The organism is Pantoea sp. ICBG 985 (genome assembly GCF_002928365.1).
In the GTDB taxonomy this organism is placed as follows: Bacteria; Pseudomonadota; Gammaproteobacteria; order Enterobacterales; family Enterobacteriaceae; genus Pantoea; species Pantoea dispersa.
In genome coordinates, this window is the sequence record NZ_POWM01000003.1 from 451,070 (window position 1) to 564,698 (window position 113,629).

The window sequence follows — 113,629 nt, forward strand, 5'->3', positions numbered from 1 at the left end:
CGCAGCCGTTTTCCGACATACCTGACTTCCTGCATTTCAGGCCTGACGATGACCTTGTAATAGGGAGCAACAGTGGTTAAAGCGGATGTGGGAGCGCTTCGGTAGCTGTGCATTTCCTGCAGCGATGCAGGCGTTCTTGTGATAACAGAAACCGTGCCGGCAAACTGGCCGAACTTCTCTACCGGGAAAGCCTCATAACGAATATTGACCCGGTCACCGGGATTAATATAAGGAATGGCGTTATCAGGAACCCAAAGCACCAGAGCGTAATATTCTATTTTTTCTGGAGTAATCTGTAGCAGGCTATCACCCGGATTAACCATTTGTCCCACTGTAACGCTCAGCGAATCTATACGACCAGCGGCTAGTGCCCGCACGATAATGGTGTCATCGGCATCAATACGGGTTCGCTCTTTTTGAAGTTCAAAGCGCTGTAGTTCCATCTGATAGATTTGATTGTCAAAATCGGCTGCCTGAGTATGGATCTGACTATCCAGTGCCGTTATCTGAAGAGAATTATTATCATTTTGAACTGACAAACCGAGAAGACTGTTCTGTTGCTGGTAATAAAGAGCTACCTGGCTAATGAGTTGTTCTTTGTTTACGAGTCCAAGTTTCTGATACTGGCGATAGTTATCCATATTTTCTTTCATGATACGGAGCCCTTCCTGTGCGCGACGAAGAATATTCGTAGAGTGCAGGAAGGCTGAGATGTATTGCTCTTTTTGCTTTTCTAACATATCCAGCGTAGCTTTCTTATTGCTTTCCAGGCGGCTGACTATATGTGAAATTTGGTTAAGCTGGTTGTCAATATCCCTGCGTTCATTTTCGCTTATGACACCGTTACGCGTACTTTTGCTTACATCAATTTGGTATACGGGCGAGCCTGCCTCAACTGATTGCCCTTCGTGAACGTATCGTTTTACAACTGTACCCTGAACACCGGAGTAGAGAGTTGCAGCGCGGGGATAAGTCGATATCTCACCTGAGACGTTGATCCTGCGGCTATAGGTTCCGGCGATAATGAAGGTCAATAATGCTGCAGTAAAAAAGAAACACAGGCTCGCCACTGCCCAAAAAGGGATTCCGGGAAGCAGCAGTGTCCGGCCCCGCAATCTCATCCTCTGATAATCAACCGCCTCCCTGCGAAACAATGTCATCTCCTTATAAAAGTATGCTATATGGTGGGAACCCTTTGTCATTTAACTGCCGAAAATATAGCTTTTATTTATGATGATACAATTCATCAGCGCATGTAGTATGACTGGCAATAATAATCCCTTTGACCGAACTCTCGCTGCTGTAAGCGTTAATGAAACAAAAAAAAGAATGATTAATGGCTTGTAGCCTGAATACTGAGTATGTAAAACGGCGAAGATCAGAGAGGATAAAATTGCCGCAGGAAATTTTGCTTTGAGAAAAATGGTCAGTGATCCGAATAGCGCACCTCTGATTGCAATTTCCTCATAAACAGGCGCCATTAAAATATAAGATATTTGTATAAAAATAAAGGTGATTGCAGGCAGGATTGTCTCAGAATGACTGTCATAGATTTCTTCTTGGAAGAACAGTTTTGGGAGGATGAACTGTATAGTCAAAATAATGGATAAATAAAGGATGAAATCTTTCAGGATGAAAGTTCCCACCCCAAAACCCTCTTTCTCTCTCAAAAATAAAAAATAAAGAGGGGTAATAACCAGGATCTCCACCGTGAACATCAATGGGAAAAACATACCAGACACGATCGACATCATTCTTAATTTTTCAGGCAAAAGCAGTGGAGCCCCGGTAAGAATAACCATAACAATAAAAACAGATAAGAATAAATATCCATCTTTTTTGTTCATTTAATGTTACCATGTGCTTTTATATCACCTTTGAATAAAATCTTTATAATCTTACCGCCTAGCAACACAAATGATATTAATGAGCTGATAGTGATGACTAACCTGGATAACTCAACGGGAGGTTTAAAGGTGTTGAATCCTGGGAGGATACCTGCGCCACTGAGAAACAAAAAGCCAGTCATTATTGATAAAAATAAAATAAGATTTTTTATGATAAATTTCAATTAATCCTCCTTAATACCCGCCGCAAAAGAAGCGGCGGGTGAATATTTTTAACGGCTGCAGGAGCCACCCATTCCACCTGAGTTACAGCTTCCAGAAGAGCTATTATTACCAGAGTTATTTCCACCGTTACCGCTTCCTGTAAAGCAGCCGCCAGCAAATGCGCCACCTGCTATGCCCAATGCTACACCACCGATTCCCCCGGCTGCACCGGAAATAGCTCCGCCAATAATACCATTATTACAATTTACCACGCCCGATTCATTATATCGGGGATTACCATTGGATCCTGAACTCGAGCCACCGTTATTACTGGTGTTGTTACGCCCTGAGCTATAGGAGGGATCGTTACGGCCGCCGGCTCCAGATATTTCGTCTAAAAGGTCTCTTGCGATTACTTTCATAAATAACTCCTGTTTATGGCTGTGGTGAGCTTAATAACAAAACATTGCCAGACAAACAAATACACCGTGAGTAATTTACTTTCAACTTTTTTATTTTTATGAAAACCAGACAAAACTGGTGTGCTTTTGCTAAGTTATCTTTTTAGTAATTTTATCTGGCGTAATTGAATAACGTTTCTGTTTAACGGTTTCCTGTTAATTCATAATTTCACGGTTTTATAAGAAAATTATTTCTTTTGCTTACATGTGGTTCCTTAGATTTTAATCAGTTATTTGATTTATCACTCATTTTTAGAAATATATACTGCTATACATTCCCTTCTGTTACCGGCGTTTTCTTAACATGTAACTGGAAGATAAAATCTATTTTTTGGGAGACCATGACTATGAATAAGGGCGCAATTCGTACCATTTATGGCGCTCGCCGTATATGGGCGCTGCGGCAATAGGGGGCAGGACGGGAAGGCTCGCTTACCGCCGGATCGCTGAGCGCTAAGGTGGGTGCCATGCTGCAGGTTGAAGTACTCATCCGCGGACTTACGGCGCTGGGAACCCGTATTCAACGGCAAGCCAGCAGACGGCCACTGCGACGCTGCCTATGCTGTTTTAAGTCATCAGTCGCATCATTAACTGAAATGTCTGGCCTGAATCCGGCAGGTCAAACTGGTAGTTTTTCGACCTTTCATTTTTCTTCAGGAATGCCGGGATCTTCTCGCGGCCCCTCATCATTGCTGCATCCTGGTAAAATAACGCGAACCATACCAGAGGATACCAGTTTTGTTAAAACGGGAGTTTCATCCCTATGCCAGCAGGTAAACATCAGGTATCTTTGAACTCTCATGAGGAAGGGACGGCTGAGCATGGATACGAAATTCATCGAGACACTGAAAACTTACTGTGACGATACAAATCGTGCCGTCGGCCCGCTGTATCTTCGCCTCGAGAAAGGTTTTCGCGACATGATCACCCGCGGTGATTTGAAAGCCGGATACGCCATTCCAAGCGAACGCGAGCTGTCCGAACAACTGAACCTGTCTCGCGTGACGGTGCGCCGGGCATTGAGCGAACTGGCGAATGCGCAGATCATTATTCAGCGACGCGGTGCACGCAGTACGGTCGCTGGCAGAGTCGAAAAGCCGCTGTCATCGCTGACCAGTTTCAGTGAGGACATGATTTCACGTGGCTATCAACCAGGTGCCCAATGGCTTGAGAAAGAGCTGACGCACGCATCGCCTTCGGAAATCATTGCGCTCAACCTCTCTCCTGGCGCGCTGGTTTGGCGTCTGAAGCGCCTGCGAACTGTCGACGATCGTCCGATGGCCGTTGAAATTGCGGTTGTGCCACAGACATTTATTCCGGATATGAATGAACTGAAAGATTCCCTGTATGCCGTGTTTCAGTTGCATGGGTTCATGCCTGCTCGGGCGCTTCAGCGTATTCGTGCAGAACCGCTGAACCGCGAACACAGCCATCTGCTGGATATGCCAGCGCACAGCCCGGCATTACACGTAGAACGCCACTGCTATCTGGAAGATGGTCGGCCGATTGAATACACCCATACCTGGTATCGGGGCGACAGTTACGACTTTCTGGTTGAGCTACAGCGAGATATCTCGTCGGGCCAGTAAACCAGTGCCATCTAATTGCGCTGTGCCCAGTCAGCAGCGCCCAGTAAACCGGCATCACCCTCGCCCAGTGCTGCCGTCACGGGCAGGTTAAACAGTGCCGGGAAGGCCTGAAGTGCCTTATTAACCCGCGCTATCATGCCTTCTGCCAGACCTACGCTTCCACCCAGCACCACCTCCTGGATGTCTACAACCATGAGCGTATCGGCAATGGCCTGTGCTACAGCCGTGGCTGCGTTATCGAGGATCGCACTGGCCTGTGGTTCATCTGCCGCCAGGGAAAACAGTTCGCGGCTGTCGATCCGGCGGCCAAAAAGTGCCGTGGCCTGGCGGGCAAGGGCAGTGCCGGAAGCGATATGTTCCAGACAACCCGTGCGTCCACAACCACAGCGCCCTGCGTCCGGATCCAGCGGTGCAACGCTCACCGTCGCATGCCCGATATGTCCGGCCAGCCCCTGCGGACCAATCCGTAGTTTCCCGTCGCAAATGAGGCCACCTCCGACCCCGGTAGAAAGGGTAATGAAAAGCAGATCTGTACGATTATGCTGGCGTGGAAGGTACTCTCCCCATGCCGCAGCCTGTGCATCATTGAGCATGATCACCGGACAGTTAAACTGCTTCTCCAGCACTTCGCCCAGCGCAAAACCTTTCCAGAAGGGGATGGTGTTGAGATTAACCGACCACACGCGGCCTTCGCGCAAATAACCCGTTGCGGCAACAGCCACGCGCTCAACTGGATAGTCTGATTGGGTGACCTCGCGTAACGCCGCCAGAAAACCCGCCTCATCATGCTGCATGGGTACCTGCCTGCGAGCAATACATTCCTGCCCCTCAATCCATGCGGCGGACAGTTTTGTCCCGCCAATGTCCAGCGCCAGTATCATGCCGTTGTTCTCCCCTTAATCACGTCAGCCAGTGCTGCTTTGTACCAATCAGTGATGTGCTCGACGCGGGTGATGGCAGATCCGACCGTTACTGCAAACGCGCCTGCTTTCAGCGCTGCTGCGGCGTGATCCGGCGTGCGGGTACGGCCTTCCGCCATCACACGATAACCGCGAGCTGCCAGCGCTGAGATGAGTTCAAGGTCTGGTCGATCCATCGGCTGATCGGCAGTTTCATCGGTATAACCTGAGAGGGTGGTGCCAATAAAATCAAAGCCCATCTCAGCGGCAGCAATGCCATCTTTCAGTGACGAGCAGTCGGCCATAAGTAACACATTTGACTGACGGCCAAGCTTATAGAGATCTGTAACGGGAACCGGGCGCTGACGATCGGTAGCATCCACTGCAATAATGCTGGCTCCGGCAGCTATCAGATCAACAACGTCTTGCAGGAAAGGTGTAATGCGCACCGGCGAATCATCCAGATCACGCTTCACAATACCAATCACCGGGATTTCCAGCGACTTAGAAACCTGCTTCACGTTCTCCACACCTTCGATACGCACGGCACCCGCGCCTGCCAGTTCTGCGCTACGCGCCATCGCGACCACGATGTCGACGTGATCCATTGGCCCACCAGTTACGGGCTGGCACGAAACAACCAACTGATTTTTAAGTTTATTCACATCGAGCGTCATCTTCCGTTCCTGTTGGTTTTGCAATTACCCATCAGATAACCACAATAATACCAGATCTGTAAATTGGTATTTTAAAGACATACTTCTCGCACCGTGATGGTGCTCTGATTTTGACCAAAAGCACCATGATCGTGCTGGACAGCAGTCAGGATTAGGCGTTATAACAGGTTAAATATGTTGCAAAAATATTGATTTAACGCTGATTGCGTTGATATGCAACTAATTTTTACTTTGGTATTAATCTGGACTTATTCTGGCATGTTATTTGAATCACCTGATATGCCACGGGAACGTTATGTAGTTTTCAAACCAGGTACTGAGGAAAGTGAAATGACAGACAGCGTTATTAAAGTATGCGTCATTGGCGCAGGTTTCATGGGAGCAATGCATGCCCGCATCTGGCAGCAGATGTATGGCGTTGATGTGGTTGGCGTGGCCGACCCGGACCTGTCCCGCAGTGAAGCGCTGAAGGAGTGGATCCCGAAGCTGAACTGCTATGAAGATTTTAATCAGATGCTGGATCATGAAAAACCCAACATCGTCAGCATCTGCACCAAGGATGATTTCCACGTGGCACCGGCCCTCGCGGCCGCCAGAGTAGGTGCGCACATCTTCCTGGAAAAACCGATTGCCGCAACGATGGAAGACGGCGAAGCCATCATCCGCGCTGCCCGCGATGCCAACGTGAAGCTGGGTATTGGCTTCCTGCTGCGTTTCGACCCGCGCTACTCCCGTGCTCAGGAAATTCTGGCGACCGGTAGCGCAGGCGAAGTCAGCCACATTACTGCTCGTCGTAACAGCCCGGCAATTGAAGGTCCGGCCCGTTACGGTGGCAGCCTGCCGTTGCCGCTGCACGTTACGGTGCACGACGTGGACATGATCCTGTGGCTGCTGAAGCACACCCAGCCGGTGAGCGTGTATGCGCAGACCACCAACAAGTTGCTTGGCCATCTGGGTACCGAGGATTCCGTGTTCGCCATCATTCGCTTCGCGGACAGCACCGTCGTGAATCTGGAAAGCTCCTGGGCACTGCCGGCCGGTTCACGCACGCTGCTCGATGCCAAAATGTCGATCTTGTCGACAAAAGGGCTGATTGAAATTGAATGCGGTGAGTCAGGACTGTATCACGCGTCCGAAACGGCTAACCGTTATATCGACACCCAGCACTGGCCGCTGAGCCAGGGTGAAATCAAAGGCGACCTGCGTGAAGAGCTGATGTCGTTCCTCGGTGATGTCCGCAACGGCACGACGACAGTCGCGACCGGTGAAGAAGCTAACGAGGCGCTGCGCATTACGCTTGCCATTATGGACTCCGCCCGTACCGGCGAAATCGTCCGGGTCTGACATTCTGACTGAATAAACCAGGTGATGAGATGAGCATAAAAAAAATGGGTATTGCAGGTGTTATTGGCACACTTCTGCTGGCAGGTAACGCCAGCGCAGAGGAAACCCTTCGTGTACTGCTTGAAGGACACAGCACCAGTGATTCCATCAAAGCGCTTTTGCCGGAATTCGAAAAAGAGACCGGTATTAAGGTTCAGGCAGAAATTGTACCTTACAACGATCTTACCTCTAAAGCCTTGCTGGCCTTCTCCTCGCACAGCGGACGTTACGATGTCGTTATGGACGACTGGGTTCACGCCGTGGGTTACGCCTCGGCAGGCTATATCACACCCGTTGATAAGTGGATGAAGAGTGATACCAAATTTTATGACAAAGCGGATCTGGTACCGAGCTATGCAGATACGCTGCGCTATAAAGATGCTTATTATGGCCTGCCAGTATACGGGGAGAGTACCTTCCTGATGTATCGCAAAGACCTGTTTGAGCAGTACGGTATCGCCGTGCCGAAAACCTTTGATGAGCTGACCGCAGCCGCTAAAACCATCAAGGAGAAAACGAACGGTCAGGTCGCGGGTATCACTCTTCGCGGCGCACAGGGTATTCAGAACACCTTTGCGTGGGCTGCCTTCCTGTGGGGCTACGGCGGCCAGTGGATCGACAGTAACGGCAAGTCTGCCATCTCATCACCCGAGGCGATTGCAGCTACAAATGCGTTCGTGAATATCCTGAAGAATTACGGCCCGATTGGTGCGGCTAACTTTGGCTGGCAGGAAAACCGTCTGGTGTTCCAGCAGGGCAAAGCGGCGATGACCATCGACTCTACCGTGAATGGTGGTTTCAATGAAGACGCGAAACAATCTTCAGTCGTCGGGAAAGTCGGTTATGCCCCGGTACCTGCACAGCCGGGTGATCATCCGGGGAACAGCGGCGCACTTCAGGTTCACGGTATGTTCATCAACAGTGACAGTAAGCATCAGGATGCCGCCTGGAAATTCATCAGTTGGGCAACCGCCAGCCAGACGCAGATGAAATCAGTTGAGCTGAATCCGAACGCTGGTGTGAGTTCGCTCAGCGCCATTAACAGTGATGCTTTTGCTCAGCGCTATGGCGCTTTCAAGGACGGCATGCTTGCTGCTCTAAAGAACGGAAACGCGAAATATCTGCCTACCGTGCCGCAGGCTACGCAGATCATCAATATCACCGGCATTGCCCTGTCTGAAGCGCTGGCTGGCACCCAGTCTGTTGAAAGCGCACTGAAGGCAGCGAACACCCGTAACAATAAAGCGTTGTCTCGTTAACCTTTCTCCCTCAGTGCGTTCAGGCGTGCTGAGGGAAATGAATTTCTTACGCAGATCCAGGTAAAACTATGAAAGCAAAACTCACGCAGCAGGCGTTTACACTGCCTTTATTGATTGTATTGCTGCTGGTTTCGTTCTACACGCTGGGTTACGCCATCTATTTGTCCGTGTATGACATCGATTTGATGTCGCCACCGCCGTTTGATTTCATCGGTCTGGCGAACTTCATTGAGGTGCTGAAAGAACCCCGCATGTGGCTCTCTCTGTGGCATACGCTGGTCTATGTGGCGGGATCCACGGTGGCAGAGCTGGTACTCGGCAGTGCTATTGCGCTGTTCATCAGCCGCGACTTTTTTGGCCGCAAGCTGGTACGAGCGCTGTTACTTTTACCCATGATAGTGACCCCCATCGTGGCGGGACTTATCTGGCGTATTTTCTACGATCCTAATGCCGGGCTGTTCAACTGGATCGCGGGCATGTTTGGCATCGCGCCAATTGACTGGTTAGGCAATCCCGGCACAGCAATGGCCTCGCTGATTCTGGCGGATATCTGGCAGTGGACGCCTTTCATTATCCTGCTGGTATCCGCAGGGCTGGACGCGTTACCAAATGAACCTCTTGAAGCGGCAGAGCTGGATGGTGCACGTAGCTGGCGGTTGCTGGCCTTCATCAAGCTGCCGATGATGAAGCCCATTATTCTCATGGCGCTGTTCCTGCGCATGATTGATGCATTCAAATCTTTTGACCTGATTTATGTGATGACCCGTGGCGGCCCGGCCCTGGCGACGGAAACCACCAACATGTACGCCTACCTCACCGGGTTCCAGGATTTTCGTATCAGCGCAGCGGTGGTGATCGCCATCATCAACACGCTGCTGGTGATCGTGGTGCTGTCATTCGCCAGTAAGAAGGTAATGAAAGATGAGTGATTCACTGAAGTTAATCTGCCGGAGAACCGGCTTCTGGCTGGTGCTGATGGTCATACTGGCGTTTTTCCTGCTGCCGATCTACTGGCTCGTGACAATGTCATTTAAAACGTACTTAGATGCCTTCGCCATGCCACCAAAGCTCTGGTTTACGCCGATTCTGGACAACTATCGGCAGGTGCTGAGCAATGGCGATTTCATTCGCGCATTCGGTAACAGTCTGCTGATTTCGCTGGTCTCAACGTTCCTGTGCCTGGTATTCGGGTCGCTCTTTGCCTACGGACTGGTGTTCTTTATTGAGCGAAAAGGACAGGCTAAGCAGTTCATCATGAGCCTGCGCTACGCACCGGTCATTATGCTGGTTATCCCGGTGTATTACCTCATTACGAAGCTTGGCATGACGGATAACTATCTGGTGCTGATTCTGGTTTACACCGTAGCTAACGTGCCATTTACCATTCTGATGATCACTACTTTCTTTGAAGATATTCCCCCTGAAATTCGTGAAGCGGCGCGCGTTGATGGTGCCAGCGAATGGCGCGTGTTTCGCAGTATCATGCTGCCGCTGGCAAGAACCGGCCTGGCCGCATCAGGCGTATTGACGCTGTTCTTTATCTGGAATGAATTCCAGATTGTCCTGACGCTCTCTGGCGACTCTACACAGACGCTGCCAGTCGCGATCACCTCATTCCTAACCTTCCAGGGGACAGAGTGGGGGCCGCTGACTGCGGCAGGAACCCTGGTGATGCTGCCGATGCTGGTGCTCGGTCTGCTGGTACAAAAACATCTGGTGCGCGGTTTAACCATGGGCGGCGTCAAGTAGCTCAGAAGAGAGGAGTATTGAATTATGTCAGGTATACGTCTGAGCAATGTGTTTAAGCGCTTTCACGATACGCAGGTTATCAATCAGGTCGATCTTGAAATTAAACACGGCGAGTTTTGCGTGTTTATCGGGCCATCAGGCTGCGGTAAGTCCACGCTGCTGCGTATGATCGCCGGGCTGGAGACCATCTCCTCGGGTGAAATTCGCATCGGCGATAGGGTCGTCAATAAGCTGGCACCCGCCGATCGCGGTGTAGCGATGGTATTCCAGAGCTACGCGCTTTATCCGCACATGACTATTTACGACAACATGGCGTTTAACCTAAAGCTCGCTAAAACCGAAAAGGCGGAGATTGAGTCTCGCGTGCTGAATGCGGCCAAAATTCTGCAGCTTGAGCCGTTACTCCAGCGTCTTCCGAAAGCGCTCTCCGGTGGGCAGCGTCAGCGCGTGGCCATCGGGCGCGCGATTGTGCGTAACCCGGAGGTGTTCCTGTTTGACGAACCGTTGTCGAATCTGGACGCGTCGCTGCGTGTAGCTACCCGTGTGGAAATCGCCAGGCTGCACCATAAACTTGGCAATACGATGATTTACGTCACGCACGATCAGGTTGAAGCCATGACGCTTGCCGATAAGATTGTGCTGCTGAACAGTGGCGCGGCCATGCTCAATGAAGGTTCAATTGCGCAGGTGGGTCATCCGCTTGAACTCTATCACCACCCGGTCAATGCGTTTGTCGCCGGCTTTATCGGCTCACCCAAAATGAACTTCCTTCCTGCAGAGTTGATCAATAGCAGCGCGCAGAGCAGCAAAGTCCGGCTGGGTCATGCAGGAGAGGTCATTGATGTTGAGGTCAATACTGCCGTGGCGCAGTCCGGTGAGAAGGTGAAAGTAGGCATTCGTCCTGAGCATCTGCGTCTGTGCAATAAGTCTGAGGCGCATTTTACAGGTCAGATCCAGCACATCGAGCATCTGGGGGAAGCCGCCTACTTTTACATTGCGGTAGAAGGCTTCGATCCTGTTCTGGTTAAACATGCGGAAGAGCTGGAGCTGAGCCTGGGTGATGACGTTGGGCTGATGATCCCGCCACAGCACGCACATCTGTTTGATGAAAAAGGCGTGGCCTTCCGCCGCACAGCCCTGGCCGTACAGAAACAGTTTGCTGCAGCTTAAGCCTCAGGTGATATCTGTAAAAACAAAACCGGGCGATTGCCCGGTTTTTTTTATCCTGATGAAAACTGACATGGGCTGGCCGACGCTCAGCGTGATGTAACTGAAGGTGGCCAGGTAGCCATTAGGGGACTTAATGGAGAAAAGATGGAACCTGTACGCAGCCTGCTTCCTGTAACATAAATCAAGTTTTCAAAGAGGCTGCCGTTAATACCTTTGGCTTATAAGTATAAAATCAACAGGATGTGAGCGGTGAATATCAAACTTACTTTAGCAGTCTTGACCTCAACATTCTTGCTCTCAGGCTGTTCTGCATTGCTGCCGTTAAATTACAAATCGTATAGCGGTAAAGATGCTGCCACTGTGGTGATACAACAGAGGGAAGAGCAAAGTGGGATGCTTTATATCTTGTTCTACGAGAAAAAAGGCGAATGCTATGATCGCATAGAGCGCTTTCAACTAAGCCCTAATATGTGGGATATGAGTAAGAAACTCATAGTGCAAAAAGTACCACCGGGCAAACTAATTGCTATACAGCAGATTTACAATGCCAAAGATCCTGTAGTGACTATGACCACGTCTACAACCTACACTGGTGTGCAGTGGATCCCTATCATTTCTCAGCCGGGTAAGCGTTACTACTTTGCGGTGAACTATGGTGTTCGTGAAGTTCCAGCAGGTTACCCCATTAGCGTGAATACCGCCCCAGCACAGGTGTTCAGCGAATTTAAACAAGTTCCCCAACCTAACTGGGATGCACACAAGATTTGTAAGCATCTTATTGGCGGAAGCTAATGCCAGCCTGATGCCAGAAGCGGACATACAGAAATCCGTCGGATGATGCTTAACATAAGCCGTTAACGTTCGGATATGGCAATGTAAGAACTTTCGTGAAGATTTATCGACGTAAAAGCGGAGGGCGATACGTTTTCCCGCAGGATGCGGTAACTTACCGTCCGGCCGTGGAAAACAGGCTTACTCCGCTTCAGGTCAGGGCGCCAAATCGCCAGAACTTAAAGAGGTTATTTCTTATCCAGCGACCAGGTCGCGCTGCGCACATCAACCTTCACCGGCAGCAGGCCGACGCGGGTGAAGGTGTCCGCCAACGCCTGCTGTTCCGCAAACACCTGCGGTGACATGCGTGACGCGCCATAAGGCAGGCGTTGCAGCGTGGTCTGCCAGATAGATTTATCGAGGCCGGTGGATTTCGCCAGAATCGCGGCGGCTTCATCCTGATGCTGATTGGCCCAGTCGCTCAGCTTGCTCAACTCGTCAATCACCTGCTTAGCCGTTTGCGGGTGGTTTTCGGCAAACGGGCGGCTGGCAAGATAGAAGGTGTAGTGCGGCACCAGACCTTCGGCGTTGCGCACTTCACGCGCGCCGGCGTTGGCTTCGACCTCAGCCAGGTAGGGATCCCAGATCACCCAGGCATCGATTGCGCCCTTCTGGAAGGCGGCGCGCGCATCGGCCGGCGGCAGGTAAACCGGCGTGACATCTTTATAGTTCAGCCCGCCATCTTCCAGCGCTTTCACCAGCAGATAATTGACGTCTGAACCCTTGTTCAGGCCAACGCGTTTGCCTTTGAGATCGGCCACGCTTTTGATGGGTGAGTCTTTCGGCACCACAATGGCTTCGGTTTTAGGGTTGGCGGGTGAATGTCCGAGATAAATCAGATCGGCTTTTGCCGCCTGCGCGAAGGCGGGTGGCGCATCGCCGGTGGCGGCCAGATCGATACTGCCCACGTTGAGCCCCTCCAGCATTTGCGGGCCGGCGGGGAATTCCACCCAGCGCACCGCAATACCCTCTTTTTTGAAGGTCTCATCCAGCGTGCCGCGATATTTCAGCAGTGCAAAAATGTTGGCTTTCTGATAGCCGATGGTGACGGTTTCCGGGTTGGCGGCGAAGGCGTGCGTGGCGAGCAGGCCGAAGCTGAGTGCCAGTGCGCTCAGGGCAAAACGTTGTGCTTTCATGGGACGTCTCTCGTGGTTTTTCCTCCATCCTGGCAAAGTTGTTATATAACCAATAAATAACTTTTTAATATCGCTTATAACTCTAATTCCAGCCTGCATCAGTATTCACTGTAATGGGCAAGTTGCATAGAGAACCGGATAATTAGCACGGTAATAATTTGTATAACAAATCAAAATGTCTTCGCCGCAGGCTTCTGTCAGGATAAGCGATAACGTTGCCTGCTATAGGTTTCTCCTGTTCTATGAAGTGGTTTTCCCGAAGCGCCGTACTGTTCTCTGCCAAAACCTGTCTGGCCGCCTTTCTGGCATTTTATCTTGCGCTGGAACTTAACCTGGACAAACCCGCCTGGTCACTGACCACCGTGTATGTTGCCTCGCAGCTTTATTCCGCTTCGACGGTGTCCAAATCGGTGTTTCGCTTTTTTGGCACCGTGCTGGGCGGGCTGTTTACTCTGTTGATCTATCCGGCTACGGTCCAGTCGCCGATGCTGTTCAGCCTGTGTATTTCACTCTGGGTTGCCGTCTGCCTGTATCTCTCGCTGCACGACCGCACGCCAAAAAGTTACGTCTTTATGCTGGCCGGCTACAGCGCCGCCATTATGGGCTTTCCCGATGTGACCTCGCCCGGCGCCATTACCTATACGGTGATTTCCCGCATTGAGGAAATCACCGTGGCGATTGTCTGCAGCAGCCTGGTGCATCGGCTGATCTTCCCGGTTTCGATGCGCCATCTGCTCGAACAGAGCGTCGGGCTGTGGTATCAGAACGCGCGTAAATTGTGTAGCGAGCTGATGACGGCGATGCCTGCGGCAAAATCGCTGGAGCGCGAGGATATTCTGGTGCAGATGGCCAACTATCCGCTTAACGTCGAAACGCTGATCACCCACTGCGTCTATGAAGGGGATGCCGCGCGGCGGCTGGTGCGGCTGGTCAGCGTGCAGTATCAGCATTTGTCGTACCTGATCCCGACGCTCACCGCCATTGAATCGCGTCTGAATCTGCTGGCACAGCAGCAGATCCGCTTTCCCGATTATGTCGCGACGGCCTTTCAGCAATTTTTACAATGGCTGAACGGCGACGCGCAACAGCCGGTGCGCGATCGCCTCACCGGCGCTCAGGAGCAGCTGCAGCAGGCCTGGCGCGCAGGGCGGCTTAACAGTGAAGAGAGCATTTTGCTCATCGGCCTGCTGGAACGGTTACTCAATTTTGTCCGTATTGCCGATGCTTACCACAGCGTCAGCGAGCGCGTCAGTGACTGGACGCCAGCGGTGAAACCGGGCAAGGCGTCCCGCGCGCACAAACATGTCGATAAAGGTCTGCTGTTGCTGTCGTGCTTTACTGCCTTCATCGCCACCTTTGCCAGCGGCCTGTTCTGGATCGGCAGCGGCTGGCGTGATGGTTCAACCGCGCCGATGATGGCGGCGGTGCTATGTTCGTTCTTCGCCGGGCTGGATAGCCCCATCGCGCCGATGAAGCTGTTTCTGAAGGGCGTACTGATCTCCATGGCGATCAGCCTGATTTACGTCACGCTGCTGATCCCGCAGGCGGTGACGTTTGAAGCGCTGGTGATTTGCCTCGCGCCGGGATTGTTTGCTTTAGGGCTGGTGATTGCCAATCCGTCCACCAACCTGATCGGTCTCATCGTCGCCACGCAGATCCCCGGTTTGATCGGCATGAGCCACCATTTCAAACCCGATTTGCAGCTTATAGTGAATGCCATGATCTCCACGCTGGTGGGCATTGCCGTTGCGCTGGTGCTGACGCTGCTGATTCGCAACAAACGCCCGGCGTGGACGGCCACGCGTGCGCTGCGTAAAGGCATTCGCGATCTGCTGCAGTTTATTACCGCGCTGCGCATGAACACCGCCACGCTGACGGCGCGACAGCAATTTGTCGCACGCACGCTGGACAGGGTAAACGTGATTCTGCCGCGTAAACGTGTCGATCCGGCACCGGATCTGGTGGCGGGCGGTAACCTGATTGCGGAGGCCTGGCTCGGTGCTAACTGCTATGACTATTACACCCGTCATCGGCACCTGCTGCTGGCGAACCAGATAGAAAGCGCGGCGATGTTTCACGAGCTGAGCCAGTTTCTTAAGCAGCGGCTGAAAACGCTGGACAGCACGCCATCGCCGGCGCTGCTGCATGAGCTTGATGTGTTGCTGCTACGGCTGGAGGCGGCGGCGCAGCAGGAAAATGCGCTGTTTGCGCCGCTGTTTCATCTGTTCAATATCCGTTTGTCGCTCTTTCCTGGCGCGCGCTGGCCGCAGCCGCTGGCAGAGCAAAACCGCACATAGCGTGATTAAGATCGCACTTTTTGTTAGGTCGGTAATAATAACAATGGTTACTATAACTCCCATGCAGAGCATTCAGCTCTGACCCAAACATTGAAGGAATATGACCATGAAAAACGTAAAAACTCTGACCATCGCTGCTGTTGCTGCTCTTTCTATGATCTCTTTCGGTAGCTTCGCCGCTGAAAGCATCTCCGTTCACGGCAGCACCCTGGATAGCGCGGAAGCCCAGGTTGCCGCTCAGGCTAAAGCGAGTGGTGCGGACAGCTACAAAATTACCAGCGCCCGCGCAGACAACGGCGTGGACATGACTGCTGAGCTGTACAAATAATAACAATCCCTTTCTCCGTTAACGTGCTTAGCCCGGGTTATCCCGGGCTTTTTTGTGCCTGCGATGCGGTTCAGCGTCGCGACGCTTTCATGCCTTCATTGAATACCGTACAGTGCCAGACGAGCTAATTTCCGTGGGGAACGGTAACTAATGAAAATGATTGGCCTGATTGGCGGCATGAGCTGGGAATCCACCGCGCTCTATTACCGCATCATCAATGAACAGGTAAAGCAACAGCTGGGCGGACTGCACTCGGCGCGCAGCCTGATGTACAGCGTCGATTTTCAGCAGATTGAGAAATTGCAGGTCGCCGGTGAATGGCAGCAGGCCGGTGAAATCCTGGCCGAAGCCGCCCGTAGCCTGGAGAAGGGCGGGGCGGATTTCATTGTGCTGTGCACCAACACCATGCACAAAGTCGCCGATCAGATCACCACGGCCACCCGCATTCCGCTGCTGCATATCGCTGACGCCACGGCACAACGCATTCGTCAGGCCGGCGTGAAACGCGTCGGTCTGCTGGCGACCGCGTTCACCATGGAGCAGGAATTCTATAAAGGCCGCCTTGAGCAGCAATATGACATCGAGGTGCTGGTACCAGACGCCGCCGGACGTAAAACGGTGCACGACATTATTTATCAGGAGCTGTGCCTTGGCGTGATCCGTGAAGAATCACGCGCGCAGTACCGTGACATCATCGCTCAGCTGGTGGCACAAGGGGCTGAAGCTATTATCCTTGGCTGTACCGAAATCACGCTGCTGGTAAAAGCGGAGGATGCGGCGGTGCCGCTGTTCGATACCACATTAATCCATGCGCAGGACGCGGTGAAGCTGGCGCTGGCAACAAATAACTAGCCTGCTAATTATAAGCTGTGTTATTATGTGTTCATTGAAGGCACAACGCCGACCCGCATGGTCGCACAGGGATGTGCCAGAACTGGCTGCCAGCACTGGCAGCCTTTTTTGTGGCTGAAAAAGCGTCAGAACGCTGTTTCCAGTGAATCGGTGACGCAATAGTCATCATCCACCAACGGTAGATAACGCCACTTGTCAAATGCGGTACAGGGATGGGAAATGCCGCAGCCAATCCAGTCGCCCGGTTGCAGCGGATCGTCCGCCGGTAACTGCAAATAAGCGTGCTGATCGTTGACGTCGGTGATGCGCAAATGCGTAGCCGCGCGCGGTGCGCTGCCGTCCGCCTGACGAATCCACAGCGGATTGGGCAGATCCTGATCGAACGGTACATCGCGCCGGCCGAAATCGACAAAGGCCAGCCCCGGCTCCGGACGCGATAACACGCGGCCCCAGATCTCCAGTGCGGCGCTGAAATGGTGCGTTGCACCCGGCTGCGCAAAAGGGGCAATGCGTGCATACAAGCCGCTGTCGTGTGCCATGTACGCACCGGATCGAATCAGCGGCGTGACCGGAAGCGGCAACTGTGCCGCGCTGAAGCAGGCCGCGACCACATCGAACCACGCGCCACCGCCGGCGCTGAGAATAATTTCTCCGCTGGCAAACAGCTGATGTTCAGCCAGCAGCGCGGCGGTCGCGATCATCATCTCGCAGTAATCTTTCACGCGCTGCACGCCTGCGGCATCGCGTCCGGCACCCAGCGCACCTTCATAACCGGCCACACCCACCAGCTGCAGCGAGCGGCTGTCATGGATTGCCTGGGCGATTTCCAGCGCGGCCTGCGGCGAGCGACAGCCGGTGCGGCCGCCGCTGACCGACATCTCCAGCAGTACGGCAATCTGCGCGCCGCCGAGATGCTGCTCAAGCAGTTTTACGCCCTGCAGCGAATCCACATAACAGAGAAAGCCGTGGTCGGGATGCTGCTGTTGCCACTGGCCAATCCAGCGGATCCCGGCGGGATCCACCAGTTCATTGGCGAGAAACACGTTGCGGATGCCAAACTGGCGCAGTGCGCGTACCTGGGCCGGCGTCGCTGCGCTCAGGCCCCAGGCGCCGCCTTCACTGACGGCACGGCGCAGAATCGCCGGCGACATCGAGGTTTTGCCGTGCGCAGCCAGCATCACGCCGTTTTCCTGGCAGAACGCCGCCAGTTGCCGCAGGTTATTCTCCAGCGCCGATTGTTTCATCAGCATCAGCGGTGAGAAAACTTCAGGGCTGTTAAACACCGGCGTACCGTTAGCCAGCGGCTGATTGCCCGTTCCGGCCACCGATTTAAACCTCGGCGCAGGCTGCAGCGCATCCAGCGCACCATCGGCCTGCAAAGGGAAGTGAATCGACATTCTGCCTCCTGTTAGTGTTCAAGCACGCGCGACAAAAACTGCTGGGTACGCGGATTCTGCGGATTAACAAAAATCTGCTCCGGCGAACCCTGTTCGGCGATCACCCCCTGGTCCATAAACACCACGCGATCGGCGGTTTTACGCGCAAAGCCCATCTCATGCGTCACCACCACCATGGTCATGCCTTCCCGTGCCAGACTGCGCATCACTTCCATCACTTCACCAACCAGTTCGGGATCGAGCGCGGAGGTGGCCTCATCAAAGAACATGATTTTCGGCTCGACCGCCAGCGCGCGGGCAATCGCCACACGCTGTTGCTGCCCGCCGGACAGCTGAGCCGGATAGTGATGCGCGCGCTCCGCCAGGCCAACGCGCGTCAGCGCCGCCATGCCGCGTTTGTTCGCTTCCGCTTCGGACAGCTTCTGTGCTTTGATCAGCGCCAGCGTCACGTTGCCGAGTGCGGTTTTATGCGGGAACAGGTTGAACTGCTGAAACACCATGCCGACGTGGCCGCAAATTTCGCTGCTGCGTTTACGGTCGTGCAGCGGTACTTCATTAACCCAGATTTCGCCGCCGTCGGCGGTTTCCAGACCACTCATAATGCGCAGCACGGTACTTTTTCCCGAGCCGGAGGCGCCAATCAGCACCAGCACTTCGCCCGGCGACACGTCCAGGCTGATCTCTTTCAGTACCTGAGTTGCGCCAAAGGATTTGGTAATACGGCTCAGCGTAATGGCGGATTTGCTCATGATAACTGGCTCCTGGTTTGATGATGTTGAACCCAACGGGAAAGCGGAAAGCAGACAGCGAAGTAGAGCAGGGCGACCAGGCCGTAAACCACCACCGGCTGGCCAATGCGATCAACAATCGCCTGCCCCTGGTGCATCAGCTCCGACATGCCGATCATGCTGACAATCGACGTATCTTTGATTAGCGAAAGATACTGACCCACCAGCGGCGGCAGCACGATGCCGCGCGTTTGTGGCAGCACTACGCTGAGAAACGTCTGGCGTTTTGATAATCCGAGGATCCACGACACTTCCCACTGCCCTTTCGGCACGGCTTCAATGCCGGCCCGGAACACTTCAGCAATGTAAGCGCCCTGATAAATGCTCAGGCCCAGAATGCCGGCGGCGAACAGATTGATTTCATAGCCAAAATAGGCCACGCCGAAGTAAATGAACATCAAGGTGATCAGCACCGGCGTGCCGCGAAACAGCTCGGTGTACAGCACGGCAATCTCTCTGGCGATCGGCAGACGGCTGGTGCGAAGCACCGCGGCCAGTAAACCGAGCAGGGTGCTGCCGGCGATAGCGGCGATGGACAGCAGTAAGGTGATGACCAGCCCTTTCAGCAGAATTGGCAGCGAGCTAATGATAAGTTCGCTCATAACGCATTCTCCCGTTTCACTGGATTAATCAGCCATTTTTTTGCCCACCGCCAGCCGGACTTTTTTACCGGCGTCACCAGCGGCGGGTGGAACAGCCGGCGTCCGGCCACGGTGCCAAGCCATGAAAACAGGTTACTCAGCACCAGATACACCAGGGCAACGACGCTGAAGGTCTGGATATAAAGCAGGGTGCGCGCGTTGATCACCGTGGCGGTGCCGGTCAGCTCCGGCAGTGCGATCGCCGAGAGCAGCGACGTACCGAGTAGCAGCTGAATCAGGTTATTGATGATCGCCGGCCAGACGGCGCGAGCCGCCTGCGGCAGCACCACGCTGAGGAAAATCTGGTGGCGCGGAATGCCGAGGATATACGCCGCTTCCAGCTGGCCCTTCGCCACGGACTGAATACCAGCGCGGAAGGTTTCCGACAAATAGGCACCCACGTTAATCCCCAGTGCCAGCACCCCGGCGGTAAAAGCGCTCATGGTGATACCGAGCGACGGCAGGCCAAAAAAGATGATAAAAATTTGCAGCAGCACCGGCGTATTGCGGATGAATTCAACATAACAGTGGCTGATCCAGCGCAGCGGCGCCAGCGGTGAAGATTTCGCCAGCGCGGCCAGCAGACCGAGCGCCACCGCCAGCGCGAACGCCAGCAGGGTAACCTGCAGCGTGAGCCACGCGGCCTCCAGAAAGGTGTCGGCGTAACGCCACAGGGTTAGCCATTGATAACTCATGGTATGACTCCTTCAGGCGGCGCAGCCTGTGCGACTGCGCCGTGGGCGGACAATCAGTATTGCGGATTCAGCGGATAACGCGGTTTGCTGCCGAACCATTTCTCATACAGCTGGGCGTTCTCACCGGATGCGTTGATTTCAAACAGGAATTCGTTGAGGTAATTGGTCCATACCTGGTCGCCCTGTTTCACCCCAAAGGCGTTGTACTCCAGTGGGACCAGCGCTTCGTTGGTCACGGCCAGTGACGGATCGAGCTTCGCCTGGTAAGCGAGGAAGTTGTTATCCTCGATCATCGCATCGGCCTGACCCTGTTTGACGGCCAGAATCGCCGCCTGGGATGAGTCGTACTCCTGAATTTTCACGTCGATGCCGAGGTTGCGCACTTCGTCGCCATTGGTCGAGCCTTTCACCGTGGCAATGGTTTTGCCGGCCATGTCATGCGCAGACTGAATGCCGCTGTTTTTGCGCACCAGCATTGCCTCACTGGCTACTACGTACGGATGGGTGAAGCCAATCTCTTTGGCACGTTCCAGATTGCGGGTGAAGTTACAAAACACCACATCGACTTTGTTGGTTTGCAGATTAGGGATGCGGTTGGCGCTGGTGGTGTTGACCATTTCCAGCTTCACGCCCATCTCTTTGGCCAGCGCTTTCGCCAGGTCAACGTCGTAACCATCCGGGTTGCCGTCTTTGTCATAAAAACCGAACGGTGCGAAGCTCAGGCAGTCACCGACGCGCAATGTGCCGCGCTGCAGTACGGTTTGCAGCGCCGACTGTGGCGCAGCGCCAGCCTCTTTTTTCTCTTCGGTGGGCGTACAGCCTGCTATCGCCAGCAAGACCAGCGCACCGGCCACGGTTTTGGCACTTAATTTCAGCGATGTTGCATTCATCTTTATGCTCTCTTTAAATGTTTGACGAGACGGCGTTATTCCGCATCACCCGTTTAATAGACGATCGCCAGCGCAGCGGCAGCACCGCCTGTTTCGGGTTATTTTTTTGAAAAAGCAAATGTATTAATTAATATCAGGCTGGCCTGGTGTTGGCGAAGAAAATGAACATCGCAGCCTGGTTGAACGGTATTACTTATTTACGGTCGGCGCGGAAACATTTCATGTCCACTTCGACTTTGCAGTCGACCACTAAATCCTGCACGCTACAAATACGCGCCGGTGGATGACCACTGAATATCTCACTGAATACTTTGTTGAAAGAACTGAAATAACGCGCGTCGGTCAACACCGCCGTCACATGGACCACATCCTCCACGCGATAACCCGCTTCGCGCATGATGGTGAGGCAGTTGTCGAACGCTAACTGTGTCTGTTCGATGATGCCGCCCTCTACCACTTCGCCGTCGCGCATCGGCGTCTGGCCTGAGATATACAGCCAGCCATCGGCCTCCACGGCGCGGGCGAACGGCAATTTTTGCCCACCGGTACCGGTACCGCCCTCAATGCCATAACGTTTGATCGTCATGTCTTTCTGCTCCTTTGCACACTACCGTTTCTGTCTGATATACCAGACTGCTATCTGCAATACCGGATAGGACGAGATTTGCACAGCTGTTGCTTTTTTGCAATATGGCAATCGGCAATTAATTTTTTGCCGTGCTGGTGCGATCGCAAAATAAAATCCAGTGCGTGATTTTTTTGAATGGAAATGTGACCGCTATCGAATTTAACAGCGAGTCCCATCTTTTTTATGCGCCACAATGGGGCCCGAAAATAGCGCATGATAAATAAAGTCGCCGGAAAGATTTTTATTATTGCGGGGATGGGTAATTTCGTTTGCCGGGTGTATCATGCAGCTCTTTTTAAACGCAGATGAGTAGCACCATAACGACAGGGGAGTGAGCGTATGCCGGATGAAAAAACGTCCCGGGCACGCGGTGTTGACCGGGTTATTGATATTTTTCGCCAGCTGCATATCGCGCGTCAGCCTATGGCGATGCGGGATTTAATCGAAGCGACCGGTGCACCGCGCTCCAGTATTTATGAGCTGGTCAGTTTGCTGAGTGAAGCGGGTCTGGTTGAGCTTGATGCGGAAGGTGCCGTGTTTTTCGGTCGTGAAATGCACTATTACGGTGCGGATTACATGGCCCACAACGATCTGATCCGTCGTGCACATCAGCTTATGGTTGAGATCGTGGCGCGTCATGGCGAAACCGTGCAGCTGTGTATGCTGGAAGGTAACAAATACACCGTGGTGCTGTCGGAGAGTAACGCCCATCCGTTTAAAATCACCTCTGATATCGGTGTGCGCGTGCCGATCACCTGGACGGCGACCGGTCGTTTACTGCTGAGTAACTGGTCGGACAGCGCCATTCTCGACCTGATTCCGGAGGAGGATTATCGGCTGGCCAGCGGTCAGATTCTCGACAAGCAGACCTTCCTCGAAGAGATTCACCGTGCCGGCCAGCTGGGCTACTGCATGACCGAAGGTCTGTCCGAAAGCTTTACCTGCTGTATGGCTGCACCGATTCGCTCGCGCAGCGGCCAGGCGGTTGCGGCAATCTGCTTTATGGTCAGCCGTGATACTCCGGCGGAACGCCGACAGATGCTGCTGCAGGAACTGATCGCGTCCGGGCAGAAATTGTCTGATTTCACCTGAGCCGTTGCTTCGCCACAGCGTAATGCGGCGGGCTCCCGGCGCCGTATTATTCGCTTACAACCGCGTGCCGTCGGGTTTATTTTGCCGTGATTAAGGTTGTGTTAAGGTAATTGATAATAATAACTATTTCTTTTACCACGGAGTTTTGGCATGAAAACGCGCCTGTTACTGGCAATGGGGATTCTGGTCTCAACCGCAGCCTGCGCGACTGACTATCCGCTCACCGTCACCGACATGGATGGTCACACGCAAACAATCAGCAAAGAACCGCAGCACATCATTCTGCAGGATGGGCGCGATGTGTTGACGCTGGCGCTACTCGATCGCGACGATCCGTTTAAACGCGTTGTGGCCTGGAACAATCTGCCGAAAAAGCAGGATACGCAAACCTGGGATATGCTGAAGCGCCGCTGGCCTGAAGCGACAAAAATTGTCGATATGGGCTTCAGCGATCAAGGCCAGGTTAATCTGGAAAGCGTGCTGGCGCAGAAACCGGATCTGATGATTGCGCAGCTGCGCGCTAAGCCGGCGCTGGAACAATCCGGCGTGCTGAGCACGCTGAACAACCTGCACATCCCGGTGCTGTTCGTCGATTATGAACTGCATCCGGCACAAAACACCGCCCCGAGCGTCACGCTGCTGGGCAAAGTGCTGAACCGCGAAAGCGAAGCCAAAGCCTACACCGATTTTTACCAGCAGCGCTTCGACCGCATCACGCAAGCCGTTGCGAAGGTCAAAAACAAACCCACGGTATTTATCGAACCCATTGCCGGTAACAGCGATAACTGCTGCTTTACCCACAGCCATAATGGCTGGGGTGGGCTGGTAGAAGCGGTCGGCGGCAAAAATATTGGTTCGGCACTGCTGCCAGGCAATGCCGGCTTTGTCGCGCTGGAAAAAATCATCGCCATGAAACCGGATGTTTACATCATGACCGGTTCAAAGCGGCCAAACAGCAATGTGCTGCCGTTTGGTTACGGCGTGCAGCCGCAGGAAGTACGTGCCACGTTTCAGACGTTATTGCAGCGTACCGGTCTGGCGCAAATCGCGCCGGTGAAGCAGGGGCGCGTGTATGGGGTGTATCATCACTTCTACAATCACCCGTACAACATTATCGGCATGGAAATCCTCGCGAAGGATCTCTATCCGCAGCAGTTTGCCGATCTCAAACCGGTGGCTGATTTCCATACCCTCGTAAAGACCTTCACTCAACTGCCGGACGATGCCATCGAACTGAGCTATCCGGACAACCAGTAATTGCCCGCAGCGGGCGCCCGGCCCGCTGTTCCCATCCTGCCCAAAGCAAAACCCCACAAAAAGTGCACGACGATCATGACACTGCATATTGTGATGTTATAACATATCAATATCAGCACCCTTTCAGGTGCGCGTGATGTCATTATTCAGGAGTGATTATGTCAGCTTTATCCACAAACGGCGGCTTCAGGCGGCTGCCGGTCACCGTACTCTCTGGCTTTCTCGGTGCCGGAAAAACCACTTTGCTTAACCATATTCTCAACAACCGCGAAGGCCGCCGCGTGGCGGTGATCGTCAACGATATGTCGGAAGTGAATATTGATGCCGCGCTGGTGCGTGAGGGCGGGGCGGCGTTGTCACGTACCGACGAGAAGCTGGTGGAAATGAGCAACGGCTGCATCTGCTGCACGCTGCGCGAAGATTTACTGCTGGAAGTCAACCGGCTGGCTAAAGAGGGGCGTTTTGATCATCTGGTGATTGAATCGACCGGCATCTCTGAGCCGTTGCCGGTGGCGGAAACCTTCACGTTTGCCGATGAAGAGGGGCAAAGCCTGTCCACCGTGGCGGCGCTGGATACCATGGTGACCGTGGTGGATGGCTACAATTTCCTGCGTGACTATGATTCCAGTGAAAGTGTCCGCTCGCGCGGCGAATCGCTCGGCGAGGAGGATGAGCGCACGGTGGTCGATTTGCTGATCGATCAGATTGAATTTTGCGATGTGCTGATTCTCAACAAAACCGACCTGATTGATGCGGCGGAGCAGGCACGGTTGACCGCGATTCTGCACTCGCTCAATCCCCGTGCGCGGATTATTCGCGCGCAGTTTGGTCAGGTGGCGCTTGATCAGGTGCTGAATACCGGCCTGTTTGACTTCGATGCTGCGGCACAGGCCCCCGGCTGGCTGAAAGAGTTGCGCGGCGAGCACACGCCTGAAACTGAAGAGTACGGCATCCGCAGCTTTGTTTTCCGCGCACGTCGTCCCTTCCATCCGCAGCGTTTTTATCAGGTGATTACGCAGCACATGCAGGGCGTGGTGCGGTCGAAAGGGTATTTCTGGCTGGCAACCCGCCCGCGTCACGCCGGATCCTGGTCGCAGGCCGGCGGCGTCACGCGGCAGGGGCTGGCCGGGATGTGGTGGGCCTGCGTGCCTGAAGATCGCTGGCCGCAGGACGCAGACACGCTGCATTACATCCGCGAAAACTGGCATGAAGACACGGGGGATGCGCGGCAGGAGATAGTGATCATCGGGATCGATATGGATGAAACTGCGCTGCGTCAGCAGCTGCACCATGCGTTACTGACCGATGAGGAGATGGCGCTGGGGCCAGACGGCTGGGCACAGTTGCCTGATCCGTTTCAGCCATGGTTTGACTGAAGCGTCGCCGCGCAGCGGGCTGTGCGGCGACGAACCTATCATCATAACCCGGTATTCACCAGCCGCATCTGGGTGCAGAACGGACACTGACAGCCGCTCACCGCCGCCGCCAGGCGCGCATGCGCTTCGGCAATCGCCAGCGGCTGCGCCTGATCGGTGCTGGCAAGTGCGTTAGCCGGTTTCAGCGCCAGCTTTAACGGATCGATTTTCGCCTGAAATGCCCCCGCTTTCGCCGAAGCAAAAGCAATCACTAACAGTGGAACGGTAACCTTCATCGCAGCAACCTCAATCAGAGCACGGGATTGTAACGATATAACATAAACGTGACGCTGTTAAGCGCCTTTATGTGGCGATCCCAGCCACATTGAAACTTCGACGCCATCAGCAAACGGCAGCGAGGTATAGAGGCGGCTGCCGTGCACCATTTCCAGATACTCCGGGCTGAAATCGGCATCATCTGCCACAATCAGGGCCCCCGGACGCAACCAGGGCTGCACCAGCTGCAAGATCTCCGGATAGATCGCCTTCGCGCCATCCAGCACCAGCATATCAACGCTGGCTGGCAGGTCCTGACTGAGCGTGTCCAGCGCATCGCCCACGCGAATTTCAATCAGGTCACTGACGCCAGCATCGGCAAAATGATTGCGCGCCAGCGCCACTTTGCCCGGTTCAAACTCGCTGGTGATGATGCGGCCGCCGCCGTTATCGCGCACCGCCGCCGCCAGGTGCAGGGTGGAGAGACCAAACGAAGTGCCAAACTCAACGATATGCTGCGCCCGGCTGCTGCGTGCCAGCATGTACAGCAGTTTGCCGGTTTCCCGCGAGACCGCCAGCGGCACATCTTTTAAATGACCGTAAAGTTCGCGGTAATCGATTTTGCTCTGCAGCAGACGCGTTTGCTCCTCATCGGACATCACGCGAAACGCTTCATTAGTGGGATGCGCCATGTTATCCGCCAGCTCAAACAGATAGTTAAGCAGCGGTGCCAGCGGCGCGGAAGTCAGGGTGTTCATCATCGGGGTTCCTGCATCAGAAGATGGATTTTGCGTCAGGAACAGAATACGATGAATTACTCGCATTTAACTATTCGCGTTCAGGAGCAGACGATGGCCGCACAACGTAACGCTAAGATTTCTGAAAGAAAAAAGCCGCAGCAGGCGCGATCCAGTGAGCTGGTAGCAGCCATTTTGCAGGCGGCGACTCAGGTTCTGGAGCAGGAAGGTGCCACGCGCTTTACCACTGCTCGCGTGGCCGAACGGGCAGGCGTCAGTATTGGATCGCTGTACCAGTATTTCCCCAACAAGGCCGCTATCCTTTTCCGTCTGCAGAGCGAAGAGTGGCAGCGAACCGGCGATCTGCTGGGTTCGATTCTGCGCGACAGCGCATCCACGCCGCGTCAGCGCTTGCATCAGCTGACCTGGGCGTTCCTGCACTCGGAGTGTGAAGAGGCGGCGATGCGCACCGCACTGAATGATGCCGCGCCGCTTTACCGGGATGCGCCGGAAGTGCAGGCCGCGCGCGCCAATGGCGAGAATGTGATGTGCGAATTTCTGCAACAGCTGCTGCCGCAGCGGGACGCGGCTGAGGTGGCGCGGGCGGCGGATTTAATCAACAGTACGCTGGGTGACGTCGGCAAGCATTTTTCCGAATCGCCGCGCAGCGCAGCAGAAATTCAGGCTTATGCGCGCGATATGGCAGACATGTTCTGTGCCTGGATCAGAGAAAAAGGGGCCGAATTGCAGTAAAAAATGGGCTGGAAATCTCTGAAAGCGGTTAACAAACTCATTATTCACATTCTCATTAATCCACACCGCGAGTAAGCTTGATAAAACCTTGGTAAAGCCGGATGGATTGACGGCACACAGAGACGGGAGAGCATGATGGCAGTAAAAATGATTGCGGTGGATATGGATGGGACATTTCTCGATGACAATAAGCAGTACAACGCGCAGCGTTTTGCGCGCCAGTACGCGCTGCTGAAGGAGAAAGGCATCCGTTTCGTGGTCGCCAGCGGCAATCAGTATTATCAGTTGCAGCACTATTTTCCCGCTATCAAAGATGAGATCGCCTTCGTGGCTGAAAACGGTGCCTGGGTATCCGACAGCAACGAAGAAATTTTCTGCGGTGAACTGGCGCCGGAACGTGTTCATCAGGTGCTGGATATTCTCGCCAAAGAACCGGAGATCAGCACCGTGGTGTGCGGTCGCAACGGAGCCTATGTGCACAAGTCAATGCCGGATGAGGTGGTCGCCATGCTGGCCAATCACTATCGCCGGCTGGAGAAGCGCGACAGCCTGTACGATATCGACGATACCATTTTCAAGTTTTCGCTGAATCTGGCACACGAAGGTGTCGAGGCGCTGCTGGCACGTCTGCACAGCGAACTGAACGCGATTGAAAACATCATGCATCCGGTCTCAAGCGGATTTGGCTTTGTCGATTTAATCATTCCCGGCTGTCATAAGGCGCACGGCATCGCGCTGCTGCAGGAGAAGTGGGGCATTGATGATTGTGAAGTGCTGGCGATTGGCGACAGCGCCAACGACATCGAAATGCTGCGCCAGGCCTGTTACAGCTTTGCCATGGCCAACGCCGCTGCACCGGTGGCAGCCGTCGCGCGTTATCGGACGGAAAGTAATAACGACGAGGGCGCTCTCAACGTCATCGCCCGCCTGCTGGCACGCGAAACGCCGTTTGGTTAACGGTCACCGGATCGATCCACGAACCGCGGCGCTATTTAGTGTGGGATAAATCGCGCCGCGACGAACAGTATGCGACCCGCGCGTGGTTATTCACTGGCGGATGACGCTGCAGGGCGGGCGTTTTCCGCCGGCGTGCCGCCTGCTGCGCGAAGGTTAGCTTCCATCTCATCCAGTGCCGCCTGGTTTTCTAATCCCCACTGATACATCTGCTCAATTGGCCGGGCGAAGGTCATCCCCAGCGCGGTCAGCCGGTAATCCACTTTCGGTGGAATCACTTCGTAGACCTGACGTGCAATTAAGCCGCGCTGCTCCAGCTCTTTCAGTGTCTGAAACAGCATTTTTTTCGAAATCCCCTGCAGGCTACGCTGCAGTTCACCGGTACGGGCGCGCTGTCCCGGCCAGTGATACAACGCGTGCAGCACCATCGTGCTCCATTTCACCGAAAACAGATCCATCAGACGGCGCGGTGGCGAATCCGCATAGAAAACCAGTTTGCCATCAACCCAGGCTGGCATCGCACTCTCCTTTATGGTCACCAAATGGTGACTACTATCAATTCTGCACCGCGTTGATTATAGTCTGCCGCCTTCATTCAGCCCACATCAGAATTTGAGGAAGGCATCATGAAAATTAACGCACTGGTGGCACAGGATGCAGCGCAACCGCTCGCTGCCGGCCAGATTACTTTGCGTCCGCTGCAGCTGCAGGACGTAAAAATTGAAATTCTTTACTGCGGCGTATGCCATTCCGATTTGCACATGGCACGCAATGAGTGGGCGGTCAGTCGTTATCCGCTGGTGCCGGGCCACGAGATCGTTGGACGCGTGCTGGAGACCGGAACTCAGGTTACGCGCTTCAAAGCCGGTGATGTGGTCGGTGTGGGCGTGATGGTGGATTCCTGCCGTGCCTGCCACTTCTGCCAGCAGCAGGAAGAGCAGTACTGCGAAGCGGGCTTCACCGCCACTTACAACGGCATCGATAAATACACCGGCGACAGCACCTGGGGCGGCTACGCGCAGAATGTGGTGGTCGATCAGCATTTCGTCGTGTCGATTCCGCACAATCTGGCGCTGGCGGGCGTGGCACCGCTGCTGTGTGCGGGCGTAACGGTGTGGTCACCGCTGCGCCATTTTGGCGTCAAAGCCGGCGATAACGTCGGGGTGGTGGGGCTGGGTGGTTTGGGCCACATGGCGGTAAAACTGGCCAGCGCATTGGGCGCCGAGGTAACCCTGTTTACTACCTCACCGGAAAAAGGCGCTGACGCACGTCGTCTTGGTGCGACGCGCGTGGTGGTGTCGCGTGATGTCGCGCAGATGGCGGCATGCCAGACCTCGCTTGATTTCATCATTGACTGCGTGGCGGCACCGCACGATCTCGATCCTTACCTCGCGACGCTGAAGACCAATGGCCGTCTGGTGCTGGTCGGCATTCCTGACCAACCGCATCAGTCGCCGAACGTCACGCCGCTGGTGTTTCGCCGTCTGAGCATCAGCGGTTCATCCATCGGTAGCATTGAAGAGACTCAGGAGATGCTGGATTTCTGCGGCGAGCATAACATCACGGCAGATATTGAGCTGATCGCCGGTGAAGAGATCGAAACGGCCTTCGCGCGTATGCTGAAGGGCGAGGTGAAGTACCGTTTCGTCATTGATATGCTGGCGACTCGCTGGTAATTGCCCAGCCATGGCCGGCGATTTCAGGCTGAAATCGCCGGCTTTGCTATCAACAGATTACTCAGGCAATCTGTATTCCGTATCCGCATAGACCTGACTGCCTTCGCGTTTACCCACACCTAATACCATGACAGTGATGGTTTCATCCTGCACCAGGTACACCAGGCGATAGCCTGAAGCACGTAGTTTTATTTTGTACTGATCTTTTCGTCCGTGAAGTTGTGCTGAGGGGACACGGGGATTTTCCAGCCGTTGTACCAGCTTTTTCTTAAACTGCTCACGCACCGGATGACCCAGTTTCTTCCACTCCTTTTCAGCGGAAGGAACGAACTTTAATTTATAAGTCATCCAGCGAAATCTCTTTCGCATCCGCTAATTCAGAAATGCGTTCATCAGCGATACGACCCAGTTCTGCATCTTCTGCTAATTCCATCAGATATTGGTAAACAGCCGGTGGAACGCAGTAAAAAGCGGGCTCGTTGCGGTTTAAGATAGCAATGGTTTCCCCTTCCGCTGAACGCACTGTTCCCATGGGATCACGCTTTAAATCGGTGATGCTGGCAGCGGTGTTTGACAGGATCTGAAATGGCATGGTGAGATATCCGGACTTAGATAATGAAAACAGGTGAAGTATATTAACACTTTATGGTGCTGATATTAGCGCTTTAAGAAGTGCTTTAAAAGAGTATTTTGGCTAAATACTATACCGCTTTTATGACACAGCACATTTTCGCCCCGCAACAGTAAATAATTCCCGTTACGGTCCGATAACCCCTTCTGCAGACTCAACAAAAACAACAATGACAGGAGCGAGACATGGGACTGGTCTCCCGATTACGGAATGTGCGCATTACGCGCAAACTGGCGGCGGGCTTCGGCATCGTCCTGCTGCTGGTAGCGCTGGCCACAGCGCTCAGCGTGCAACGATTCAACCAGATTCACGACATCTATCAGAAAACCAATCTGATTTATGACATCAACATTGAAGTCTTTCAGGCCAAAATCAATCGTCTTAAATATCTGTATGGCGAGGACAAAGCGGGCGACACCATGACGGATTACGTCACGCATGCTCAACAGCTGACGCAGCAGGCCCAGCAATTGCCGTGGACGGCGGACGCCAGAGGGTTGCTCAACGATGTCGCCAGCCATCTTGCCCGTTTCCAGCACAGCATCACCGCCATGACCCAGGCAACCCGACAGCTCAACGATCTGCGCAGCCAGCTGGATGCGCTGAGCCAGCAGGACATGACGTCGCGCTATACCGGGCTAATCCGGACCCCCGCCAGCACACCCGAAGTCACCAACCAGATTTATCAGCTGCTGTTTGCCATCAGTAATGTGCGCGAAGAGGCCTGGGCGCTGCGCTTCAACGTCAGCGAGGCACTGCGCAATAAACTGGAACATGATTTTCAGCGCGCCGGGCAGGACATGAACACGCTACTGACTCAGCTGCCAGCGGAGCAGCAGGGCGGATTTAGTGCGCTATGGCAGGATACCGAACGTTTTAAAGATCTGAGCCTGCAGGCGGCAGCGATTTACGGCCAGCTGCGTGTCGCGGAAAACACCGTCAAAGTGGCGGGCGATAACAGCAGCGCGGCGATCAAACAGATCATCGCCCTGGTTAAGGCGCGTAACGATGAACTGGCTAACGGGTCAGCGGCGCTCTCGCTGCTGATTGGCAGCCTGGCAATAGTGCTGGGCGTGCTGGTGGCCTGGACCATTATCCGGCAGATTACGCGCCCGGTGTTCCACAACCTCGCGCTGGCGGAACGCATTGCCAGCGGCGACCTCAGCTCGCAGTTTGTCACTAATCGCCAGGACGAGCTCGGCCAGCTCACCTCTGCCATGGGACGCATGAATGCGCGGCTGCGCGGCATGATTGGCGAGGTGCTGCACAGCGTCAGCAATGTGTCGCAGGCTGCCAGCACTATACATCAGGGAAACCTGGAGTTGTCGTCGCGCACCGCCCAGCAATCGGCTGCGGTGGTGGAAACCGCCGCCAGCATGGAGCAGCTCACCGCCACGGTGAAAAATAATGCCAGCAATGCGCGTCTCGCCAGCCAGATCGCGGCGGAAGCGACGCATAACGCCAGTCAGGGCGGTATTGCGGTGCACAACGTCGTCAGCACCATGGGCGAGATTTCTGATAGTTCAAAGAAAATTGCCGAGATTACTGCGGTGATCAACAGCATCGCCTTCCAGACCAACATCCTGGCACTCAACGCAGCGGTTGAAGCCGCCCGCGCCGGCGAGCAGGGGCGAGGCTTTGCGGTGGTCGCCAGCGAAGTGCGTAATCTGGCCCAGCGCAGTGCCGGAGCGGCGAAAGATATTGAACGACTGATTGGCGAATCGGTAGGGCGTATCAGCAACGGCCATCAGCAGGTGGCGCGCGCGGGTGAAACGATGGAGCAGATTGTCAGTAGCATCGCACGCGTAAATGAAATCATGGCGGAGATCTCGGCTGCTTCTGATGAGCAGAGCCGCGGCATTGAGCAAATCGCGCGCGCGGTAGGTGAGCTGGACGGTACCACTCAGCAAAATGCGTCGCTGGTCACTGCGTCATCCCATTCCGCACAGGCGCTGGAAGAGCAGGCACTCATGCTGCAGCGGCTGGTCAGCCAGTTCCGTTTGCAAGGGGCAGTGAACTAAAAAACACGCGCAGCGGCAGCGAACTTTACCCGCTGGCCGCTGCTGCTATTGGCAGCAAAGCGCTTCTTATTTGCGTGTCGCCAATATGCAAGGTGAAAATTCTTAAAAAAAGTCGCCGCAGGGCGACTTTTTCCCGATACACTGCCATTTTTGTCGACCTGAATTTTCCCGTGAATGAATTACTACTCGCCTGATGAAAACCATTTGAAGCGCCGGTCAAAACGCTTCGTTCGTCGTATGTTCATCATGCGTCAGCTCGGCACGATCCTCTGTTTCTTTCCAATTCTCTCGGTGTTGCTGGAAATGCAGCGCGGACTGGCATTCAGTGCGCTGCTGTTTGTGAACGCCTTTTTCTGGCCATGGCTGGCGTATCAGCGTGCGCTTCGTGCCGAAGACTCAACCGGTACCGAACGCCAGAATCTGACGCTGGATGCCGCCTTTGGCGGAATCTGGGTGGCGCTGATGGCGTTAAGCCCGATGCCCTCTTTTGTCATCATGGCGGTGCTGGCATCGGATCGCTATGCCGCTGGCGGCGGCGCGCAGCTGATTGCCGCCATACAGGCATTTTTGTGCGGGTTTATTATGGTGTGGCTGCTGGATGGCACCAGCGTACATCTGGCGTTCAGCACGCAAACCGTCTGGCTGACGCTGCCGCTGGCTACCTGTTACATGCTGGTACTCAGCGTGGCTTCGTACAATCTCACCTGGCATTTACGCACCCGCAACCGTGAACTGGAGCGCATCGCGCTGATGGATCCCGGCCTGAAAATCCCTAACCGCCGCCTGTTTGAGCGGCGGCTGGAGAGTGAGTTTCTCAGCACGCGGCGCGGCGATAGCAGCGGCTATCTGCTGTTGCTGGATGTCGATCACTTCAAAGTGGTCAATGATAGCTGGGGCCATGAGGCGGGCGATTTTCTGCTGGCCGAGATTTCGGCGCTGCTGCGCAACTATGTCGGGCTGCAGGACATTCCGGCGCGCTTTGGCGGCGATGAGCTGGGCGTTATCGTGCATCAGGCCAGCGATGAATCGGTGGTGGAGCTGGCCGAAAGGCTAAAAGAGAAGATTGCCCAGCTGCGCTTACCGGCCTCGGCAGAGTTTCGCTGCTCGGTCAGTATCGGTATTGCGCCTGCGGTCAGCGCTGAATCGTTAAGCGACTGGCTGCGCCATGCGGATGAAGCGCTGTATGAAGTGAAGCGCGCCGGGCGCAACGGCGTGCGGCTGTGGCAAACGCCGCTGGCCCGCGCATCATAATCAGAAAAATTCAGGATCGCAGTTTACCGGAAAATTCAGCGAGTTGGCGATGAAGCAGGCTTCGTGTGCCTGATGATGCAATGCCCGCGCGCGATCGGCATCCGCTGGGTCGCGCAGTTTGATGCGCGGCTTCAGCGTGATATCGGTAAAGCGGCCACGCGCCCCCTCGACCATGTTCCCTTCGGCAGCATCTTCATACTCCTCCACCACAATGCCGGCATCGGCGCACAGGTGTAAATACCACAGCTTATGGCAGGCCGCCGCAGACGCCAGCAGCAATTCCTCAGGATTCCAGCGCGTTTTATCCCCACGAAATGCCGGATCGGCACTCAGCAAAATGGGCGGCTTACCGGGTGCCTGTAATTCGCTGTCACGATCGTAAGCGGTATAAGAAGCTGTGCCATCGCCGCGATTGCCGCTCCAGCGAAGGTGAATCTGGTAATGGTGCTGCCGTGCTGCCATGGGTAATGTCCTGTTAAGTGAGGTCACCTTAGCGGTTGTTATTCACAACGTTCGCTGCGTTTTGGTTCAAATTAATCAGGTGCGCGTCGATGCGCATCTGAAACACCTTACAGTAAAACGTCTACATAATCAGCGTATCTCATTGACATACATAAAATGTTCAGTGCTGAAACGGTGATGCGCAAGAATCACCGGCGTAGCGCTTTGATCAAATGAGACCTCATCGATCACCATCACCGCGTGCGGCAGAGCAAGTTCCAGCAGGCTGGCATCTTCTTCTGTAGCGAGCGTGGCGCTGATCTGCTCGCGTACCGCCGCAACACGCACATCGTACTGCTCAAACAGGTAGCGATACAGCAACTGCGGTAGCTGTTCCGCCGGCGGAAAGTCGGGCAGACGCGCGGCGGGCAGCACCAGCGTTTCATGCATGGCCGCAATGCCCTTCACCCGGCGCAGGCGTTTCAGGCGAATCACTGCGTCACCCGCTGCGATCTGCAGCTTATCGGCCTCGTCGGCGCTGGCGCGGCTGTGCTGATACTCCAGCAGTCGCGTTTCCGACTGCAGCAAACCGCCCGATTTGTCATGCAGACGAAAATAGTGAAAGAAATGGCTGAGGTTATGCAGCGGCGCCCAGCCGGTCACCACCGTGCCGGTTTTGCGCCGGCGCATCAGCATCCCTTCCGTCGTAAGCGCCGCCAGCGCTTTGCGCACCGTACCGACCGAGACACCGAACTTCGCCGCCAGACTGTTTTCACTGGGCAAAATGGTGCCTGCTGGCAGTTCGCCCTGCAGGATGGATTCACTGATATGGCGCTTCACTACTTCGTACAGCGGAGCGCCTTCGCCTTCGTTCAGGCGACTGAATTGAGGAACGTCGTGCGCGTCATAGTTTTTTTGCATGTTTCCGATTACCGATTGACCCCAGCTGTTCATTTGCATTATCTATAAACTATATAGAAATACAATAAGTGAACAGTTTATGCGGGAAAATTCATCACTACAGCGCGCTCTGACCCATATCGCCGACGATCAGGCGCAGATTCTTGACGATCTGCAACGCATGCTGGCGGTGGATACCTGCTTCCCGCCCGGACTGGGTTACGCAGCATTCGCCGACCTGCTGAGCACGATGCTGCAGCCGATGCATTTTGATTTGCAGCGCGTTTCGGTGCCCGACGCGCTGTGGCAGACGCCGGATGGCAGCGCGCAGGGCGAGCGGGTCAATCTGCTGGCCGCGCTGGATGCCGGCGCGGCTGAGAACTGCAACCTCTACTTCCACACCGATACGGTCCCGGCCGGCGATGGCTGGCGCTTTCCGCCGCTGGCACTCAGCGTGACGGACGACAAGCTGTTCGGACGCGGTGCGGCGGATATGAAAGGCACCATCGTGGCCGCGCTGGCTGCGGTGCGGGCCGCGCAGCGCTATCAGCTCAGGCTGCGCTATAACCCGGTATTTTTACTCTGTACCGACGAAGAGGGCGGTCTCTATCCCGGCATCCGCTATCTGGCCGAACAGCAGTTATTCCACGGCCACCTGCTGAGCTTTAACGGCGGCGCGGTGCCGCGCATCTGGGCCGGCTGTTTTGGCAGTATCGACATCAAAATTATCGTCAGCGGTCGCTCGGCGCACTCCGGCGATCCGCTGCAGGGCATTAACGCTATTGAGGCCGCACTTCCGCTGATGAATGCGCTGTATCAGCTGAAAGGCGAGGTGGAACAGCGGGTTTCGGCAATGCCCGCGCCGCCGCACTATCAGGGCCAGCCGCTCACCGCTTTACTTACGCTGGCCGCCGCGCACGGCGGCAGTAAAGGCTCCACCATTCCGGAACGCTTCGAGCTGCTGGTTAATCGCCGTTATGCACCGGAAGAGCCGTTTGCCGACGTGTGGCAGGAGCTGACGCAGTGCGTGGATAAGGCGATGCAGGGCAGCGCCGCCAGCGACGTCACGCTGCAACTGATTGGCCATCTGGCGCCAGTCGCCGATCCCACCGGTCCGCACTGGCCGCGCTGGCAGGCGGCGCTCAGCCAGGGCTTCGGCTTCCCGCCAGCAGAATTCAAAGCCTGGGGATCCGCCACCAGCTCGGATATGGGCTGGGTACAGCAGGCCGGCATTCAGGAAATTCTGCTGGGCGGACTTGCCCGTCCCGATAACCGCATTCATGCCGCCGATGAATACACCACGATGGCAGATGTTATTGCACTTTCGCAGTCGATTCTGGCGTATCTCGCCAATGATTTTCAGCCAACCCAGGGTAATTAATAAACCAACGAGGAACAGAAGATGTGCGCCATGAAAGGGTTAAACCGCAGACAGTTTATCGCCAGTTCAACCGCCCTGACCGGAGCGGCGCTGCTGCCCTGGTCATTCAGTGCCTCGGCTGCCGCCGTTGCCAGCGCGACCCCGGGCGGCACGCCGCGTAAAGGTGGCGTATTGCGCATCAGCGTTGACCAGGCGGTCAGCGTACTCAATCCCCATCAGGTACGGGTTAATCCGGAATATCTGGTGGCAGAGCTGCTGTACAGCGGCTTAACCCGCCTGACACAGGCGATGAAAGCGGAAGGCGATCTGGCGCAGTCCTGGCAGCCGAACGACGACTTAACCCAGTGGACCTTCACGCTGCGGCCCGATCTGCGCTTCAGCGACGGTTCGCCGCTCACCGCAGCGGATGTGGTCGCCAGCCTGCAGGCGCTGCTGGACCCGAAAAACGCCTCACCGGCGCTGCACAACATCGGCCCGATTAAAACGGTAAGCGCTAAAGACAATAACACCGTCCTGATTGAGACCGAGGCGCCTTATGCCGATCTGCCGGTGATGCTGGCCTATCCGGATGCCAAAATCATCCCGGCGCATATCGCGCAGGGGCAGTACGACAAGCTGAGTAGCGCCTCGCTGGGGGCCGGGCCGTTCCAGCTGGTGTCTTACGATCCGGAACGCAAAATCGTGGTGAAACGCAACCCGCACTATTACGACGCCACGCGGCCGTATCTGAATGGCGTGGAAGTGGTGGTGTATCCCGACGCTATCGCTGAAAGCTCCGCGCTGATTGCCGGCGATACCGATCTGATGCTGAGTGCGCAGTCGAGCGAGTTTGCCCGCTTAGCCAAATCGGCGGGCGTGCTGCCGCTGCGCGTGGCGTCCGGCCAGTTTCTTAACGTCAACATGGGCTGCGATCAAAAGCCGTTTAATGATGTGCGCGTCCGCCAGGCGCTGGCGTTATGCGTAGACCGCCAGGCATCGGTGGATTTTGTCGCAGACGGGCTCGGATCGCCGGGTAACGACACGCCGATCAACGCCGCTTATCCGTATTACGCGCAGCTGACGCAAAAAGCGCTGGATTACAGCAAAGCCAAAGCGCTGCTGGCGGAGGCCGGTTATCCGAATGGGCTGGATTTAACGCTTGTCGCCTCAGACAAACCGTCAACCCGCACCCAGCTGGGGATTGCCCTGCGGGAGATGGCGAAACCGGGCGGTTTCCGTATCAACGTGCAGACCATGGCGCACAGCACCTATCTCGATCAGGTGTGGAAGAAGGGCAATTTCTACGTCGGCTTTTACAATATGCAGCCGACGCCAGATGCGGTGTTTTCTCTGCTCTATACCTCAACAGCGGCGTGGAACGAAACGCGCTGGAACAATGCGGCTTTCGACGGTGCGGTGATGGCGGCGCGCGAAACCAATGACGAAACGCTGCGCAGCCAGCTGTACGGCAAAGCGCAGCAGCTGATGCACGACGAGGTGCCCTCGTTAATCCCGACTTTCTTTGATTTGCTGGCTGCCAGTCGTGAGCACGTGGCGGGCTATCATCTGCATCCGCGCGGGGCGGTGTTCCGCCTCGATCATGTCTGGCTGACCGCTAACGCGCCAAAGCGCAGCCTGTAAGGAGCGACCGTGACAGCAAGTTACCTGCTTAAACGCCTGCTGCTGATGATTTACACGCTGCTGGTGGTGTCGCTGCTGGTGTTTGGCATCACTCAGCTGCTGCCCGCCGATGCCGCGGTTACGCTGCTGGGACAAAACGCCACGCCGGAAGCGCTGGCGGCGGTGCGGGCGCGGCTTGGGCTGGATGCGCCCGCCTGGCTGCAATACTGGCACTGGCTGACACAGGCGCTGCAGGGCAACTTTGGCGTGTCGATGCGCAATGGCCTGGCCGTCGGGCCAACGCTGCTGACGGCGCTATCGCGCTCGCTGCTGCTGGCGCTGTGCGCCCTGTTACTGATGCTGGTGATCGCCATTCCGCTCGGCATCTGGGCGGCCGTGCGGCGCGGTAAGACCGCCGATGTGCTGGTCAGCGTGATCTCGTACATGGGCATCTCGTTTCCGGAATTCGTCACCGCCACGCTGGTGCTGCTGCTGTTTGCCGATGTCTGGCAGATTCTGCCCGCTACCGGCTACGTGCCGCTCAGCGAAAATTTTATCAGCGGTATTCAGCACCTGATTCTGCCGTCGATCACCGTTGCGCTGATTCTGGTGGCACACGTTTCGCGCATGGTGCGCTCGGAAATGGTTGACGTGCTGCACACCGACTACGTTCGCGCCGCGTGGCTGAAAGGCCTGTCGCGCCGGCGCATCCTGTGGCGCCATGCGCTGCGCAATGGCCTGTTGCCCACCATCACCATTGTGGCGCTCGACGTCGGCTATCTGCTGGGCGGGATTGTGGTGGTGGAGGAGATTTTTGCCATTCCCGGTATTGGCCGGGAGCTGATTGTCGCGGTACAGGCGCGCGATCTGCCCACTATTCAGGCCGGCGTGATGATCCTCGCGGCAACCTATGCCGTGGTGAATTTCCTCGCGGATTTGGCCTATGTGATGCTCGATAAGCGGATTTCCTATGCCTGAAATACTGAAACGATTACTGCGCTCGCCGCAGGGTGCGGCGGGGGTGCTGATTCTGCTGCTGGCGCTGCTGATGGTGGCGGGCGGCGCGCACGTGGCACCGTTTGATCCGGAAGCGATCTCGATCCTGACGCGTTACCGCCCGCCCAGCGCAGAACACTGGTTCGGCACCGATCAGCTGGGGCGTGACATTTTCAGCCGGGTGCTGGTCGGCGCGCGATCCACCATTTTGCTGTCGCTGCTGGCGACCGCGCTGGCGATGGTTATTGGCTCGGTGCTGGGCACCGCCAGCGCCTACCTTGGCGGCAAAGTGGATGAATTCCTGATGCGCACCATGGATGCGGTGATGGCGATTCCCAGCCTGCTGTTTGCGCTGCTGATTGTCAGCACCCTGGGGCAGAGCAGCATGAACGCCGTGCTGGCCATCACCATCGCCTTCGTGCCGGGCATGGTGCGCATTGCGCGCAGCGTGGCGCTGGCGGCGCGTCAGCAGGACTACATCAGCGCCGCCATCGCGCGCGGCGAAGCGGGTTACTACATCATTCTGCGCGAAATGCTGCCGAACATTCTCGCGCCGATCATCGTGGAAGCCACCATTCGCGTGGCATTCGCCATCATGCTGTTTGCCACGCTGAGCTTTCTCGGCCTCGGCGCGCAGCCGCCCGAGCCAGAGTGGGGGCTGATGGTGTCCGAGGCGCGCAGCTATTTCTTTAAAGCACCGTGGATGATGATGATCCCCGGTCTGGCTATCGCGCTGGTGGCGATTGGCTTCAACCTGCTGGGCGATGGCCTGCGTGATGTGCTAAATCCAGGGAGCCACAAATGAAAAGTCCGCACAACCCGGTGCTGTCGGTGGACAATTACAGCCTCGATTATGCGTTAGCGCGCGGCCATTCGCTGCCAGTACTGCGCGATATCACCCTGCAGGTGATGCCGGGCGAAGTGCTGGGGCTGGTAGGGGAGTCCGGCTCCGGCAAGACCACCCTCGGCTGGGCGATCATGCGCTGGCTGGCCAGTAACGCACGCGAGCAGGCGGGTGATATCCGGCTGAACGGCGAAAGCCTGCTGCAGTTGCCAGCGCACCAACTGATGGCGCTGCGCGGTAAAAAGCTTGGCATGATTTTTCAGGATCCCAGCGCGTCGCTGAACCCGACGCTGACGCTGGGTGAACAGGTCACCGAAGTGCTGCGCCGTCATCGTGGGCTGTCAGCGCGCGAAGCGCAGCAGCTGGGAGAGTCTCTGCTGCGCGATGTCGAGCTGAAGCACCCGGCACGCATGATGCAGCGCTATCCGCATCAGGTTTCCGGCGGTGAGAAGCAGCGCATCCTGATCGCCACCGCCTTCGCCTGCCAGCCGGACTGCCTGATTTTTGATGAGCCGACCACGGCACTGGACGTTATCAGCTCGGCGCAAATCCTCGATCTTTACGAGCGACTGCGCGCCGAGACCGGCGTCGCATCGCTGTATATCTCACACGATCTGGCGTTGGTGGCGAAAGTGGCCGACCGGGTGTGCGTGCTGGAGCAGGGCCGCATCGTCGAACAGGCCGCGACGCGCACGCTGTTCAGCGCACCCGCGCATGCGTATACGCGCAAACTGATTGCCGCGGTGCCGGATCCGCAGCATCGGCTGGTCGCGGATGCGGCCGGCAGTCAGCCGCTGCTCAGCCTGCAGGCGCTGACGATTGATTATGGCCAGCACGGCGTGCTCGATCGGCTGCTGAAACGGGAGGCGAACACGACGCGGGCCGCCAATGCGGTTTCGCTGACGGTGCATCAGGGCGAAATTCTCGGCGTGGTCGGCGAGTCCGGTTCGGGTAAATCTTCACTCGGTAAGGCGATAACCGGCCTGGTGCCGTTCACTGGCAGTCTCGATTTCTGCGGCGCAACGTTATATGGCCGCGCGCAGATGGACCCGGCGTATCGCCGCCGTGTGCAAATGATTTTTCAGCATCCGGACGCGTCACTCAACCCGCGCATGACCGTCGGCGAAATCATCGCCCGTCCGCTGCGGCTGTATGGACTGCCACCAGGAGAAAGCGAGGCGCAGGCGGTGGCGCGTCTGCTGCAGGAAGTGCGGCTGCCCGCGGAATTTGCCAGCCGCTATCCGCACGCGCTGTCGGGTGGGCAAAAGCAGCGCGTAGCGATTGCGCGCGCCTTCGCTAACCCGCCGGACCTGGTGATTTGCGATGAAATCACGGCGGCGCTGGATGTGTCGGTGCAGGCCACCATTATCGAGCTGCTGCTGGAGCTGCGCCGTCGCTACGGCACGGCGTATCTGTTCATCACCCACGATCTCAATCTCATCCGCCAGATCGCTCATCGCGTGGCGGTGATGTATCGCGGCGATGTGGTGGAAGTGCTGCGCGGCGAGAATATGCGGGCGCAGGCACAGCATCCTTATACCCGTGCACTGCTTGATGCCGTGCACATCCCTGATCTGACCCAATCCGTGGCATAACGAGAAGCGCATGAACCCTGAACAGTTAATTCATCACATCGATCGTGAATACTGCCTCGCTTTCCTGGCAAAAATGGTGCAGCACAAAAGTTACAGTGCCACCGAGGGCGAGCGCGAATTAGCCCGCTATATGGCAGAACAGATGGCGCAGCTCGGGCTGGAGACGGAACTGCAGCCGGTGGCCGGCGATCGGCTGAACGCTATTGGGCGGCTGGCCGGCAGCGGAGGCGGCCACAGCCTGCTGTTCAACGGTCATCTTGATACTAACCCGGTCACCGAAGGCTGGACCGTCGATCCCTGGGCGGGAAAAATCGACGAGCAGTTTATTTACGGCATCGGCGTTTCTAACATGAAAGCGGGCGATGCCGCCTATTTCTGCGCGCTGAAGACGTTGATTGATGCCGGCGTGAAGCTCAGGGGCGACGTGATCCTCACATACGTGGTCGGCGAGTTACAGGGCGGCATCGGTACGCTGGCGGCGATTGAGCAGGGCGTACGCGCCGACTATTTCATCAATGCCGAACCCACGGATTTACAGGCACTGACCATGCATGCCGGCTCGCTGATGTTCACCATTGAACTGACCGGCGATACGCGCCATCTGTCAAAGCGTGAGGAGGCGGTCGACGCGATTGCGGCGGCGGTCGAACTGATTCCGCAGATCAATAACATCACTTTCAGCGGAGCGAAAAGTGCAGAACACCGCAAAATTAACCGTGGCCATATTGGCACCGTACACGGTGCGCTGGGGCGTGATTTGCAGGAGTGGCGGCCGCCGCAGGTCGCGGATTTTGTCCGCCTGAAAGGCTCCGCTCGCTTTGCGCCGGGGCAAACGGTGGACGGCGTGCTGGCCGATCTGCAGGCCCTGCTGGATGCACTGTGCCAGCGCTATCCGGGTCTGCAGGCGCAGCTGTTTGATGACGGCCTGCGCGATAAACCCACCATGCTGCCGTTTGAGGTGTCGCCGGAATCGCCAATCGTTAAAGCGGTCAATCGCGGCTGGCAGACCGTGCGCGGCACGCCGCAGCCCACCGGGGTGATCACGCCGCCCGCCTTCTACGGTACCGATGCGGCGCACCTGTATCAGCATGCGGGCATGGAGGGCATCGTGTGCGGGCCCGGCGGCAAGTACAACACCATGCCGGACGAGCGCGTCGAGATCAGTGAGTTTCTCGATATGGTGCGCATCTATTTGCTGGCCATCCTCGACATCTGCCAGCCGGTTGAACCGGCGTCATGATCGCCGACGCGCTGTCACGGCTGCGCAGCGCCATGCGCGCCGCCGACATCGAGGTGATGCTGATCGATCATGGCGAACTGCTGGCATGGTTAACCGGTTATACCGTGTCGGAAACGCGTTATCGTGCCTGTCTGGTGCCGTTGCAGGACGAACCGTGGATGGTGCTGCGCCAGCTGGATGCCGCGCCGTGCCGCGCGCAGTCACCGCAGCTGGCGATTGACGCGTACCGTGATGAAGACGATCCGTGGCTGGCGGTGGCGCAAAGCCTGACGCGGCGCGGCTATCAGCGGGTGCGGCTGGGCGCGGATTATGCATCCTACGGCATGTCGGTACACAGCTGGCAGCAGCTGGCGCGTCATCTGCCCGGGGTGCGCTGGTGTGATGTCAGCGGCCTCAGCGACCGGTTGCGCAGCGTTAAATTTCAGGCTGAAATCGCCAGCTTACGCCAGGCCGCCAGCATTGCCGATGCCACGCTGGCCCAGCTGAGTGCGCAGGTGCAGGGCGGCTGGCGCGTGCGTGATGTCGCCGCGCTGGCGGCGGCACAATTTCTGCGGCTCGGTGCTGACAGCGGTGAAACCGGACCGATTGTTATCGCCAGCGGCGACAGCGGATTTTTGCATGCCAGCGGCCATGAGCAGCGTCTGCAGCCGGGCGATGTACTGCACGTTGAGCTGATCCCTAAAGTGCGGCACTACAGCGCGCGCCTGATGCGTCCGCTGATTGTCGGTGAAATCTCTGCGGCACGCGCGGCGCTGGCACAACAGCTGATCGCCATTCAGGATAGCCAGCTGCGGGCGATGAAGCCGGGCGTTGCGGCCTGCACGGTGGATGCCGTCGCGCGTGAGGCGGTGCTCAGCGCCGGGCTGCGTGACGATTACAGCAACATCACCGGTTATGCGCTGGGTCTGTATACGCGCACCCCGCGTCCGAGCGATTTCAGCTGCTGTTTTCATCCTCAGGCGCCGTGGTTACTGGAGGAAAACATGGTGTTTCACATGTATATTTCAGCGCAGGGCCTCGCCTTCAGTGAAACCGTGCGCGTCACGGCACAGGGCGCAGAGCGACTCACCACGCTGCCGCGCCAGCCCTTTACGCTGCCGGCTAACAATTAACAGGATGATGTACAGTGCAGGACGTTGAATTAATCGATTTGGCTGCCACCTTGCCGGGCCTGATGTTTGATCTGAAATACGCCACCGTCGATAACATCGCCGGGTATGCTATTTATCGCGACGCGCAGGCGCTGCTGCATCCGGATGCCGCCGCCGCGCTGCGCCGCAGCTGCGATATCGCCCGGCTGGCGGGATTTCGCCTGCTGGTGCTGGACGCGTATCGTCCGCAGCAGGCGCAGTGGCACTTGTGGGATGCCTGTCCGGACGCGGATTATGTGGTGCCACCGGCGCGGGGCTCGAATCACAGCCGTGGCGTGGCGATCGATGTGACGCTGGTGGATGAGGCGGACAACATTCTGGAAATGGGGACCGGGTTTGACGACATGTCTGCTGAGTCGCACCCGTTCCATCCCAACGTGCCGCAGCAGGCGCAGCGCCATCGCCTGTTGCTGAACGCCATCATGCTCGGCGGCGGTTTTGTCGGCATGCCCACCGAATGGTGGCACTTTGAACTGCCGGATGCGCAAAACTATCCGCTGCTCAGCGATCGCTTTGCCTGCGTCAGCCGGGCTGATCGCGCTCCTGTGAATGATATTGCGCGTTAATAATCGCGTTGCTGAAGCGGGGGTTCTGCGCCTTCCCGCCTTGACATGCCCTCCGTTCCGACCCCAGAATGCAGCTTGTTCCAAGGGGTGCCCTGTTAGAGGGCTGAGATTCTACCCGCGCGGCTGTCACGGCCGGCAACGTAGTGACCCTCTGAACCTGATCCGGCTAATACCGGCGTAGGGATGTGGAACCGGGGTCACTGCACGCCCTCATTCCCTCTTTGCGCCTTTCTGCGAATTCTGCGCATCACTCAGCCCCTGGCTGGCCGTTATGCCGCAGTCCAAAGAGGGCACCTTCATGACCGAAGCGTCAATCATTGCCGCGCTGCTGGCATTTATGCAGCGCCAGGAAACCACCGAAGCGGATTTCAACCAGCTGGCGCTGCAGCTGTTCGCGTGGCAATTCGAACACAATCTCCCTTACGCCCGTTTCTCCCGCCAGCGCGGCCGTACGCCGCTGACGGTCAAACAGTGGCGGCAGATTCCGGCGGTGCCGATTACGGCGTTTAAAGATCTGACGCTGAGCTGCCGTCCGGCGGCGGAGATTCCCCACATCTTTATGACCAGCGGCACCACGGGGACCGGCCGGGGGCGCAGCTATCACCCCACGCTGGCGGTTTACGATCGCTCGATGCTGATCAATTTCCGCCAGCGCTTTATGGCCGGATATCCGCGCCTGCCGATGGCGATCCTGTTTCCGCACAGCAGCGAGCTGCCCAACTCTTCGCTGGCCCATTATTTGACGCTGGCGATGCAAGAATGTGGCACGCCAGACAGCGAAGTGATGGTGGATGCGCAGGGGCTGAAACTGCCGCGTCTGATCGCCGCGCTGGAGCAGGCGCAGGCCAGCGGCCAACCCTATGCCCTGCTGGGTGCCAGCTACAGTTTTGTCCACCTGCTGGACGAACTGGCGCGTCAGCAGCGGCGTTTCAGGCTGCCGCCGGGCAGCCGCATCCTCGACACCGGGGGTTTTAAGGGCCAGTCGCGTGAAGTTGCGGCGGAAGCGTTTTATAGCGCGCTGCAGCAGACGCTCGGCGTGCCGCGTTCGCACTGCATCAATATGTACGGCATGACTGAACTCAGCACGCAGTTTTACGATTCCGGCAATGAAATCTGCCCGCCGGTGAAATCCGGACCGCACTGGATCCGCACGCGCGTGGTTAATCCGCTGACCGGTGCGGACGTGCCGGAAGGTGAGACAGGCGTACTGGTGCATCACGATCTCGCCCATTTCAATTCTGTTTCCGCGATTCTGACCGAAGATGCCGGCGTGATGGTGCCCGGCGGGTTTCAGCTGCTGGGGCGCGTCGCGGGCGCGGATGCCAAAGGCTGCTCGCTGGCGATGGAATCGTTTCTCGCTGCTGCGCAGGCACGGGCATGAAACTGTATGCCGGCCATCTGCCGGGCATCCGCCACAGCGAGGTGGCGTGGCACAGCCTGCACTTTGGCCAGCAAGGCAGCACGCTGGAAGTGTGCGTGCCGGTGCTGTCCGAGGCGCAGATTGCCACGCTGGCGGCCAGCGTACGCGATAACGCGCGCCGCTACCTGCACACCCTGAGCGTAGCGCGCATCACCGCGTTGATTGATGAAGCCATCGCGCGCCTGCTTGACCGTTCGCACCCGTTGCGCCAGCAGGCGGAGCGGTTGCTGCCGCTGGTTACCGGCTATGACGCCGGGATGCTGCGGCTCGGTTTAACCGGCTATCTCAAAACCTTCCGTGAACCGCAGCTGCGGCGTTTTCTGGCGGAAGATTTCGGCAACGTGCAGATGCTGGACGATTTTCAGCCGCGGCCAAAAGGCGGCTTTGCCCGCGCGTTTGGTCCGCAGCTGTTGCTGCAGGTCTGGGCCGGCAATGTGCCGGGTTTGCCACTGTGGAGCCTGATTGCCGGCCTGCTGGTAAAGGCGGGAAGCGTGGGCAAAGTGGCGAGCGCTGAGCCGCTGATGGCGGGCTGGTTCGCCCAGCTGCTGGCGGAGATCGATCCGCAGCTGGGCGACTGTCTCGCCGTCGTATGGTGGCAGGGCGGTGATGAACGCACTGAGCAGCAGTGGTTCCGCCAGGCAGATGTAGTGATGGCTTATGGCGGAGAAGCCGCGCTGACGGCGATGCAGCGGCGTCTGCCGCCAGCCACGCGCTTTCTGCCGCATGGCCACAAAATCAGCTTTGGCATGGTGGCGCGCTCGGCGCTGGACGTGCGGCGCGGTCCGGCGCTGGCGCGTCAGGTGGCTTACGATGTGATGCGCTATGACCAGGCCGGCTGTTACTCGCCGCAGGCGCTGTTTATTGAGCGCGGTGGCCGGGTGTCGCCGCAGGATTTTGCTGCTTACCTCGCCCATGAACTTGCCGCGCTGGCACAGCGCTATCCGCGCGCGACGCTGACGCTGGGTGAAAGTCAGGCTGTGGCCGCATGGCGCAACGCGGAGGAAATGCGTGCGCTGAGCGGTGACCGCACGCTGTACGGTGATGAGCACGATGCCTGGGCGGTGGTGTACGTCGATAAGCCGGAGCCGTTACAACCGGGCGCGCTCGGACGCACGCTGAAGGTGATTGCCGTGGATACGCTGGAGGAGACGGTAAGCTGGGTAGCCGCGCAGCGCGCGTATCTGCAAAGCGTTGGCCTCGCGGCCGCGCCCGAGGTGCTGTTTCGGCTGGCGGCGCAGCTCGGTGCGGCGGGCGTCACGCGCATCACGGCGCTGGGTAACATGACTTCACCGGAGGCGGGCTGGCATCACGATGGCCGCTTTAGCCTGCTGGATCTGGTCACCCTGTGCGAAATCGAACAGGCGGCGGAAACCGCCGCTGAACACTATGCGCCCTATCTTGACTGAGCGGGCGTGGAGAAACGCAATGAAATTCAGCAATCACACCGTGCTGGTGACCGGCGCCAGCCGCGGTATTGGCGCCGCCATTGCCCAGGCCTTTGCCGCCGAAGGCGCGTTTGTCGTGGTGAACTATTTACGTAATCACGACGCCGCTGCGCAGGTGGTGGCGGCCTGTGAAGCACAGGGCGGGGGGGCACTGGCGATTGCCGCCGATGTGACCTGTGCCGCACAGGTAGCCGATATGATGCAGCAGATCGACGCCGCCACCGGCCGACTGGATGTGGTGGTGAACAATGCCTTCGCACCTTATCGCTTCGATCCGGACCAGCGCCAGCGCTTCTGGGAAACGTCCTGGTCCGCTTACCAGACGCAGTTTGATGGCGCAGTGAACGCCTGCTACAACGTGTGTCAGGCGGCCTTGCCGCTGATGCGCCGCCGCGCGCGCGGCAGTATCATCAATCTGGTGAGTGATTTGATCGCCCGGCCAGCGGTGGCTTATCACGACTATATCACCGCAAAAACCGCGCTGACGGGCTTTAGCCGGACGCTGGCGGCCGAACTGGGGGCGCTGGGTATTCGGGTGAACTGCGTGGCGCCGGGACTGGTGTATCCCACCGATGCCAGTCAGCATACGCCAGAAGCGGTACGCCATGCGCTGACAGCGCAAACGCCGCTCGGACGACTGGCGCGCGCTGCGGATATCACCGGGCCGGTGCTGTTTCTGGCATCAGCATGGAGCGAATTTGTCACCGGCCAGACGCTGTATGTCGATGGCGGGTTGGTGATGCAGGATCATTAAGCCAGGTCGCCAGTCGCTGCACTGGCGACCTGCCACCGCCCTCCCGGTACCTCAATCCGTTATTCCGCCATGCCCACCGTCATGCAGCTATCTGCGCACTGCAGGCAAATTTCTGCACAGGTCTGACAGTGTGGATGCTGGTGCTTCTGGCACTCCCAACCGGCCAGCTGACAGGCCATCGACGTGATGGTACAGAGCTGCTCGCTCAGTTCACTCTGGGCAGCCAGCAGTTGGGCGGTTACGCGACACAGCGCCGCGCACTGCTGATTCAGGCTAATGCAGACGTTCATCTCACTGGCGTCAGCGTCCAGCAGACAGGCGGCTGCACATTGGTCGCAGGCGGTCGCGCAGCGATAGCACAGCGCAATACAGTCATTGAGGTCAGCGTTCATGCGTTTCCCTTAGCGTCAGGTTAATAGCGACGCAATAGTGAGCGTGAATGGAGAATTTAGCTAAAAGCGGGGTGATATCAAGCGGATAGCGGGTAATTAATCCATGTAAGGTGCATTGCGTATGCAATAATTCCTTAAATATTGCGGAGTTAGCCAATTGTAAGCTTGTGTATATATATCAGCCCGGGTAATTAACGCAGATTAAATAAAAGTGTACAACTCTGCGTGGCTTGTACAAATATAGGGTGCCTGAAGCTGATAGTTAGATAATCAATGATTTAATTTTGGGATAAATAAACTGAAAAGCGGTCGCTGATAAGCGAAGCGGTAAATAACGCAGGATCGCTGAAGATTTGATCGATTAATTGTTTTCGGATGGGAAAATTACTCTCCTGACAAGGTTAGACGTGCGTTTAAGCGAAGCGTAAACGCGATGTCAGGAGAGCACAGTGCAAAAAGTTATCGAGGTTAAATCAATACAAAGATGGGGAGTAGTTATTTACGACGACTGATCTTTCCTCCCTTCCTGCCGGCTTCAATGGCGCGCTGTGGGTCATTTTTGAAGTTACCACCACTGACCTGACCGCCTTTGCGGCCTGCTTCAGCCGCGCGCTCCTTATCGGCGGCGAAGTTGCCTGAACCCCCACGACGTTGCGTCACTTTTTCTTCCTCTTCAGGTTTCTTCTTTGGATCCTTCATTTTTTCCTCTCTGTTCATACCCGCATGAAGCAAAAATAAATGTAGCGATGTTTTTACCATAATCAAGCCAGGAATAATCTTAACTTTTAATTTACAGCACGTTGGTTGTTTAACGATGAGTCAATTTCAGCTGATTTATTCCGGCAAATCATTTGGGGGGGAATTGTTAACATTTTACTTTCATAAAGGGAAGCGTTCTTTTAGCGGCGCTAATGTGAATTGATGACGTTGTGACAATTAACCGCTGTCGCATTTCTTAAAAACCTTTCTTGCACAGCCCGGCTTGCTTGCTACGTTTAATTAAGTTGTTCGCCTGGACTTAATTAGCGCTTCGCTTATTTTTCAGATAACCAGCCTGAAAGCGATGAGGTCAAAGCGTGCTGCCCGATCAGGGATCCATCTCTGACGCCGTTGAGGTAGATCGCCCGTGTCATTCACTTTGGAGCAAACCATGACGAAGGAATCTGTATATCTGGACTGGCTGCGCGATGCGCATGCTATGGAGAAACATGCGGAGAGCCTGCTGAAGGCGGCTGCATCACGTCTGACGGATCATCCCGCGTTGCAGGCGCGTATTGAGCAGTATCTTGAGCAGAGCCGTGACCAGCAGCAGCAGGTGAAAACGCTGCTGCGCCAGTATGACAGCAGCTGGTCGGTGCTGAAGGAGTCGTTAGGCCGGATGTCGGTGGTCGGTCAGGCCGCCAGCGACATGCTGCAGGATGAAGAGGGCATCCGTGTGGCCGTCAGCAGCTACGTGTTCTGTAACTATAAAATCGCCACCTACTCGACGTTGCTGGTGGCCGCAGAGCAGGCGGAAGAGGGGGAGGATGTCAGGATTGTGCGGCGCATTCTGCAGCAGGAAAGCCAGATGGCCAGCTGGCTGCTGCAGCTGCTGCCACAGGCGGCAGAGGAAGCCATTGTGCTGCGCACGGAACCTGAGCTTTCCGGCACGGATTAAGTCATCCTGCGGCGCGCCCTAGAGATCAATCACCAGTTCCGCCGATTTGCTGCGCGAGCAGCATAAGGCGATGTACTGCTCCGGGGCGCTTTTTTCGCTGTCAGACTGCACGGTATCGCGGTGATCGATCTCTCCAGCGGTAACCCGCGTCAGGCAGGCGCCGCATATGCCCATCTCGCAGGAGAGCGGAACGTCGACGCCATGCTCCAGCAGCACCGTGGCAATGGTTTTGTCAGGCGGAATGGTACATTGCTGCCCACTGCGTGCCAGCGTCACGGTAAAGCCTTCTTCAGCCCCAGCCTTGCGGGCGACAGGTTTGAACGCTTCAGCGTGTATGTTGGCGCTGTCCCAGCCGCGCGCCAGCGCCTGCTGCTGCATGTGCGTCATAAACCCTTCCGGCCCGCACAGGTACAGATGCGTGTCGGCGGCAGCATCAAGCAGTTCCGCCGGTGGATAATCACGGGCGCTGCGGCCTTCGCTGCTGTACCAGATTTCACAAAATCCATGCTGGAAACGCTGCGCCAGTTCGGCGGCAAAAGCTTCATCACCGCGCTGGCGCACGAAGTAATGCAGCACAAAAGGCACGGCGGCGGCCTCCAGCGCCAGCGCCATGGCGTACAGTGGCGTAATGCCAATTCCAGCCGCCAGCAAAATGACTTTAGCGGCCGGTTGCAGAGGAAACAGGTTGCGCGGTGGCGAAATCGCAATCGTCTGGCCGGGGCGCAGCGTGTCGTGCACGTAGCGCGATCCCCCGCGTGATTGCCCGTCGCGGGCAATACAGATTTGATAGCCGCGCGCGTCATCGCAGCGTCCGGTCAGTGAGTACTGACGTATCAGGCCATCACGCAGGTGGACATCAATGTGCGCACCCGGTTGCCAGTCCGGCAGCGGCTGGCCATTTTCTGCCACCAGCGTGACGCTGAGATTGTGACGTCCCTGACGATACAGGCCATCCACCACCACATTCAGCAGATCACTCATCGTTGCCTCCTTACACCAGGAAAAATTCGCCGAAGCCCATGCGCTTCAGACCACGACGATAAGCAATGGAGCTGCGATCGGCCGGGATATGCGCTTCCAGAGCGAGGTCGAGCGGCAAACGCTCCGGCTGCTGGGTTTCCACCATCAGGCGGTCTTCTTCGAACACGCGCTGATTGAAGGCGTGCACCTCTTCAACCGGGATGTGCAGGTCAAAATTACGCGCGATAGGTGCAAACATGCGCGTTTTGCGCGCCGATACCGGCGACGCGGCATTCATGATCACCAGGCGCGATTCGCCGGGGAAATGAATGGTCAGCGTGGCGGTAAACGGCAGATGCATCTCGAAATGACGCAGCCAGCTAAATCCTTCCGGCGCCTGCTGCGGACTGTCAGCGGCAAAGTTACTCACTGAGCTCCAGTAATCCACGGCAAAGCCGGTCTCGGTTTCGACCGGGTTATAGGCAGGTACTACCTGGTTGTTGGGATCGGCGAAGGTTTCCGTGTGCACCCAGGCGAAGTGCGCCACATCCAGAAAACCTTCCACCTGGCGTCCGGCAAAGCCGTTGACGTCAAAACCGGGGCAGTTGATCTGTTGAAAACCGGCATCATCCCAGTGCGGCATGGTGGGCAGCGGCGCGGGCTGGTCAGCATCCGGTGCGAGGCACACCCAAATCAGACCAAAGCGCTCTTCCACCGCATAGCTGATCAGATTGAGTTTGGCCGGAATCGGCTGATCGGGGCTGGACGGAATGCGGTTGCAGCGGCCATCGGCACCAAAACGCAAGCCGTGATAAGGGCAGACGATTCCCTCTTCATCGTGAAAACCCAGTGTCAGCGGCACGCCACGATGCGGGCAGACGTCGCGTGCTGCCACCACCTGGCCATGCAGACGGTACAGCACCAGTTGTTCGTCCAGCAGCACCGCTTTGGTCGGTGCGCCGGCGATATCACAGGAACGGGCAACCGGATGCCACTGTCGCGCCAGACGCAGCCAGTCATCAGGTTCAAACGTGCAGTGTGCGGGAGGCGTAATGTTATTCATGCTGTTGTCCTGTCAGGTGCTCACATAAGGCGAAATAGAAGGCTTCATTTTTGTCAGGACATTGTTAATATGCTTGCCTGTGCAAATCCATCAGCAAGAATGCAGCCAGGTGTTGCAAAAAACCGTACAGGTGAGCAATGAGCCCGTTTTCCCGCTTTGCCGTCTATTTTGCCGAAGTGGCGCGCAGCGGCAGTTTGCGCAAAGCCGCTGAGCAGCTGCACGTTTCCGCTTCTGCCATTAACCGGCAGATTCTGCAGGCGGAAGAGAGTTTTGGTACGCCGCTGTTCGAACGTTTGCCGGAAGGGCTGCGCATGACCACCGCCGGAGAATTGCTGTATGACGATGTGATGCGCTGGCAGCGTGAGTTTCGCGTCACGCGGCAGCGCTTTGATGATATTCAGGGGCTGAAGCGCGGTAACGTAACGGCCGGGCTGGTGCAGTCGCTGACTAAAGGCAGCGTGGCAGACGCCATCGCCGATATCGCACGCCAGCATCAGTGGCTGCGGCTGGAGCTGACGGTGGACAACAGCCACCGCATCAGCCAGATGATTCGCCAGTCGGAAATCGATTTTGGCCTGATTCTCGATCCCGCCGGGCAGAGCGGACTGGAAGTGCTGGCGTTTGCCGAACTGGAGATGGGCGTGGTGATGGCCGCCGACCATCCGCTTAGCACGAGGCCGCTGCTATCGCTCAGCGAACTCAGTCATGAGCGACACATTGTGCCTGGCGCCGCGCTGGTGGTCCACGAACGTGTCGATGCGCTGTACCGCAAGCAGGGTCTGGCGCCGGAAAACATTATCGCCTGTAACGACATCCGCCTGATTCGCAGCCTGATCGCGCAGGGCACCGGCATCAGCGTGCTGAGCCTGCTGGACGTGATGACCGAGGTGCAGGAGAACCAGCTCTGCTTCGTACCGCTCAGGCACAGCGTGATGCGACCGCTGACCCTGGCGCTGTGTACTGCGCCGTCGCGCCAGCTATCGCGGGCGGCGCAGATGGTGATTCAGCGTATGACTGAGGTGATCGAGGCGATGGCCAGTGTCAGGCCCGCAGGCGGGCCGTAATCACGTTCAGTGCCCGGTTTCGGCATGCGGCGCGCGGGTTTTGCTGGCACCGGCACCGCCCGATGGACGGGCGATAATAATACCGAGAATACCGCCGGCAATCAGCGCCATCGCCACAATCAGCAATCCTGAGTGATAACTTTGCGTCGCATCTTTCATTTTTCCCAGCAGCGGCGGTAAACCCAGTCCGACAAAGTTTGCCACCGTATTGATAAAGGCAATCGATGCCGCAGCGGCTACGCCAGCTAATTTTTCCGTCGTCACGGCCCAGAATATTGGCGTCAGGGCAAAGTTAAGCCCGACGGTGAAGACCAGCAAAATATAAGCCAGCAGCAGGCTGCCCGAATAAATCGCGCCGGTTAATGCCAGGCCCGATAAAATTAATGGCAAGCCCATATGCCAGGCGCGTTCACCGCTGCGATCGGAATGGCGTCCGTTTAAATACATAAATACGCAGGCCATCACAAAGGGCAGGGCGGATAACAGGCTGATAATAAAATTGCTCTGCTCTGCGGCCATGCTTTTAATAATCAACGGCATAAACAACGTAATACCGATCGAGCCAAACGCCTGTAAGAACCACACCAGACTGAGCAATAACACCGTGCGATCTTTTAATGCCTGCAGCCAGGAGTGGTTCTTATTCAGGGTAACACCCAGATTGTCCTGTTCGAGGCGCTGACGCAGCCAGTGTTTTTGCGGTGTAGTTAACCAGACAGCATCGTCGGGCTTATCGGGTAAGCGCCACAGCACCAGACAACCAAGCACCACTGCAGGAATGCCTTCCAGCGCAAAAAGCCAGCGCCAGCCTGCGATATCGGCAATGCCATGCATATTGAGAATGGCACCGGAAATGGGCAGACCAATAATCGACGCGCCTACCGATCCCATATAAAAGAAAGACATTGCCCGTGCGCGGTTACTTTTAGGGAACCAGCAGGAAATATAATAGATAATACCCGGCGCAAAACCGGCTTCGGCCATACCGAGTAAGAAACGCATCACATATAACTGATTGGCGCTATGAACCAGCGCCATGCCGGTACTGACAATGCCCCAGGTAATCATAATGCGCGCTATCCAGCGCCGGGCGCCGACTTTGGTCATAATGACATTGCTGGGAATTTCGAAAAGAATGTAGGAAATATAGAACATGCCGACACCGAGGCCGTACATGCTGGTGGTAAGCCCGAGGTCGGCATTCATTTGCAGCGCAGCGATAGAGATATTGGTTTTATCGAGATTAGCGACAAAATAACAGATCACGATAAACGGGATGATGCGCTTATTTAATTGACTCAACGTAGAACCAGAAACATCGGAACTTATCATATCCACCTCGTCACGCAGCATTACGCCACTCCGCGCCGGCAGACGGGCGCAAGGGCAGCGATGTCATGAATGATCTGTTTCGCTTGCTAAGCAATAAATGAAGTGCAGCCGAAAAATAAAAATCATTTTATTTCGGCCACGCGGCAGCATTAACTATGCCGATAGTGATGTTGCACATGAGCGATATAAATCGTCATGAGTTAGCAGTGTAGTACAATCTATTTTGATTGTACTACAATAGAGATCACAGATTGGACGATTGGCAGGCGTTAAACGATCGCGGCGTAATCACCGGTACCCTCCGGCCAGGGTGTGAGCAGGTCGAAGCCGGTATCCGTGACGGCTACAGTGTGCTCCCACTGCGCGGACAGGGAGCGATCTTTGGTCACCACCGTCCAGCCATCAGACAGCACGCTGGTGCCCGCTTTGCCGGCGTTAATCATGGGCTCAATGGTAAAAATCATGCCAGCCTGCAGTGCCAGCCCCTGGCCGGGCGTACCGTAATGCAGAATTTGCGGATCGCCGTGGTAGATCTCGCCGACGCCGTGACCGCAATACTCGCGTACCACGGAAAAACCGGCCTTTTCAGCGACCTGCTGAATAGCCGCACCGATATCGCCCAGCGTTGCACCGGGTTTCACCATCCGAATGCCTGCCACCATTGATTCATACGTCACGTCAACCAGGCGCTTAGCGCGTACCGACGGCTGACCAACGAAATACATGCGGCTGGTGTCGCCGTACCAGCCGTCTTTGATGACCGCCACGTCGATATTGACGATGTCACCGTCTTTGAGCTTTTTCTCGCCCGGAATACCGTGGCACACCACGTGATTGACCGAGGTGCAAACGGTACGGGTGTAACCCTGATAGCCAATGTTAGCCGGAATGACCTTTAGCTCATTGACAATATAGTCATGACAGCGGCGATCCAGTTCATCGGTGGTAACGCCGGGTTTCACCCAGGGCGCGATCATCTTCAGGACTTTGGCGGCGGCGTGACCGGCGGCGCGCGCCCGTTCAATCTCTTCAGCGGTATGCAGTTTGATACTCATTGCGCGATTCCCTGCGGAATAAAGGAAGGTTGGTCAAGCAGCTGCGCCAGTTCAGCGCCGCCATCACGTTCGACCCGCATCAGCAGACGCGTCAGTTCCTGATGGCTGAGCTGCGGATAAAGTTCGGCCAGCATGCCGATTTTCATCCAGTGCTCCGCCTGCGCGTTGATCGAACGACTGAGCGCCGTGCTGGCGATGCGCAGGTTCTCATGCATTAAATCCGATATTTTGACGATACCCATAACTGGCCTTTATATGAAACGTATATGATATGTATATAGCATATCCACAACGGCATGATTTGCAAGGTCAGATTTTCGCCTGTGCGAAAATTTGCGGAATTTGTCAGAAAATCAAATACATTGTTTAGACCACTACGTTCTCGTCTCCACGCGGACCGGGATACTTTTTGGTCATAGAAAGATTTTTATGACCGGGCAGCCGCTGCGATTCTCGTGAAGAGAAATGAGGTGATACGAAAACGGCACGGCTTTTGCTTGACTCACTTTTTGGCATCAAAGGGTGGGGGAGCAATGGATGACGCACTGAGTTGGTTACAGGCCTCAAGGCAAAGCGATATTGCCAGCCTGCAACGCCTTCGCCAGACCGGCAAACTCATTACCACCGTCAGCGAGCTGGTGCATCAGCTTCAGCGCGAGCGGGGGGCGAGCAATCTGTGGATATGTTCAGAAGGCAGGCTTTACGGCGAGCAGCGGCTCGCCAGTGAGCAGGATGTGACGCGCTGCCAACGGGATTTTTGCCAGGCCTTACCCAGGGTTGAAGCCCAGCCGGGATACAGCCGCTTCTGCAACCTGATCGCCGCCGCGCTGCAGGCCCTGGCCGGATTACCGGCGTTGCGCCAGCAGATTACGCAACAGCAGATCGCGCACGCGCAGGCCGTTGCGGCGTTCAGTACCATTATCCGTAGCTTACTGAACCTGGTTTTTGAGGCCGCCGACACCGCCAGCCATCCTGACATTACCCGCGCGCTCATTGCGCTGTTCAGCTTTATGCAGGGCAAAGAGCTGACGGGACAGGAACGCGCCCTGGGAGCGGCCGGCTTTGCTGCCGGACAATTCAGCGCGGAGCAGCGCAGCGCCATGGTGGCCTTAATTGAAGCACAGGAACAAAGCTTTTCGACCTTCCAGCAGTTTGCCGATGAGGCGGTTTTACACCACTGGCAGCCGCTGGCGCAGGCCAGTCGTGAAATTGAACGACTGCGACGCATTGCCTGTACCGACGGTCGGCGGGACGACAGTGGCGCGCTGCACTGGTTTTCGCTGCTGTCACAGCGCATCGACCAAATGAAATTGCTGGAGGATCGGCTGTCAGCCACGCTGATGTTGCGCTGCCGCGAGGCGATCGCACTGGCACAGCATCAGGCAGCTGAACCTCTGCATGTGGCGCAGTCGGGCTGCGATTTTACATTATATGTCTCCGGGGTGGACTGGCTGCCCACCGAGTCCGGTGCGCTGAACAGCGACGGGCTGGCACCCCAGCTGGGTCGTTCACTGCTGTCGTTGATCACGGAGCAGTCTCAGCGTTTACAGCATCAGGCCAATGAGCTGGCCACCCTGCGCGCCACGCTGGAAGAGCGCAAACTGCTCGACCAGGCCAAAACCTGGCTGATGCAGCAGCATGGGCTGAGTGAAGAGCACGCCTGGCAACGGCTGCGTAAAAGCGCGATGGATCAGAATAAACGGCTACCGGAAATCGCCCAGGCGATCGTCACGGTGGCAGCCACAATGAAGAGATAACTCTAAAGCGTTAGCTGCACAATGCTTGTGCGTGGTCTGCGTCACAAACGTGCAAAATCGGTTAAAAAACCAGCCCGGCGAAAGCCCTGATCGCCACGCGCAGGGCCGTTTCAAAGCTGGCATGCAGTTTGCTTTACCCTATTAAGTGTATGCATTTGCTTTGCCAACGGCGGTAAAGCGAGTGCTTTTGGATAAAGGCGTCCATCTCCCTGTGAAAGCAGTGGAGAGGACGCCTTTTTTTATTTCCTGAGGGTGGCAAAAAATGAGCAAATCGCCAGTTTCACTGTCTCGACGTCAACTGCTGTTATCCAGCGCCGCCGCTGGCGGGCTGTGGCTGTTGCCGGGATTGCGCAACGCCGTATGGGCGGCGGGTTCCGATGCGCCAGAAAAAGCCACCGTGCGGGTGGGATTTATTCCACTGACCGACTGTGCGCCGGTCGTCATGGCCTCGGTGAAAGGCTTCGACAAAAAATATGGTCTGACGCTACAGCCCAGTAAAGAAGCCAGTTGGGCAGCCGTCCGCGACAAACTGATCTCCGGTGAGCTCGATGCGGCACACGTCCTGTACAGCATGATCTATGGCCTGCAACTGGGCGTTGCCGGCCCTCAGCATGCGATGGCGAACCTGATGACGCTCAATAACAATGGCCAGGCAATCTCCCTGTCGAACCAGCTTAAAGCGCAAAAGGTCACCGATGCCGCCAGCCTGAAAAAGACCATCGACAGCAAGGCCAAAGGCAGTCTCACCTTTGCGCATACCTTTCCGACCAGTACCCACGCGATGTGGCTCTACTACTGGCTGGCGAATGCCGGTATCAATCCATTTGATGACGTGCGCACTGTCGTCGTGCCGCCGCCGCAGATGGTGATGAATATGAAGATTGGCAATATGAGCGGCTTCTGTGTGGGCGAGCCGTGGAATCAGCGCGCTATCAGTGATGATATTGGTTTTACCGTCGCTACCAGTCAGCAGATTTGGCCCGATCACCCCGAAAAAATTCTTGGCACCCGCGCCGCGTGGGTGAAAGAGAACCCCAATACGGCGCGCGCGCTGACGGCGGCTGTCCTGGAGGCGGCACGCTGGATCGATGCCTCCGATGATAACCGCCGCGAAACGGCGCAGGTGCTGGCCGGACGCGCCTGGATCAACACCAAACCTGAGATTCTGCAGGGTCGCATGCTCGGCCAGTACGAAAACGGGCTGGGACAGAAATGGCAGGACCCGCATGCGATGCGCTTCTTCCATGACGGCAGCGTCAGTTTCCCGTATCTGTCCGATGGCATGTGGTTCCTCACCCAGCTTAAGCGCTGGGGAATGCTGACCGAGGATCCGGACTATCTGGACGTCGCAAAGCAGATCAACCGAATTGATATCTACAAACAGGCAGCGAGCGCCGTCGGCAACATCACGTTGCCCGGCAGTGAGATGCGCAGCAGCACCCTGATCGACGGCAAGGTGTGGGATGGCACGAATCCTGCCGTTTACGCCGCCAGCTTTGCCATTAACCACAAAGAGAGGTCGTGATGAAAAGCCAGACTCGCTCCCTGACGCAGCCTGAGACGCTGCCCACCCGGGCCACGGTGGTGCCCCTTCAGGTCACGCCAAAAAAGATGCGCTCGCCTGCGCGCCTGCGTCCGTTTTTGCAGCGTGCCATTCCCGCGCTGTGCGGTGTGATGCTTCTGCTTCTGATCTGGCAGATCGCGGCCCTTTCCAGCAAAGGCTTTCCCGGCCCGTACGCCACCTGGGAAGCGGCGAAAATCCTGTTCGCCGATCCGTTCTATAACAACGGCCCTAACGATCAGGGCATCGGCTGGAATGTGCTGGCCTCGCTGCAGCGCGTCGCTATCGGCTTTGGCCTGGCCGCGCTGGTGGGGATTCCCACAGGCTTTCTGCTGGGGCGTTTTGCCTTTGTGGCACGCATGTTCAATCCGGTTATCGCGCTACTGCGTCCGGTCAGCCCGCTGGCCTGGCTGCCTATCGGCCTGCTGCTGTTCCAGCGCGCCGAACCGGCCTCCAGCTGGACCATTTTTATCTGTTCTATCTGGCCGATGATTATTAATACCGCCGAAGGTGTACAGCGCATTCCACAGGATTACCTCAATGTGGCGCGCGTGCTGCAACTGTCGGAATGGACCATCCTGCGCCGCATCCTGTTTCCCGCCGTTCTGCCTGCGGTGCTGACCGGGGTCCGCCTGTCGATTGGTATCGCCTGGCTGGTGATCGTGGCTGCCGAAATGCTGACGGGAGGCCTGGGGATCGGCTTCTGGATCTGGAACGAGTGGAACAACCTCAATGTTGAAAACATCCTGATTGCCATTTTGCTGATTGGCGTCGTCGGCCTGCTACTGGAGCAGGGACTGATGCTGCTGGCGCGTCGCTTTAGCTGGGATAAATAAGGGGAACACTATGCAACCTATCATTCGTGTACAGCAGGTCAGCCAGCGTTTTACCACTTCCGGCGGCGATTTTCTGGCGCTCGATAATGTCAGCTTTGATATTCATCAGGGGGAAACCCTGAGCCTGATCGGCCACTCCGGCTGTGGTAAATCCACGCTGCTCAACCTGATCGCCGGTTTAACCCGACCTACCAGCGGCGTCCTGTTATGCGATAACCGCGAAGTCACCGGCCCCGGCCCTGAGCGCGCCGTTGTGTTTCAAAACCACTCGCTGTTGCCCTGGCTGACGGCGTATCAGAACGTTGAGCTGGCGGTAGAGCAGGTGTTTAAAGGCAAGATGAACAAGGCGGAAATGCGTGACTGGATCGAGCACAACCTGAACCAGGTGCAAATGAGTCATGCCATGCATAAACGCCCCGGCGAGATCTCCGGCGGCATGAAGCAGCGTGTCGGTATCGCCCGCGCGCTGGCAATGAAACCTCGCGTGCTGCTGCTCGACGAACCCTTCGGTGCGCTGGATGCCTTAACGCGCGCGCATCTGCAGGACAGCGTCATGCGCATCCAGCAGGCGCTGAACACCACCATCGTCCTGATTACCCATGATGTGGATGAAGCCGTGTTGCTGTCCGATCGGGTACTGATGATGACCAACGGTCCGGCGGCGCAGGTGGGCGATATCCTGACGATCGACCTGGTCCGGCCGCGTTCACGCGTGGCGCTGGCGGATGACGTGCGTTATCACCAGCTGCGCCAGAAAGTGCTGCATTTTCTCTACGAAAAACAGACTTCGGCGGCATAAGGACGACACCATGAGACAACGGCTGCTGGTTGCGGGTAACGGGATGGCGGGCATGCACATGGTAGAAACTCTGTTGCAGCTGGCGCCGATGCGTTACGACATCACTGTGATTGGCCGTGAGCCGCACGGCAACTATAACCGTGTGCTGTTGTCGCCGCTGCTGGCCGGAGAAACCACCGTTGAGCAAACGCTGATCCACGACCCTGACTGGTATCACCGTCACGGCATAACATTGCGGGTGGGAGAGACGGTGGAACAGGTGAATATTGCTGAGCGGACCTTACGCACCGACCAGCGCCTGCTGCACTGGGACCGCCTGGTACTGGCGACCGGATCGCAGCCCTGCAGGCCGTCTGTTCCAGGCAGCGACCTGCCGCATGTCAGCACGTTTCGCACGCTGCAGGATGTGAACACTTTGCTGGCCGGGCACGGTCCGGTAGTGGTGGTCGGTGGGGGCTATCTGGGTATTGAAGCCGCCGCCGGACTTCAGGCGCAGGGACGTCAGGTCACGCTGATTCATCGTCAGTCACGTTTGCTGGACAGACAGCTGGATATCAGGGCAGGGGAATTACTGCTGGCTCAGCTCCGGGCGCGCGGCATTCGCTGTGAACTGAATGCCAGCCTTGCGGCGATCCGCACGGATAGCGTGATCCTCCACGATGGCCGTGTGCTGGCGGCGCAGCAGGTGGTGATGGCCATTGGTGTCCAGCCGGCGATCGCCCTGGCGCAGGCCGCCGGTATTCCCTGTCAGCGCGGCATTCTGGTGGATCGCCAGTTGCGCACTGCGCACGCCGGAATTTATGCCGTAGGCGAATGTTGTGAAATCAGCGGCGAGACCTTCGGTCTGGTCGCGCCCTGTCTGGCCCAGGCAAAGATTCTGGCGGCGCAACTGGCCGATCGGCCTCAGGGAGGTTTCTACAGTGCGGCCACGGGCACCCGTCTCAAAGTCAGCGGCATTTCCCTGTTTAGCGCTGGTGACGTTCGCGAAGCCCCGTCTGTCACCAGTTTTGACCCGATCGCCGGGCACTATCGCCGCCTGTTCCTCAAAGACGGCCGACTGAACGGCGTGCTGCTGTATGGCGACTGCCAGCAAAGTGGCGCGCTGCTGAACCAACTCCATAATGCCGGACCGGTTTCTGTGAATACGCTGTTCGGCCTTGATGAACCTGAAACGCAGCCGCTGGCTGCAGGAAACCCTGTGATGAGCCAAACGAAACCTGTATTAGCCGTGGTGGGTCACGGCATGGTCAGCCACCATTTTCTGGAGCAGCTGGTCGCCCGTAACCTGCATCAGCATTATCACATTGTGGTCTACGGCGAAGAGCGCTATCAGGCTTACGATCGGGTTCACCTTTCTGAGTATTTCACCGGTAAAACGGCAACAGAGTTGTCGCTGGTGAGCGAGGATTTTTTTGCCCGGAACGCAATTGAACTGCGCAGCGGTTGCCGGGTAGAGGCGATCGATCGCCAGCAGCGCAGCCTGCGTGACAGCGCGGGACGTGAGCTGGCCTGGGATAAGCTGGTGTTGGCCACCGGCTCCCGCGCCTTTGTACCACCGGTACCCGGCCATGACGCCGGGCGCTGCTTTGTCTACCGCACGCTGGACGATCTGGATGCCATCGCAGCTTGTGCCCGCCAGAGTCAGCGCGGCGTGGTGATCGGCGGCGGGCTGCTGGGGCTGGAAGCCGCCAATGCGCTGAAGCAGCTGGGGCTGGAGACGCACGTGGTTGAGTTTGCGCCGCGCCTGATGGCCGTGCAACTGGATGACGGCGGGGCGCTGATGCTGCGGCAAAAGATCGACTCGCTGGGCGTGACGGTGCATACCTCGAAGCAGACCGAACAGATTGCCACCCAGCCTGACGGCAGTCTGGTGCTGCACTTTGCCGATGGCGGCGAGCTGGCCACCGATCTGGTGCTGTTCTCTGCCGGTATCCGCCCGCGTGATGAGCTGGCCCGGAGCGCCGACATCAGCGTGGGGCCGCGCGGCGGCATTACCATCAATGATCAATGCCAGACGAGTGACAGCGACATTTATGCTATCGGCGAATGCGCGTTGTGGAACGGGCAGATTTTTGGCCTGGTAGCGCCTGGCTACCAGATGGCGCGTGTGCTGGCCGGGCATCTGGCGGCCGAACCGGCGCAGTTCACCGGTGCCGACATGAGCACTAAACTGAAGCTGCTGGGCGTAGAAGTCGCCTCCTTTGGCGATGCGCACGGCAAAACGCCGGGCAGCCTGAGCTACCACTGGGCCAACGGGCCAAAAGGCATTTACAAGAAGATCGTGGTTAGCGCCGACAATGCACGACTGCTGGGCGGCGTGCTGGTGGGAGACAGCAGCGACTATGCCACGCTCCTGCAAATGATGTTAAACGCCATGCCGCTGCCGACGGCAGCGGAAGCGCTGATTTTGCCTGCGTTGAATGGCGCGCCGGCCAAAGGGTTGGGCGTCGCTGCGCTGCCGGACAGTGCCCAGGTGTGTTCCTGCCATAACGTCAGTAAAGGCGATATCTGCCATGCGGTGCAGAGTGGCTGTGGCGATATGGCCAGTATAAAAAGCTGCACTAAAGCCGCAACAGGCTGTGGCGGCTGCGCCGCGCTGGTAAAACAGGTGATGGAGCTTCAGCTGGAAAACCTGGGCGTCGCTGTTAAAAAAGACATCTGTGAGCACTTCGCCTATTCCCGTCAGGAGCTGTATCACCTGATCCGTATTAATGGCATCAAAACCTTTGACGATCTGCTGGCCAGCCACGGACGGGGTTGTGGTTGCGAGGTATGCAAACCGCTGGTGGGGTCGCTACTGGCCTCGTGCTGGAACGATTACCTGCTGAAAACGGCACATTTACCGTTACAGGACACGAATGACCGTTACTTTGCCAATATCCAGAAAGATGGCACCTATTCGGTCGTACCGCGCGTGCCGGGGGGCGAGATCACGCCACAGGGCCTGATTGCCATCGGCGAAGTGGCCGTGCGTTACGATCTCTATACCAAAATTACCGGCGGCCAGCGTATCGATCTGTTTGGTGCGCGGCTGGACCAGCTGCCTGCTATCTGGGAAACCCTGCTGGAAGCCGGTTTTGAAACCGGTCATGCCTACGGAAAATCCCTGCGTACGGTGAAATCCTGCGTCGGCTCGACCTGGTGCCGTTATGGCGTGCAGGATTCTACCGCCTTCGCCATCGCGCTGGAGAACCGGTATAAGGGTCTGCGCGCACCGCATAAGATCAAGATGGCGGTGTCCGGCTGCACCCGCGAATGTGCGGAAGCACAAAGTAAAGATATCGGGGTCATCGCCACGGAAAACGGCTGGAACCTGTACGTCTGCGGCAATGGCGGCATGAAGCCGCGCCATGCGGAACTGTTTGCCAGCGATCTGGACGATGACACGCTAATCCAGTACGTCGACCGGATTCTGATGTTCTACGTGCGCACGGCGGATCGCCTGCAGCGTACCAGCGTCTGGATGGATAACATGGAGGGCGGGCTGGACTACCTGCGTGAGGTGGTGATTCATGACAGCCTGGGGATCGCCGCCACGCTGGAACAGGAAATGCAACAGGTGGTGGACACCTGGCAATGCGAATGGCAGACCACGCTGGCCGATCCCTCGCGACGTGCGCTGTTTACCGCCACAGTGAACAGCGATCAGCCGGATGAAACGCTGCACTATGCACGCGTGCGCGGACAGCGCCAGCCACACAAGGCTAGTGGTATTCCCCTGATGCATCTGCCCGCCGAACCCTGGAGCGAAATCTGCCCACTGGAGGCCATTCCGCCAGAGGCCGGCATCGGAGCCCGTCTTGGCAGCGTCCGTATTGCCTTATTCCGCATGGGTGATGACTGTTATGCGCTGGAGGATCGTGAGCCGGGCAGCGAAGCCAGCGTACTGTCACGCGGTATCCTTGGTGATGTTGCGGGGGAGCCGGTGGTGATCTCGCCGCTTTACAAACAGCGTGTACGCCTGCGTGACGGACAGAGCCTTGATAATCCCCAGCATCAGCTGCGTTGCTGGCCGGTTAAACTGGAGGACGGCCAGGTCTGGGTCGCAAACCGTCCGCTTAACCTGATGGCGCAGGCATCATGAAAACTACCTGCGCTTATTGCGGGGTGGGCTGCGGCGTCGAGGTCACGCAGCCGCAGAGCGCGTCGCCTCAGGTCAGTGGCGATACCCGTCATCCGGCGAATGCCGGGCGGCTATGCGTAAAGGGCGCGGCACTGGGCGAAACCCTGACACAGGCCGGACGGTTGCTGCATCCTCAGCTTCATCACCAGCGGGTCAGCATGGAGACGGCACTGGATGCCGCGGCTGATGGTTTGCGCAGGATTATCGATGCGCATGGCCCGGAGGCGGTGGCTTTCTACGGTTCCGGCCAGTTGCTCACGGAAGATTACTATGTGGCGAACAAGCTGATGAAAGGCTTTCTCGGCGTCGCCAACATCGATACCAATTCACGCCTGTGTATGGCCTCCGCGGTGACAGGCTATAAACGGGCATTTGGGGCGGATGCCGTACCGTGCTGTTACGAGGATCTGGATGAGGCCGAGGTAGTCATTCTTGTCGGCTCGAACGCCGCCTGGGCCCATCCGGTGCTGTTTCAGCGCCTGAAACAGGCAAAAGTGCAGCGCCCTGAGATGCAGGTTGTGGTTATCGATCCGCGCCGCACGGCCAGTTGTGAATTCGCCGATCTGCATTTACCGCTCCGGCCGGGCAGCGATCCGGCCCTGTTCTCGGGCCTGCTGCACTGGCTGGAACAGCATGACGGCATTGACGTCACGATGCTGCCGCATCTGGACGGTGTAGACACAACCTTACGGGCCGCGCGGCAGTGGGATGGTGCGGCGGTGGCAGCCCATTGTGATATCAGCCATGAAGTGATCGCCGCGTTCTACGGGTTGTTTACCCGGCATGAGCGCGTACTGACCTTATGGTGCATGGGCATTAACCAGTCACAAAGCGGCAGTGACAACAACAATGCTATTCTCAATGCGCACCTGCTGAGCGGCAAGATTGGCCGACCCGGCTGCGGCCCGTTTTCGCTGACCGGACAGCCGAATGCGATGGGCGGGCGGGAAGTAGGGGGGCTGGCCAACCAACTGGCGGCGCATATGAGTTTCACCGCAGAAGATTGCGACCGTTTACAGCGTTTCTGGCGCAGTCCGCGTATGGCGCGTGAGCCCGGCCTGACGGCGGTTGATCTGTTTGACGCCATTGACCGTGGAGCAATCAAAGCTGTGTGGATTATGGGCACCAATCCGGCGGTTTCGATGCCAGAAGGCAATCGCATTGCCCGGGCGCTGGCTGCCTGTCCGCTGGTAATTGTGTCAGACGTGCTGGCGCAAACGGATACCACCGCCTTTGCGCATATTTTGCTACCCGCGCAGGGCTGGGGGGAAAAGAACGGCACCGTGACCAATTCTGAACGCCGGATTTCCCGCCAGCGCGCGTTTATGCCTCCGGCCGGAGAAGCTAAACCGGACTGGTGGTTACTCGCGCAGGTCGCCCAGCGTCTGGGCTTTCATGAAGGCTTTACCTGGACGCATCCGGCAGCCATCTTCCGCGAGCATGCGGCGTTGTCGGGGTTTGAGAACAACGGCCAGCGCGCCTTTGATATCAGCGGTCTGGCCGGTATGAGCGACGCACAGTGGGATGCGATGAAGCCGGTACAGTGGCCAATCAACGCTCGTTATCCCGAGGGCTGCGCCCGGCTGTTTAGCGACCGGCACTTTTACCATCCTGATGGTAAAGCCCGCCTGTTGCCACCGGCCACGCCGCAGCCAGTGGTGTGCGAAACGGCTTACCCGTTATTAATGAACAGCGGACGGATCCGCGATCAGTGGCACACCATGACGCGTACCGGCCTGGTTCCCCGGCTCATGCAGCATTGTGATGAGCCATTTGCAGCCCTGCATCCGCAGGACGCACAACGCTATGGCCTGTGCGCGGGCGCACTGGCACGGGTGCAGTCCGACGCGGGCTGGGTGACGGTGCGTGTGACGCTGGACAGCGGTCTGCGGCGCGGTGAGATCTTTGTCCCTATGCACTGGAACCGACAGTTCAGCCTGCAGGGCACGGTTGGCGGACTGGTGGCTTCAACCCGCTGTCCAGTCTCGGCACAGCCTGCATTTAAACAAACCGCTGTGCGTATCCACCCGCTCAACGTCAGCTGGCAGGGCTGGCTCTGGCAGCGCGACGCAAGCCCGCCTGATGCGCTGCGCTACTGGGCGCGAACACCCTATGAGGGCGTGCAACGCTTTAGCGTGGCTGGAGACGGTTCGCCAGAACAGTGGCTCATGGCAACGATCCCGCTGGCCGGGCTGCAACTGCAAACCGCTCATGCGGCGGAACCGCATTACCGCCTGCTGGCCTGGCGTAACGGTGAGCTGCACCTGGTCTTTTATGCAGGCGCGTCTTTACCCGAGATCAACCATGACTGGGTTGCTCAGGCTTTTCGCCAGGCACCTGTGAATGCGGCGGACCGGCATGCTCTGCTGGCGGGACAATCGGCACAACGTGCCGTGGCTGGCCGGACGATCTGTAGCTGCTTTGGCGTTGGGGAAAACACCATCTTACAGGCGATTAAACAGGGCTGTCACAGCACTCAGGCACTGGGTAACGCACTCAACTGTGGTACCAACTGCGGCTCCTGCCTGCCGGAGCTAAAACACCTTTTGCTTTCCGTTGCTGTACCGGAGGAAGAATGATGATTGCGATCAACCCTTTAGATAAACTGCTGGCGCCGGACAACGCGTCCAGCCCTGGCAAAGTCTGGCTGGTAGGGGCCGGACCGGGGGATGTGGATCTACTGACAGTCAAGGCGCTGCGCCTGCTGCAACGTGCGGATGTCGTGGTCTATGATCGCCTGGTCAGCGAAGCGGTGATGGCGGAAGTCGCCAGCAGTGCACTCTGTATCGACGTGGGTAAACAGCCGGGTCATCACGGCCTGAAGCAGGCTCAGATTAATCAACTGCTGGTGGACCTGGCTGCCAGCGGGCGCAATGTCGTGCGTTTAAAAGGCGGCGATCCCTTTATCTTTGGCCGTGGCGGTGAAGAGATGGTCAGCCTGCAGCAGGCGAATATTGTCTGCGAAGTGGTGCCCGGTATTACCGCCGCAGTGGGCTGTGCGGCTGCCAGCGGCATTCCGCTGACGCACCGTGACTGTGCCCAGTCATTGCGCTTTATCACCGGACACGGGCGCAGCGGCGAACCGCAGCTGGATGCGGCGGCGCTGACCGCGACCAATCAGACGCTGGTGTTTTACATGGGATTAAGCTGGAGCAGCGTGATTAGCGCCCGGTTACGGGAATATGGCCGCAGCGAGGCGACGCCGGTGGCGATCATTGAAAACGGTACGCGTCAGAACCAGCGGGTGCTGATCACCACGCTGGCCGGGTTGCCTGAAACTGTTGAACAGCAAAAACCGGTGTCGCCGTCGTTACTGATTGTGGGCGATGTGGTGCGCTATTACCGTGCCGATCGAGTTGCAACGCATGGGTGTGAATTGGAGTTAAGTGATATTGCAGCGCACTGATGCTCACCGTGCCGAAGGAAGGGACACGGTTTCTACGGCTGGGGGTGAGACGGTCGTAAAAAGCATTATCTGCGAATCTGTAGTGACAGCCCCTATCATAAGTGCCTTTCGCATAAAACTTATTCCTGTCAGTTACCTCACTCAGACATTTTTCTTAAGATTTTACCCTAAATAAACGCTATCGCTGCATTACAAAACCGGCAATCTGTCGGACACTGAGGCCCGTTTGCATGGTATCCAGAACGCTTCACCATAACCTGATGTTTACCACTGCCAGTCGCGCCATGCTTTTTCTTCTCAGTCCAGGTAAACTTTATTCTGGCTGGTAAGGGCGGGCCGAAATCCGTCCGAAAAAGGCCAAAGAAAAATCTCACTGTCTGATTATAAAGTTATGAATTAGTAAGTATTACTACCATTTATATGCAGGCATCGTGCCCATATATCGTTGAATTTTCTGGATTAAGCGGGCGGTTTTTAACAAATATGATACATATACCGCATATTCAGAAATGCATGATTTGCAAGTTCAGATTTTCGCCTGTACGAAAATGTCCGAAATTTGTCCGTAATTACATATGCCTCATACCAGTACGTACTCATCGCCACGGAAGTCGGGATACTTCTGCGTCATCGAGAGATTCTTATGACCCAGCAACCGCTGTGTAAACACCTCACCATAATGCGCTTCAAATAACCTTCCCGATAAACTGCGGATCTCATGGAAAGCTGGCGGGTTGTCCGCCTCATCCAGACCGCAGCGGGTTCGCGCCTGCGTCAATGCCTGCGTCAGATTTTCCGGGCGTACCGGACCGGGTCTCCGTGAGCACGACTCCGTATATACCAGGCGAACTGGCGTGACACTCTATGTGAGAGGAGTGAAATCATGTTTCCAGTCGGTATCGCTGGGATGTGCTGCTGGCTGACGCTATGCGGGGGGAAAACCGGCTCGAAAAATATCAGTCTACTGACACGCCTGCAGACGTCATCGGTTCATGCATCAGGATGGCGCAGCTGCTCCATGAAGAAGTGAGAAAGATTGAATGGCAGGTTAAAGCGGACATTCAGGCCAGCCCAGACCTGAAACGGGATTGTGCGCTGCTGACGTCGATTAAATCTGTCGGGCCCCACTGGGATGCACATGCTGGTTGTGCTGCGGAGCCATAACGTTGAATCAGCAGATCAGGCTGCGGCTTTTCCAGGCATAGTGCCTCTTGAAAAACGTTCGGGGACGGCCACGCATATCTTAAATCGGCCGCCTCAGCTCAGAGCAAAGCTCTACATGTCTGCCCTATGCGGAAAAATTAACAATAAACGGATGCGTAATATCTACAAGGAAATGTGTCTCAGGGGCAAACCTGAAATGGTAGCCATCGGTGCACTGATGCGAAAACGGGTTCACCGGTGTTATGGCGTACTGAAAACGGCAACAATTTTTTGTGATCTGGAATCAAGAGTTGCACTTAACGACTGATTTATATGAATCTTATTTTTATACCCTATCCAGGGATGCAGGTTTTGTCTTCATCATAAACAGGCTCTGCGCAGGATATTTTTGGTTTCCTGGCAAAGCCTTAGGAGGCACAGCATGTACTCAAAAGAATCTGTCTGTATTCCGGGAAAGGATCTCAGTCGGTTTCGACAATGAACATCCGTGCTTCCTGAGCTTCCCGGCGTTCGGTCTTGATGGGGGCGTATTTTTCAGAGTTGTAGAAGGCTAACGCCTGGTTAAGGGTTGGAAACTCAAATACGCCAGCTAATGGCAGTGGCACCTCATCGCCTTCAAGAACCTCCGAGACGGTGCCAAAATGCAGGATTCGCCCGCCAGCTTCTTTCAGAGCTGCCTGAAACCGGGGAGCCAGTTTAGACTGCCTGTCAGGGTCGATAACACGCAGATTGATATGCACGTATGCAGGCATGATGCTTCTCCAGTTGTTAAATAATGCATATACAGTATTATTCATTAATCGGGATTTCAAGAGGTACCTCATGAGCGGTTTTGATCCAAAGTATTTCAGGGATGTAGCAGCAGAATGTCCGGGATTTCAGGCTCGTGCCACGGCGCGCGCAGTCACGCGCTACTACAATGTCTGTTTCAAATCGCTCGGTTTGACCGCCGAGCAATTTAGCCTGTTGGTCGGAATTGGAGCTTTCGAGGGCGCCACAATAGTTGATCTTGCGGTCAGCGCGGGTGTTGATGCCACAACCCTGAGCCGAAATGTTCAGAACATGGAATTGAGAGGTTTAGTCCGTTCCGAAGGTGGACGCGGCCGCGCAGGAAAGCGGCTAAATCTGACGGATTCCGGATACCAGCTCATGGCAGAAGCCTTGCCTGTATGGAAATCAGCTAAAGATAAGTTGTCCATGAAGATGGGTGATGACCGACTTCAGTCAGCAACACGGGCAATGGAGGAGTTAGCCAGGGCAATAAATATCGACCAGAGCCCTGAAGCAGATCGCAACTCCCACAATAAAAATACGGTAGCTGAATGACAATTCCCCCGTATCAGCACTCCTGATTGAGCATCTTGAAAAAATAGGTTTCCTCAATATGAACGATTTTTTACCTCATTTTTTTGGGCATGCAGAGCGTTCCGGTGTGAAGGTGAACGGTGCCGTACGCCCGTCGTAGCCGGTTACAGCCGTATAAATCGCGCCATACCCTACCTTCCCTGTTTATGCCCAGAAAGTGCGGGCATGCTCATATCAATGTCAGCACTGAGCTAAGCAGTTATTCCCAAAAAATAGGTGTGGGGTATGGGGGCTTATAAACACGGGACGAGTGAAGGGTTACATGCTTTCACATACTGACCATGGGGATGTTGGTACTTTGTAAAAATGCATGCTGAATGTCCGTTTTGTGCCAGAAGCGGACATTATGGACATTAAAAACGCACTAGGCCTGAAATTCATTAGCATATAGTTCCTATGAGAGATACTGACATCGGTATCTGGGTGGTGAGCTTATTTCTCCTATGGTGACAATAAACTGCAAAGCTGAACTGAGCTGAACGTCAGCGGCTGTACGTCTTGAAAATTAGTTATCGATTTTAAACTCGACCGCAGGTTACGCATTTGTGCTTTTTTGACGGTTTGAATTACCAGAAAAATTAAGGCATTAATAGCACATTTAAGCAGCCTAAAGGTAAAACTATGGAAATGGATGACTGGTGGTTTGGTTGGAAGGGGTTCACGCCCGAGTGGCCCTGCCCGGGCAAGGTTGTATTAATGGTTGGCGCGGGAATTTCGATTGAGTCCCCTACGCAGTTACCTGGAGGATATGATCTAACTGAAGCTCTGCTCGACCATTTATTAGACAACAAAGCGGCTTCCGAAATAAAAACGGTATTTAGCCAATGCAATCAATGGATGGGGCGAAGCCTGCCACGCTTAGAACATGTGCTCGATAAAGCGTTTGAACCTTCAACCATTGAAGGCGCTGAACGTAGTGGTTCCGCGCGGGAACTGCTGCGTATTTTTTCCCACCGTCCTCCGAATGCAAATCATCACCTGATTGCCGATTACCTGATTAAGCACCGTAGCTGGTGTATTACCACCAATTTTGATGATTGTATTGAACAGGCGGGTTGTCATCAAATCCCTGTGCATGTGATCGATCCTGATACCAAAGCTTTTGACATCCTGCATCGAGAATACGGCGAAGACTGGGGTATTATCAAGATACATGGCACCATAGAGCATGGCTGCTCTGGACTTGGTGCAACGCTTGCAGACCTGGAACACGGACTACCGGAGGTAATTAAAACTTTGCTTGAGCAGGTAACCGTTCAGGCAGATTTAATGGTGGTAGCAGGCTACAGCGGTACCGACCATTTTGACGTTAATCACTGGATCCGTGAGCGCTGGAATGGAGATCGTTCGACCCGGTTGGTATGGATTGGCCACAGCTCGGAAGTAAAGCAAGAGTTCTGGCGACCCGACGATCAGGAAAATCGTGAACCGATGGTCTATTGGCAAGGGGCCTTTGGCGGTATGAAGATTCAATACGGGCCAACGGCAGAACTATTGACCTCTTTACTTGGAGTTTCTAGTAGGACTTTGGCCGATACAGGAGAGGGTAATGATTGGTGGCGAATTGCGCTAACTGAATATTACATCCCGACTGAGAAAGAAAAGTACCTTACCGGTACACGCCTGGCCAGCTCTATGGGTCTTGGCCAACTAGCCGAAGAGCAGCTCCGCTATTTGAAACGCCGGCTGGAGAACGACAATTTGTTAGTGCCTTTTGAAGCTGAGATTTACTACTCCCGTGGATTTATTGCAGGGGCGCTACTGATACAGAACTATCTAAAATCCCCGCACGAAAAAGTTAGAAACGTGAATCGTACAGGCCTGATTCGGGCTAAAAATAAACCTGCAACAGCGCTTTTATTTTATCTTGCTCGGTGGTTAAGGGGCCCACTCAAAGTCTCATTTGATGAGCAAATCGATGCGTTTGGCTGTATGCTCGATATCGCTGAACGGAGACAAAAATGGCGACTCTGGCAGAGTAAACCTTTGCGATGTCTCAGCGAAAAGATATGCATCCTTTTCCGTAGGTATTTCATGAGGCTTGAGAATACTAAGCTGCCTCTGTATCTGCATGGAAGATTACAAATGCAGTCCATTCGCTTGGGCACTTTGTTTTATGACGAAGAGGTTTTTCCCTTTGGAGAGGTCTGGAATTTGCTGTATCGCGAGAGCAATCCGCCGAGTTTTTACACTCCGTTCGGCCCGGCAATCCCTGGTTTTTATCTTACTGAACGCAGCACTGCCCGTGAAGAAGATCGCATAGCAGACTTGGCACTGGCCAATATTAATTACGTCAATATCCTGCTTTCCGCTCTGCGGCGTCGCTGGCCTAAGGGCAGCAAAAGTGTGTTTAAAGAAAGACAGCAGAAGGATGGGTATTTTGATTCGGGAGAGTATGTTGTTACGTATATCGTGCGATTATTAAATGAAAGCTCCCAAATCATCAGTGCACTAAATGCACCGCATTTGCAGATCCATGTAGCCAGAGCATGGATTAGGGCGGATAGCATTTTGGCGGTATCGAATATTGGAAACAGCAACGGCTTTATCTTGGTACTCCACCCTCGCTAAAGAGCGCTTAGGTATAAGTATGCACTTCGAACTTCCGCTCTTCGCTCATAGCGGACATCCGTCTGTCGCCAGTCCGCTCAGTGCCAGAAGCGGACATTGCAGATCTGGAGTGTATACGCCAGACTGGAGACAGACAGGAACGCGGGTCAGCCAGTCTTTTTTGCATGAGTGTAAATATCAGGACGTGTGATACTCCATGCATAGTTTTCCCGATTAACAGGCTCGTAGCCAAATTTTTCATAGAGCCAGGGCGCTGTGGTTGTAAACAACATGATCCTGCGAAGCCGCTCAAAAACAGGATGATCATGTATGCATTGCATCACCCATCTGCCCAACCCTTCTCCCTGATATTCCTCCAGGATATAAACATCACAAAGGTAAGCGAACGTAGCGTAATCTGTTATTAAGCGCGCGAAACCAATCTGGGCTTCATCGTGATAAACACCGAAATTAAGGCTGTTTTCAACGGATGCACGGACAAGAGCCAGATCAATCCCTTTTGCCCAGGTTGACCTCGTGAGATAGAGATGGATAGCCTGCACATCCAGTTTTTTTCTGTCTGTACTTATCAGGTAGTTATCTTTATACCACTCATATTTCTCTGAAATACTCACGCTCAATCCTGTTTAAGAATTCCCGGGAAACCTGACCTTATCACCTGATGGAAAATCGGACTATTAATACTTCTTTGGAAAAAAAATGAATCCTGCACTCTTATGCCAGCGTTTCATTCAGCGCTTTTGCGCAGCGGGCTCCGTTTCCTGGAAAATAGTGTCCATCATTACTGGACAGGAGTAATCAGCCGGTATCAGGCCCCATGATGAACTCCCCGGCTGATTCAGCGTTATGCATCCAGACTAATAACCACTTTCCCGATATGTCCGGCAGCCTCAAGGTAGCGATAAGCTTTTCGTGTATCGGCAAAAGTGAAAATACGATCAATTACGGGATAAATCGTGGAGGTTTCAATCGCCCTGACCGCCGCGCGCAAATCTGAAGTAGAACCCGTATTGTTACCCACAATATTCAACATCTTTTGCATTACGGGCAGAACAGGCATGCTGACTTCAGCGCCACCAACAAAGCCAATAACGAAAATGGTTCCGTTATGAGCTGCTGCGTTAATCGATTTCGTAAATGTTGAGCCACCCACTGATTCCAGTACAAGATCAGCGCCATGCCCATCAGTCAGCTTAAGCACCCGTTGATCCCATTCGGGCACCTCGTGATAGTTAATTCCTTCATCCGCTCCCAGGGCTTTCACTCTGTCCAGTTTTTCCTCAGAAGAGGAGATGATGATCACCCGCGCACCTGCTGCCTTCGCATATTGCATTGCAAACAGACTCACCCCTCCCGTGCCAAGCAGTAAAACAGTGCTGCCAGGCTGTATTTTACCGCGCACTATAGCGTTCCATGCGGTCGTTGCGGCAATGGGTAACGTCGCTGCCTGTTGCCAGTTGAGAAAATCGGGTATACGCACCAGTGACTCAGCAGGCACTACAGCGTATTCTGCCAGCCCGCCGTTGGTCGTAACTCCGCGTAATATTTGATGATGTTGAGATCGTATTGCTCCAGCATGCCAGTGAGACATCATCCCCGGCACCACACGTTCGCCAATTTGCCAGCCTTCAACTCCCTCTCCAGACTCAACAATTTCTCCCGCGCTGTCTGCACCAGGAATAACCGGCTGCGAAACAGCGCCGAATTTACCAGTGGCCAGCGCCAAATCAAGGTAATTCAGACTTACAGCATGCTGACGAATCAGCACTTCGCCATACCCTGGTTGTGGTGGTGAAATATCACATATTTTTAAGCTGTCTATTCCTGCAGCGGATAAGTGGATAGCTTTCATGGTGTCCCCCTGTTCAATTAATACGATCATTTTGAGGCAGAACTGACGCTATAATGAGCCTGAAAAACAAATAACTGTTGCATGAGGTGCAATAATGCATGACGACGATTATCGTCAGCGGGAGGCTTTTCTTGCAGTAGTTCGCGCTGGCAGCTTTAGTGCTGGTGCGCGCGATTTGGGAAGAGATGTCTCTGTCGTTTCCCGGCGTGTAGCTGCATTAGAAAAACGTCTGGGAATTCGCCTGCTGGAACGCACCACCCGCCGCATACGTCCCACAGAAGAGGGCTTACGCTATCGGCAAAAAATTGAATTGGCAGATGAATTGCTGCGGGAAGCGGAAGAGGAAGCCCGTGATTTGGCAGCGCGTCCGGCCGGGACGATTCGCCTTACCGTTCCCGCCTCATTCGGACGAAAGTGGGTCGTACAGGCCTTACCATTCTTTTTAAAAGCCTATCCTGACATCCGTATTGTGCTGCACTGCAGCGATCGCTACGTAGATTTACTGGGTGATAATTTTGATATGGCAATCCGTATTGGTGTTCTGAAGGACAGCAGATTAATTGCCCGAAAGCTAGCAAATACAAGTCGCATTTTATGTGTCGCGCCGGATTACCTGGAGCGCCATTCTCCTGTAACACACCCTCAGGACCTTCGTAAGCATGATTGCCTGGGTTTCACACCCATGCACAGCTGGCCCGAATGGCGACTCGAGAAAGACGGTCAACAGATAGCGGTACCTGTTAAGACGCGTTACGAGAGTGACGAAATGGATGGGCTTATACTGGCCGCTCAATCGGGTATGGGGATATTACTCGCGGCCAACTGGCTGGTACAGAAAGAACTGGCTGAGGGTTCACTGGTGCCAGTGCTGTCGGACTGGCAGGCAACAGGCGAGGATGGTGTCTGGTTAATGAAACCTTCAAGCCAGTTGCAGTCGGCAAAAATCAGTGCATTAACAGACTGGCTGACTTCATGGTTTTCCACACCACGCTGGTAACCTGCGGGACGCAATATGAAACAGCCTGTCACCTTTTCTGAATGGCAGATGGGTTATGTATGTACAGCTTGTGCAGTCCAGCAGTCGACATACCCCGGAATAATGTCGGCGCTCCTGGAGATAATAACGTATTTCTTCACGCTGATGCCGCTCCACTTCGTCATGGATCACCGGCAGGTTAGATCGCCCTTTATATGCTACGGCAGACTCAGCTTAACCCCCTTAATACTGCTCCGGCGGAATCATGATGTCATATAACCTTGCTGCCCGATGCAGATAACAGCGGGACATAAATTGCCAGCTTGAGTGCAGGGGAGTCATTTGACGTAAACGTTGAATAGCAGAATGTCCGCGTTATCCCGTCCTTCCCTGTGAGTTTTTTCTCTCCGGACACCGGCGCCGTTATCACATGCTCGCTCCACCATGTATCAAACTCCGGGCATTCACGGCTTAAGCGTTCTACCAGCGCAGTGAAGGTCTCATTGTCTGCATTTCGTGAATAACTGGAATGAAACAGGCCGAGCATTCTCTGTGCCTCTGCAGGCCAGGTGTCGCCAAAAAGGTATCTGGCCTCCTCTGTAGTGAACATGAAAACCATGATATTTCGCTCATTTGCAGCCAACAGGCTGAAGTCCGTGATGACCTGTTCTGCTGCAGAATTCCACACCAATACATCCCATCTGTCATTGGTGACGTAGGCAGGCTCACTCAGCGCCCTGACAAGATGCGATAAGCTAGCCGGGACTTCATGTTCGATATCTGCACTTTTTTTCCGGCCTGTCAGTGTTTTCAGGTGCAGAAATTCTGCCTTGTTCAGCTGCAGAGCTTTACCCAGGGCGTTAACTATCCGCTCGGAAAGCGTGCTGACCCGTCCCTGTTCGATTTTGGTATACCATTCCGTACTTATTCCCAGCATCGCCGCAACTTCCTCACGCCTTAACCCGGGCGTTCGCCGTCTTTCTGGCACGGCAGAGGAGGGGCGCTCAGGCTTCACCCTGGCACGTCGTGAACGTAAAAACTGACTGAGCTCAGTATTCTTAACCATTTTTTGAACCTGGTAGTAAATTATACCTGTATAAAACTAGTGTATTTTACGCCGTTTTTGGTCGCCCTATGATGGTTTCATATTGTTCTATGCCCTCAGGAGAATATGACCATGAAAGCTGCTGTGCTTACTGCCTTTGGCCACCCGCTAGACGTTAAGAATGTGCCTGCACCGGTGATGGGAACCGGGGAAGTCATTGTCGATGTGGTTGCGGCGCCCGTTCTCTCCTACACGAATGAAGTACTGAGTGGGGAAAGAAAATATCTTTTACCTGTGCCGGTCATCCCGGGCTGTGGTGCCATCGGAAAGGTTCGCCAGACCGGCCCTGACTCAGCCTGGCTGAAACCAGGAGACTGGGTATTCTGCGATCCGACGGTGCGTTCCCGTGACAACGCGCTGTCGCCAGAAATTGTCCTTCAGGGATGGAGTGCCCGTGGTGAAGGAGGACAAAAAATCCAGCAATATCACCTGAATGGCAGTCTTGCTGAACAAATACGCATTCCGACTGAAAACGCAGTGCCCATTGGCGACATATCGCCTGCAGAAGCGGGGCGGTGGTGTGCCATCAATACGCTGCTTATAGCCTATGGCGGATTGTTATCTATGGATTTGAAAGCGGGAGAGCGCCTGCTGGTCAGTGGCGCAACCGGTAATTTCGGCAGTTCCGCTGTGCTTGCTGCGCTGGCAATGGGAGCCCATAAAGTCATCGCACCGGGCCGTAGTGAACGGGTGCTGAACGATTTGAAAAAACGTTTTGGATCGCGTGTGGAAACAGTAAAGCTCACAGGTACAGCAGAGATCGATATTGCTGCCATGAAGCATATGGCCGGGGGACCCATTGATGCGGTCCTTGATTTCCTTCCGCCGTCTGCGCAGGCCTCTGTCGCCCGGAATGCGATTATGTCAGTCAGACCTTATGGTCGTGCAGTCCTTATGGGCGGTGTTGGCATGCTGGGTGGGGACGATCTTTCGCTACCTTATCCCTGGATAATGCGTAACCTCATTACCGTAAAAGGGCAGTGGATGTATGAACCTTCGGCAGTCCCTACGCTCTGCGGCCTTATACGCGCGGGACTGCTTGATCTGAGCCACTATGACGTAACCGAGTTTCCGCTTGAGAGAGTGAATGATTCAGTCGCGCATGCTGCGAAAAACAGCGGGCCGTTTAAACTCACCGTCGTGCGTCCCTGACCAAAGGCGCCGCGATGGACCGGATGGCTCACCTACGACGGCCCTGCGTATGGGTTCAATCACAAAATTCTGGCACAAAAAAGCCCGCTGCGCGGGCTTGATAAGAACCGATTAATGCGGAATCTCAGAGACCTCTTTGACATCCGCTTTGTTGATCTGCTGTTTGACACCATTGGCATCAACGTAGCCCAGCAGTCCGCTTTCCGCTTCCTGCGGTTTACCATCGCTGACAATGGTACGGCCATCATTGGTATGAATGGCGTAGCTGGTACGGGTACAGCCGGTCAGGGCGCTCAGTGCCACAATGGCTGCCAGTGGTAACAAAATCACTTTTTTCATGTCGCTCTCCCTATCGAGTAGATCAGTTGTTCAGTTCACTCATATTGGTGATCTGGTCACGGTTAATCTGTTCTGTTTTACCGGTTTGCGCATCTTTATAAGAGACCAGGCCAGTATCACTATCCACCTGTGGCTTACCATCGGTGACGATAGTGCGTCCGTCGGTGGTTTTAATCGCCTGATTCGATGAACAGCCGGCGATGGCAAAAATCGATGTCAATAACACAGCCGCTACAGTCAGTTTCTTCATAGTAATTTCCCTGATTGGTCTGAAGTCCAGCTATAAGCGTAGAACAAAATCCGGATTCTGGTCTGACCTGACTCGCTTTCTTTGCACAATTAATGCGGTTTAGCGTGCAATTGATGAGGAGGAAATTACCAGGCGCGGCTAATGTGTTTCGCCGCGTATATTGGGAAGGCAGGCTAGCGTTGCGATATTACTCAGCGGCCAGGCGACCAAGCAGCAGAGAAAAAATAGCATCGTAATGCGTTTTTAATATCACATCGTCGCACTGGTCGAGACGTGCTATTAGCGCGACAAACAGGGTTTTTCGGTTCAGCAACTTGCCGCTACACAAAATTTCCTGCACCAGCGTGCCAAGTAACTCATGCTGCTTTGCCTGCAGCGATCCACCAGTCCATGGTAATGCATCTTCAGAATTAGTATGAAAAGGATCGTATCGCATCATCATTACCCTGATAGCAGTGCGTTAATTCAGCTTTTTGGCCAGCAGCCTGATCGCATTATCGCAGGCCTGCTGGATGGCCGGATTCTCCGAGCGCAAGCCCGTGCGATACAGCGCGCCAATTATTTGCTGAACAGATAAGGTTTCACCCGGTTGTACAATCTGTGTGACGACTTTGCCCAATAAAAGATAGATCTCATCGGCATCTTCTAATTCATCGTGCTTCACTCAACCCCCGGAACAAATAAACATAAATCTAAGTAATATGTTACTGACTGATAAATATTATTAAGCGCGCGATTCCAGGGTTTAAAAAGTTATCGCGGCGAATATTAATTAGGAAACGCCTATTTCCTAATAGGCCGGACGAATCAGTCCAGAATGCTGAGCACCATATTAATGGTTTCTTTGCCATTAGTCACATCCTGAATTTTGCCTACCACGCGCATACCAAATGCCACGCAAAGCAGCAGTCCGGCAGCGGTGTCGGCATCCAGTCGTGGCGAAATCGATCCGTCCTCTTGTCCCTGTTCAACCAGTGAAGTCAGGAAGTTGCGGTTGCGCAGTACCGCTTCACGTACCAGCTGGGATAACTCTTCGTCCAGCGTTTGCAGTTCCACGGTACTGCCAACCACCAGGCAGCCGCGTCTGCCCTCGATCTCGCTGGCTGAGTCGAGATAAAACTGCAACAGCTCAGCAATGCGCGCCCGGCCGGTCGGGTACTGTTGCAAACGGGCGCGCAGGTCCATGTTGCGCAGCAGGATGTAGCGCTCAAACACCCGCAGAAACAGGGAACGTTTATCCTGAAACGCTTTATAAATACTGCCCGCCGTCAGGTTCATCGCTTCACCTAAATCGGCAATCGAGGCCGCATGAAAACCCTTCTGGCGAAACACGATCATGGCGCTGTCGAGCGCTTCGTCGATATCAAAATTGCGCGGTCTGCCGCGCTCTCTGGCAACCGGCGCCGGATTGGGTTTACTGGTCATAATGCGGGCTATTTAGAATGAATCGTTTCCAAATTATCCGGCTTATCGGTGACAGGGTCAAATCCTGCCCAAACGCCTGGCCCGGCGTGCACTGATCGACAGCGAACCGCGTTAATGTTCAGCCCTGCTAGTTGAGAATTTTTGACTGCCGGAGGATGATAAACCTTTTGCCGGGCCGGGACCTTTTCATGCTGATCTCCACTGAGGATACGCGCACTTTCAACACCGACATCCGCCTGGCGGCGACGCTGGCCGCCGTGGCGGGCGCACTGAACACTGCGGCGTTCGAAACGGTTGGTTTCTTCTCCGCCAACATGACCGGTAACGTCTCATCCCTGTCCGATCATCTGGCGAAAGCCAATCTGCATATCGGGCTGTTCTTCCTGCTGATTGTGCTGTTATTCATCGCCGGTTCGTCGGTTTCCACGCTGATCATCAATTCCGGCCGCAGGCGGCAGATACGCGGCATCTACGCCATCAATATTCTGCTGGAGGGCATAGCGTTGCTGGTACTGGGGATTGTCGAAAGCGGCTTTCATTTCAGCGAGGGCGGCGTGTTACTGATTCTCAGCCTGAGCTTTCTGATGGGCCTGCAAAATGCGGTGGTAACGCGCATCTCCAATGCCCGCGTGCGCACGACGCACGTTTCCGGCACGTCAACCGATATCGGCATTGAGCTGGCGATGCTGTTCGACGTGCTGCGTCGCAAAGAGTCACCAAAAGACGCGCCGCTGTACATTGAGCGGCTAAAACTGCATTGCTACACCGTGCTGGCGTTTCTCGCTGGCGGCGTGCTGGGCATTCTGCTGCTGCAGTGGCTAAGCTACGCGCTGCTGATCGTCATTGGGTTACTGCTCAGCGCGCTGGCGCTGTCGGCGCTGAAACGTGCGGGCAGCAATCCGCTTCACGCCCGCTAAGGAAGGGAATCATGATCTCGCTCGACGACCGCCTGCAAGCCATCTGGCAGCTGCTTAGCACAGCCACCACATCGCGTTCGGCTTTCACCCTGATGCAGCTGGCAACGGTGACCGCTGACGGCCAGCCCAGCCTGCGCACCGTGGTGATACGGCAGTTTTTGCCCGCGCTGCCGGCCCTGCGTTTTACCGCCGATCGGCGCAGCGCCAAAATGCAGGATATTGCAGCCCAGCCGCAGGTGGCGTTACTGGCTTATGATGCCGCCAGGCGCGTTCAGCTCAGGCTGGCGGGCACGGCTCAGCGCGTTGACGATGCACAACAGCGTGCCGCAGCCTGGCATGCATTGCGCCCGCATTCACACGCGTTGTTTCAGTCACCGGTCAGGCCGGGTAGCGTGATTACTCATCCTGATGACGCACTGCCTGCCAGCGCGCAAAAAGCGGGCACCGGATCCGACGAGCACTTCGCGCTGGTGCAGATCACCTTGCATAGCGTGGAGTGGCTGGATGTCAGCCGCGAGCCCCATCAGCGCGCGCGATTCGAGGCCACTGCGGCGGGATGGCAGGGCAGCTGGCGCGTGCCCTGAGATTTATTGTTCCGCCGGTGTTTTTGCCTGACGCGGGCGGCCAGCCGCACCTGCGCACACCAGCGCCAGCAATACCATGATCAGTACCGGCAGCATCGCCATGCGCAATCCGGCATGTTCGCCGATAAAGCCCAGTCCGGGCGGGCCGACCAGAAACGCCAGATAGCCCAGCGTGGCGGCAATCGTGACGCGCACCGCGCTGTTATGACCATCGCCCGCCGCCGAGACCGTTAGCGGGAAGCCGAGCGACGCGCCGACGCCCCAGAACAGCACGGCCGCCGCCGCCAGCCATGGGTTATCGGAGAAAATCACCATCGTCAGCCCCAGCGCGGCGGAGAAAGCGCTGGCGCGCAGTACCCAGACACGACCCAGACGATCAACCACCAGCCCACCGAGAAAGCGCCCCAGCGTCATGCCAGCGGTGAAGCCCGCGTAGACCAGCGTGCTTTGGGTATGATTGAGGTTATGACCGTCGATCATCAGTAACGGCAGCCAGTCGTTAGCTGAGCCTTCCGCCAGCGCCATCGCCAGAATCACCACGCCGAGCACCAGCAGCTGGCGGTCACGCAGTTCACGTCCTACCTGGGCCAGAAAGCCGCCGTGATGCGGCTGTTCACTGCGTTCGCTGTCGCTGGTGGCGGGCAGATGGCGCAGCGCCAGGGCGGCAATCAGCAGGTTTACCAGCAGCACCACGCTAAAGTGCCAGTGGGTGCTGATATCGGCTGCGGTCATGGCCAGACCCGCCAGTGCGCCGATCAGCGTGCCGAAACTGAAGAAGCCGTGAATGATTGTCATGATTGACTTGCCGATGCGCCGCTCAAACGCTGCCCCTTCGACATTGACCACCACATCCATCAGCGCGGTTCCGCCGCCCAGCAACACCAGACTGGTAAACACCAGCCCGCTACTGGCGAGCGTTAACGCGACGGTCATCAGCACCAGGCCACCGAGCAGGATCAGGTAACCCGAGCGCATCACCCGGCTGGTGCCAAAGTGCGCGACCAGCTTACCGGCCAGCAGCACGCCCAGCATGGAGCCACAGGAGAAGCCAAACAGAATCAGGCCCATCATTTCCGTCGAGGCGTGCAGCACATCGCGCATAAAGGGGGTGCGGCTAACCCAGGAAGCCCAGGTAAAGCCAGGAATAAACATCAGGCCAAAGATGGCCCATTTACCGCGTGTCTGTTGCTGAGGGTGCATAAGATTCCTTTAGGGAGCGGCGGGCATGCGGAGGTGAAACGCTTTCGTTGCTGACGACCGTTAGCATGGTTCACAGAATAGCAGTTTTGCTGGCGCTCGTTGAGGCAATGTCGCTCGCGCCCGCGCGCCGGGGGAATTCGTCAGTGGGAGAAAGCCCCTCCGCGCGACGACGCGGAGGGCAACGGGATCAGAAACTCTGCCAGTCGGCATCGCTGGCCAGTGCCAGGCGTCCCGGCTGTGGCGCTTTATGGCTCGCCGGCGCCGGCTTGATGACCGGCGTTGCGCCGGATTCCGCCAGCACGAAGCGGGTCACCAGCTGGTTGAGCGTCTGGGCCTGTTCCTGCAGCGATTGCGACGCGGCTGAGGCCTGTTCCACCAGCGCGGCGTTCTGCTGCGTCACATCATCCATCTGATTCACCGCCTGCTGCACCTGGCTGATGCCCTGACTCTGCTCAACCGCGGCCGCGGCGATTTCGCTCATCAGTTCGCTGACCTGATGGATAGCGTCATTCATTACCTGCATATTGCTGCTGACGTCGCTGGCCTGGGCGGCCCCGGCTTCGGTCAGTCGATGCGACTCTTCAATCAGTCCCTTAATTTCGCGTGCGGCCGAGGTTGAGCGCTGCGACAGGCTGCGTACTTCACCCGCCACCACCGCAAAGCCCTTGCCGTGCTCACCGGCGCGTGCCGCTTCGACTGCCGCGTTGAGCGCCAGAATATTGGTCTGGAAAGCGATACCTTCGATCATCGAAACAATGTCCGTGACCTTGCGCGAGCTGCCACGAATATCATCCATGGTCGAGAGCATGGTGCTGAGCGAGGTACCACTTTTTTCCGACAGCGCACTGGCGTTAGCCGCCAGCTGGCTGGCCTGGCGCGTGTTATCGGCGGTCTGACGTACGGTTTCACTCAGTTCAGTCATGCTGGCCGCGGTCTGCTCCAGCGAAGCAGCCTGCTGCTCGGTACGCGCAGAGAGGTCTTCGTTACCGGCGGCGATCTGCACCGATGCGCTGCCCACCGAATGTGACGCGCTGCGCACGGCACTCAGCGAACCGGCCACGCTGCGCATCAGCTGATTGAAAGAGTGCGCCATGGTGCCCACCTCATCGCGACGGCTTTCGTCGGCGCTGAGCGTCAGGTCGAGATTTTCACTGGCGCGCATCATAACTTTGCCGACATCGGACAGACTGCGACGAATGCGCAGCACGGTGAACAGGGCGAACAGGCCAAAAATAATCACTGTGGCTATCACGCCGGTAATGGTGGTCCACAGCACTTCATGGAAGGTGCTGAGGTTGGTGGCGCGTAACTCATCGCCGATAGAAATATTCAGCATCAGCTGCTGCTGGTAATTGGTGACCAGCTGGCGAATGGCGGCACCAATGCCGTTCTGCCCCTCGATCAGATCAAGGCTGATGGCGTTCTGATGCGCGCGCGAGGCAGTGAGAAACGCCGGCAGCCGCTCGCTCACGCGCTGAATATTGGCAAAGGCCAGCTCGGTCAGGCGCTTATCTTCGTCACTGGAGAGGTTGTGAGTCAGGTAGTAATCGGTGAGCGATTTCAGGCCGCCGATCTGTTTATCAATGTCCGCTTCGACGGCGGGCATGTTGCTGTCCTGCAACTGGGTCTGGTGTTTGTACAGCGTCAGCGCCAGCTGATTGCTGCGATCAATTAACGTGTTGAGGTCTTTGATCGAAGGGATGGCATTGGTTTGCACATATTCAAAGCGCTCCTGGAAGCCGGAAAGCAGTGAGATGGCGAGCACGGCTTGCAGAATGATGGCGCCAAACAGCATGGTAAAGGTCAGTAACAATCGTTGGGAGATGTTCATCTTATTATCCTTAATCTAAACGCACCCCGACGCCTGACGCGGCGGGTACAAGTGCAGATTAAAGAACATCGGCAGATTGTGGTTTTTAGTTAATGAAATTTTAGTGCCGGGTAGCAGAAGAGTCTGGCGGGTTAACAGTGGAGCCGGTCGCCGTGAACGGCGACCCTACGGTGCATGTCCCGTTATTTCCGTAGGGTGCGCATTCATGCGCACCTGGATACCGGGAGTGCATGTCCCGTTATTTCCGTAGGGTGCGCATTCATGCGCACCTGGAAACCGGGAGTGCATGTCCCGTTGTTTCTGTAGGGTGCGCATTCATGCGCACCTGGAAACCGGCACCTTGCGTTCCACTCACGGCCGGCGGAATAGCGCCAGGCTGCGGCCCTCCAGCTCGAAATCCTTCTCTTTGGTAATTACCAATCCCTTACTGGCGCTGTCGGAGGTGGTCAGCTCCAGCACCCAGCCGCCTTCACCAAACTGCGGGATGCGGAACGGCACATTGCCTTCAAACGGATTGAACAGCATCAGCACATCGTGCCAGATACCCTCTTCGGTTTGCAGGTCCGGACGCCCGATGTACACGCCGAGCGTCGAGCCCTCATCCCACTGTTCCGCCTGCTGGAAACCGCCGCCGGCGTTAAACCATTTAATCTCCATGCCGTCGCGCCAGCTTTCACGTCGCAGCAGCGGCTGCTGTGCGCGCAGTGCAATGATTTGACGGGTGAAATCGCGTAACGCATCAGCGGAAGCCGGCAGATCTTCCCAGTGCAGCCAGGAAATCTCGCTATCCTGACAATAGCCGTTGTTGTTGCCCATCTGGCTGCGGCCAAACTCATCGCCCGCCAGCAGCATCGGTGTGCCGTGAGAGAAAAACAGCGTGGCGAGGAAGTTACGCTTCTGCCGCTCGCGTACCGCGTTGATGCCTTCGTCGTCGGTGGGGCCTTCGGCACCGTAGTTGTATGAACGGTTATCGTTGTGGCCGTCGTTGTTATCTTCCCCGTTGGCATCGTTGTGCTTGTCGTTGTACGAGACCAGATCATTCAGCGTAAAGCCATCGTGCGCGGTGATGAAATTGACGCTGGCCCACGGGCGGCGGCCGCGTTGATCGTACAGATCGCCGGAACCAAGCAGGCGCGCGGCAAAGTCGGTTGAAACGTTGTCGCCTTTCCAGTACTCACGCACCGTGTCGCGATATTTGTCGTTCCACTCAGCCCAGCCGGGCGGGAAACCACCCACCTGGTAGCCACCAGGGCCGATGTCCCAGGGTTCGCCGATCAGCTTCAGCTTTGACAACACCGGATCCTGCGTCATGGCATCAAAGAAGCCGCCACGCTGATCGAACCCTTCCGGCTCGCGGCCGAGAATGGTGCCGAGGTCGAAGCGAAAACCGTCGATATGCATCGATTCTGCCCAGTAGCGCAGCGAATCCGTCACCAGCTGCAGCACGCGCGGATGGGAGGTATTCACCGTGTTGCCAGTGCCGGTATCGTTGATGTAATAACGGTGCTGATCCGGCAGCGTGCGGTAGTAGGAGAAGTTATCAATCCCTTTGAACGACAGCGTCGGCCCCAGTTCGTTGCCTTCCGCGGTGTGGTTATACACCACGTCGAGAATCACTTCGATGCCGGCATCGTGGAAAGCGCGCACCATGTCGCGAAAGCCCTGAATACCGCGCGGGCCAAAATAGCGGCTGGCAGGCGCGAAAAAGGCCAGCGAGTTATAGCCCCAGAAGTTTTTCAGTCCGCGATCCAGCAGATGCTGATCGTCCGGGAACCAGTGTACCGGCAGCAATTCCACTGACGTCACGCCGAGGCTTTTGATGTAGTCGACGGTGGATTTGTGGCTCATGCCGTCATAGGTGCCGCGCATCTCTGCCGGAATCGCCGGATTAAGCTGGGTGAAACCTTTGACGTGGGTTTCATAAATCACCGTACTGGACCACGGAATGCTGGGCCGGTTATGGTCCTGCCAGTCAAACTCATTAGTGTCAATCACCCGGCACTTGGGAGTAAACGGCGCGCTGTCACGGGTATCCAGCGTCAGATCTTTATCTTCGTGCAGTAAATCGTAAGCGAAGTGCGCTTCATTCCAGTCGATGTTGCCCTGCAACTCGCGGGCGTAGGGATCAATCAGTAATTTGCTCGGGTTAAAACGGTGACCGTTTTCCGGATCGAACGGTCCGTGAACGCGATAACCATACAGCGCGCCGGGTTTCAGCCCGGGCACGTAGCCGTGCCAGATTTCGTGGGTATATTCCGGCAGATCGAAGCGGGCAATTTCATGCTGACCGCTCTCATCGTACAGACAGAGTTCGACCCGTTCCGCGTGTGCTGAAAACAGCGCAAAATTTACGCCGTCCCCATCAAAGTTGGCGCCGAGCTGGTGCCCCGATCCAGCGGTGATTTCTAAAGGTTTACCGTTAGACATTCAATCCTCTCCATCCAGTGAATAGATAGTCATGTAAAACAACAGGTTTATCGGGGACACTACTGGCTAATCAGCACCAGCGGCGCGCTATAGCTCACATTGTCCAGCGTAACATCGTCATTAATCACTACGGTCTCGCCGGTCAGCACATTGCGATAGTGGCGATGCGCCAGCGATTCCGGCAGTGCCAGTCGGGTATGACTCCACTGTGCACCATTGAAAATCAGCCGTGGCGTAATCACCAGCAGCGCGTAGTCGCTGTCCTGACGGGCAAAGGCGATCACTTTTTCCGCATGTTCGCCCGATGCACTGAGCGGTTGATAATCACCAAAGCGGAACAACTGCGCATGGTCGCGGCGCAGATGCAGCAGGCGCGCTACCATCTGCTGCTTCAGGCGGCCGCTCAGCCAGTCCTGCTGGCTGGCGAAGTCCGGCGCGGCGTGGATATCCAGCTGCGCCGTCAGCTGAGCGAAATCCGGCTCGCGTCGGTTATCCGGATCGACCAGGCTGAAATCCAGCGCTTCGCAGCCCTGATAGATATCCGGCACGCCCGGCGCGGTCAGTTTGATCACCGTCTGGCTCAGGCTGTTAACCAGTCCGGCCCGGATGAACGGCTGCAGTGCGTGGCTGAAGTCCTGCAGAAACGCCGGATTGGTGGGTGACAGCAGCTGGCGGGCGTACTCCAGCACGGCATTTTCATAAGCTTCATTGCTGTCCGCCCAGTCGGTGCGTAACTTCGCTTCGCGCAGGGCTTTTTCCACAAACGGCAAAAAGCGATCGCGCAGCGCGTCCAATGCCGCCGTGTCCTCCGGCTGCAGCGTGGTGGGCCAGACGCCGGCCAGCGCCTGGTACAGCATCCACTCAACCGGCGGTTCGGGCGCCGGTCCATCCGCCAGCGCGACCACGTGCGGCTGATTCATCTGGCGCCAGCGCGTCACATTCTCCGCCCACAGCGCCGGCGCTTCACTCAGGGTATACAGCCGCGCGCGTGCATCCTCGCCGCGTTTGGTATCGTGCGTGGAGGTACCCGACAGCCCATCCGGCTGGTGCTGCAGGCGGGTTTGCATTTCGTGGTGAAAGCGTTCAAGCGAAAACGCATGCGGCAGCGGTTCGGCACCCACTTCGTTGATCGCCAGCGCCACGTGATTGCGGAAAAACAGCGTGTCTTCGACCGATTTCGCCATCAGCGGGCCGGTCAGCTGCTGGAAGCGGGCGCGGAATTCCGCCGCATCCTGCTCGCCCTGTTCAGTGATCGCCCCCAGCAGTAATGCCTGCAAAAAGCTCAGCGCCGCAGGCGAGGCGCTGTGTTTAACCTGCTCCAGCACCTGTAATAGCAACGCTTCGCCTTCCAGCGGCATACCGGCTTTCCGGCCGTAGGTGCGATACACCGGGAAGGCGATCAGCAGCTCGCGCAGCGCCACGTGCAGCTCAGCCTCACTGAAGTTGCGATGCACCAGATCGGCTGCCTCGGTAGCCAGCGCCAGCAGGCGGCTGAATTCCCCGGCAAAGTTACGATCGACCATCAGTTCACGTGCCGCACGCAGGCCAGCCGCCACGTCGTTACGTTCAGCGGATACCGCTTCATAGGCCAGATGCAGCATATCGATCTGATTATCATCAATCAGCGCATGCGACAGCGCGGCGATAAACTCGTAACCGGTGGTGCCGGACACCGGCCAGTCGGCGGGCAGTTGCTCACCGTCAGCGAGAATCTTCTCCACCGTGATATAACACGCGTCGCCCGCGGCCTGACGCAGCTGTTGCAGATAGCCGAGCGGATCGGCCAGCCCGTCAACGTGATCGACGCGCAGCCCGCTCACCACACCGCTGTGTACCAGTTCAAGAATCAGGCGATGCGAAGCCGCGAACACCTCTTCATCTTCGACGCGCACGCCGACCAGCCCGGTAATTTCAAAGAAGCGGCGGTAGGAGAGCGCGCTGCGCGCCTCACGCCAGTTCATTAGCTGCCACGGCTGTTGCGCATGCAGTTCCGCGATGGCCGCGCGATCGCGCAGCGCCAGCACCTCGTCTTTACGCTGCTGCCAGCTGGCGGGCGTCAGCGGGTAGTAACTGTCGTAATAGACCAGCGCCGGATTGCCGCTGTGCGGATCGGCCTTGATGCTGAGTTCATCATTGGCCAGCACGCGGTCAAAATCATCGCCAAGGAACGGCAGCGTCAGCCTGCGTGACCAGTCGATATCAAAGTAGCGCGCGTAGCGGCTGGCTTCCCCGTGTTCAATCACATCGCGCCACCAGGCATTTTCCAGCGACGCCGCCATGTGGTTAGGCACAATATCGAGGATCAGGCCAATCCCGGCCTGCTGCAGCGCCGCGCTGAGGCGGTCAAAACCGGCGCGTCCGCCAATTGCCGGGTCAATCTCATTGGCGTCGGTGACGTCATAGCCGTGCGTCGAGTCGCGGGTGGCGGTAAAGATCGGCGAGGCGTAAAGATGGCTGATACCCAGCTGCTGCAGATAGGGCACCAGCTGCGCCGCGCGGTCAAACGTCATGCCGTTACGGAACTGGATACGGTAAGTCGCGGTTGGAATGCTCATTGCGCTGCTCCTTTTGCCAGACGCACGATGAGGGAGTGCTGCGGCAGCTCGCCGCTTTCCTGTGGCCACGCAAAGAGCGTCTCGCCGGGCATAGCGGGCAGCGGCTGGCTCTGCTGTCCAATATTCAGCGCCAGCGACAGCTGGCCCTGCGGGAACTGCCAGCTGATGGCGACAAAGCCTGGTGCGGTGCGCAGCACCTGGCCGTTATGCCTGCGGGCATCCGCCAGCAGCGGCACGATGTGCTGCTGGCGCAACGCCAGCAGCTGGCGCGTAAGCGTCAGCCACGCCTGTCCTGCGGGATTTTCCACTTTGCTCCAGTCCAGTTTCGAACGCGTGAAGGTCTCTTCAGCATTGGGATCCGGTACCGTATCGTCATGACCGGCGTGACCGGTAAATTCGCGCGCACGTCCTTCGCGCACCGCTTTCGCAAGATCGCCGTGGAAATCGGTAAAGAACAGGAACGGGTTGGTTTCACCGTACTCTTCGCCCATAAACAGCAGCGGAATATGCGGTGACAACAGCAGGGTGGCGAGCAGCACTTTGCTGCGATCGGTACCGGCCAGGCTAATCAGGCGTTCGCCCTGGGCGCGATTGCCCACCTGATCGTGGTTCTGGATGAAGTCGACAAACGCCACCGGCGGCTGGCCTGCGCTGGGTACGCCGCGCCGCTGGCCGCTCTGTGGCGACAGCTCGCCCTGATAAGCAAAGCCCTCGGTGAGAATGCGCGTGATTAATTTCTCCGGTACGTCGGCGAAATCCTGGTAATACGCGTGCGTCTCGCCGGTGGCAAAGACATGAATGGCATTATGAAAATCGTCGTTCCATTCACCGCTGAACAGTGGCGCGTTACCGTCCGCATCGCGCGGATGCAGGAAGATCACGTTGCGGCTGTCTTCGGTGGTGAGATGGATCGGGCGAGAGTGGATTTCGCTGCGAATGCGTTCGGCAATCTCAATCAGCACATGCTTGCTGGACGTGTCCTCAATCTGGTCGATGGCATCGAAGCGCAGGCCGTCGAGGTTAAACTCCTTCAGCCAGTAGAGCGGCGCTTCGACGATATAACGCCGCGCGGCATCGACATCGTAAGCAATCCCGGCGCCCCACGGCGTCATGCGCTCTTCGTGGAAAAAGGCCGGCGCCAGTAGCGGCAGGTAATTGCCTTCCGGACCAAAGTGGTTGAGCACAATATCCAGCACCACCGACAGTCCCAATGCGTGCGCGGCATCGACAAAGGCTTTGAAATCATCCGGTGAGCCATACGCCGAGTGCGGCGCATACAGCAGAACGCCGTCATAGCCCCAGCCGCGCGCGCCGCCAAACTGCGATACCGGCAGCACTTCGATCATGGTGATACCGAGGTCAGCCAGCGCGGGGAGTTTTGCGATAGCCGCGCGGAAGGTGCCTTCGGCGGTGAAGGTGCCGATGTGCAGCTCGTAGACCACCGTTTCGTGCCACGGCCGTCCCTGCCAGTCACGCTGCTGCCAGTCGTAATGGTGAGGGTCGATAACCAGAGAAGGGCCGTTGACATCGGCGCGTTGTGCCCGCGCGGCCGGATCGGGCACCGTGCTGCCATCGGCCAGCTCGTAGTGATATGCGCTGCCGTGACCAGGCCCGCGCAGCGTCAGGCTGAACCAGCCATCCTGCTGCGGCTGCATGGCATGCTGCTGACCATCGGCGTGAAGGGTAATTTGCTGCTGACCGGGTGCCCAAAGGCGAAACCGCACGCTGCCGTCAGCAAGGATTTCAGCACCCCAGGATTTTTCCAACGTTGTGGATTCCATTCTATTGCCTCGTTAAGCCCCGCACGGGGAATGGACGACATCAAGCGATTCGCGTTCCTTAAAACCATTTACTCTCTGAATACAAAAGACTAAATGCCCTGGTAGCAAACGGGTACGCAGATAAATCACTGAGTACCCTGAAAAATCATAGCCTATATTTTCAGATTTAATTCCCGCTGCGCTTTAAACAGTACCGTTACGTAAATTTTCCGATTTGTTCGCTTAAGCACCTTTTAATCTCAGTCATAGGCTACGCTTATCTCTGCGTAGTTAACCGCTGCGCGAAATAATGCCAGGCGGCACTGTCACCTAAATGAGGAGAACACTGATGAACGAAGATCGTATCAGCGGAAACTGGAAGCAGTTCAAAGGAAAAGTGAAAGAGAAATGGGGCCAGCTTACAGATGACGATTTAGACGTAGCCGAAGGGAAACGCGATCAATTAGTCGGCCGCATACAGGAGCGCTACGGCTACGGTAAAGATCAGGCAGAGAAAGAAGTCAAAGAGTGGGAAGATAGTAATAAATTTAACTGGTAGTGTTGGTTATCCCCGGTACACTGATGTGCCGGGGTTTTGTTATTTATAATGGCACTGTTTTTGAGCTGGATAAAATATCAGGCATGTCTTGATTTATTTTCTATGTTATTTTAGACATATATATGCCTATGTATTCATCACTCCTGTAAAAAAAATCTTTCGGCCCCTGTAGGGTCGCCATTGATGGCGACCAATGATAGGTGCTTACCTGCACAAACGCTTTTCTCAAAGGGGTCTGCGGTGATCGTCCTTATTGAGCGAAAGCAGCGCGATAAAACTCACTACGGCGGTGGCCATCACATACCAGGCGGGAATGTCGGCATTGCCGGTTTGCTTCATCAGGCCGGTAATGATCAGACCTGCGCAGCCGGAAAACAGCGCGTTGGAGAGCGAATAGGCCAGCCCCAGCCCGGTGTAACGCACGCGGGTCGGGAACATCTCGGCCAGCATCGCCGGTCCCGGTCCGGCCAGCATGCCCACCAGCGCACCGGCGATAAACACCACCAGCGCTTTGATCGCCATACCGCTCTCCGGATGCTGCAGCACTTTCAGCAGCGGGAAAGCCAGCACTAGCAGCAAAAACGTCGCCAGCAGCATTAATGTGCGGCGGCCATAGCGATCGCTGAGTATGCCGGCCGGCAGGATGGTGGCGGCAAAGCCGAGGTTCGAGATCACCGCAATCAGCAGCGCCTGGTTGAAGCCGGTGTGCAGCGCGGCCTGCAGATAGGTAGGCATGATCACCAGGTAGGTATAACCGGCGGCCGACCATACCATTAACCGCCCAATGCCCAGCCCGATAGCGCGCAGCGTGACACCCAGCGATGCCTGCTGTTGTGGTGCCGCCGGTGTCTGGCGGAACTGCGGTGATTCGTCGAGTCCGCTGCGCAGCCACAGCGCCACTGCGCCGAGCGGCAGCGCCAGCAGGAAGGGAATGCGCCAGCCCCAGGCGTTCATGGCGGCGTCTCCCAACAGCAGCGGCAGTACTGCCACCACGCCCGCGCCCGCCAGCAGTCCGAGCGCCACCGTCAGCGACTGCCACGCGCCATAAAATCCGCGCTTGCCGGGCGGCGCCGATTCGGTCATCAGCGAGACCGCGCCGCCGTATTCTCCGCCGGCAAACAGTCCCTGTAAAATGCGTAGCAGTGTAATCAGCAGCGGCGCAGCCACGCCAATGCTGGCATAAACCGGGACCAGACCGATGGCGACGGTGGCCAGCGTCATCAATACCAGCACCGCGATCAGCACCGGTTTACGGCCATAGCGATCGCCCAGGCGGCCAAACAGCACCGCCCCTAACGGGCGAAAAAAGAACGCCACCGCAAAGGCCGCATAGGTGAGGATCAGGCTGGTGAGGGCGCTTTCTCCTTCCAGCTGGAAGAAATGTTTAGCGATTAGCGTGGCCATGAAACCGTATACGGCGAATTCATACCACTCGATAAAATTGCCGACGGATCCGGCAATCAGTACGCGTTTTTGATTAACGGCGGGAGCCACGGCAGATGACATCATTATCCCTTAATGAGTAAAAAACAGTCAGAGAGGGGCAGTCTACCGCAGCCCGGGGCGATTATCTGAGTTATAAGTCTGACGCAGGGCACAAAAAAGGTGCGCATTGAGCGCACCTGATGTGAATATCAGCGAGGATTATGCTGGCTGCTGTTTTTTACGGCTGCGCTGTTTACGCAGTTTATCAATCAGTTTATGCGCTTCGGCTTTGGTCGCCACCGCAGGGGATGAACCTTTCAGTGGCTTACGTGCTGTCTCACTCAGCGTTAATACTGTTAACAAACCAATCACGCCGGCACCCATCATGTAATACGCTGGCATCATGGTGTTGTGCGTGGTGTCGACCAGCCATGCGGTAATTAACGGTGTGGTGCCACCGAACAGCGAGACTGACAAATTAAAGCCGATAGCCAGCGCACTGTAACGAATGTCGGTGACAAACAGTGCCGGTAATGTCGCTGGCATGGTGCCGCTAAAGCAGGTATGCAAGAGGCCCAGCACGGCCAGACCGGCAAATACCCATAGCATGTTGCCAGAACCAATCAGCATGAACGCCGGGATCGCCAGCACTAATAATCCCAGCGCGCCGAAACCAATCACCGGTTTACGGCCGATGCGGTCGGTAAAATGGCCCCACATTAAGGTCAGCGGCATCATGATAAACATCACCACCATTACCAGCAGCAGACCGGATATTTCGCTCAGCCCCAGAATGCCGGTTAAATAACTTGGCATGTAGGCGGTCAGCATATAATTAGACACGTTAAACAGCAGCACCAGGCCAATACACTTCAATAGCGGCTTGCTCTGCGTGCGCAGCATTTGCCACAGCGTGAGCTGCGGCTTGTTATGTTCGGCCTCTTCACGCTTATCCATGTGCTCTTTAAACGCGGGTGTCTCTTCCAGCTTCAGGCGGATATACAGGCCAAACAGCCCCAGCGGCGCGGCCAGGAAGAACGGAATGCGCCAGCCCCAGTCCATCATCGCCTGATGCGGCAGCAGCGCAATCATACCGGTCACCAGGCTGGCGCCCAGCAGATAACCGGCCAGCGTACCAAACTCCAGGAAGCTGCCCATAAAACCGCGGCGTTTGTCGGTGGAGTATTCCGCAATAAAGGTGGCGGCACCGCCATATTCACCGCCGGTGGAAAAGCCCTGCACCAGACGCGCCAGCAACAGCAGGATCGGCGCGGCAATACCGATACTGGCATAGCTGGGAATCAGGCCAATACAGAAGGTGCCAATCGACATCATAATCATGGTAAAGGCCAGCACTTTCTGCCGGCCAAAGCGATCGCCGAGTGGACCAAATACCATGCCGCCAATCGGGCGCACTAAAAACGCGGCCGCAAAAGTACCAAACGACGCAATAAGCTGCGCGGTATTACTGGCGTCCGGGAAAAATACCTGGCCGATAATCACGGCAAGGTAACTATAAACGCCGAAATCAAACCACTCCATGGTATTACCCAGCGCTGCTGCGCTGACGGCGCGTTTCAATAATTTGTTGTCAATGACGGTAATATCGTCAACGGTCAAATCAGGTTTATTGGTCATCGTTCCGGTGCTCATAAACTCCCCATGAGTAAAATTGGAGCGATCTTATAGCTTTCGCAGCCGGCACTTCACAAAGGGAAATGAAAGCTATAAGAGGCTGAAAGGCGGTCACCTTAGGAAATATTTTATCTTTACGCAAGTTTGCGACATATATCCTTGCAATTAAGCGTAGCGTTAGAGTATGAGACTGTCAAAAGGCGCAGCGGCTGAAATAACCCATTATGCTGATGCTTAAAGCTAATAGCATTCTGCACATGATATTCTTTGGTGAGGCGATGATTTATAGGGAAATATGCTGCATTGCTACAGGATAAGAATGTCGGCTTTGATAAATTTCACAGGTTACAGGCAAGTACATCATCAAAGGATTTGGCTGAAAGGAATAGCCAGACCGTTGCCATGCTGGACACCAACCTGCGCCGCCAGTCTCGTAGCGTATTGTCATTGATGACTTAGCTGCATATCGTGGTCTGGCTCAATGACTGTCTTGTCGCATTAATTATCGTGATTGCCGGCTGAATACATCTTTCAGCCCCTGGGAAAGCAATGCGCGTGATAAACCGCTACCGTCCACCGGAATCAACGTCCTGCGATGAATTTTCCATTGATCCGCAATGCGTTTCAACTCCCAGCGATTCACTACAACGCGATGTATGCGATACCCAGGAGAGCTGCCGTGATTGGCCAGCATGCGTGATTCGCCTTTATCATCCAGATAAATTAACTGTAAATAAGAGGTGACTACCGCGCTGTCTTCGCGCAGATCAATCAAGGGTAATCCGGTAAAATGCGCTAATCCGCTAGCCAGTGCTTCCTCATGCTCAGGCCGCGAAATAAAGGCGGCTATCGCCTCTGCACCCTCCGCGCCATCAAGATGAGGGCCGCGATTGAATTCACTCTTCTCCAGATAAACCGATAATGTATATTCCGCCATTGCAGTATCTGCGCTGGGAGGATGTGACGCAATCAATTCATAAATAGCCAGTTTGTCTTCGATAATTTGTAATCTCTGGGCTAATTCAAGGTTTTCCTGCAGCATAAAGTGCTCCTGATATTATTTATTAATTATGATTTGAGTGATTATAACGAGATACTTACAGGCGTGAAGTTCCTGTATCTTAATGGTGTGTTAAGTGGCAATTAATAAAGGACATCAATAATGATTAACAGCGCGGAGTATCTGGCTTTACGGGCTTTCGTCGTGGTTGCTCAGCAACTGAATTTCAGAGCCGCTGCGGAAATATTAGGGGTATCTGCGTCAGCCGTCAGTCAGCAAATCACCGCGCTGGAAGCACAACTCGGGCAACGTTTGCTGAACCGGACCACCCGGGCGGTATATCTTACCGATGATGGCAAGTCCCTGTTTCTTCAGACTGCACCCATTATGAATAACCTGCATGAGACCCTGCAGCAGGCACACGCCAGAAGCCAGGATATTAAGGGGCTGATTCGCGTTCATGCTTTTCGATCGGGTGCTGAAATGTTTATTGATCACAATATTGCCGGGTTTCTTACTGATTATCCCAACGTGCAGTTGGATATCACAACCAGCGATGCGCCGGTCGATCTGAGCCGCGGCGGCTATGATTTATCACTGCGCTTAGGCGAGGTGCTGGAACCGGGATTTGTTGCTATTCCATTAGGCAAGCCGCTCCATCAGATTGTGGTCGCTGCGCCAGCATATCTGGCAAAGCATGGTGCGGTTGAAGTCCCGGAAGATCTGATCAATCACAATTGCATCGGCTGGCGCTGGCCGGGAAGTAGCAGGGTAGAGCCCTGGCAGTTCTTAAATGAGGGGAAAATTTTTGATATTCCCGTGCACGGAAATCTGGTGGTAGACGATCGCGAAAGGCAGCGGCAGGCCGCTATTGCTGGCGCAGGTATTGCCCAGTTAACGGCGGAACGGGTCAGTGCATTGCTGGCCTCCGGCAAGCTTTGTCGCCTTCTGCAACCCTGGGAGATGGAATTCCCGGGTTATTCACTTTGCTGGATAGCGGGTAAAGCCATGTCACCTGCCATGCGCGCGTTTATACAATGGCTTCGCATAAAATAACCCTGCCCGGAGTGTGCCAGCGCACTCTGTTCACTTCGATTAATCACCACGTTTTTAGCTCATCATCGCCCGGCTCGCCCCTCTTATAAACGTTTACCAGCGGCTTCACGCTGAAACGTTTCATATCTCATTTCCGTACTCAGCCCATTGAAGAGTGTTCAGCGGATGTATACAACAGAACTTGTATACAAGTGCATTTTTTATCCATGTCACCAACACCGGGAAAGACCATGCAAAGTACAGATACTGAAATTGAAAAGCGGGTGATCCGTAAACTGTCGTGGCGACTGATTCCGCTCCTGATTGGCTGCTACGTGATTGCGGTGATCGATCGCGCCAATATCGGCGTGGCCGCCCTCACCATGAATGCCGATCTCGGCATCAGCGCCGCCAGTTTTGGCCTCGCCGCCGGTCTGTTTTTCCTGCCTTACGCCATCCTCGAACTGCCCTCCAATCTGCTGATGGAAAGGGTGGGCGCGCGCTGGTGGATCGCCCGCATTATGGTGACCTGGGGCATCATCTCCGGTGCGCATATGTTTGTGTGGAGTGAAAACAGCCTCTATGTGATGCGCGCGCTGCTGGGTGCCGCTGAAGCCGGTTTCTTCCCCGGCATCGTGTTTTATCTCACCCTGTGGTTTCCGGTGGCGTGGCGCGGACGCATTATCGCCTCGTTTATGACCGGCATTCCGATTGCGCTGATTATCGGCACACCGGTTTCCAGCCTGTTGTTAGAACTGCACGGATGGCTGGGGCTGCGCGGCTGGCAGCTGATGTTTCTGCTGGAGGCCATTCCGGCGATTGTGCTGGGATTGATCGTCCCCTTTGCGTTGCCCGATCGGCCGAAAGATGCCCGCTTCCTCAGCGCAGATGAGCAGCACTGGCTGGTGACAACACTGGCTGCTGAGCGGCAAAAACTGCCTTCGCGCGGCCACGGCGGTCTGCTGAAAGCGCTTTTCAGCCCGCTGGTGTTGTTGTTCAGCCTCACCTATTACGGACTGGCGAACCTCAACGGCGCAGTGAGCACCTTCCTGCCGCTGATCATCAGCGAAACCGGCTTAAGTCATGTTCAGACCGGGTTCATCACCATCATCCCTTACGTATTTGGTCTGGCCGGCATGCTGGTGCTGGGACGTATAGCCGATCGTCCCGGGTCACGGCTGCTGGCCAATTATCTGGCGCTGATCTTCTCCTTTGTCGGGCTGTTATGCGTCGCGTGGTTCGATAACTCGCTGGTGAAAATGATGTTTTTGTGCTGTTCGGCATTTGGCTTTTTCGGCGCGATGCCGGTGTTCTGGGGATTGCCCGCGCAGTTTATCCCGGCATCCGTGGTGGCGGGCGGCCTCGCCCTGATCAATGCGCTGGGCAGTATTGCCAGTGTGGTGAATCCGTGGGTCATCGGCGTGATACGCGACCGCAGCGGCAGTTATAACGGCGGATTTTACTGGCTGGCGGCGATGGCGATGCTCTCGATCATTACCCTGAGCATCATCTTCCGTCGTCAGCGTTTACCGGCTTACCAGGCCAGCAATGAACAACGTGAGGGGCAGTAGTATGAAGATTATTGATGTCCGGTTACTTCAGGTGAAAGGCGTGATGCCGGGAGAGGGCGATTTCTGGGAGGAGCGTCTCGCGCGTCCCACCGATGTCTATGCGCAGTTTCGTACTGTGAATAATCATGACGGTGGCGTTCAGCTGGAAGATGGTTTTGCCATTACCACCGTGTTTCTTGAGATCGTTTCTGATGAGGGCGTGGACGGGCTGGCAGGGCCGGTGCCGCATGCCGTTGCATCAATCATTCATGGCCAGCTGCGACCGTTGTTGCTGGGTCAGGATCCGCGCGACACCGAGCGTTTGTGGGATCAGATGTACCGGGCGCAGATTCATGGGCGTCAGGGCGATGGCATGCTGGCGATCAGCGCGGTGGATTGTGCCTTGTGGGATTTGCGTGCCAAATGGATGCAGCAACCGGTCTTTCGCCTGCTGGGCGGTTCGCTACAGGAAGAAATACCGGCGTACGCATCGATGCTGGGTTTTGCGGTGCAGGATATGGCGCGGGTGCACGAGCGGGCGCTGGAGTATAAGGCGCTGGGATATCGCGGACAAAAATGGTTTTTCCGCCACGGCCCGATGAGCGGCAGGGAAGGGCTGAAGAAAAACATTGAACTGGCAAAAACGCTGCGCGAAGCCGTGGGGGATGATTACGATCTGATGTTTGATTGCTGGCAGTCGATGGATGTGACGTATCTGCTTGAACTGGCAAAGGGCATCGAGCCGTATCGCCCGCGCTGGCTGGAAGAGTGCGTAATGGCCGACAGAATCGGCAGTATGCAACGACTCAAAGACAAACTGTCCATCCCGATGGCGGGAGGCGAACATGAGTACACGCGCTGGGGCTTCAAACGCTTCTTTGATTCCGGGGCGCTGGATGTTATTCAGCCTGATATCTACTGGTGCGGTGGCCTTTCAGAAACGCTAAAAATTGCCGCTATCGCCACCCTGTACGATTTGCAGGTAATCCCGCACGGTCATTCCAGCATCGCAACGGCCCATTTCAGCACCACGCAATCGCCGATCCACACGCCTTATCAGGAGTATCTGGTGAAATGGAACGATATTCATCAGTACTTCCTGCGCGATCCGCTGGTGCCGCAAAACGGGTTAATCCCGGTACCGCAGGGACCCGGCATGGGCATGGCACTTAATCCAGCGCATATTCAGCAGCAGACATACTTGTTCACCCCATAACCCAACGCTCCCTCAAACAGGCCCGTTATTGTTTGGGGGATCTGTCTCTTGTATACTACAAAACACAGTGCCCACCGTCATTCTGACCCCCTAAATGCTCGCTGTTTAAAGGACGCTCGCCACGCTATGCCCGCCGATAAACTCATCATTGACTGGTCATCGAAAAACATCCTCCGCCCGCAGTCACTGAGCAGCATTCTGGCCGATCATATTCGTGACCTGATCGTGAACTGCCAGATTGCACCCGGTGCATTAATTTCCGAGAACGATATTGCCACCCAGCTTAACGTGAGCCGGACGCCGGTAAGAGCGGCGCTGCAAAAGCTGGAGATGGAGCGTCTGGTGCAGATTATCCCGCAGCGCGGCACTTTTGTGTTTTCGTTCAATGAGCGGGAGATGCGCGAAACCTGTGAGATGCGGCAGATTCTGGAATCAGGCGCATTAAAGCTGGCGCTGCGACACGATCGTCAGGCGCTGATCGCGCGCCTGAACGAACAGCTGGCGCGTGGACGCGATGCATTACAAAACGCGCCGGAGACCTACCGCGAAACCGATGCGGCGTTTCATATGGCACTGATTGAAGCCAGCCAGAATAGTGAGCTGGTCGGTTTTTACAAAACCAGCATCAACCGCATTCGTGCCTTTCTCAATCACCTGACGCGCACGCCGGATGAGTTTCAGGGTTCGCAAAACGATCATGAGGCGATTGTGGCGCGGTTAACTAATTACGAGGATGAACAGGCGCTGGAACTTCTGCACTGGCATCTTGGCGGCATTATGCGCATGTTCCAGCGGTCGGTGGCGGACACCGACTCAGCCAGTTAACCGGCATCACTTCGCAGTCAGAACATCGCTGAAAAGCGGTCACGCCTCAAGCGCTGCAACCACCGCCAGACCCGCCAGCTCCGCGCTGGCCAGCAGTTGCTCAACGCTGTGGCCCTGACGCGCTCTCGCAGAAAGTCCGGACATCACGGTACTGACAAAATCGGTCAGGCGCGGTGCGTCCTGTGGGTAGCGGGCCGCGATATAGCGCCGGATGGTATCCTCAGCGGCGCGATGAAACACCCTGGCCGCCTCACGCGCGTGCTGATCCTGACAGCGAATCCCTTCCAGCACCAGACAACCCGCACACACCTCATCCCGGGCATAATGCAGCGCCGCCGCTTTCAGTAATGCATCCAGGGCTTCGGCCACCGGGCGGTCGTCGCGCAGTATCTCAGCCAGAGGAATCGAGCCGGTAGCGGCGTAGCGATCGAGAACGCGGGCATACAATCCGGCCTTATTACCGAAGGCGCTGTAAAAGCTCGGCGGATTGATGCCCAGCGCGTCAGTGACATCGGCGACGCTGACGGCGTCATAACCTTTGGCATGAAATAACCCCTGCGCGACCGCTACGGCGTGTTCGGGGTCAAAGTTACGGGGACGACCAGGTGATTTCATATTTTATAGTGCTCGCTACAAAATCGCATTGACATTAATTCGGGCTCATTTTGTAATGCATACTAAGAAATCACACGTGGAGATGCAAATGAGCGTATTTAAAGATAAGCAGGTTCTGGTTCTGGGCGGCAGTCGCGGTATTGGTGCGGCTATTGTGCGTCGCTTTGCTGATGAGGGTGCCAGCGTGACCTTCACCTTCTCCGGTTCGCCCGAGGCCGCCGAAAAACTGGCGCACGAAACCGGTTCGGCTGCCGTTCATACCGACAGCTCAGAGCGCGATGCGGTGATTGCCACCGTGCGCGACAGTGGACCGTTGGATGTGCTGGTGGTTAATGCTGGCATCGCCCTGTTTGGCGATGCGCTGGAACAGGATCCGGACGCGGTCGATCGCCTGTTCCGCATTAACATTCACGCGCCGTATCATGCTGCGGTTGAAGCCGCCCGACAGATGCCAGCCGGCGGCCGCATCATCATCATCGGTTCGGTCAATGGCGACCGCATGCCGATTCCCGGTATGGCGTCTTATGCGCTAAGTAAATCCGCTTTACAGGGGCTGGCGCGCGGCCTGGCGCGGGGTTTCGGCCCGCGCGGCATCACTATCAACGTGGTGCAACCGGGCCCGATTGATACCGATGCCAATCCGGAAAATGGTCCGATGAAAGATCTGATGCACAGCTTCATGGCCATTAAACGCCATGGCCGTTCTGAAGAGGTGGCTGGCATGGTGGCGTGGCTGGCAGGACCCGAAGCCGGTTTCGTCACCGGCGCCATGCACACCATTGATGGGGCGTTTGGCGCATAACGTCAGTGTCTGAACAGGGCGCTGACCACCGCGCTGAATACCGAACCGGTGGCAAAAGCGTGTTCGGTCATGTGCTCTTCATGGCGAATATCAGCCAGCCGCCGCAGCGCCGCCTGTGCGCTGGCTGCATTAATTTCTTCATCCATCTTGCTGTAACCGTCCGCCATCAGCAACCGGGCACGTTCCACATCCGATCGTTCCAGCGTGGCGATAACCTGTTGTTTGCGGTAAAAAACGTAACCTGTCATAAGTGCGTCCTGTTGCCGTCATCGTGATTATGCCGGGAAGGCGATGGTTTAAATCAGCTCAACATCGCATCCTATTTATCGCGCAACACATTGCGCCGCGATCAAAACCTGGCCGTTGTATAAACAATTCGCAGCATAGCTGTTTCTCCCCGCGCGTCAGGCAACCTATTTTATCAGCCCGGCCCTTCGCTGCCCGCTGCCAGCAGCGGCACCACGACATCGCTAATCGGCGTAGCAATAGCATGCTGACGGCCATAGCGCTGTACCACACCATTGCGGGTATCCCACTCCAGCGGGCGGTTGGCCTGGCGATCGGCGAGGATCGAGGTGCTCAGATCGGGCGGCGCGCGATGAAAGCCATCAATAATTTCCTGCGGCACGCTGTCGTCGAGCACCGCGCCGGCCGCGCGTGCCACCGTCAGGCACTCCTGTAAATAGGCTAATCCCAGCTGCGTGATATCGCCGCGGCTAAACATGCCGGCGCGACGGTTGGCCAGCACCATCAAACCGGCGACGGCATTTTGTAACAGCTTGCGCCAGGCGATGGAGAGAAAATCCGCGGCCAGTGCCACCTCACAGCGCGTATCGCGTAGCGCATCCACTACGCGCGCGGCCTGCGGCACATCCGGCAAGGTCAGGCGAGGCTGAGCGCGCAGCCAGACTGACGCATCCGGCTCGCGCTGCGCCGGAAACCACACCACCGAAGGTAATACCGTGGCGCCGTTGACGTAAGGCGCCAGCTGGCTCTGCTGCTCGACGCCATTTTGCAGCGCGCACACCACGGTTTTTTCATCACACAGGGTGGCCAGCCACGCGGCGCTGTCCGCGACCTGGGTGGTTTTAACCGCCACGAACAGCAAATCGCAGCGTTGTGTCACGTGCGAGACATCATGCAATACCGGACCAGGCACGCTGATTTCGCCCGCATCGTGGCGCAGCGTTAACTGGGCATGGGCCGTGCGGCCGCACAGCAGCGGGGTGCGCCCGGCTTCATGCAGTACCGCCGCGACGGTGGTACCAATTGCACCGGGGCCCAGCAGGGCGATTTTACAACGTTCAGACATACTGCCATCTCCTCATCGCTTAACCGATCATCAGCGTGCCGAGTGCAATCACCGCACACGCCAGCATTTTTCTTACCGTTAATGCTTCACCGAGAAACAGCGCGCCCAGCACGGCGGCAAACAGCACGCTGGTTTCACGCAGCGCCGACACCGCGCCCATCGGCGCTGCCGTCATGGCGTAAATGATGATGCCGTAGGCCAGCAGCGAAACCAGGCCACCCGCCGCGGCGCTCAGCACGCCCGGTCGCCACTGCAGCAGGCTTTTGCTGTCGCGCAGCGCGATGTAGACCGCCGGCATTAATATGCCCCACAAGCTGCACATCCACGCGGTATACGCAAACGCATTGCCGGCAACGCGCACGCCCATGCCGTCCACCACGCTGTACGCGGCGATAAAGGCACCGGTCGCCAGCGTGTAGCGCAGGCCCGGCAGCGCCAGTTTGCCGCCGCGCAGCGCCAGCGACACAATGCCAGCGGACACCAGCACGATGCCGCACAGCGTAGTAAAGGCGATGTGCTCGCCGGCAAACAGCGCGGCGGCGCAGGTCACCAGCAGCGGCGACGATCCGCGCGCAATCGGATAGGTCTGGCCGAGATCGCCGCTCTGGTAGCTGCGCACCAGGCACAGGTTATAGCCGACGTGCAGCAGCGCCGACAGCAGCGCATATTTCCAGCTGGCGCGCGCCGGCAGCGGCAGAAACAGCGTACTGAGCGCACACACCAGCGCGATCGCCACGCACATAATGGTCATTGACCACAGGCGATCGGATCCGCCGCGCAGTAAAGTGTTCCAACTGGCGTGCAGCAGCGCGGCGCACAGCGTTAAGACAATAATGTAATCAGGCATAGGCTGATGCTATGCAGCCGCAAATGGATTGGAAAGCGAAGATTTATCATTGCGCTATGAGTAAAAGCTCATGCTTTACTGATAATCCTGCTGCGCCTGACGTGATTCAGCGAGCAGCCAGCGACGAAAATCAACGATGTGCGGCTGGCTTTCAATGCCCTGCGGACAGACGAAATAGTAGGCGGCGGGCGAGGAAAACGCGACGCTGAACAGCCGCACCAGGCTGCCGTCGCGCAGCTCTTTTTCAACGTGACCGCTGCGCGCCAGCGCCACGCCTTGCCCCAGCAGCGCGGCTTCCAGCGTCATATTGGTGTCGGCAAAACGTACGCTCTCCTGTAAGGCATCCAGCGTCAGGCCGACCTGTTTAAACCAGATCTCCCACTTTGGCACCAGATCGGCGCCATCACGCATCAGCAGCGGGTAGCGCAGCAGTTCTGCCGGTTCCTGCGGTGTGCCGAAGCGCTGCAGCAGCGCCGGACTGGCAACCGGAAACAGCTGTTCACGAAACATAAATTCGCTGTGCAGCGCCGGATAATTGCCATGTCCAAAGCGGATCGCCACATCAGAATCCTGGCGCGAGAAGGTAATCGCATCATCGGTGCTTTCCAGCGTCACCAGGATTTCCGGGTGCTGGCGCGTCAGGTCCGGCAGGCGCGGCAACAGCCACTTCAGCGCAAATGAATAAGTGGTGTTTACGCGCAGCCGCACGCGGCCTTTCTGCTCGCGCAAGTCGGCTAAGGTGGTTTCCAGATTACTGAAAAACTCGCGCACAATCGGTGCCAGCGCCGCGCCGGCCGGCGTCAGACTCAGCGTTTTGCCGCGCTGAAAGAGCTGCACGCCCCAGATCTCTTCCAGGTTTTTGAGCTGATGGCTGACGGCGCTTTGGGTGATAAACAGCTCTTCAGCCGCGGCGGTAAAGGTCGGATGACGCGTCGCCACTTCAAACGCGCGCAGCATGGCGGTAGGCGGTAACTCTCTCATCAGTGCAGCCTTGTTTTATGAGCGTTCACTCATGATAGCGGAATCGTCTGTTTACTCACGAAACTTATTCACCCAGCCCCCAGCTTCGCCTCTCGGCCTGTCACTCTGCTAACAGTGGCCGACACATTCATCACTGAATCGGCGGGCAGCTGAGCGGCCTGATATTTACCGCGTGGCAGTTTTAATTCGCCGCCGGATATGGTTCCCGCTGCGCTCGCGTCCTGACGCTGATTAACTATGTTTATCACTCAATATAAGAATGGGGTGATGAAATGCGAAACCGTGTATTTAGCGCGCTGGCGTTATTGTTATTATCCGGCTGTGGCGCGAATAACAGCGCCTCGCCGGTTACGGCACCTGGTGCGCCGGTAGCGGGGAAAACCGCGCTGCTGGAGAGCGGGGCGGCGGCGTTGCAGTCGCGGCCGCCGATTGAGGCGATCAATACGTATCTGGATGGTTTTCATTATTACTGCGGAAATCAGCAGGGGCAGATGGAAGCCCATCACTACGTCACCATTCTTAATGACGATGTGATGCAGGCGGTTATTTATGACGGTAACAAAAAAGACGCCAAATTAATGGGCGTGGAATACATCATCAGCGAACGTTTATTTAAGCAGCTGCCGGCGCAGGAAAAGCAGTACTGGCACAGCCATCGCTATGAAGTGAAATCCGGTACGCTGATTGCGCCCGGCCTGCCGCCAGCCGCGGAGCACGCGCTGATGAGCAAAATTGTCAACACCTACGGAAAAACCTGGCACACCTGGCATACCGACCGCGATAAAACGCTGCCGCTGGGCGCGCCGACGCTAATGATGGGCTTTACCGCCGACGGTCAGCTCAATCCGGCGCTGCTGGCTGACCGCGATAAGCGCTTTGACGTCGATACCGCGACAATCCGCGCCGACCGCGCTGATATCGCCGCCCATCCGGTGGCGGCAGGTGCCGATCATTGCCGGCGCGTGCATCCGTAACCGGCGATTCCGCTTTACTCGTGATACATCTGGCTGCGCCCGCCGTCGATCAGGATATCAGTGGCATTGATAAAGCGCGCCTCGTCGCTGGCGAGAAACAGCGCGGTGTAAGCCACTTCATCCGGCTCGCCGATGCGTTTACACGGCAGCAGCGTCGCCTGACGCGCGCGCTCGGCCTGCGGATCCGGACAGCTCGCCAGCCAGGCTTCAGCGGCTGGCGTCATGATCAAACCGGGCGAAATACTGTTTGCGCGGATGCCCTGCGCGGCGTACTCCACGCCCAGAGAACGCGTCAGGCCGATCAGCCCGTGTTTAGCCACCGGATAAGGGAACGCGCCGGGAATGATTTTGTGCCCGTGCACCGAGGCAACGTTAACGATGTTGCCATACTGACGTGCCAGCATCGCCGGCAGGACGCTGCGTATCAGGTTGTAAGGCCCTTTCAGATTGGTGTCCATGCAGCGCTGCCAGTCATCCTCGTCCAGCGTCAGCGGATCGCGAAAAACGTTTACGCCAGCGCAGTTGATCAGGATATCAATATCTCCCAGCGCCTGCTGCGCCTGCTGTACCGCGCGGCTAACCTGCTGCGGCTGCGTGACATCGGCTGCGCAGGCCAGACAGCGCTGGCCGGACTGCTGCTGTAGCTGCGCCGCCAGCGCTTCGCTGCTGTGTGCGTCGCGATCGAACAGCGCCAGGCGGGCGCCTTCGCGCGCAAACAGGGTGGCGATGGCGCTGCCGATGCCGCTGCCGGCACCGGTAATGATGGCGGTTTTATTGGCTAAACGTGGGGACATAGTCGCTTCCTTATGAGGATGTCGGGAGAATCAGCCAGTCGGCCAGCTCTAAGGTATTATCACCTCGCTGCAGGCGAATCAGCGGCCAGCTGTCGCTGCGCGTGAGCGGCGACAGCCCGCTGCGGCTGAGCAAAAAAGTGTCTTCGCTTTTCACGCCGCTCAGCGTCGGGTTCCACGCCACGGCGGTGTCGGGCTGCACCTCACCGCGACTCTCCGGGGTGATAATCCAGTCGCGACAGCCATAGCCGGCCGGACCGCCCTGATGATGATCGCGCCACGCCTCAGCGTGACCGTGGCGTTGATAAGCCTGAGTGATGTCGGCAAAAACCGCTGACCAGCTGCGCTGCACCTGGGTGGCATACAGCATATCGGCGTGGATCTCCGCCAGCGTCACAATGCGCTGGCGCAGCGCCGCGTCGGGTTCGCCGAGATGCACCAGGCGCGTCAGGCTGACATGCAAACCGTGCCGTTCGGCACCGAGGGTGATCAGCATCATGCGCTGCAGCGTTTTGTGCGTCGGCACCGGATGTTTAAATGCGGCGATGCGCTCATCGGCGGCCACCAGCGTGCACATCGGGCGAATGCCGCGCGCCAGACAGCCGGCGGCAATGTCGGCTTCGACCTGCCATTCGCTGACGCCCGCGCGCAGCTGGCGCGCCACCGTTTCGACAACCTGCGCCGTCTCCTGTCCCAGCGTGCGAAAGCGCTGCTGTTCCGCTGCGCTCAGCCCCTGGCGCAGCGTAATCATCTGCGGCTGGATATCGCTCAATCCTGCCATGGGCGTATCGCTGCCGATATTGCCCGCCGGCAGCACGCTGCTCAGCGACTGGTACCACGGATAGTGCCGGGTCGCACAGCTGAACGGCAGCGGCTCTTCGGCCAGAATGCGCGGTAGCTCATTGTCCGGTGCCAGCAGCAGCACGCTGTCGCGGCCAATCAGCAGGCTGGCAACGCCAGTCTCGGCGCGATCCACTACATAATAGCTGGCCCCGTCGGTCAGCCAGGCGATGTTATCGCGGCGCGTCAGCAATACTGCATCCAGCTGCCAGTGTGCCAGCGCCTGTTGCAGGCGCGCCAGTTTGTCACTCATACACGGCCTCCTTGTGCTCGACAAGTTGTGACTGCAGAACCAGCTCCGCAGCGCGATGCGCCACGGCCATCACCACCGCATTGGTGTTGCCACTGATAGTATTCGGCATCATCGAGGCATCCACCACGCGCAGCCGCTGTACGCCGCGCACGCGCAGGTCGTCGTGCAGCACCGCCAGCGGATCGTCATCGTGTCCCATGCGGCAGGTGCCGACCGGGTGATAGCCGGTTTTCACCATGCGCCGGCAGTGGGCGCCAATCGCTTCATCACTGGTGACTTCCGCACCAGGGAAGATCTCCTGATCGACCATCTCGCGGATGGGCGCGGCCGCCAGCACCTGACGCGCAAAGCGAAAACCGGCGAGGGTGCGGGCTAAATCGTCCGGATGGCCGAAAATCTGCGTATCGATCACCGGCAGGCTGCTGGCGTTGTTATCGCGCAGCGTGACTTCACCGGTGGCTTTAGGGCGCAGCAGCAGGGAGTTCACCGTGACACCGTCACCGGGATCGGCACCCATTACATCGCGATCGAGATATACCGTTGGCACGCAGAACATCTGAATGGTGGGCGTCGCCGTGAAATCGAGCGGATCGAAAAAGGCGCAGGTTTCCACGCCGGTGGTAGTCACCGGGCCGCTTTTGAACAGCAGATATTGCAGTCCGGCTTTGACCATCGGCCAGCCGCGATCCTGGCCGTAGTAGCCAAACGCACCGCGCGTGCTGGCAACCACCGGTACTTCGTAATGGTCCTGCAGGTTTTTACCCACGCCCGGCAAGGCATGGCGCACGGTAATACCGTGTTGTTTCAGCTGTTCCTGCGGACCGATGCCGGAGAGCATCAACAGTTTTGGCGTCTGATAGGCACCGGCGGCCAGAATCACTTCGCGGCTGGCGCGCGCCTGTTGCGGCTGGCCATCCTGACGATAGCGCACGCCGCTGGCGCAGGTGCCGTCAAACAGCACCTCTTCAACCTGCGCACCGGTGACCAGCGTCAGCCGTGCGTCATGGCGCAGCGGGTTGATAAACGCATCGACCACGCTGCAGCGTTGCCGCGTCTGACCGTCGATGGTGTGCTGCATGAAGCCGACGCCAGACGGATTGCCGCTGTTAAAATCCGCCGTGTAGGGAATACCCAGCCCCTGCAGGGTTTTGACATAGGCGCGGCTCAGCGGACTGAAGTGGCCGAGATGCGACACTTTCATCGGGCCGCCAACGCCGTGATTGGGTGCGCCGAGGTGATCGTTATCTTCGATGGCGGTAAAGTGCGGCAGCAGCGCCTCCCACGACCAGTCGATGCCCTGATGACCCAGCGCCTGGTTCCAGTCGGCGTAATCCTGTTTATGACCGCGCATGTAGACCATGGCGTTGACAGTCGAACCGCCGCCCAGCACTTTGGCCTGCGGCACGATCACGCCGCGTCCGTTGAGCTGCGGCTGCGCTTCGGTTTGATGCATAGTCAGAAACCGGTCGCTGGCGAGAAACTTCATATAGCCGGCGGGCATTTTCAGCACCGGATGGTATTCGTCGCGCCCGGCCTCCAGCAGCAGCACGCGCGCATTTCCTTCGCTGACCAGGCGCGCGGCAACGATACAGCCCGCGCTCCCGCCGCCCACCACAATGTAATCGTACTCTTTCATAACGCTCCGTTTACTCCGATGCGATGGAATCTAACCGGCGCAGGCGCTGCGCCGCCGAGTTGTGCTGCTCGCCCGGATCGAGCGGACTGAGCAGATAACGCCACGAGATAAACGCACTCACCAGATACAGGAAGGCGTAGCCCCAAACCACCCCGAGTGTGCCGAGCAGCGCATTGATTGCGCCGTACAGCGCCGGACCGAAGAAGGTGGACAAACCGGCGGCGAAGCAGTAAATCGCCATGGAGTTACCTTTGTCCTTCGGCTGGCACAGCGAGGAGAACAGCGCGGCGGCGGGCACGTAGCCGCACAGCGTGATGCCGTACAGGCACGCGCAGATCACGCTGAGCACAAAGCTGCCGTGGCTCCACTGCGGCACAAAGTACATCAGCAGCATCGAGACACCGGAGCCGAGGCCGCCGAACACCGTCAGCACTTTGCGCCAGCCGATGCGGTCGCTCAGCTTGCCGACGATGGGATTAAAGCTCATGCCCACCAGTCCCATGATGGTGATCAGGCTGAGGTATTCGGTCTGGGAAAAGCCAATCTGTTCGGTGAAAAAGCCCGGCAAAAAAATAAAGAAGCCGAAGTAGGGCGTGGTGTTGATGATGCGCACCACTGCCGCGGCAGCGATGCGCGGCTCACGCCACAGAATATCGATGCCGCCCATCAGCGTGCGCAGCGTGCCCTGCTGACGATGTTCGGCATCCAGCAGCGACTGATAACCGCTGCGCTCTTTCAGCGCCAGCAGCATCACCAGCAGACCGATCGCCACCAGACCCAGTGACAGCCAGAAGGTGGCGTATTCGCCCACCAGGCGGATAGAGAAGATCGCTACCAGCGAACCGAGCGTCGGCAGCCCGCCGGTAAATGCCAGCCAGAACCAGCCGGTGGCGGAGCCGCGCATCTCCGCCGGGGCCGCCGACTGAATCCACACCAGAAAGGCGTAGGCAAACATCGGATAAGCCACGCCGCGCAGGCCATAGGTTAGTGCCAGCAGCAGCACGCTGTGCGACGGCAGCGCCACGGCCAGGAACAGCACTTCAAACACAATCCAGATCAGGCCGCCCGCCAGCATCACTTTACGCGGGCCGATCAGCGTTGACAGCGAACCGGCCAGCCATGAGCCCAGCGTGACGGTGACGCCGTAAAAGGCGATTACCCAGGCAGCGATATTCAGGGAGAAGCCGTTTTCGTGCAGATAGGGCGCGAGATAGTTGGACTCGACGCCGTCGCCAATCATAAACAGCAGGACTGCCAGATAGCCCCAGGCCAGCGCGGGCGGAATGCCGAGGCGGATCAGCCACGGATGGGTTGCAGGTGATGTTGTCATTATGTTTTCTCTGTAGGGTTGGTGTCAGCACAGCCAGATAAAGCGTTCGCCCGGCATTATCAGAACGTTTTTTACCGGAATAGCGCGAACAGGTTGTTATGAGCAGGGACTCTAAAGCACGGCAGGCGCGCAGGATGGCGCAACCATCACAGAAGTCAGTAAACACTGTTTAGTAAGATGAGCGCGGATGAAGCGAAAGGAGGCCGCGTGAAAACCGTCGGACTGAATAATTTCCAGGTGCGTAAGCACAACAAAGCGCTGTTTATGCAGCTGATGTGGCGTCATAAACGTCTGAGCAAATCGCAGCTGGCGCAGCTCAGCGGCCTGACCATTCCGGCGGCCAGCAAGATTTTGCAGGAGCTGCTGGAGCAGGGCCACGTGCAGCACTCCAGCGCCACGCTGAGCACGCGCGGCAACAGTAACGGCAGTTTTCAGCTGCCAGCGCAAGGCGCGTGGACGCTGTGCCTGTGCGTCAAGCCGACCAGCATTGAACTGCAGCTGGCGGATGCGCAGCTGGTGGCGCAGGGCGACTATCAGCAAATCAGCATCAACGCGCAGACGCCAGAGCAGCTGCTGGCGGAGATTGAAACGGTGTGGCGCGCGACCTGTAAACGCTGGCCGAAGCGACAGATTAATCTGGCGCTGGCGGTGCACGGGCAGGTCGATCCGGTAACCGGCGTCTCGCAGCATATGCCGCAGGCGGCGTGGCGCAGCCCGCTGCAGCTGAAGTTTCTGCTGGAGGAGAAGCTGGCGGTTGACGTCCGCGTCGATAACGACTGCGTGATGCTGGCGCTGGCGGAAAAGTGGCTGAACCGCAATGCGCTGGCCGAATTCTGCGTCATCAATGTCGATTACGGCATCGGCTCATCATTTATCATCAACGGCGAGATCTTTCGCGGCAACCTGTACGGCAGCGGGCAGATTGGCCACACCATTATTGATCCGCACGGGGAGCGCTGTAACTGCGGACGGCAGGGCTGCCTGGAGACGGTCGCCTCGCTCAGCACGCTTAAGCGGCTGGCGCATCAGCGCGCGCCGCAGGCGGTGCAGCCCACCAGCCGTCAGCTGCTGGCCGCCTGGCAGGCCGGCGAGCCGTGGATTGTCGAGTGGGCGCAGCGCAGCGCGGAAGCCATCGGCATGAGTCTGTACAATTTCCTTAATACGCTGAATATCAATCAAATCTGGCTATACGGTCGCAGCTGTACTTTTGGTGAGAGCTGGCTGCAGACCATCGTGCACCAGATTGATTTCAACCCCTTCGATCCGCGCGATGCGCTGAAAAGCAAAGCCACCAACGTGCATTTTGGTCAGCTTGACCGCGCCCGACAGGTCCTCGGCATCGGTTATCTCTATGTCGAGGCCGATCCCGGTACGGCGTAGTTTACTAAACTCCTGTTACTAAAATCTGTGAGGGCCTGAACTTTCACCCTGCAGTATCGGTGGTGTGATAGCCGCACTTTGACCCTGGTGCGGAGAGTGGCCGTGAACAATCATCAACATCTGAATATGCGTTACGTGTGGAGCATCTGTCTGGTGGCAGCCTGCGGCGGTTTGCTGTTTGGCTATGACTGGGTGGTGATTGGCGGGGCCAAACCCTTCTATGAGGCCTGGTTCAACGTCACCGATCCGGCGGCATCCGGCTGGGCGATGAGTTCGGCGCTGGTGGGCTGCGTGTTTGGCGCGCTGGTGTCCGGCTGGTCAGCGGACAAGCTGGGGCGGCGGCTGCCGTTGATCGTCGCCGCACTGCTGTTTGTGGTGTCGGCGATCGGCACCGCGCTGGCCAGCAGCTTTACGCTGTTTGTCTGGTGGCGCATTCTCGGCGGCGTCGGCATTGGTATCGCCTCGGCGCTAAGCCCGATGTACATCGCGGAGATCAGCCCGGCAGACAAGCGCGGCAAGTTTGTCGCGGTTAACCAGCTGACAATCGTTATTGGCGTGCTGGCGGCGCAGCTGGTCAACCTGATGATTGCCGATCCGGTCGTCGGCGCATCAACCCATGCGGCGCTGCGTGAAACCTGGAACGGTCAGGTTGGCTGGCGCTGGATGTTCGCCTCGGCTGCCGTGCCGTCGCTGGCGTTTCTGCTGCTGATGATGTGGGTGCCGGAATCACCGCGCTGGCTGATGCTGGTGGGCCAGCCGCAGCGCGCGCTGGCGATGCTGAATAAAATTGGTTCGCCTGCTTATGCGCAGCAGACGCAGCGCGAGATTGCCCGCGCGCTGGAACAGGATCGCCAGCAAACGCGCGCCCGCGCCGGCTCGCTGCTGGCTCCGCGCACGCTGCCGATTGTCATCACCGGCATCGTGCTGGCGATTTTCCAGCAGTGGTGCGGTATCAACGTGATTTTCAATTATGCGCAGGAGATTTTTGCTTCGGCTGGTTTCGATATCAACGGTACGCTGAAGTCGATCGTGGCCACCGGCCTGATCAATTTGCTGGCAACAGTGCTGGCGCTGCCGCTGGTGGACCGG

The 113,629-nt window shown here is 56.6% G+C and carries 108 protein-coding genes, 1 pseudogene and 1 riboswitch (2 of these 110 cut by a window edge); of the genes and pseudogenes, 54 read left to right on the forward strand and 55 right to left on the reverse strand.

Annotated features, from left to right (window positions below; translation table 11 throughout):
• The 4 genes in view from C1Y42_RS11575 to C1Y42_RS23435 are tightly spaced (at most 48 nt apart) and all read right to left on the reverse strand, a layout consistent with a single transcriptional unit that may run on beyond the window.
• Positions 1–1,154, reverse strand: partial view of an HlyD family secretion protein gene (locus C1Y42_RS11575; RefSeq protein WP_104093636.1) — the 5' portion only. 121 nt of this gene lie to the left of the window's left edge; the window shows 1,154 of its 1,275 coding nt (coding positions 1–1,154); its start codon is at positions 1,152–1,154; its stop codon lies beyond the left edge, outside the window.
• Positions 1,155–1,202: 48 nt separating this feature from the next.
• Positions 1,203–1,847 (reverse strand): CPBP family intramembrane glutamic endopeptidase, encoded by a 645-nt coding sequence (locus C1Y42_RS11580; protein ID WP_104093504.1) that lies wholly within the window; start codon positions 1,845–1,847, stop codon positions 1,203–1,205.
• The gene (locus C1Y42_RS11585; protein WP_104093505.1) at positions 1,844–2,071 is read right to left on the reverse strand and encodes a hypothetical protein; all 228 of its coding nucleotides are present in this window, start codon (positions 2,069–2,071) and stop codon (positions 1,844–1,846) included. The genes C1Y42_RS11580 and C1Y42_RS11585 overlap by 4 nt, the downstream gene beginning before the upstream one ends.
• A gap of 48 nt (positions 2,072–2,119) precedes the next feature.
• Positions 2,120–2,473, reverse strand: a complete 354-nt coding sequence (locus C1Y42_RS23435; RefSeq protein ID WP_072209720.1) for a hypothetical protein — start codon at positions 2,471–2,473, stop codon at positions 2,120–2,122.
• Between the two features lie 860 nt (positions 2,474–3,333).
• Here C1Y42_RS23435 and C1Y42_RS11590 point away from each other — a divergent pair.
• On the forward strand, positions 3,334–4,101 hold the full coding sequence (locus C1Y42_RS11590) for a GntR family transcriptional regulator (protein ID WP_058775537.1): 768 nt from the start codon (positions 3,334–3,336) through the stop codon (positions 4,099–4,101).
• An 11-nt stretch (positions 4,102–4,112) separates the two neighbouring features.
• Here C1Y42_RS11590 and C1Y42_RS11595 read toward each other — a convergent pair whose 3' ends face one another.
• Both C1Y42_RS11595 and C1Y42_RS11600 read right to left on the reverse strand, forming a co-directional pair.
• Positions 4,113–4,982 carry an N-acetylmannosamine kinase gene (locus C1Y42_RS11595; RefSeq protein WP_072209026.1) on the reverse strand — a complete coding sequence of 290 codons (870 nt, stop codon included), beginning with the start codon at positions 4,980–4,982 and terminating at the stop codon, positions 4,113–4,115.
• A complete protein-coding gene (locus C1Y42_RS11600; protein ID WP_104093507.1) occupies positions 4,979–5,677 on the reverse strand; it encodes an N-acetylmannosamine-6-phosphate 2-epimerase in 699 nt (232 codons plus the stop codon). The genes C1Y42_RS11595 and C1Y42_RS11600 overlap by 4 nt, the downstream gene beginning before the upstream one ends.
• Before the next feature lie 330 nt (positions 5,678–6,007).
• On the opposite strand from C1Y42_RS11600, the gene C1Y42_RS11605 reads away from it, so the two are divergent.
• From C1Y42_RS11605 to C1Y42_RS11635, 6 genes are all read left to right on the forward strand, one after another.
• Complete coding sequence (locus C1Y42_RS11605; protein ID WP_104093508.1) at positions 6,008–7,021, forward strand: Gfo/Idh/MocA family protein; 1,014 nt, start codon at positions 6,008–6,010, stop codon at positions 7,019–7,021.
• A 29-nt stretch (positions 7,022–7,050) separates the two neighbouring features.
• Positions 7,051–8,319, forward strand: coding sequence for a sugar ABC transporter substrate-binding protein (locus C1Y42_RS11610; protein ID WP_104093509.1), 1,269 nt, complete (start codon positions 7,051–7,053; stop codon positions 8,317–8,319).
• Between the two features lie 68 nt (positions 8,320–8,387).
• Entirely contained in the window at positions 8,388–9,248 is an 861-nt protein-coding gene (locus C1Y42_RS11615; RefSeq protein WP_058775541.1) for a carbohydrate ABC transporter permease, read from the forward strand.
• Positions 9,241–10,068 carry a carbohydrate ABC transporter permease gene (locus C1Y42_RS11620; protein WP_104093510.1) on the forward strand — a complete coding sequence of 276 codons (828 nt, stop codon included), beginning with the start codon at positions 9,241–9,243 and terminating at the stop codon, positions 10,066–10,068. Before C1Y42_RS11615 ends, C1Y42_RS11620 begins: the two co-directional genes overlap by 8 nt.
• Positions 10,069–10,092: 24 nt before the next feature.
• Positions 10,093–11,238 carry an ABC transporter ATP-binding protein gene (locus tag C1Y42_RS11625; protein ID WP_104093511.1) on the forward strand — a complete coding sequence of 382 codons (1,146 nt, stop codon included), beginning with the start codon at positions 10,093–10,095 and terminating at the stop codon, positions 11,236–11,238.
• A gap of 249 nt (positions 11,239–11,487) precedes the next feature.
• The gene (locus C1Y42_RS11635; protein WP_233210711.1) at positions 11,488–12,030 is read left to right on the forward strand and encodes a hypothetical protein; all 543 of its coding nucleotides are present in this window, start codon (positions 11,488–11,490) and stop codon (positions 12,028–12,030) included.
• Positions 12,031–12,257: 227 nt separating this feature from the next.
• Here C1Y42_RS11635 and C1Y42_RS11640 read toward each other — a convergent pair whose 3' ends face one another.
• On the reverse strand, positions 12,258–13,205 hold the full coding sequence (locus C1Y42_RS11640) for a sulfonate ABC transporter substrate-binding protein (RefSeq protein WP_104093512.1): 948 nt from the start codon (positions 13,203–13,205) through the stop codon (positions 12,258–12,260).
• Between the two features lie 242 nt (positions 13,206–13,447).
• On the opposite strand from C1Y42_RS11640, the gene C1Y42_RS11645 reads away from it, so the two are divergent.
• The 3 genes from C1Y42_RS11645 (at position 13,448) to C1Y42_RS11655 (ending at position 16,682) form a co-directional block, all read left to right on the forward strand.
• On the forward strand, positions 13,448–15,502 hold the full coding sequence (locus C1Y42_RS11645) for an FUSC family protein (protein ID WP_104093513.1): 2,055 nt from the start codon (positions 13,448–13,450) through the stop codon (positions 15,500–15,502).
• Positions 15,503–15,608: 106 nt separating this feature from the next.
• Positions 15,609–15,830: a YdgH/BhsA/McbA-like domain containing protein gene (locus tag C1Y42_RS11650; RefSeq protein WP_010615756.1), complete on the forward strand. Its 222-nt coding sequence runs from the start codon at positions 15,609–15,611 to the stop codon at positions 15,828–15,830.
• 150 nt (positions 15,831–15,980) lie between these two features.
• Positions 15,981–16,682: an aspartate/glutamate racemase family protein gene (locus C1Y42_RS11655; protein ID WP_104093514.1), complete on the forward strand. Its 702-nt coding sequence runs from the start codon at positions 15,981–15,983 to the stop codon at positions 16,680–16,682.
• Positions 16,683–16,807: 125 nt separating this feature from the next.
• Here the strand turns inward: C1Y42_RS11655 and C1Y42_RS11660 are convergent, their stop codons facing one another.
• From C1Y42_RS11660 to C1Y42_RS11685, 6 genes are all read right to left on the reverse strand, one after another.
• Entirely contained in the window at positions 16,808–18,079 is a 1,272-nt protein-coding gene (locus C1Y42_RS11660) for an alanine racemase (protein ID WP_104093515.1), read from the reverse strand.
• Between the two features lie 11 nt (positions 18,080–18,090).
• Complete coding sequence (locus C1Y42_RS11665; protein WP_021508752.1) at positions 18,091–18,828, reverse strand: amino acid ABC transporter ATP-binding protein; 738 nt, start codon at positions 18,826–18,828, stop codon at positions 18,091–18,093.
• The gene (locus tag C1Y42_RS11670) at positions 18,825–19,469 is read right to left on the reverse strand and encodes an amino acid ABC transporter permease (protein WP_021508751.1); all 645 of its coding nucleotides are present in this window, start codon (positions 19,467–19,469) and stop codon (positions 18,825–18,827) included. The genes C1Y42_RS11665 and C1Y42_RS11670 overlap by 4 nt, the downstream gene beginning before the upstream one ends.
• Positions 19,466–20,203, reverse strand: coding sequence for an amino acid ABC transporter permease (locus C1Y42_RS11675; RefSeq protein WP_021508750.1), 738 nt, complete (start codon positions 20,201–20,203; stop codon positions 19,466–19,468). Before C1Y42_RS11675 ends, C1Y42_RS11670 begins: the two co-directional genes overlap by 4 nt.
• 53 nt (positions 20,204–20,256) lie before the next feature.
• Positions 20,257–21,093 (reverse strand): transporter substrate-binding domain-containing protein, encoded by an 837-nt coding sequence (locus C1Y42_RS11680; RefSeq protein WP_021508749.1) that lies wholly within the window; start codon positions 21,091–21,093, stop codon positions 20,257–20,259.
• Positions 21,094–21,286: 193 nt separating this feature from the next.
• Positions 21,287–21,679, reverse strand: a complete 393-nt coding sequence (locus C1Y42_RS11685) for a RidA family protein (protein WP_021508748.1) — start codon at positions 21,677–21,679, stop codon at positions 21,287–21,289.
• Between the two features lie 381 nt (positions 21,680–22,060).
• Between C1Y42_RS11685 and C1Y42_RS11690 the strand changes: the two genes are divergently transcribed.
• The 3 genes from C1Y42_RS11690 (at position 22,061) to zigA (ending at position 25,446) form a co-directional block, all read left to right on the forward strand.
• A complete protein-coding gene (locus C1Y42_RS11690; protein WP_010615761.1) occupies positions 22,061–22,813 on the forward strand; it encodes an IclR family transcriptional regulator in 753 nt (250 codons plus the stop codon).
• Positions 22,814–22,963: 150 nt separating this feature from the next.
• Entirely contained in the window at positions 22,964–24,070 is a 1,107-nt protein-coding gene (locus C1Y42_RS11695) for an ABC transporter substrate-binding protein (protein ID WP_104093516.1), read from the forward strand.
• 158 nt (positions 24,071–24,228) lie between these two features.
• The gene (gene zigA / locus C1Y42_RS11700) at positions 24,229–25,446 is read left to right on the forward strand and encodes a zinc metallochaperone GTPase ZigA (protein WP_104093517.1); all 1,218 of its coding nucleotides are present in this window, start codon (positions 24,229–24,231) and stop codon (positions 25,444–25,446) included.
• Between the two features lie 41 nt (positions 25,447–25,487).
• On the opposite strand, the gene C1Y42_RS11705 is transcribed toward zigA, so the two are convergent.
• Both C1Y42_RS11705 and C1Y42_RS11710 read right to left on the reverse strand, forming a co-directional pair.
• Positions 25,488–25,721, reverse strand: coding sequence for a hypothetical protein (locus C1Y42_RS11705; RefSeq protein WP_058775550.1), 234 nt, complete (start codon positions 25,719–25,721; stop codon positions 25,488–25,490).
• Positions 25,722–25,778: 57 nt separating this feature from the next.
• The gene (locus C1Y42_RS11710) at positions 25,779–26,459 is read right to left on the reverse strand and encodes an O-methyltransferase (protein ID WP_104093638.1); all 681 of its coding nucleotides are present in this window, start codon (positions 26,457–26,459) and stop codon (positions 25,779–25,781) included.
• 93 nt (positions 26,460–26,552) lie between these two features.
• On the opposite strand from C1Y42_RS11710, the gene C1Y42_RS11715 reads away from it, so the two are divergent.
• Together C1Y42_RS11715 and C1Y42_RS11720 are read left to right on the forward strand one after the other, a co-directional pair.
• Positions 26,553–27,191, forward strand: a complete 639-nt coding sequence (locus tag C1Y42_RS11715; protein WP_058775568.1) for a TetR family transcriptional regulator — start codon at positions 26,553–26,555, stop codon at positions 27,189–27,191.
• A 135-nt stretch (positions 27,192–27,326) separates the two neighbouring features.
• A complete protein-coding gene (locus C1Y42_RS11720) occupies positions 27,327–28,148 on the forward strand; it encodes a Cof-type HAD-IIB family hydrolase (RefSeq protein ID WP_021508741.1) in 822 nt (273 codons plus the stop codon).
• Positions 28,149–28,234: 86 nt separating this feature from the next.
• On the opposite strand, the gene C1Y42_RS11725 is transcribed toward C1Y42_RS11720, so the two are convergent.
• A complete protein-coding gene (locus tag C1Y42_RS11725; RefSeq protein ID WP_058770471.1) occupies positions 28,235–28,663 on the reverse strand; it encodes a helix-turn-helix domain-containing protein in 429 nt (142 codons plus the stop codon).
• A gap of 108 nt (positions 28,664–28,771) precedes the next feature.
• On the opposite strand from C1Y42_RS11725, the gene C1Y42_RS11730 reads away from it, so the two are divergent.
• On the forward strand, positions 28,772–29,821 hold the full coding sequence (locus C1Y42_RS11730) for an NAD(P)-dependent alcohol dehydrogenase (protein WP_104093518.1): 1,050 nt from the start codon (positions 28,772–28,774) through the stop codon (positions 29,819–29,821).
• Between the two features lie 57 nt (positions 29,822–29,878).
• Here the strand turns inward: C1Y42_RS11730 and C1Y42_RS11735 are convergent, their stop codons facing one another.
• Both C1Y42_RS11735 and C1Y42_RS11740 read right to left on the reverse strand, forming a co-directional pair.
• Positions 29,879–30,169, reverse strand: coding sequence for a type II toxin-antitoxin system RelE/ParE family toxin (locus tag C1Y42_RS11735; protein ID WP_058758676.1), 291 nt, complete (start codon positions 30,167–30,169; stop codon positions 29,879–29,881).
• Positions 30,159–30,413 (reverse strand): type II toxin-antitoxin system Phd/YefM family antitoxin, encoded by a 255-nt coding sequence (locus C1Y42_RS11740; protein WP_058758675.1) that lies wholly within the window; start codon positions 30,411–30,413, stop codon positions 30,159–30,161. Before C1Y42_RS11740 ends, C1Y42_RS11735 begins: the two co-directional genes overlap by 11 nt.
• A gap of 224 nt (positions 30,414–30,637) precedes the next feature.
• Here C1Y42_RS11740 and C1Y42_RS11745 point away from each other — a divergent pair, with 224 nt between their 5' ends.
• A complete protein-coding gene (locus tag C1Y42_RS11745; protein WP_104093519.1) occupies positions 30,638–32,473 on the forward strand; it encodes a methyl-accepting chemotaxis protein in 1,836 nt (611 codons plus the stop codon).
• Between the two features lie 174 nt (positions 32,474–32,647).
• The gene (locus tag C1Y42_RS11750; RefSeq protein ID WP_021508737.1) at positions 32,648–33,724 is read left to right on the forward strand and encodes a diguanylate cyclase; all 1,077 of its coding nucleotides are present in this window, start codon (positions 32,648–32,650) and stop codon (positions 33,722–33,724) included.
• Here the strand turns inward: C1Y42_RS11750 and C1Y42_RS11755 are convergent, their stop codons facing one another.
• On the reverse strand, positions 33,725–34,186 hold the full coding sequence (locus C1Y42_RS11755) for an OsmC family protein (protein ID WP_104093520.1): 462 nt from the start codon (positions 34,184–34,186) through the stop codon (positions 33,725–33,727).
• Positions 34,187–34,315: 129 nt separating this feature from the next.
• Positions 34,316–35,086 (reverse strand): GntR family transcriptional regulator, encoded by a 771-nt coding sequence (locus tag C1Y42_RS11760; RefSeq protein WP_021508734.1) that lies wholly within the window; start codon positions 35,084–35,086, stop codon positions 34,316–34,318.
• Positions 35,087–35,165: 79 nt separating this feature from the next.
• Between C1Y42_RS11760 and C1Y42_RS11765 the strand changes: the two genes are divergently transcribed.
• From C1Y42_RS11765 to C1Y42_RS11815, 11 genes are all read left to right on the forward strand, one after another.
• A complete protein-coding gene (locus tag C1Y42_RS11765) occupies positions 35,166–36,446 on the forward strand; it encodes a M20 family metallopeptidase (RefSeq protein WP_104093521.1) in 1,281 nt (426 codons plus the stop codon).
• Between the two features lie 21 nt (positions 36,447–36,467).
• Positions 36,468–38,066 (forward strand): ABC transporter substrate-binding protein, encoded by a 1,599-nt coding sequence (locus C1Y42_RS11770; protein WP_104093522.1) that lies wholly within the window; start codon positions 36,468–36,470, stop codon positions 38,064–38,066.
• Between the two features lie 9 nt (positions 38,067–38,075).
• Positions 38,076–39,023 (forward strand): ABC transporter permease, encoded by a 948-nt coding sequence (locus C1Y42_RS11775; RefSeq protein ID WP_021508731.1) that lies wholly within the window; start codon positions 38,076–38,078, stop codon positions 39,021–39,023.
• Entirely contained in the window at positions 39,016–39,846 is an 831-nt protein-coding gene (locus C1Y42_RS11780) for an ABC transporter permease (RefSeq protein ID WP_058781361.1), read from the forward strand. Before C1Y42_RS11775 ends, C1Y42_RS11780 begins: the two co-directional genes overlap by 8 nt.
• Positions 39,843–41,480 (forward strand): ABC transporter ATP-binding protein, encoded by a 1,638-nt coding sequence (locus C1Y42_RS11785; protein WP_104093523.1) that lies wholly within the window; start codon positions 39,843–39,845, stop codon positions 41,478–41,480. Before C1Y42_RS11780 ends, C1Y42_RS11785 begins: the two co-directional genes overlap by 4 nt.
• Positions 41,481–41,490: 10 nt before the next feature.
• Positions 41,491–42,720 (forward strand): M20 family metallopeptidase, encoded by a 1,230-nt coding sequence (locus C1Y42_RS11790; RefSeq protein WP_104093524.1) that lies wholly within the window; start codon positions 41,491–41,493, stop codon positions 42,718–42,720.
• The gene (locus C1Y42_RS11795) at positions 42,717–43,832 is read left to right on the forward strand and encodes a Xaa-Pro peptidase family protein (protein ID WP_104093525.1); all 1,116 of its coding nucleotides are present in this window, start codon (positions 42,717–42,719) and stop codon (positions 43,830–43,832) included. Before C1Y42_RS11790 ends, C1Y42_RS11795 begins: the two co-directional genes overlap by 4 nt.
• Positions 43,833–43,846: 14 nt before the next feature.
• A complete protein-coding gene (gene ddpX, locus C1Y42_RS11800; RefSeq protein WP_104093526.1) occupies positions 43,847–44,437 on the forward strand; it encodes a D-alanyl-D-alanine dipeptidase in 591 nt (196 codons plus the stop codon).
• 73 nt (positions 44,438–44,510) lie between these two features.
• Positions 44,511–44,640: riboswitch (TPP riboswitch) on the forward strand.
• A 68-nt stretch (positions 44,641–44,708) separates the two neighbouring features.
• Positions 44,709–45,818: a long-chain fatty acid--CoA ligase gene (locus C1Y42_RS11805; protein WP_104093527.1), complete on the forward strand. Its 1,110-nt coding sequence runs from the start codon at positions 44,709–44,711 to the stop codon at positions 45,816–45,818.
• Positions 45,815–47,263 (forward strand): acyl-CoA reductase, encoded by a 1,449-nt coding sequence (locus tag C1Y42_RS11810; RefSeq protein WP_104093528.1) that lies wholly within the window; start codon positions 45,815–45,817, stop codon positions 47,261–47,263. Before C1Y42_RS11805 ends, C1Y42_RS11810 begins: the two co-directional genes overlap by 4 nt.
• 19 nt (positions 47,264–47,282) lie before the next feature.
• Positions 47,283–48,056 (forward strand): SDR family oxidoreductase, encoded by a 774-nt coding sequence (locus C1Y42_RS11815; protein WP_059011983.1) that lies wholly within the window; start codon positions 47,283–47,285, stop codon positions 48,054–48,056.
• 59 nt (positions 48,057–48,115) lie between these two features.
• Here the strand turns inward: C1Y42_RS11815 and C1Y42_RS11820 are convergent, their stop codons facing one another.
• Together C1Y42_RS11820 and C1Y42_RS11825 are read right to left on the reverse strand one after the other, a co-directional pair.
• Positions 48,116–48,448 carry a four-helix bundle copper-binding protein gene (locus C1Y42_RS11820; RefSeq protein WP_104093529.1) on the reverse strand — a complete coding sequence of 111 codons (333 nt, stop codon included), beginning with the start codon at positions 48,446–48,448 and terminating at the stop codon, positions 48,116–48,118.
• 495 nt (positions 48,449–48,943) lie between these two features.
• Complete coding sequence (locus C1Y42_RS11825; protein WP_010615780.1) at positions 48,944–49,108, reverse strand: general stress protein; 165 nt, start codon at positions 49,106–49,108, stop codon at positions 48,944–48,946.
• Positions 49,109–49,598: 490 nt separating this feature from the next.
• Here C1Y42_RS11825 and C1Y42_RS11830 point away from each other — a divergent pair, with 490 nt between their 5' ends.
• Positions 49,599–50,105 (forward strand): DUF892 family protein, encoded by a 507-nt coding sequence (locus C1Y42_RS11830; protein ID WP_058781369.1) that lies wholly within the window; start codon positions 49,599–49,601, stop codon positions 50,103–50,105.
• A gap of 18 nt (positions 50,106–50,123) precedes the next feature.
• Here C1Y42_RS11830 and C1Y42_RS11835 read toward each other — a convergent pair whose 3' ends face one another.
• Both C1Y42_RS11835 and hpxD read right to left on the reverse strand, forming a co-directional pair.
• Positions 50,124–51,086 (reverse strand): PDR/VanB family oxidoreductase, encoded by a 963-nt coding sequence (locus tag C1Y42_RS11835; protein WP_104093530.1) that lies wholly within the window; start codon positions 51,084–51,086, stop codon positions 50,124–50,126.
• A gap of 10 nt (positions 51,087–51,096) precedes the next feature.
• Positions 51,097–52,128, reverse strand: coding sequence for a molybdenum cofactor-independent xanthine hydroxylase subunit HpxD (hpxD, locus tag C1Y42_RS11840; protein ID WP_104093531.1), 1,032 nt, complete (start codon positions 52,126–52,128; stop codon positions 51,097–51,099).
• A gap of 137 nt (positions 52,129–52,265) precedes the next feature.
• Between hpxD and C1Y42_RS11845 the strand changes: the two genes are divergently transcribed.
• Positions 52,266–53,192 (forward strand): LysR family transcriptional regulator, encoded by a 927-nt coding sequence (locus tag C1Y42_RS11845; RefSeq protein WP_021508717.1) that lies wholly within the window; start codon positions 52,266–52,268, stop codon positions 53,190–53,192.
• Positions 53,193–53,198: 6 nt separating this feature from the next.
• Here the strand turns inward: C1Y42_RS11845 and C1Y42_RS11850 are convergent, their stop codons facing one another.
• The 3 genes from C1Y42_RS11850 to C1Y42_RS11860 all read right to left on the reverse strand — a co-directional run bounded on the left by C1Y42_RS11850 (position 53,199) and on the right by C1Y42_RS11860 (position 55,821).
• Positions 53,199–54,524 carry an MFS transporter gene (locus C1Y42_RS11850; protein WP_276591575.1) on the reverse strand — a complete coding sequence of 442 codons (1,326 nt, stop codon included), beginning with the start codon at positions 54,522–54,524 and terminating at the stop codon, positions 53,199–53,201.
• Between the two features lie 269 nt (positions 54,525–54,793).
• Positions 54,794–55,579, reverse strand: coding sequence for a type I methionyl aminopeptidase (map, locus tag C1Y42_RS11855; RefSeq protein WP_021508715.1), 786 nt, complete (start codon positions 55,577–55,579; stop codon positions 54,794–54,796).
• Entirely contained in the window at positions 55,576–55,821 is a 246-nt protein-coding gene (locus C1Y42_RS11860; RefSeq protein WP_010615787.1) for a ParD-like family protein, read from the reverse strand. Before C1Y42_RS11860 ends, map begins: the two co-directional genes overlap by 4 nt.
• A 291-nt stretch (positions 55,822–56,112) precedes the next feature.
• On the opposite strand from C1Y42_RS11860, the gene C1Y42_RS11865 reads away from it, so the two are divergent.
• The 7 genes from C1Y42_RS11865 (at position 56,113) to cobA (ending at position 68,061) form a co-directional block, all read left to right on the forward strand.
• Positions 56,113–57,336, forward strand: a complete 1,224-nt coding sequence (locus C1Y42_RS11865; protein ID WP_021508714.1) for a nitrate regulatory protein — start codon at positions 56,113–56,115, stop codon at positions 57,334–57,336.
• Positions 57,337–57,598: 262 nt separating this feature from the next.
• Entirely contained in the window at positions 57,599–58,861 is a 1,263-nt protein-coding gene (locus tag C1Y42_RS11870) for a CmpA/NrtA family ABC transporter substrate-binding protein (RefSeq protein ID WP_058770491.1), read from the forward strand.
• Positions 58,861–59,733 (forward strand): nitrate ABC transporter permease, encoded by an 873-nt coding sequence (gene ntrB / locus C1Y42_RS11875; RefSeq protein WP_058758656.1) that lies wholly within the window; start codon positions 58,861–58,863, stop codon positions 59,731–59,733. Before C1Y42_RS11870 ends, ntrB begins: the two co-directional genes overlap by 1 nt.
• 10 nt (positions 59,734–59,743) lie before the next feature.
• The gene (locus C1Y42_RS11880) at positions 59,744–60,532 is read left to right on the forward strand and encodes an ABC transporter ATP-binding protein (protein WP_021508711.1); all 789 of its coding nucleotides are present in this window, start codon (positions 59,744–59,746) and stop codon (positions 60,530–60,532) included.
• Between the two features lie 10 nt (positions 60,533–60,542).
• Positions 60,543–64,616, forward strand: a complete 4,074-nt coding sequence (nirB, locus tag C1Y42_RS11885; RefSeq protein WP_104093532.1) for a nitrite reductase large subunit NirB — start codon at positions 60,543–60,545, stop codon at positions 64,614–64,616.
• On the forward strand, positions 64,613–67,234 hold the full coding sequence (locus tag C1Y42_RS11890; protein ID WP_104093533.1) for a nitrate reductase: 2,622 nt from the start codon (positions 64,613–64,615) through the stop codon (positions 67,232–67,234). Before nirB ends, C1Y42_RS11890 begins: the two co-directional genes overlap by 4 nt.
• Positions 67,231–68,061, forward strand: a complete 831-nt coding sequence (gene cobA / locus C1Y42_RS11895) for a uroporphyrinogen-III C-methyltransferase (protein WP_104093534.1) — start codon at positions 67,231–67,233, stop codon at positions 68,059–68,061. The genes C1Y42_RS11890 and cobA overlap by 4 nt, the downstream gene beginning before the upstream one ends.
• Positions 68,062–68,641: 580 nt before the next feature.
• Here cobA and C1Y42_RS24055 read toward each other — a convergent pair.
• Positions 68,642–68,905: a tyrosine-type recombinase/integrase gene (locus tag C1Y42_RS24055; RefSeq protein ID WP_104093535.1), complete on the reverse strand. Its 264-nt coding sequence runs from the start codon at positions 68,903–68,905 to the stop codon at positions 68,642–68,644.
• 294 nt (positions 68,906–69,199) lie between these two features.
• On the opposite strand from C1Y42_RS24055, the gene C1Y42_RS23875 reads away from it, so the two are divergent.
• A complete protein-coding gene (locus C1Y42_RS23875; protein WP_233210712.1) occupies positions 69,200–69,532 on the forward strand; it encodes a transposase in 333 nt (110 codons plus the stop codon).
• A gap of 154 nt (positions 69,533–69,686) precedes the next feature.
• On the opposite strand, the gene C1Y42_RS11910 is transcribed toward C1Y42_RS23875, so the two are convergent.
• Positions 69,687–69,977, reverse strand: coding sequence for a DUF1330 domain-containing protein (locus C1Y42_RS11910; RefSeq protein ID WP_104093536.1), 291 nt, complete (start codon positions 69,975–69,977; stop codon positions 69,687–69,689).
• A 70-nt stretch (positions 69,978–70,047) separates the two neighbouring features.
• Here C1Y42_RS11910 and C1Y42_RS11915 point away from each other — a divergent pair, with 70 nt between their 5' ends.
• Complete coding sequence (locus tag C1Y42_RS11915; protein WP_104093639.1) at positions 70,048–70,551, forward strand: MarR family winged helix-turn-helix transcriptional regulator; 504 nt, start codon at positions 70,048–70,050, stop codon at positions 70,549–70,551.
• 660 nt (positions 70,552–71,211) lie between these two features.
• A complete protein-coding gene (locus C1Y42_RS11920) occupies positions 71,212–73,161 on the forward strand; it encodes an SIR2 family protein (protein WP_233210713.1) in 1,950 nt (649 codons plus the stop codon).
• 146 nt (positions 73,162–73,307) lie between these two features.
• Here C1Y42_RS11920 and C1Y42_RS11925 read toward each other — a convergent pair whose 3' ends face one another.
• Together C1Y42_RS11925 and C1Y42_RS11930 are read right to left on the reverse strand one after the other, a co-directional pair.
• On the reverse strand, positions 73,308–73,775 hold the full coding sequence (locus tag C1Y42_RS11925; RefSeq protein ID WP_058775119.1) for a GNAT family N-acetyltransferase: 468 nt from the start codon (positions 73,773–73,775) through the stop codon (positions 73,308–73,310).
• A gap of 230 nt (positions 73,776–74,005) precedes the next feature.
• Positions 74,006–75,013: an NAD(P)-dependent alcohol dehydrogenase gene (locus tag C1Y42_RS11930; protein ID WP_058775133.1), complete on the reverse strand. Its 1,008-nt coding sequence runs from the start codon at positions 75,011–75,013 to the stop codon at positions 74,006–74,008.
• Between the two features lie 94 nt (positions 75,014–75,107).
• Here C1Y42_RS11930 and C1Y42_RS11935 point away from each other — a divergent pair, with 94 nt between their 5' ends.
• Positions 75,108–76,010 (forward strand): LysR family transcriptional regulator, encoded by a 903-nt coding sequence (locus C1Y42_RS11935; protein ID WP_058775118.1) that lies wholly within the window; start codon positions 75,108–75,110, stop codon positions 76,008–76,010.
• Here C1Y42_RS11935 and C1Y42_RS24010 read toward each other — a convergent pair.
• Together C1Y42_RS24010 and C1Y42_RS11940 are read right to left on the reverse strand one after the other, a co-directional pair.
• Positions 75,984–76,211 (reverse strand): annotated as a pseudogene (locus C1Y42_RS24010) (hypothetical protein); the annotation flags it as partial. The gene C1Y42_RS11935 and the pseudogene C1Y42_RS24010 sit on opposite strands and share 27 nt — an antisense overlap.
• A gap of 49 nt (positions 76,212–76,260) precedes the next feature.
• Positions 76,261–77,055, reverse strand: coding sequence for a helix-turn-helix transcriptional regulator (locus C1Y42_RS11940; protein WP_058775117.1), 795 nt, complete (start codon positions 77,053–77,055; stop codon positions 76,261–76,263).
• Between the two features lie 111 nt (positions 77,056–77,166).
• Here C1Y42_RS11940 and C1Y42_RS11945 point away from each other — a divergent pair, with 111 nt between their 5' ends.
• Positions 77,167–78,246, forward strand: a complete 1,080-nt coding sequence (locus tag C1Y42_RS11945; protein WP_104093640.1) for a zinc-binding dehydrogenase — start codon at positions 77,167–77,169, stop codon at positions 78,244–78,246.
• A gap of 111 nt (positions 78,247–78,357) precedes the next feature.
• Here C1Y42_RS11945 and C1Y42_RS11950 read toward each other — a convergent pair whose 3' ends face one another.
• The 5 genes from C1Y42_RS11950 to C1Y42_RS11970 form a co-directional block, all read right to left on the reverse strand.
• Complete coding sequence (locus C1Y42_RS11950; protein ID WP_021508704.1) at positions 78,358–78,585, reverse strand: YgdI/YgdR family lipoprotein; 228 nt, start codon at positions 78,583–78,585, stop codon at positions 78,358–78,360.
• Between the two features lie 22 nt (positions 78,586–78,607).
• Positions 78,608–78,835 (reverse strand): YgdI/YgdR family lipoprotein, encoded by a 228-nt coding sequence (locus C1Y42_RS11955; RefSeq protein WP_021508703.1) that lies wholly within the window; start codon positions 78,833–78,835, stop codon positions 78,608–78,610.
• Positions 78,836–79,022: 187 nt separating this feature from the next.
• The gene (locus tag C1Y42_RS11960) at positions 79,023–79,277 is read right to left on the reverse strand and encodes a biofilm development regulator YmgB/AriR family protein (protein ID WP_146068796.1); all 255 of its coding nucleotides are present in this window, start codon (positions 79,275–79,277) and stop codon (positions 79,023–79,025) included.
• A gap of 18 nt (positions 79,278–79,295) precedes the next feature.
• Positions 79,296–79,499, reverse strand: coding sequence for a hypothetical protein (locus C1Y42_RS11965; protein ID WP_021508701.1), 204 nt, complete (start codon positions 79,497–79,499; stop codon positions 79,296–79,298).
• Positions 79,500–79,642: 143 nt separating this feature from the next.
• Positions 79,643–80,260 (reverse strand): TetR/AcrR family transcriptional regulator, encoded by a 618-nt coding sequence (locus tag C1Y42_RS11970; protein WP_104093538.1) that lies wholly within the window; start codon positions 80,258–80,260, stop codon positions 79,643–79,645.
• Positions 80,261–80,448: 188 nt separating this feature from the next.
• Between C1Y42_RS11970 and C1Y42_RS11975 the strand changes: the two genes are divergently transcribed.
• The gene (locus C1Y42_RS11975; protein ID WP_010615793.1) at positions 80,449–81,177 is read left to right on the forward strand and encodes a YoaK family protein; all 729 of its coding nucleotides are present in this window, start codon (positions 80,449–80,451) and stop codon (positions 81,175–81,177) included.
• An 11-nt stretch (positions 81,178–81,188) separates the two neighbouring features.
• The gene (locus tag C1Y42_RS11980; protein ID WP_104093539.1) at positions 81,189–81,761 is read left to right on the forward strand and encodes a pyridoxamine 5'-phosphate oxidase family protein; all 573 of its coding nucleotides are present in this window, start codon (positions 81,189–81,191) and stop codon (positions 81,759–81,761) included.
• Between the two features lie 3 nt (positions 81,762–81,764).
• Here C1Y42_RS11980 and C1Y42_RS11985 read toward each other — a convergent pair whose 3' ends face one another.
• The 5 genes from C1Y42_RS11985 to treZ all read right to left on the reverse strand — a co-directional run bounded on the left by C1Y42_RS11985 (position 81,765) and on the right by treZ (position 91,555).
• Complete coding sequence (locus tag C1Y42_RS11985; RefSeq protein ID WP_104093540.1) at positions 81,765–82,961, reverse strand: MFS transporter; 1,197 nt, start codon at positions 82,959–82,961, stop codon at positions 81,765–81,767.
• A gap of 187 nt (positions 82,962–83,148) precedes the next feature.
• Complete coding sequence (locus C1Y42_RS11990; RefSeq protein WP_104093541.1) at positions 83,149–84,792, reverse strand: methyl-accepting chemotaxis protein; 1,644 nt, start codon at positions 84,790–84,792, stop codon at positions 83,149–83,151.
• A gap of 351 nt (positions 84,793–85,143) precedes the next feature.
• Entirely contained in the window at positions 85,144–87,219 is a 2,076-nt protein-coding gene (gene glgX / locus C1Y42_RS11995) for a glycogen debranching protein GlgX (RefSeq protein WP_104093542.1), read from the reverse strand.
• 59 nt (positions 87,220–87,278) lie between these two features.
• Positions 87,279–89,774, reverse strand: coding sequence for a malto-oligosyltrehalose synthase (gene treY / locus C1Y42_RS12000; protein ID WP_104093543.1), 2,496 nt, complete (start codon positions 89,772–89,774; stop codon positions 87,279–87,281).
• A complete protein-coding gene (treZ, locus tag C1Y42_RS12005) occupies positions 89,771–91,555 on the reverse strand; it encodes a malto-oligosyltrehalose trehalohydrolase (protein ID WP_104093544.1) in 1,785 nt (594 codons plus the stop codon). The genes treY and treZ overlap by 4 nt, the downstream gene beginning before the upstream one ends.
• 328 nt (positions 91,556–91,883) lie before the next feature.
• Here treZ and C1Y42_RS12010 point away from each other — a divergent pair, with 328 nt between their 5' ends.
• On the forward strand, positions 91,884–92,093 hold the full coding sequence (locus C1Y42_RS12010; RefSeq protein WP_021509571.1) for a CsbD family protein: 210 nt from the start codon (positions 91,884–91,886) through the stop codon (positions 92,091–92,093).
• Positions 92,094–92,318: 225 nt separating this feature from the next.
• Here C1Y42_RS12010 and C1Y42_RS12015 read toward each other — a convergent pair whose 3' ends face one another.
• From C1Y42_RS12015 to C1Y42_RS12025, 3 genes are all read right to left on the reverse strand, one after another.
• Positions 92,319–93,602 (reverse strand): MFS transporter, encoded by a 1,284-nt coding sequence (locus C1Y42_RS12015; RefSeq protein ID WP_104093545.1) that lies wholly within the window; start codon positions 93,600–93,602, stop codon positions 92,319–92,321.
• 135 nt (positions 93,603–93,737) lie between these two features.
• Positions 93,738–95,171: a glycine betaine/L-proline transporter ProP gene (gene proP / locus C1Y42_RS12020; protein WP_031280122.1), complete on the reverse strand. Its 1,434-nt coding sequence runs from the start codon at positions 95,169–95,171 to the stop codon at positions 93,738–93,740.
• Positions 95,172–95,655: 484 nt separating this feature from the next.
• On the reverse strand, positions 95,656–96,195 hold the full coding sequence (locus tag C1Y42_RS12025) for a nuclear transport factor 2 family protein (protein WP_104093546.1): 540 nt from the start codon (positions 96,193–96,195) through the stop codon (positions 95,656–95,658).
• Between the two features lie 120 nt (positions 96,196–96,315).
• On the opposite strand from C1Y42_RS12025, the gene C1Y42_RS12030 reads away from it, so the two are divergent.
• From C1Y42_RS12030 to C1Y42_RS12045, 4 genes are all read left to right on the forward strand, one after another.
• A complete protein-coding gene (locus tag C1Y42_RS12030) occupies positions 96,316–97,209 on the forward strand; it encodes a LysR family transcriptional regulator (RefSeq protein ID WP_104093547.1) in 894 nt (297 codons plus the stop codon).
• Between the two features lie 230 nt (positions 97,210–97,439).
• Positions 97,440–98,759, forward strand: a complete 1,320-nt coding sequence (locus tag C1Y42_RS12035; protein ID WP_058775106.1) for an MFS transporter — start codon at positions 97,440–97,442, stop codon at positions 98,757–98,759.
• 1 nt (position 98,760) lies between these two features.
• The gene (locus tag C1Y42_RS12040) at positions 98,761–99,954 is read left to right on the forward strand and encodes an enolase C-terminal domain-like protein (RefSeq protein WP_058775105.1); all 1,194 of its coding nucleotides are present in this window, start codon (positions 98,761–98,763) and stop codon (positions 99,952–99,954) included.
• Positions 99,955–100,080: 126 nt separating this feature from the next.
• The gene (locus C1Y42_RS12045) at positions 100,081–100,779 is read left to right on the forward strand and encodes a GntR family transcriptional regulator (protein WP_104093548.1); all 699 of its coding nucleotides are present in this window, start codon (positions 100,081–100,083) and stop codon (positions 100,777–100,779) included.
• A 39-nt stretch (positions 100,780–100,818) separates the two neighbouring features.
• On the opposite strand, the gene C1Y42_RS12050 is transcribed toward C1Y42_RS12045, so the two are convergent.
• Positions 100,819–101,394 (reverse strand): TetR/AcrR family transcriptional regulator, encoded by a 576-nt coding sequence (locus tag C1Y42_RS12050; RefSeq protein WP_021509563.1) that lies wholly within the window; start codon positions 101,392–101,394, stop codon positions 100,819–100,821.
• Between the two features lie 88 nt (positions 101,395–101,482).
• Here C1Y42_RS12050 and bdcA point away from each other — a divergent pair, with 88 nt between their 5' ends.
• Positions 101,483–102,196 carry an SDR family oxidoreductase gene (gene bdcA, locus C1Y42_RS12055; protein ID WP_104093549.1) on the forward strand — a complete coding sequence of 238 codons (714 nt, stop codon included), beginning with the start codon at positions 101,483–101,485 and terminating at the stop codon, positions 102,194–102,196.
• Between the two features lie 2 nt (positions 102,197–102,198).
• Here bdcA and C1Y42_RS12060 read toward each other — a convergent pair whose 3' ends face one another.
• The 4 genes from C1Y42_RS12060 to gcvA form a co-directional block, all read right to left on the reverse strand.
• On the reverse strand, positions 102,199–102,444 hold the full coding sequence (locus C1Y42_RS12060; RefSeq protein ID WP_021509561.1) for a hypothetical protein: 246 nt from the start codon (positions 102,442–102,444) through the stop codon (positions 102,199–102,201).
• 173 nt (positions 102,445–102,617) lie between these two features.
• A complete protein-coding gene (locus tag C1Y42_RS12065) occupies positions 102,618–103,508 on the reverse strand; it encodes an oxidoreductase (RefSeq protein WP_021509560.1) in 891 nt (296 codons plus the stop codon).
• Positions 103,509–103,527: 19 nt separating this feature from the next.
• The gene (locus C1Y42_RS12070) at positions 103,528–104,355 is read right to left on the reverse strand and encodes a DMT family transporter (protein ID WP_104093550.1); all 828 of its coding nucleotides are present in this window, start codon (positions 104,353–104,355) and stop codon (positions 103,528–103,530) included.
• Between the two features lie 75 nt (positions 104,356–104,430).
• The gene (gene gcvA, locus C1Y42_RS12075; RefSeq protein WP_104093551.1) at positions 104,431–105,336 is read right to left on the reverse strand and encodes a transcriptional regulator GcvA; all 906 of its coding nucleotides are present in this window, start codon (positions 105,334–105,336) and stop codon (positions 104,431–104,433) included.
• 272 nt (positions 105,337–105,608) lie between these two features.
• Between gcvA and C1Y42_RS12080 the strand changes: the two genes are divergently transcribed.
• Positions 105,609–106,310 (forward strand): OBAP family protein, encoded by a 702-nt coding sequence (locus tag C1Y42_RS12080; protein WP_058758848.1) that lies wholly within the window; start codon positions 105,609–105,611, stop codon positions 106,308–106,310.
• A gap of 14 nt (positions 106,311–106,324) precedes the next feature.
• On the opposite strand, the gene C1Y42_RS12085 is transcribed toward C1Y42_RS12080, so the two are convergent.
• The 4 genes from C1Y42_RS12085 to C1Y42_RS12100 are packed head-to-tail and all read right to left on the reverse strand — an operon-like array spanning position 106,325 to position 111,160.
• Complete coding sequence (locus tag C1Y42_RS12085; protein ID WP_104093552.1) at positions 106,325–107,104, reverse strand: SDR family oxidoreductase; 780 nt, start codon at positions 107,102–107,104, stop codon at positions 106,325–106,327.
• A 10-nt stretch (positions 107,105–107,114) separates the two neighbouring features.
• Positions 107,115–108,194, reverse strand: a complete 1,080-nt coding sequence (locus tag C1Y42_RS12090) for a Xaa-Pro peptidase family protein (protein ID WP_104093553.1) — start codon at positions 108,192–108,194, stop codon at positions 107,115–107,117.
• Positions 108,187–109,830: a GMC family oxidoreductase gene (locus C1Y42_RS12095; RefSeq protein WP_104093554.1), complete on the reverse strand. Its 1,644-nt coding sequence runs from the start codon at positions 109,828–109,830 to the stop codon at positions 108,187–108,189. The genes C1Y42_RS12090 and C1Y42_RS12095 overlap by 8 nt, the downstream gene beginning before the upstream one ends.
• A gap of 10 nt (positions 109,831–109,840) precedes the next feature.
• Positions 109,841–111,160: an MFS transporter gene (locus C1Y42_RS12100; protein ID WP_104093555.1), complete on the reverse strand. Its 1,320-nt coding sequence runs from the start codon at positions 111,158–111,160 to the stop codon at positions 109,841–109,843.
• Between the two features lie 207 nt (positions 111,161–111,367).
• Here C1Y42_RS12100 and C1Y42_RS12105 point away from each other — a divergent pair, with 207 nt between their 5' ends.
• Positions 111,368–112,540, forward strand: coding sequence for an ROK family protein (locus C1Y42_RS12105; RefSeq protein ID WP_104093641.1), 1,173 nt, complete (start codon positions 111,368–111,370; stop codon positions 112,538–112,540).
• Between the two features lie 102 nt (positions 112,541–112,642).
• Positions 112,643–113,629: the 5' portion of a sugar porter family MFS transporter gene (locus C1Y42_RS12110; protein WP_104093556.1), read on the forward strand. The gene runs 450 nt beyond the window's last position; 987 of the gene's 1,437 nt are visible here — the first part of the coding sequence; it begins with the start codon at positions 112,643–112,645; its stop codon lies off the right edge, out of view.

Excerpts from the sequence above, each read along its gene's own strand:
- C1Y42_RS11580 (WP_104093504.1), bottom strand. The coding sequence starts at position 1,847 with ATGAACAAAAAAGATGGATATTTATTCTTATCTGTTTTTATTGTTATG.
- C1Y42_RS23435 (WP_072209720.1), bottom strand. The coding sequence starts at position 2,473 with ATGAAAGTAATCGCAAGAGACCTTTTAGACGAAATATCTGGAGCCGGC.
- C1Y42_RS11590 (WP_058775537.1), top strand. The coding sequence starts at position 3,334 with ATGGATACGAAATTCATCGAGACACTGAAAACTTACTGTGACGATACA.
- C1Y42_RS11595 (WP_072209026.1), bottom strand. The coding sequence starts at position 4,982 with ATGATACTGGCGCTGGACATTGGCGGGACAAAACTGTCCGCCGCATGG.
- C1Y42_RS11600 (WP_104093507.1), bottom strand. The coding sequence starts at position 5,677 with ATGACGCTCGATGTGAATAAACTTAAAAATCAGTTGGTTGTTTCGTGC.
- C1Y42_RS11605 (WP_104093508.1), top strand. The coding sequence starts at position 6,008 with ATGACAGACAGCGTTATTAAAGTATGCGTCATTGGCGCAGGTTTCATG.
- C1Y42_RS11610 (WP_104093509.1), top strand. The coding sequence starts at position 7,051 with ATGAGCATAAAAAAAATGGGTATTGCAGGTGTTATTGGCACACTTCTG.
- C1Y42_RS11615 (WP_058775541.1), top strand. The coding sequence starts at position 8,388 with ATGAAAGCAAAACTCACGCAGCAGGCGTTTACACTGCCTTTATTGATT.
- C1Y42_RS11620 (WP_104093510.1), top strand. The coding sequence starts at position 9,241 with ATGAGTGATTCACTGAAGTTAATCTGCCGGAGAACCGGCTTCTGGCTG.
- C1Y42_RS11625 (WP_104093511.1), top strand. The coding sequence starts at position 10,093 with ATGTCAGGTATACGTCTGAGCAATGTGTTTAAGCGCTTTCACGATACG.
- C1Y42_RS11640 (WP_104093512.1), bottom strand. The coding sequence starts at position 13,205 with ATGAAAGCACAACGTTTTGCCCTGAGCGCACTGGCACTCAGCTTCGGC.
- C1Y42_RS11645 (WP_104093513.1), top strand. The coding sequence starts at position 13,448 with ATGAAGTGGTTTTCCCGAAGCGCCGTACTGTTCTCTGCCAAAACCTGT.
- C1Y42_RS11650 (WP_010615756.1), top strand. The coding sequence starts at position 15,609 with ATGAAAAACGTAAAAACTCTGACCATCGCTGCTGTTGCTGCTCTTTCT.
- C1Y42_RS11655 (WP_104093514.1), top strand. The coding sequence starts at position 15,981 with ATGAAAATGATTGGCCTGATTGGCGGCATGAGCTGGGAATCCACCGCG.
- C1Y42_RS11660 (WP_104093515.1), bottom strand. The coding sequence starts at position 18,079 with ATGTCGATTCACTTCCCTTTGCAGGCCGATGGTGCGCTGGATGCGCTG.
- C1Y42_RS11665 (WP_021508752.1), bottom strand. The coding sequence starts at position 18,828 with ATGAGCAAATCCGCCATTACGCTGAGCCGTATTACCAAATCCTTTGGC.
- C1Y42_RS11670 (WP_021508751.1), bottom strand. The coding sequence starts at position 19,469 with ATGAGCGAACTTATCATTAGCTCGCTGCCAATTCTGCTGAAAGGGCTG.
- C1Y42_RS11675 (WP_021508750.1), bottom strand. The coding sequence starts at position 20,203 with ATGAGTTATCAATGGCTAACCCTGTGGCGTTACGCCGACACCTTTCTG.
- C1Y42_RS11680 (WP_021508749.1), bottom strand. The coding sequence starts at position 21,093 with ATGAATGCAACATCGCTGAAATTAAGTGCCAAAACCGTGGCCGGTGCG.
- C1Y42_RS11685 (WP_021508748.1), bottom strand. The coding sequence starts at position 21,679 with ATGACGATCAAACGTTATGGCATTGAGGGCGGTACCGGTACCGGTGGG.
- C1Y42_RS11690 (WP_010615761.1), top strand. The coding sequence starts at position 22,061 with ATGCCGGATGAAAAAACGTCCCGGGCACGCGGTGTTGACCGGGTTATT.
- C1Y42_RS11695 (WP_104093516.1), top strand. The coding sequence starts at position 22,964 with ATGAAAACGCGCCTGTTACTGGCAATGGGGATTCTGGTCTCAACCGCA.
- zigA (WP_104093517.1), top strand. The coding sequence starts at position 24,229 with ATGTCAGCTTTATCCACAAACGGCGGCTTCAGGCGGCTGCCGGTCACC.
- C1Y42_RS11705 (WP_058775550.1), bottom strand. The coding sequence starts at position 25,721 with ATGAAGGTTACCGTTCCACTGTTAGTGATTGCTTTTGCTTCGGCGAAA.
- C1Y42_RS11710 (WP_104093638.1), bottom strand. The coding sequence starts at position 26,459 with ATGAACACCCTGACTTCCGCGCCGCTGGCACCGCTGCTTAACTATCTG.
- C1Y42_RS11715 (WP_058775568.1), top strand. The coding sequence starts at position 26,553 with ATGGCCGCACAACGTAACGCTAAGATTTCTGAAAGAAAAAAGCCGCAG.
- C1Y42_RS11720 (WP_021508741.1), top strand. The coding sequence starts at position 27,327 with ATGGCAGTAAAAATGATTGCGGTGGATATGGATGGGACATTTCTCGAT.
- C1Y42_RS11725 (WP_058770471.1), bottom strand. The coding sequence starts at position 28,663 with ATGCCAGCCTGGGTTGATGGCAAACTGGTTTTCTATGCGGATTCGCCA.
- C1Y42_RS11730 (WP_104093518.1), top strand. The coding sequence starts at position 28,772 with ATGAAAATTAACGCACTGGTGGCACAGGATGCAGCGCAACCGCTCGCT.
- C1Y42_RS11735 (WP_058758676.1), bottom strand. The coding sequence starts at position 30,169 with ATGACTTATAAATTAAAGTTCGTTCCTTCCGCTGAAAAGGAGTGGAAG.
- C1Y42_RS11740 (WP_058758675.1), bottom strand. The coding sequence starts at position 30,413 with ATGCCATTTCAGATCCTGTCAAACACCGCTGCCAGCATCACCGATTTA.
- C1Y42_RS11745 (WP_104093519.1), top strand. The coding sequence starts at position 30,638 with ATGGGACTGGTCTCCCGATTACGGAATGTGCGCATTACGCGCAAACTG.
- C1Y42_RS11750 (WP_021508737.1), top strand. The coding sequence starts at position 32,648 with ATGAATTACTACTCGCCTGATGAAAACCATTTGAAGCGCCGGTCAAAA.
- C1Y42_RS11755 (WP_104093520.1), bottom strand. The coding sequence starts at position 34,186 with ATGGCAGCACGGCAGCACCATTACCAGATTCACCTTCGCTGGAGCGGC.
- C1Y42_RS11760 (WP_021508734.1), bottom strand. The coding sequence starts at position 35,086 with ATGCAAAAAAACTATGACGCGCACGACGTTCCTCAATTCAGTCGCCTG.
- C1Y42_RS11765 (WP_104093521.1), top strand. The coding sequence starts at position 35,166 with ATGCGGGAAAATTCATCACTACAGCGCGCTCTGACCCATATCGCCGAC.
- C1Y42_RS11770 (WP_104093522.1), top strand. The coding sequence starts at position 36,468 with ATGTGCGCCATGAAAGGGTTAAACCGCAGACAGTTTATCGCCAGTTCA.
- C1Y42_RS11780 (WP_058781361.1), top strand. The coding sequence starts at position 39,016 with ATGCCTGAAATACTGAAACGATTACTGCGCTCGCCGCAGGGTGCGGCG.
- C1Y42_RS11785 (WP_104093523.1), top strand. The coding sequence starts at position 39,843 with ATGAAAAGTCCGCACAACCCGGTGCTGTCGGTGGACAATTACAGCCTC.
- C1Y42_RS11790 (WP_104093524.1), top strand. The coding sequence starts at position 41,491 with ATGAACCCTGAACAGTTAATTCATCACATCGATCGTGAATACTGCCTC.
- C1Y42_RS11795 (WP_104093525.1), top strand. The coding sequence starts at position 42,717 with ATGATCGCCGACGCGCTGTCACGGCTGCGCAGCGCCATGCGCGCCGCC.
- C1Y42_RS11805 (WP_104093527.1), top strand. The coding sequence starts at position 44,709 with ATGCCGCAGTCCAAAGAGGGCACCTTCATGACCGAAGCGTCAATCATT.
- C1Y42_RS11810 (WP_104093528.1), top strand. The coding sequence starts at position 45,815 with ATGAAACTGTATGCCGGCCATCTGCCGGGCATCCGCCACAGCGAGGTG.
- C1Y42_RS11815 (WP_059011983.1), top strand. The coding sequence starts at position 47,283 with ATGAAATTCAGCAATCACACCGTGCTGGTGACCGGCGCCAGCCGCGGT.
- C1Y42_RS11820 (WP_104093529.1), bottom strand. The coding sequence starts at position 48,448 with ATGAACGCTGACCTCAATGACTGTATTGCGCTGTGCTATCGCTGCGCG.
- C1Y42_RS11830 (WP_058781369.1), top strand. The coding sequence starts at position 49,599 with ATGACGAAGGAATCTGTATATCTGGACTGGCTGCGCGATGCGCATGCT.
- C1Y42_RS11835 (WP_104093530.1), bottom strand. The coding sequence starts at position 51,086 with ATGAGTGATCTGCTGAATGTGGTGGTGGATGGCCTGTATCGTCAGGGA.
- hpxD (WP_104093531.1), bottom strand. The coding sequence starts at position 52,128 with ATGAATAACATTACGCCTCCCGCACACTGCACGTTTGAACCTGATGAC.
- C1Y42_RS11845 (WP_021508717.1), top strand. The coding sequence starts at position 52,266 with ATGAGCCCGTTTTCCCGCTTTGCCGTCTATTTTGCCGAAGTGGCGCGC.
- C1Y42_RS11850 (WP_276591575.1), bottom strand. The coding sequence starts at position 54,524 with ATGATAAGTTCCGATGTTTCTGGTTCTACGTTGAGTCAATTAAATAAG.
- map (WP_021508715.1), bottom strand. The coding sequence starts at position 55,579 with ATGAGTATCAAACTGCATACCGCTGAAGAGATTGAACGGGCGCGCGCC.
- C1Y42_RS11860 (WP_010615787.1), bottom strand. The coding sequence starts at position 55,821 with ATGGGTATCGTCAAAATATCGGATTTAATGCATGAGAACCTGCGCATC.
- C1Y42_RS11865 (WP_021508714.1), top strand. The coding sequence starts at position 56,113 with ATGGATGACGCACTGAGTTGGTTACAGGCCTCAAGGCAAAGCGATATT.
- C1Y42_RS11870 (WP_058770491.1), top strand. The coding sequence starts at position 57,599 with ATGAGCAAATCGCCAGTTTCACTGTCTCGACGTCAACTGCTGTTATCC.
- ntrB (WP_058758656.1), top strand. The coding sequence starts at position 58,861 with ATGAAAAGCCAGACTCGCTCCCTGACGCAGCCTGAGACGCTGCCCACC.
- C1Y42_RS11880 (WP_021508711.1), top strand. The coding sequence starts at position 59,744 with ATGCAACCTATCATTCGTGTACAGCAGGTCAGCCAGCGTTTTACCACT.
- nirB (WP_104093532.1), top strand. The coding sequence starts at position 60,543 with ATGAGACAACGGCTGCTGGTTGCGGGTAACGGGATGGCGGGCATGCAC.
- C1Y42_RS11890 (WP_104093533.1), top strand. The coding sequence starts at position 64,613 with ATGAAAACTACCTGCGCTTATTGCGGGGTGGGCTGCGGCGTCGAGGTC.
- cobA (WP_104093534.1), top strand. The coding sequence starts at position 67,231 with ATGATGATTGCGATCAACCCTTTAGATAAACTGCTGGCGCCGGACAAC.
- C1Y42_RS23875 (WP_233210712.1), top strand. The coding sequence starts at position 69,200 with ATGCTGGTTGTGCTGCGGAGCCATAACGTTGAATCAGCAGATCAGGCT.
- C1Y42_RS11910 (WP_104093536.1), bottom strand. The coding sequence starts at position 69,977 with ATGCCTGCATACGTGCATATCAATCTGCGTGTTATCGACCCTGACAGG.
- C1Y42_RS11915 (WP_104093639.1), top strand. The coding sequence starts at position 70,048 with ATGAGCGGTTTTGATCCAAAGTATTTCAGGGATGTAGCAGCAGAATGT.
- C1Y42_RS11920 (WP_233210713.1), top strand. The coding sequence starts at position 71,212 with ATGGAAATGGATGACTGGTGGTTTGGTTGGAAGGGGTTCACGCCCGAG.
- C1Y42_RS11930 (WP_058775133.1), bottom strand. The coding sequence starts at position 75,013 with ATGAAAGCTATCCACTTATCCGCTGCAGGAATAGACAGCTTAAAAATA.
- C1Y42_RS11935 (WP_058775118.1), top strand. The coding sequence starts at position 75,108 with ATGCATGACGACGATTATCGTCAGCGGGAGGCTTTTCTTGCAGTAGTT.
- C1Y42_RS11940 (WP_058775117.1), bottom strand. The coding sequence starts at position 77,055 with ATGGTTAAGAATACTGAGCTCAGTCAGTTTTTACGTTCACGACGTGCC.
- C1Y42_RS11945 (WP_104093640.1), top strand. The coding sequence starts at position 77,167 with ATGAAAGCTGCTGTGCTTACTGCCTTTGGCCACCCGCTAGACGTTAAG.
- C1Y42_RS11950 (WP_021508704.1), bottom strand. The coding sequence starts at position 78,585 with ATGAAAAAAGTGATTTTGTTACCACTGGCAGCCATTGTGGCACTGAGC.
- C1Y42_RS11955 (WP_021508703.1), bottom strand. The coding sequence starts at position 78,835 with ATGAAGAAACTGACTGTAGCGGCTGTGTTATTGACATCGATTTTTGCC.
- C1Y42_RS11960 (WP_146068796.1), bottom strand. The coding sequence starts at position 79,277 with ATGATGATGCGATACGATCCTTTTCATACTAATTCTGAAGATGCATTA.
- C1Y42_RS11970 (WP_104093538.1), bottom strand. The coding sequence starts at position 80,260 with ATGACCAGTAAACCCAATCCGGCGCCGGTTGCCAGAGAGCGCGGCAGA.
- C1Y42_RS11975 (WP_010615793.1), top strand. The coding sequence starts at position 80,449 with ATGCTGATCTCCACTGAGGATACGCGCACTTTCAACACCGACATCCGC.
- C1Y42_RS11980 (WP_104093539.1), top strand. The coding sequence starts at position 81,189 with ATGATCTCGCTCGACGACCGCCTGCAAGCCATCTGGCAGCTGCTTAGC.
- C1Y42_RS11985 (WP_104093540.1), bottom strand. The coding sequence starts at position 82,961 with ATGCACCCTCAGCAACAGACACGCGGTAAATGGGCCATCTTTGGCCTG.
- C1Y42_RS11990 (WP_104093541.1), bottom strand. The coding sequence starts at position 84,792 with ATGAACATCTCCCAACGATTGTTACTGACCTTTACCATGCTGTTTGGC.
- glgX (WP_104093542.1), bottom strand. The coding sequence starts at position 87,219 with ATGTCTAACGGTAAACCTTTAGAAATCACCGCTGGATCGGGGCACCAG.
- treY (WP_104093543.1), bottom strand. The coding sequence starts at position 89,774 with ATGAGCATTCCAACCGCGACTTACCGTATCCAGTTCCGTAACGGCATG.
- treZ (WP_104093544.1), bottom strand. The coding sequence starts at position 91,555 with ATGGAATCCACAACGTTGGAAAAATCCTGGGGTGCTGAAATCCTTGCT.
- C1Y42_RS12010 (WP_021509571.1), top strand. The coding sequence starts at position 91,884 with ATGAACGAAGATCGTATCAGCGGAAACTGGAAGCAGTTCAAAGGAAAA.
- C1Y42_RS12015 (WP_104093545.1), bottom strand. The coding sequence starts at position 93,602 with ATGATGTCATCTGCCGTGGCTCCCGCCGTTAATCAAAAACGCGTACTG.
- proP (WP_031280122.1), bottom strand. The coding sequence starts at position 95,171 with ATGAGCACCGGAACGATGACCAATAAACCTGATTTGACCGTTGACGAT.
- C1Y42_RS12025 (WP_104093546.1), bottom strand. The coding sequence starts at position 96,195 with ATGCTGCAGGAAAACCTTGAATTAGCCCAGAGATTACAAATTATCGAA.
- C1Y42_RS12030 (WP_104093547.1), top strand. The coding sequence starts at position 96,316 with ATGATTAACAGCGCGGAGTATCTGGCTTTACGGGCTTTCGTCGTGGTT.
- C1Y42_RS12035 (WP_058775106.1), top strand. The coding sequence starts at position 97,440 with ATGCAAAGTACAGATACTGAAATTGAAAAGCGGGTGATCCGTAAACTG.
- C1Y42_RS12040 (WP_058775105.1), top strand. The coding sequence starts at position 98,761 with ATGAAGATTATTGATGTCCGGTTACTTCAGGTGAAAGGCGTGATGCCG.
- C1Y42_RS12045 (WP_104093548.1), top strand. The coding sequence starts at position 100,081 with ATGCCCGCCGATAAACTCATCATTGACTGGTCATCGAAAAACATCCTC.
- C1Y42_RS12050 (WP_021509563.1), bottom strand. The coding sequence starts at position 101,394 with ATGAAATCACCTGGTCGTCCCCGTAACTTTGACCCCGAACACGCCGTA.
- bdcA (WP_104093549.1), top strand. The coding sequence starts at position 101,483 with ATGAGCGTATTTAAAGATAAGCAGGTTCTGGTTCTGGGCGGCAGTCGC.
- C1Y42_RS12060 (WP_021509561.1), bottom strand. The coding sequence starts at position 102,444 with ATGACAGGTTACGTTTTTTACCGCAAACAACAGGTTATCGCCACGCTG.
- C1Y42_RS12065 (WP_021509560.1), bottom strand. The coding sequence starts at position 103,508 with ATGTCTGAACGTTGTAAAATCGCCCTGCTGGGCCCCGGTGCAATTGGT.
- C1Y42_RS12070 (WP_104093550.1), bottom strand. The coding sequence starts at position 104,355 with ATGCCTGATTACATTATTGTCTTAACGCTGTGCGCCGCGCTGCTGCAC.
- gcvA (WP_104093551.1), bottom strand. The coding sequence starts at position 105,336 with ATGAGAGAGTTACCGCCTACCGCCATGCTGCGCGCGTTTGAAGTGGCG.
- C1Y42_RS12080 (WP_058758848.1), top strand. The coding sequence starts at position 105,609 with ATGCGAAACCGTGTATTTAGCGCGCTGGCGTTATTGTTATTATCCGGC.
- C1Y42_RS12085 (WP_104093552.1), bottom strand. The coding sequence starts at position 107,104 with ATGTCCCCACGTTTAGCCAATAAAACCGCCATCATTACCGGTGCCGGC.
- C1Y42_RS12090 (WP_104093553.1), bottom strand. The coding sequence starts at position 108,194 with ATGAGTGACAAACTGGCGCGCCTGCAACAGGCGCTGGCACACTGGCAG.
- C1Y42_RS12095 (WP_104093554.1), bottom strand. The coding sequence starts at position 109,830 with ATGAAAGAGTACGATTACATTGTGGTGGGCGGCGGGAGCGCGGGCTGT.
- C1Y42_RS12100 (WP_104093555.1), bottom strand. The coding sequence starts at position 111,160 with ATGACAACATCACCTGCAACCCATCCGTGGCTGATCCGCCTCGGCATT.